Below are 115,343 nucleotides of genomic sequence, written 5' to 3'. Positions count from 1 at the left end.
CGACAAATCGCCAGCTAGACTTAGCAATCGACATCACGATTCTGTGGTTCTTCTTCGAACGACGAAGTAAGTTAGTTAATCGAATCAGAGCAGAAAGACCACCAACCATTGGCTTAACTAGGCGCTGAGCATTATCAATTGCAATGAGGTAAGTCGTTTCGCTCTTGCGAAGATGTGCCAAGATTTGAATCTCAGTTGCGTCTTCTTCTAAGCCGATGCTTACTGCTAGGTGACACAGTAATTCTTGGTAACCCGCGTAAGGGCAACTAACGTAAATTGGTTCTGCATTCGATACCTTGTGCAGTAGGGTATACAGAAGCGTTGTTGCACCCACGCCACGTTCACCCGACACGATACAAATTGCTGGGCTGTCAGACATAAGATAACGAGACAGTTGTTTTACTTCGTCGCCTGCATAGTCAATCAGCTCGCTGTCGATGGATCCAGGTAGAATGTACTCGTATGTTTGATCGCCTTTAATACGCACTAAGTTTTTCTGATTCTTATCGAGGTCAGACTGCTTAGCCACTTCAATCCTAAACAGGTAAGCCAGTGCTTGACTGAATACTGTGTAGTTCGAAAGCAGCGACATGATGCGATGCTGGAAGTGATAAACACTCAACCAAGCAATACCAAGCGCAGTCGCGATGATATTAAGTAAAAAGGTATCTTGGCGATTCACGGCCCAGTTAACCCACACTGGGCGATCAGAGATATGTTCTAAGCTATTGAATACCTTCGCTCTCCATAATCGAAGTACCGAGATGGTCACCAACACAAACCAAAAGAATAGAACGCTATAAATCCAACTGTAGATGGTGCCTTTACCCAGCGTGATGCTTGAGATTTGCAGAATCACACCAGCAACAATGAAACTCCATACGTAACGGCGAATCGTTGAAAGGCGTAGCGCAATGACTTCTTTGTTTGAGGTACGTCCCATGCGGTATGCAAACTCAAGAATGAAGCTGATTGCGATCGAGCCACCTAAAATCCACCACGTGAAGATCTCGAGGAATATAAGATGTTGCAGGCTAGGGATACTTGAAAGCACACGCAGCGAAAGCGTGATCGCAATTAACCAAGCAATGGCTCTATCCGCACGGCTCACATACCAAATTAAACGAATCAGGAATGGAGGGTTTGGTTTCGCTTCAAGCAGGTTAACGCGAAACAGTTCGATCAACCTTTTACTGTTCGCTAACCACCACACCAGCGCAAAATAGATGAACAGCACTTTTAACGCTGCACCAATCACAGGAACCGGGGAAATAAAAATGTCTTTAATAAGCGCTTTGAAGCTGCGTATTTGGAAATACACCAAGTATTCGACGTTTAGCTTTGTCAGTTCCCACTCTTGTTTGAACTGGGTAACACCGTAAGGACCAAAACCGGTCAAGCGTTCTCTGTTACTTGTGGTGCTTTGCTCCAATAAGTGCTGCTTGCTCACATTCAAACTGTTCAACGTGACGTAGCTAGACTCTACATCGAACCACTGTTTTGGCTCGCTGTTTTCTCGATAAGCCTTGAGTCGTTTATCGAACGTTGCGATTTGCTGATTCTGAACACGCAGCACTTCAGCGAGCAACAGATTTACCTTGCGCTTATCTGACGCCTCCATAAAAAGAGGGTCGGGAAGCTCATCGATACGATTACTCAGATCTTGGGCAATGTCAGAGACCTGAGGTTGTGATTGTAAGTCATATTCCAAGTTGGCATGACTCGGCCATGAGAGCATGGCTAATATGAGGAATAAGAAGCGCGGTAATGAACGCATAAAAGTCTCTTAGAATTATGAGGTTAGGATTACTATAGTTAGATAATCGAGCTTTGTGAAATCTCATGCATTAATGAGGGCGAGTACTTTATCCCCGAATCTTGGTGTTTTGTCATGAAACTGTCAGGCGTTAGACTAGTCTTTGTGCATTAGAGGGTGCTGTGAATAGCTATGTATAAAGAAGCTTTGGTTGTAACGGGTTGTTATGCGATATATTAAATTATTTATAAGAGATATGTCTTTATATAACGCGAATTTTACTCAGTGGCTCAATACTTTATATGTTGCACAGTTTGGCTATTTATCGCTCTATAAATAGAAATCAAAAATGTGAGTTATCTCAAACTATGATTTAGCTAGGTTATCGCTCACTTATTAGCGGGTAATTGCAATCAATACTTGCAGTTAAAGCCCTGAACAAGTAACGTTGCGGCGTTTTTCACATTAAAAAGGTAAAGGCATTGATCTCCACAGCAAATATCACCCAACAATTCGGCGCTAAGCCACTTTTCGAAAATATTTCAGTTAAGTTCGGCGAAGGTAACCGTTACGGTTTAATCGGCGCGAATGGCTGTGGTAAATCGACGTTCATGAAGATCCTATCTGGTGAACTTGAGCCGAGTGCTGGTAACGTAAGCTACGATCCAAACGAGCGCGTTGCAAAACTGAACCAAGACCAATTCGCTTACGAAGAATTCTCGGTAATCGACACAGTTATCATGGGTCACAAAGAGCTTTGGACTATTAAACAAGAGCGTGACCGCATCTATTCTTTGCCAGAAATGAGCGAAGAAGACGGCATGAAGGTAGCTGATCTTGAAGTTCAATTCGCTGAAATGGACGGTTACATGGCAGAAGCGAAAGCGGGTGAGCTTCTTCTTGCTGTAGGTATCGAAGAAGCATTGCACTTCGGCCTAATGAGCGAAGTAGCACCTGGTTGGAAACTTCGTGTGCTTCTAGCACAAGTTCTGTTCGCAGACCCGCACATCATGCTTCTTGACGAACCAACGAACAACCTGGACATGGATACCATCAAGTGGTTGGAAGATACGCTAAACCAACGTAACTGCACAATGATCATCATTTCGCACGACCGTCACTTCCTAAACTCTGTTTGTACGCACATGGCTGACCTTGATTACGGTGAACTTCGCCTATTCCCAGGTAACTACGATGAGTACATGACGGCTGCGACTCAAGCGCGTGAACGTCTACTGTCTGATAATGCTAAGAAGAAAGCACAAATTGCTGAACTTCAAACGTTCGTTTCTCGTTTCTCTGCAAATGCATCTAAAGCGAAGCAAGCAACGTCTCGTGCTAAGCAAATCGATAAGATTCAGCTTGAAGAAGTGAAAGCTTCTAGCCGTCAGAACCCATTCATTCGTTTTGAACAGTCTAAAGAGCTATTCCGTAACGCACTTGTGGTTGAAAACCTATCTCAAGGTTTTGAAGAAGACCTATTCAACAAGTTCGATGCGATCTTCGAAGTAGGTGAGCGTGTTGCGATCATCGGTGAGAATGGTGTGGGTAAAACAACACTACTGAACACACTAGCTGGCGAACTTGAAGCTCGCACTGGTGAGTACAAGTGGTCTGAAAACTCAAACATCGGTTACTACGCTCAAGACCACGCACATGACTTCGAACAAGACATGAACCTGTTCGATTGGATGAGCCAATGGCGTCAAGAAGGTGAAGACGAGCAGGTAGTTCGTGGCTTCCTAGGTCGTATGCTATTTGGTCAAGACGACATTAAGAAATCAGTTAAGGTAATTTCTGGTGGTGAGCAAGGTCGTATGCTTCTTGGTAAGATCATGATGCACAAGCCAAACATCCTACTTATGGATGAACCAACTAACCACATGGATATGGAATCTATCGAAGCGCTTAACTTGGCTCTTGAGAACTACAAAGGCACATTGTTCTTCGTATCTCACGACCGTGTATTCGTAGACTCTCTAGCAACGCGTATCCTTGAAATCAAAGATGGCAAGATCAACGATTTCCGTGGTACTTACGCTGAATTCCTAAAAGCACGTGGCTAATCTAGACTAGTGCTTCGGACAACCGCTGTTTGTAGACATATGTAGTCTACAGATAACAGAAAGTGTCCTTATAGAATTAAAACGCCCTTATCAGCATAAAGCGATAAGGGCGTTTTTATTACCTACAGTTTATTTAGAGGTGGTGACAGCCCATAACGAAGTAGGCTACACATCAGTATTTAAACTGAGCCACAATCTTCTCTAATTTCACACTCACGCTCGATACCTGTTCACTACAACGCACTGACCCTGATACTACGGTATGTGTATTACTGGCTAGATGAGCGATGTCGCTGATGTTTCGGTCGATCTCCGCAGATACCATGGATTGTTCTTCAGATGCTGTCGCTATCTGACTGTTAAGGTCGAACATCTCTCCGACTTGAAAGTGGATACCTTCAATCGCATTGACCACATCTTTAGTCTGGTGCTTAACTTGTTCGGTTTGCTCCAAGCTTGCCGACATCTTAGCGACTGTCTTTGCAATGCCGGACGTTAAACCATGGATAGTCGATTCAATTTGATGGGTTGAGTCGTTAGTCATTAAAGAAAGCTCTCTCACTTCAGAGGCGACCACCGCAAAGCCTCGTCCATGATCGCCTGCACGTGCAGCTTCAATCGCTGCGTTAAGCGCAAGTAGGTTAGTTTGTTCGGCAATTCCCTGAATCGTCGTTACCACTTGATTGATTTCACGGCTCTGTTCTTCAAGCTGCACGATTAGGTCTTGCGACTCTGCAATGTTTTCAACCAACACATTGATACTCGCATCTGTTAAGTGTGTTTCTTGTAATGCTTGATGGGCGTTATCTTTAATTTTCTCTGCATTAGTTGCGGCATTTTCTATATTGGCTGTGACCTCGTTACTGGTCATCACCAATTCGTTCACTGCCGTCGCGACGGACTCCGATTGTTGTTTCTGTTTATCAGCATTACTCATGCTTTTGATCGCGGCTTCTTCAGAGCTACATGAACTCTCTGTCAACACTGTCATAACTCCCGACAACTCTTTAATGTTGCCGTGCAGCTTGTTGATGAAGGTATCAAACGAGTGAGCAAGGTGAGCGAGCTCGTCGTTACCTTTAGCGTTCATTCGCACCGTTAAATCACCATCGCCATTGGCAATCGACTCCATCATCACGTTTATCGCTTTAATACGACCCAAGATGTTGCGACCGATGAAAACCAATAATAGAGAAAGCAGAGCAACAATAGCGGCGCCAAACAGATGCAACATATTTTGTGTGTGCCTAACTGCCACTGTAATCGCATGGCTTATCTCATTCTGCACTTCTTCAATGGCTTGTTCCGTTTTATGGACATTACTACGTAAGGCGCCTCTAAGCCCCAACTCTGCAGACAAGCCTAGATTGCTGTTAGCAACCAACAGAGTTTCAACTGCAGCCTTATATTCGGAATAGGCTTGTTCAGTCGCAATCGAGGTTTGGGAGTAGGGTTCAAACTCAACAAGAGCATTGGTTAACGCCGCATTCGTTTGGCTATTAATATGTGCGAGGTAATGGAAGTCTTTTTCGATCAGCTCTAACAACGCAAGTTCCAGTGCCAAGCTTGATTCTGATTCGATTGCTGATTTCAGCGCTGTTCTTTTTCCATCGAGAGCGGCGACAAAGCCCAAAGGTGGGGTTGTACGTTCAATGTCGTTCACTTGATTAACGATCTGGTGGAACTGTTTCTGGTACTGATGAAGGGTATCGGAGATCTTGGTCATTTGCTCGGTCAGGTGAAGTTCGTGCGAGGTGAGAGTTTGGTTCAACGTCACCAATCTTTGATTCAATATGTCGGCGGTTTTATCGAAACGCTCTGCGTATTTTTGATCGTGGCGAGACAAGAAGTCTTTCTCATGTCGCCTAAGCGTTAATAAATCTACTGAGCTTCTGAGGTTTTCGGTCGCAGCGATCTCCAATGATTCCAATTTGTCTAAGCTGAGTTGCTCGTAGACGGCATAGATAAAAACAGAAATAAACAAGGTGAGGTTGATTAAAATAAACTTACTGCGAATAGAAAGAGACAGCAGAGGATGCTGAGGTTCCGATGGATTACTCATGGTTAATTCCCTTTAAGCCGGTGACGTTGATATTCATCTTTAATTTGTATTAATAGATTCATTAAATTGATGAATATGTAACTAATAGCTTATTGGGGTGTTAAATCAAGATTTGTTTTAGGAAAAGCTAATTTAAGACATGATACGTGTAGGTTTAGATGGTCTGAAGCGTGAAACCTGTATCGGGAACGAATTGGGATAAAAACTGAAGAATATAAAAAAGGTGCAGCTGATACTGCACCCATAACAAATTAACTAAGCACGAGTTAACTTTACGTTTACTGCTCGCCTTTGACGTCAAAATCTATCTTGTCTGCACCTGTAAACACTTGGAAGCGCAAGCCTTTAGCACGAGCAATCGTTGTTATGCCGAACTTCTGCGCTAAATCTAAGCCCATTTGCGTAACGCCAGAGCGTGATAGCAGAACAGGGATTCCCATCTGCGCTACCTTAATCACCATTTCAGAGGTTAGGCGGCCAGTGGTGTAGAAGATCTTATCTTCGCCATCTTCTTTGTTAAGCCACATCTCACCCGCTAGGGTATCAACCGCATTGTGACGGCCTACATCTTCCACAAACGACAACACTTGATCGTCTTTGCAAACAGCACAGCCATGAACCGCACCCGCTTTCTTGTAGGTGTCGTTATAATGAGTCAGCGCTTCTAGAGCCGTATAGATTTCAGATTGCTTAATCTTGGTTTGAGGCACTTGGTAATCTTCCAATTGCTTCATCACGTTGCCATACATGGTACCTTGACCACAGCCAGACGTTACGGTCTTCTTCTTCAGTGCTTGTTCAAGTTGGCTCGTATCTTCTTTGGTGATAACCGCTGCTGAGCTGGTTTCCCAGTCGATGATGATTGATTCAACGGCTTCTGGATCAGAAAGGAAGCTTTGGTTTTTCAAATAACCCAAGACTAATGCTTCCGGGCGTGAACCCAATGTCATTAGAGTTACGATCTCTTTCCAGTTCAACATAACGGTAAGAGGGCGCTCGCACGCAATTTGTTTGGTTAGCTTTTCGCCATATTCATCAAACACTTCAACTTCGATGGTCTGAAGTGGGTTTTCACTGGTTTTTATTATGTTTGGTTTTACCACAGTCACGTCCTACTTAAAGAGATAGCGATTATAAGGGATAAGAAGTTAGGCAAGAGTCATCATACGACTCTTTAGAATACATGCGTTCTCTGTCACTTAGTCATTCTTAGCTTTAACTCAAGCATTTAGCAATTCTCATTCCAAAATAGCGGCTATTCGAGAAAACATGAAGCATTCGATTAAAATAGCGCAAAATATGAGAGTTCACCGAGACTAACTGTCTCAAACCAGCGCAATCGACTAACGTTATAGGGGTAACTTTACGACAACCGCACTAAAGACGGAGCAGGACTTAAAATGTATTGGCGTGTTTATTGCTTTGTAGAGGGTATATGATTATGCGAAGTACAAAATGTCCTACGTACGATCAGAATAAAGAAAATCAATTGGGTGCAGTATGTCTGAGATAAAAGAATTCCAAGAACACTACGAAAAAACAGAATCAGCTTGGCCAATAGGTGTCCAAAGAATAGAGAAAGAGATCAAAACTGGTATATGGGTAACAACTCAATGGGAACTCATCGGTTTTGAATTATCACCTGAACATGAAACCCCAGACGTATGTTTGCTCCAGTTACACAAAGACGAACGTACTGATTACCGCTTCAATCTAAGCTCTCAGCAACCTAAGCTATTCTTAGTTATGGATAATGTTGACTCCGGTAAACCTATTATTCAATTACTGACAGCATCACAAACCGTCGCAGGCCAATACATGGACGGAGATAACCAAGTATTGTCATACGACATGCCTTTACCTGTACAAGCGTGGATGGAAGCCTTTATCGGTCGTCATGGTGAATTATTAGAAGCAAGACGCAAGAAGCGCAAAGGGGCAGGTCGTTCTAATGGCAACTAACTTTTTTAGCCGTTGGTCTCAACGAAAGCTCGATGAATCGACTGATAAAGCGCGTGAAGCTGAACAGCCTCTTGAGGAAACCTCGGTTACCTCTCCTGAGTCTGCTTCTCAAACACCCACCTCTGCTGAAGAACTCGCACCAAATGACCCGGCTTCTATCGAGCCAACTAACGCTTTAGAAGAGTCTGCTGACACTAAAGAGTCGGCATCAGAGGCTACTGAAGAGCTGTCTATGGCTCAATTATTGGTATCAGAAGCATCAGAAAGCGTAAAAAAAGCCGCATTACGTAAGTTATTTCTCTCAGAAGAGTTTAACGTACGTGATGGCTTAGACGATTACGATGACGATTATAGTAATCTTAAGTCACTTTCTGAAGGTGTCGCTGAAAGCTTACGTGATTGGGTAAAAGAGAAGGCAGAAGAAGAAGAAACGTCAAGCGAACAAGAGCAAGCCACTGAAAATAAAGAAGAAGTTTCAGTTAACAACGCTGAAGAAGCGGAATCAGATCTTGTTGAAAGTGACGAAATTACGGGACAACAAAAAGAACTGTATAAAAACACAGTACCGGATAATTTCGACACCGATGTTATCGAAAATGACCCCAAAGAGGTGGGACAAAATATACCACACAAAGAATAGGTACATTTTGACTAAACACTCAATGAACCGCTTGCGACAAAATGTCCCAAGCGGTTTTTTTATTATCAAAATCGATTTAAATTTAATCTAATCCATTGAAAATATTGAATTATTAAATTGGCACGGCATTTGCTAAAACTAGTCCATTATCGACTTTTTTGTAGATAACTCGCGTAAACTTGACGAGTGAATGAATAGTTAACGAGACCATACGTTGTTAACTGAATACTCAGCAAGTTCTCCAACGCTAACTACAATGAAGATTGAACAGATTATCCATATCCAAAAATGGAACTGAGCAATGCTTAAACAATTATTAGAACAAGCAACTTCAAATAACGCAAAGGCGAGGCTGTATGCGTTTGAGAATACCGTTGAGTTAACAAACCTAATTCCACCGACAGTAAGTTATGAAAGTGGTGGTAATACGCTAATTATTGGTCCAACTGCGATCATCGAAAGTGCTGCGGCGCAATTGCCTCAGTTAACAAGCCTGACACTACTTTCAACAGACGGTGCGAAAGCGACCAACACTGAGTCAGAGCTTTACTACGCAAATGCTGTTCAGGTTTCAGGGTTCCTTGGTACGTTCGAAGTTCTTATCGAAAGCAAAGGCCTAACCAATAACCTAGCGAAAGTGGCGATTAACCATGACTGTTTTGATGTGGTTTTGGACTTATGTCTGAATAGCTGCATGACTGAAGAAGTGCCTGTTCCTGGTTATTACCCTGTAGGTCGTGGTTATCCAAAACTGGCTGAAGCGTTAGAAGAAATTCCTACGTTAATGGGCACGTTTGATAAGCCTAAGTTCTTCCGTTTGGACACAGACCTATGTGCACACAGTTCTCGTGGTGTTAAAGGTTGTGAGCGTTGTGTTGATGCTTGTCCTGCTGGCGCACTTTCAAGTGAAGGCTCAGATAAGACGGGTCACAAGATCGAGATTAACCCTTACCTATGTCAAGGCGTGGGTACTTGTGCAACGAGCTGTCCGACAGAAGCTATCTCTTACGCATTACCTAACCCTGACGATACTCAAAAATTCATTGAACGTACGCTAGCTAACTATGAGCAAGCGGGTGGTCTGGATCCAATCGTACTTATCTGTAGCTCACGTCATGAAACTTACAACGTGATGGCTCTTAAAGCGCTACCAGATAACGTGATTCCAATTGTCGTAGAAGAACTGCCATCTATTGGTATCGATACTTGGTTTGCAGCATTAGTTAATGGCGCGACTCAGGTACTGTTTGCAGCATCTCGCTTTATGCCAGAAACGATCATTCGTGTTCTGAATAACGAAGTAGGGATTGCACAAGAACTGCTAGACCAAATCGGAATTCCAAAAGAAACCATCGATATCCTGTATTTAGAATCGTTACGTGAAGGTCCTCCAACACTGTGTGTGGATTCGTTCGACCTGGCACTTGGCGATCTTCACGGTAATAAGCGTCAACGTCTATTCACTGCACTTGATGCTATGTCTTCGGCTCGTATTCCAGTTGAGAACATTGTTGAACTTCCATCTAATGCGCCATATGGCACGGTTTCGTGTGAAAGCAAAGATTGTACTTTGTGTATGAGTTGTGTGGCTGTGTGTCCGACACGTGCACTTCATACCGACGGCGCGTCTCCATCGCTTAAATTTGTAGAGCAAGACTGTATTCAATGTGGTCTGTGTGAAAAAGCATGTCCTGAGAATGTTCTGACTCTTACGCCTCGTATGAACTGGGTAAAAGAAGAACGTCAGAAAGCGGTTGTAATTCATGAAGAGAAAGCAGCGGAATGTGTACGTTGTCATAAACCATTCGCTCCTCAGTCTATGATTGACATGTTACAGAACAAGTTACGCGGTCACTCTCACTTTTCAGATGAAGCAGCGATTAATCGTATTGCAATGTGTGAAGACTGTCGTGTGGTAGATATGTTCGATTCAATGGCTCAAGACCCATTGAAACAATTGAAATACTAGGAGTTAGCCTTGGAAACGAATTTGGATCAGGCACAAGAACAGACACTAAGAACTGAGATCTATTTGGTTCTATCCGCACTGTTTCGCAGCGCACCTTCTGAAGAGGTGATCGACTTTCTAAAAACGCTAGACATTGAAACGTCTGAAAGCGCTATGCAAAAGGCTTGGATTGCCATTCAACAAGCGGCAACAGAATCAAACCGTGAAGCGCTTGAAGACGAATATCAAGATTTGTTCATCGGCATTGGTCGTGGCGAGGTCGTTCCATTTGGTTCTTGGCATCGCACGGGCGCCATGATGGAAAAACCATTGGCAGAGATTCGTCATGACTTAGAGCTGTTAGGCATTGAGCGTGACGATCAAGTGAAAGAGCCAGAAGATCATATCGCCGCACTGTGTGAAGTGATGGCTATGCTAACGGCTGAAGAAGAAGCACTACAACAGGCGGTATTCAATAAGCACCTTGGCCCTTGGTTTAACTCTTTCACGCGTCAGCTTGAAGGGGCAGAAAGCGCGAACTTCTACAAATCGGCCGCTCAACTGTGTGAAGCATTCTTAACGTTAGAACAAGTGCGTTTTAGCGTGAATACAAAAAGCAGTAAGCACAAATTAAAGATTGATGTGAAAAACGTCACTGATTACGAGTAATCGAGCAGTACGCGATTATATCGATAGAGGGGCATTAAGCCTCCAAAAAAAGATCTACCGTAAGGTAAGGAAGCAATGATGAAAGATAATAAAGATATAAATACAAGCCGTAGGGATCTACTCAAAGGCTTGACGACTGCAGCCGTTGCTGGTGCCGTTGTCGCTGGTACAACTAAAGTGGCAACCGCTTCAGAAACTGTTGAAATTTCGAAAGAAGACGTGAAGAAGACAGGGTATCGTGAGACGCAACACATTCGCGATTACTACGACACACTTTAGGAGATAACGGATGAAACTTGTCAAACGCTCCGATAGTGTGAGCAAAGAAACCAATCAGCTAGGTGTGTCTCGACGTGCCTTCATGAAAAATACCTCATTAGCTGCTGGTGGCGCAGTGGTAGGCGCAAGTCTATTTGCACCAGGCATGATGAAGAAAGCACAGGCTAAATCAGTCGATCCAGAAGCAAAAACAGAAGTGAAACGTACTATCTGTTCTCACTGTTCTGTGGGATGTGGTATTTACGCTGAAGTTCAAAACGGTGTTTGGTCAGGTCAAGAGCCTGCATTCGATCACCCATTTAACGCTGGTGGACACTGTGCAAAAGGTGCAGCACTTCGTGAGCACGGCCACGGTGAACGTCGTCTTAAGTACCCAATGAAATTGGAAGGCGGTAAGTGGAAGAAGCTTTCTTGGGAACAAGCGATTGAAGAGATCGGTAACAAAGCGCTAGAACTTCGTAAAGAGTCTGGCCCTGATTCAGTTTACTTCCTAGGTAGTGCGAAACACAGTAACGAGCAAGCTTATGCATTCCGTAAGATGGCTTCGCTTTGGGGCACGAACAACGTTGACCACCAAGCGCGTATTTGTCACTCAACCACAGTAGCCGGTGTTGCGAACACTTGGGGTTACGGTGCAATGACAAACTCGTTCAATGACATGCACAACTGTAAATCGATGCTGTTCATTGGTTCAAACCCAGCAGAAGCTCACCCAGTAGCGATGCAACACATCTTGATCGCGAAAGAGAAGAACAACTGTAAGATCGTTGTTGCGGATCCTCGTCGTACGCGTACTGCTGCGAAATCAGATCACTACGTTTCTCTTCGTCCAGGTTCTGACGTTGCGTTTATCTGGGGTGTGTTATGGCACGTCTTTGCAAACCAATGGGAAGACAAAGAATTCATTAAACAACGTGTATTCGGCATGGACGAGATCCGTGAAGAAGTCGCGAAGTGGAACCCAGCAGAAGTTGAACGCGTAACTGGTGTTAGTGAAAAAGACGTATACCACACAGCGAAACTACTTTCTGAAAACCGTCCGGGTTGTATCGTTTGGTGTATGGGTGGTACTCAACACACGACTGGTAACAACAATACACGTGCTTACTGTGTACTTGAGCTTGCGCTAGGTAACATCGGTAAATCAGGTGGCGGTGCAAACATCTTCCGTGGTCACGATAACGTACAAGGCGCAACTGACCTTGGCGTACTGTCAGACACACTTCCTGGCTACTACGGCTTGTCTGAAGGTTCTTGGCGTCACTGGTCGAAAGTTTGGGATATCGACTTTGATTGGATCAAAGGCCGTTTCGACGACAACGCATACGGTGGTCAAAAACCAATGAACAGTGCAGGTATTCCTGTATCTCGTTGGGTTGATGGCGTACTTGAAGACAAAGACAAGATTCGTCAGCGCGAAAACATCCGTGCCATGTTCTACTGGGGTCACGCGGTGAACTCTCAGACTCGTGGTCCAGAGATGAAGAAGGCGATGCAGAAGCTGGATATGATGGTTATTGTTGACCCATACCCAACGGTTGCAGCGGTAATGAACGATCGTACCGACGGCGTTTACCTGCTACCAGCAACGACTCAGTTTGAAACCTACGGCAGTGTAACGGCGTCAAACCGTTCTCTACAGTGGCGTGACAAGGTTGTTGATCCTCTATTCGAATCTAAACCTGACCACGAAATCATGTACCTGCTTTCTAAGAAGCTTGGTTTCTCTGATCAGCTGTTCAAAAACATCCGTGTTGAGAACAACCAACCACTGATTGAAGATATTACACGTGAATTCAACAAAGGTATGTGGACGATCGGCTACACAGGTCAAAGCCCTGAGCGTTTGAAAGAACACCAACAGAATTGGCACACATTCCACAAAACGTCTCTAGAAGCAGAAGGCGGTCCAGCAAATGGCGAGACTTACGGTCTACCTTGGCCATGTTGGGGCACACCAGAGATGAAACATCCGGGTACACACATCCTTTACGATACGTCTAAGACGGTTGCTGAAGGTGGTGGTAACTTCCGTACTCGTTTTGGTGTTGAGTTTGAAGGTCAAAGCCTACTGGCAGAAGACAGCTACTCGAAAGGCTGTGAGATCAAAGACGGCTACCCAGAGTTCAGTGACAAACTACTGAAACAACTGGGTTGGTGGGATGATCTAACTGCAGAAGAGAAAGCATCTGCTGAAGGCAAAAATTGGAAGACTGACGTTTCAGGTGGTATCCAACGTGTGGCAATTAAACACGGCTGTATCCCATTTGGTAATGCGAAAGCACGTGCGATTGTTTGGACATTCCCAGATCGTGTACCACTGCATCGTGAGCCGCTTTACACGCCACGTCGCGACCTAGTTGCTGATTACCCGACGTGGGACGACAAAGAAGCTATCTTCCGTGTTCCTACGCTTTACAAGTCGATTCAAGAGCAAGACAAATCTGGCGAATACCCGATTATCCTGACCTCTGGTCGTTTGGTTGAGTACGAAGGTGGTGGTGAAGAAACCCGTTCTAACCCTTGGCTAGCAGAACTACAGCAAGAGATGTTTGTTGAAGTGAACCCGAAAGATGCAAACGACATCGGCTTTAAAGACGGTGACGATGTTTGGGTTGAGGGTGCAGAGAAGGGCCGTATTAAAGTGAAAGCGATGGTTACACGTCGTGTGAAACCGGGTCTGGCATTCATCCCATTCCACTTCGGTGGTAAGTTCCAAGGCGAAGATTTGCGTTCTAAATACCCAGAAGGCACTGATCCTTACGTTATTGGTGAAGCTGCTAACACAGCAACCACATACGGTTACGACCCTGTCACGTTGATGCAGGAAACGAAAGTAACCCTTTGTAATATTCGTAAAGCGTAAGGAGTCTTAAAATGGCTAGAATGAAATTTCTTTGTGACACCAAGCGTTGTATCGAATGTAACGGTTGTGTCACTGCATGTAAGAATGAAAATGATGATGCTCTGGAATGGGGTATTCAACGTCGTCGCGTTGTAACACTGAACGATGGCGAACCGGGTGAGAACTCAATCTCAGTAGCGTGTATGCACTGTACTGATGCGCCATGTATGGCAGTTTGTCCTGCAGACTGTTTTGAACATACAGAAGACGGCATCGTACTTCACAATAAAGATCTGTGTATCGGTTGTGGTTACTGCTTGTTTGCTTGTCCGTTTGGCGCACCTCAATTCCCTAAACAGGAAGCGTTTGGTGAGCGCGGTAAGATGGACAAGTGTACCTTCTGTGCTGGCGGCCCAGAAACAGAGCCAGGTTCTGTTGAAGAGCGTCAAAAGTACGGTGCGAACCGTATTGCTGAAGGTAAACTGCCAATGTGTGCTTCGCTTTGTTCAACTAAGGCATTGCTAGCGGGTGACGCAGAGAAAGTTTCTGATGTTTTCCGTCAGCGTGTTGTTGAGCGTGGTGCGAAAGGTGCAGGTTGGACAGACGGCAACGACCTTTCTTACGATGCGACTAAGAGCTAAGTAGGAGAGACATATGCTTACAATGTTTAAGCGTCTCTTCCTTGTAGTGCTGCCGATGTTGGCAGCACTAACAATGCTTTCTCCTATGAGTCATGCATCTGAGACGAACTCATCACAAACTCAAACAAGCTCTGCTCAAAGAGAGATCACACAACTTGCGGGTGCCGATTTCTGGCGACAAGTAAGAAATGGTGAAGAAGGTTACACCACATCTCAATCGGCTGAGCACGGTGTGTTAATCAGTACACCAGGTCAAACGTGGTACATATTGAAAGAGAAGTGGATGTCACCAGCCGGTGCCGTCGCTATCTTTGGCAGTATTGCTTTCGTAACCCTTATGTATGTTGTGATTGGCCCATTGATGTTAAGTGCACCAAGAACAGGCCGTAAGATCAAACGTTGGTCTCGACTTGATCGTGCATTGCACTGGAGCATGGCGTTTACCTTCTTAACACTGGCGTTCAGTGGTTTGATGTTGGTTTACGGTAAACACTTCTTGAAACCTTATATCCCGACTGATCTATGGGGCTTCATCGTTCTACTGGCTAAGCAGTATCACAACTACATCGGCCCGATTTTCTATATACTGTTGATGGCGGTTCTTATCAAATGGTGGCGTAAGTCGATCTTTAAGAAAGTCGATATTCAGTGGTTCTTGAAATTAGGCGGTATGGTAGGGAAACATAAAGGTTCTCACCCGTCTGCAGAGTTCTCAAATGCCGGTGAAAAAGCGCTGTTCTGGCTACTTATCGTAATGGGTAGTGTCGCTGCGATCAGTGGTTTGGTATTGGACTTCCCAATCTTCGGTCAAACTCGTCGTGATATGGAGCTTTCAAACTTAGTTCATATGCTGGCAGCTTTGATTCTTATCTGTGGCTTTGTGTTCCACATCTACATCGGCTTGTTCGGTATGGAAGGTGCACTAGAAGGCATGGTAACCGGTGAAGTTGATGAGACTTGGGCGAAAGAACACCATGACCTTTGGTACAACGAAGTAATGGAACAAGAGAAAAACGGCGTTGAACAAAGCGCAAACGCAACAACAGAGAAAACGGAAGGGGTGAATAAGAATGAACAAACCTCATAAAGGTATTTGGGTTGCTTACATCCTAAGCTGCTTTACACCATTTACTTGTCTTATCTCTGGTGTGATTGCGATTATCTACGCTGGCTACCGTTTAGACAAAGGAGAAGATGGCGAAGTAGTGGATACCCATTACTACGGCTTGATCCGCTCGTTCTTCTTGAACCTGACGTTCTTCGTGGTGCTTATCGTAACGGTAGCAACCTCAAACGGCGTGTTAATTGGTGTGAACGATTACTGGTATCAAAACCATATTATCGATGACATCGCTTACTACATTCCATATGTAGGCATGTTGTTCGGTGGTGTTGCGATTGTGGTTTGGTTTATCCGCATGTATCAAGGTATGCAGCGTTTAAGTCAAAACCTACCGCAAAACCCGTCTACAGGACCAAACCTGTAGCGCTAACGCGTTAACGACATACCTAAAGAAAGCCCAGTGTTTTATTTCACTGGGCTTTTTGTTTTTGAGCCTTTAGAACAGTAAATAGTCGTCAGTCACTCTCTGTATCAGAACTAACTCATTCGCCGCTTCAATATGGTGCAACTCCCTTTTTTGGTGCAATTGTCGGTGTGATTTTTCCTATTTTCAAGAACCATAAAAGTGCACCTAAATATTTAGACTCAAAAAATCAATAAGTTAAAAAGAAAATCTGTTGCACGAAAATTACCCTTCGCACTTGGAACGCATCTTGCCTTTACTGTTGAGTCTTTAATTAATTACAACATTGAATCGCACGATAGCAGTGCAAATCAGATAAAGCGAAGGAGAATGCTTTAATGAGTGAAACGGTGACTCAAGTTCATAGTGCAGTACAAACCCTTACCCAAAGTTCAGACACTTTATTCCTATTACTCGGCGCAATCATGGTCTTCCTGATGCACGCTGGCTTTGCGTTTCTCGAAGTCGGTACCGTGCGAAAGAAGAACCAAGTCAACGCTCTGGTTAAGATCCTTTCCGATTTTGGTGTCTCCGCCATCGCTTATTTCTTTATCGGTTACTGGGTTGCTTACGGCGCTCACTTTTTTGCCGACGCTGAAACGCTCTCACAAGGTAATGGATACGAACTGGTTAAGTTCTTCTTCCTAATGACCTTCGCAGCCGCAATTCCAGCCATCGTTTCAGGCGGTATCGCGGAGCGCGCGCGTTTCTATCCAATCCTAATTGCAACGTTATTTACCGTTGGTTTCGTATATCCATTTTTCGAAGGCATCATTTGGAACGGTAATTTTGGATTCCAAGATTGGTTAGAAGGTAAGTTTGGTTACGGATTCCATGACTTTGCGGGTTCTGTCGTGGTTCACGGCGTTGGCGGCTGGATCGCTTTGGTTGCCGTTTACTTCTTAGGTATGCGTAAAGGTCGCATCCGCGCGGGTAAACACACTAACTTCGCACCATCGAACATTCCTTTCCTGGCATTAGGCGCGTGGATCTTATGTGTGGGTTGGTTTGGCTTTAACGTGATGTCTGCACAAGCAATCAACGGCATCAGCGGCCTAGTGGCGATGAACTCACTGATGGCAATGGTTGGTGGTATTCTGGCGGCGCTTGTTGCAGGTAAAAATGACCCAGGCTTTATTCATAATGGTCCTTTGGCTGGCTTAGTAGCAATTTGTGCAGGGTCAGACTTAATGCACCCATTAGGCGCTCTGATTACTGGCGGCGTGGCGGGCGCTTTGTTTGTTTACCTATTTACTTACATGCAAAACAAAACACAGATTGATGATGTATTGGGTGTATGGCCTCTACACGGCGTATGTGGTGCCTGGGGTGGCATTGCAGCTGGTATCTTCGGCCAACAAGCTTTCTGGGGTCTAGGCGGCGTGAGCTTAGCTTCTCAGTTGATTGGTACAGTCGCAGGTGTTGCAGTTGCTGTCGTCGGCGCGTTAATCGTATACGGTGTGTTGAGCAAACTAACAGGCCTACGCTTAAGTGAAGAAGATGAATTCAACGGTGCGGATCTTTCTATCCATAAGATCTCTTCTATCAACGAAGACTAACGTTATTCACTTGGTGGGTTAAAGCACATCAAGTAGACAACTGTTGAACAGAACTAAGCGGCTTCGGTCGCTTTTTTGTTTCTATGGATAGCAAAACAGAGAATTTGAGTAACAACCACCACAACTATCAAGCGAGTTATGTCACAAATAGCCAATGAATTCAGTTGCCTAAGACTATGGTCTAATCCCCAAAACTATTGTTGGAATTTGAACAGTGCTAAGCTGTTACAAAGTGACATATCTAAAAGGACGTTATATGCATTTCCCATATCGAAATATCGTAATTCTTACTGGCGCTGGCATCTCTGCAGAGTCGGGGATACAAACATTCCGAGCACAAGACGGGCTATGGGAAAACCACAAAATCGAAGATGTCGCGACGCCTGAAGGGTTCGTAAAAGATCCTGACTTGGTACAAGCTTTCTACAACAAACGTCGTCACGGCCTGCAAAGTGAGAGCATTCAGCCAAATTCAGCCCACAAGGCGCTAGGAGAGCTCGAAGACAAGCTTGATGGCAAAGTTACCATCATTACTCAAAACATCGACAATTTGCACGAGAGAGGCGGTAGCAACAACATTATTCACATGCATGGTGAGCTTTTAAAAGCGCGTTGCAGTGAATCCAATCAAGTTGTAGAGCACAAAGACGATATTGAAACGGGTGAACTTTGTCATTGCTGCCAAATCCCTGCACAAATGCGTCCACATATTGTTTGGTTTGGCGAAATGCCACTAAGAATGGGCGACATTTATTCCGCACTAGAAGAAGCCGATCTATTTATCTCAATTGGTACATCAGGCGTGGTATATCCAGCTGCTGGGTTTGTACATGATGCGAAAATGCATGGCGCACACACGATAGAAATCAACCTTGAGCCAAGTGCAGTAGAGAGCGAGTTTGAAGAGAAGCGCTACGGCAAAGCCAGTATCGAAGTGCCCAAGCTAGTGAGTGAACTATTGTCGGTTGAGAGAGGCTCATTAACCGCTTAATCAATACTGCCACACTGTCGAATGAACATAAAAAGGAAGCAAACGCATGTCTGACTACAAAAGAGAGCCCAGAGACGTGTTTGCTTTTTTTGATCTGATCGTTTGAAATCTTGTCTTGGGCCGATCAAACGTCAGAGACAACGGAGCGTCGTGCTTGTTTCATAGCATACATAGCTTTATCCGATTCTTCCAACGCTTGTTGAAAGTTATCTTGGTTCGTCACTTCGATGCCGTAAGAAAAAGAGATGTTTTCACCGTGAAGCAGGTTACTGACTTGGCTTACGAACTCACCACCACGTCCCAGTTGTGCTGTCGCAACAAACTCATCACCACCGACACGAAACACCATTTCATCTTCCAATACCGACTGACTTAATGCTTGAGAAAAGCGTACGATCATCAGGTCACCAACTTTGTGGCCCTTGCGGTCGTTGACCTTTTTTAATCCATCTAAATCGAAATAAATGAGCTCGAACTCCTTCAGCTTGATCGCATCAAACTTTTTGCGATTGTATAAGCCCGTTAGCTCATCTTGCTTACTTTGATCTTTCAATTGAGTGGTAAGTTCAGTAATGCCATAGGCAAGAAGTAGGAAAGCTATCTGCAACAAACCATCTTCGAGAAAGGTATCGAGCAATTCATTTCTATCTGCCCACTCATCGAGGTATTTGAGCTCAGTGGTCACATCATAAAATAGGTTGAAAATAAGCAGCAGTGCGCCGTAGCGGAGGATCTTATGGGGACGAATAGCGTGACGAGCGACGTAATAGATGTACATGGTAATCACGAGCGTATTCGTTTCGAAGAACAGGTCGTAATTTGAATCTATGTGAATGAATGAACTCAGTCCAAGCATCAAGAATGACGCCACGAGCATCAGAGTCACAATCAATAAAATAGGGTTTGTAGGCATATTAAATCGAACTTTATACGGTTTAAATCAATCCTATATAAAGTGTAGATAAAAATAAAGCGGCTTACGCCGCTTTAGTAACCAATCAGTAACAAACTTAGTTGTTTACTTTTAGTTTTTGGAAGTACTCGTCATAAATAACGCTCGCTTCACCAACTTCATCTTGCCATACGCCGTTATCCATCACTGATTGTGGTGGGAAAACGTTCTTGTCTTCAGCAAACTCTTTTGGAAGAAGAGGGTAAGCAGTCTTCACTGGAGTCGGGTAACCGATCTCTAAAGCAATCTTAGCTGCGTTCTCTGGGCGAAGAAGGAAGTCGATCATTTTATGAGCCGCTTCGATGTTCTTTGCACCTGAAGGAATCGCTAGGCTGTCCATCCAGAAGATAGCGCCTTTCTCTGGCCAAATAATGTCAATGGTTGCACCTTCTTGACGTGCCATGTAAGCAGAGCCATTCCAAAGCATACCAAGAGACACTTCACCCGCTAGGTAAGGGTTAGCTGGGAAATCTGAGTTAAATACCAATACGTTTGGCATTAGCTTACGAAGTTCTTCGTAGGCTTCTTTGATCTCTTCAGGGTTAGTTGTGTTTGGAGAGTAACCCAGTTTAGATAGTGCAATATGGAAAACCTCACGAGAGTCGTCCATCATCATCAGCTGACCTTCCCACTGTGTATCCCACAGGTCGCCCCAGTTTTTCACTGAAGATTTGTCTAGCATGTCTGAGTTGATACCAATGCCCGTTGCACCCCAAATGTATGGGATAGAGTAGTTATTGCTTGGGTCAAATGGCTTATCTAAGTAGTTTGGATCCAAATCAGCAAAGTGGCTTAGCTTGGTTTTATCAAGCTCTTGAAGCATACCTTCTTTACGCATCTTAGAAACGAAGTAAGTAGAAGGAACCACTAAGTCATAACCCGTACCTTGAGTTTTTAACTTAGCGTACATGCTTTCGTTCGACTCGTAAGTAGAGTAATAAACCTTAATGCCCGTCTCTTTTGTGAAGTCTTCTAATACTTCATTTGGAATATATTCAGACCAGTTGTAAAAATACAGTTCTTGGTCAGCTGCGAAAGAGGGTGTAGAAAGTAAAGTAGCAGCACACAATGCGCCGGTATACAGTGTTTTTTTCATTACTGTTCCGTTCATTTTTTTGATTTGAAGTTGGGTAGTGAGCCCAAAGTAAAAGGATTCCTAAAAATCGCGATATATTATAGCAGCGATATAATAAAATAGGCAGCCTAAGCTGCCTATTCATTGATATTGTTGTTTTTAACCAATTAACTGTCGAGTAAGACTCGTCAAATAAGCCAGTTATTGACCCGCTTTAAGCTTCATGAAGTAATCTTCGTACTTCACGGTCTTATCGCCAACTGCAGCTTGCCATTCAACACGATCAAGGTCTTCTTGAGACGGGAACAGAGCAGGGCTGTCTTTGAACTTCTCGTTAGACGCTTTCACTGCGGTTAGGTAACCAGTATCACGAGAGATTTGCTCAGCGATTTCAGGGCGAAGTAGGAAGTCTATCATCTTGTGAGCCGCTTCTACGTTTGTTGCACCAGAGCTGATTGCGAAGTTATCAACCCAACCGATACCGCCTTCTTTAGGGAATACCAGTTTAATTGGTAGACCTTCGTTTTGAGCCGCGGCTGCAGAACCGTTCCAAAGCATACCAAGGCCAACTTCACCAGACATGTATGGTGCGCCAGGGTTGTCTGAGTTAAATACTAAAACATTTGGCATTAGCTTTTGTAGTTCAGCGTACGCTTCGTCGATCTCTTTCTCGTTAGTTGTGTTGCCAGAGTAACCTAACTTGCGTAGAGCAATGTGGAACACTTCACGAGTGTCATCCATCATCATTAGTTGACCTTCAAGCTCAGGCTTCCATAAGTCAGCCCAGCTTTGAAAATCTTCTGGATTGTACATGTCTGTGTTAACAGCCAAACCAGTAATAGCAACTACGTGTGGAATAGAGTAGTCGTTATTTGGATCGTAAGGCTTATCCAAGTAGTTTGTATCCAGATTTTTGAAGTTGCTCAGCTTGGTTTTGTCGATCTTTTGTAGCATACCTTCGTCGCGCATCTTAGATACGAAGTAAGTCGACGGCACAACCAAGTCATAGCCTTTGTTGTGTGTTTTTAGCTTTGCATACAAGGTTTCGTTCGACTCGTAAGTCGAGTAAATCACCTTGATGCCAGTTTCATCGGTGAACTTTTCTAGGATCTCACTGTTGATGTAAGGTCCCCAGTTCATGAATACCAATTCTTTGTTATCTTTCGCAAAAGACGGTGCAGATAACATTGAAAGCGCACATGCACTACCAGCTAATAGAGTAGCCCATTTTTTCATTGACGTTAGCTCCAAACTAAACGTTGCCCGAAGGCAGTAGATAGAAAAACAGAATGGCAATTTACCATTCTGTTTATGATTAACACTTTGTAGAACATGAAGTTTGTTAACTTCTTATCAAGTAAGTCTCTGTATAGAGTAGGAGACTTACTTAATTTTCTCTCTCGCTAATAACTGAGAAATAATCACCAGTACTAGCGACACCACTAACATCACTGTTGCTAGGGCGTTGACCTCTGGAGAGATACCCACTTTAACCATAGAGTAAATCTTCAGTGGCAAGATTTCATACGTTGGACCGGTTACGAAAGAACTGATAATCACATCGTCCAGAGACAGTGTGAAGCTCAATAACCAACCCGCAGCAACCGCAGGCTTAGCAAGAGGCAGGATGATCTGTTTTAGAATCGTCCATTCACTTGCACCTAAGTCTTTTGCTGCTTCGAGCATTTTCACATCGAAGCCATTCAAGCGGCTGTAAACCGTTACAACAACAAACGGCAAACAGAACGTAATGTGCGCAGCAAGTAGGGTAAAGAAGCCTAGTTGCACACCCATTACCAAGAACAAAGCCAGTAACGAGATTGCCATTACGATATCTGGTGACATCATTACGATGAACAACATGCCATTGACTACGCCTTTACCTTTGAATTGGTAACGGAATAGGGCTACGGCTGTCAGGCTGCCGACAATCGTTGCGGCTGTCGCTGAGAACACCGCTACGTTAATCGAGTGCCACGCAGCCTGCATTAGGCTGTCGTTGTTAATAAGTGCGTCATACCACTTGGTGGTGAAGCCCCCCCATTTCATACCAAACTTGTTGGCGTTAAATGAGTTCGCAATCAACACGATAATAGGTAGGTATAGAAAAGCGTATACCAACGCCATAAAGCTGAACTTAACTGTGCGACCCATTAGTCTAGCTCCACCTTCTTGTTCAATAGCTTGCCTGCTCGGTAGTAGGCATAAAGCATAATTGCCATCGCAACCGTCAGCGCAATACTCGTAGCCGCGCCAAACGGCCAATCTCGGGCGTTGAGTACTTGGCTCTTAATCACGTTACCAATCAGCAAGTTCTTAGCGCCGCCTAGCAAGTCAGAGATGTAGAACATGCCTAACGCAGGAAGAAGTACTAATAAACAACCACCGATAATGCCAGGCATTGTTAGCGGTAGTACAACTTTCAACAAGGTTTGAAGCTTGTTTGCGCCTAAGTCTTTTGCTGCTTCTAGGTACGTGTCATCCAGTTTTTCAATCGCTGAATACAACGGCAGAATCATGAATGGCAGTAGGATATACACCAAACCGATCATCACCGCCGTTTCTGTGTACATAATACGCAGTGGCTTATCGATGATATCTAGCGCTAGTAAGCTTTTGTTTAAGACACCTTGAGTACCCAGTACAATCTTCAAGCCGTAGGTACGAATCAAAGAGTTCGTCCAGAATGGCACAATCACCAAGAACAGCATGAAAGGGCGCCATTTCACCGGCATTTTTGCCACGATGTAGGCAAACGGGTAGCCAATAATTAAACACAATAGCGTCGCGATAATCGCCATATAGAAAGAGTGCATCAGCACTTTAAAATACAGCGGGTCGGCCAAACGGATGTAGTTATCGAGAGTGAAGGTCATCTCGATCAAGTTTGCTTCGTCACGAGTTAAGAAGCTGGTGCCGATGATCATGATGTTTGGAATCATCACGAACAGCACCAACCAACCTGTGATTAAAGCAACAATCGCGTTTTGTAAATTAAACTTCTTGCTCATCTTCTAATACCACTTCCCAGCTCTCAACCCAAGTTACTGCAACTTTTTGGCCCAGTGAGTGATCAACATCAGGGTCATCTTCGTTGAAAAATTCGCTTACCATTACGCGCATGCCAGATTCTAGTTCTACAACTGAATCTAAAGTCATGCCTTTGTAGGTACGCTCGACAATGTGACCAACAATACCGCGTTGCTCAGACTCTTTAATCTCTTCAATACGAAGATCTTCAGGGCGAAGCAATACCTGCAGTTTTTGACCTGGGGTGATGTCTTTATCGTGGTAGATAACCGACTCTTCACCTTCAATTGTCGCAACAATGCGTTTTTCATCTAAACGAGATGTCGCTGTCGCATCGAATACGTTAATTTCACCAATGAAGCGAGCGACAAAAAGGTTTTTAGGCTCTTCGTAAATCTCTCTTGGTGTTCCGTCTTGCTCAATCACGCCATCACGCATCACAATAATACGATCAGACATAGACAGTGCTTCTTCTTGGTCGTGCGTTACAAAAATGAACGTGATACCAAGTTGGCGCTGAAGTTGTTTCAGCTCGATTTGCATCTGTTTACGAAGTTTGTAATCCAGAGCAGACAGAGATTCATCCAACAAAAGAACTTTAGGCTTATTAACTACAGCACGAGCGATTGCGATACGTTGCTGTTGACCACCAGAAAGCTGGTGTGGTTTTCTTTGTGCCATCTGTTCTAGGCGCACCATTTTTAAAGCTTCCATTACACGAGGTTCAATCTCGCTATTTGGAACTTTCTGCATGCGTAAGCCAAATGCCACATTTTCGAAAACGGTCATATGTGGGAATAGGGCATAGCTTTGGAATACAGTGTTAACATGCCTTTGTTCAGCAGGGACGTGGGTTACGTTCTGTTCAGCTAGTAGTATTTGACCACTATCTGCCGTTTCAAAACCCGCAATCATTCTTAGTACCGTTGTTTTACCACAACCTGATGGGCCTAAGATCGTGAGAAACTCACCATGATTTACGTTTAGATCAAGATTGCCGATGACTTCCTTACCATCGAAGCTTTTACTAATGCCAGTTAACTGTACTACTGGCTTTCCTACTGATTTTTTAGCGTTCAACGTCTGTTTTTCTCCACCTTGGTTCTATTTGAAAACCTGTTGCTATACACCTTTGAGGCGCGCATCATAATCACCAAAAACGTGAAATCAAAGCATTTTTTACCATTCGAAGATAAAAAATTTCGCAGGTAAAAGTAAACATCCTTTACCATACTGTTATTTACTGGGTTTACGCCCCAACAAGTGTCTAATTATTAACCATTAAGACGCAAAAGCAAGCCTTGTTACAGATTCATATTTTAGTTTGTATCCGACATATGAGTATAATGAAGGTAATTTTTTATCAATAAGTTAGGTGGCTCAGTTTAATTGGCGCACCTAGGTATCACTATGAACAACGACATCGAAAAAGATTTTAATTTGGGCGGTAGTATCGACCGTGCACTTTCTGGCGATTATGAGCTCAAAGCAACGGCTGTATTCCAAGAGGCATGGAAACATACGGTAAGTCACTTTCTTTCGTTTTCCCCTGCGATTGTTGCTCTGATGTTCGTGCAACTGGCTATCTTTTATATCGCATTAAAACTGCAACTGGGTGACCCTGCGGTTATCTTAGACGCGGTTATCGATCCTGAGGCGTTTACTCCACAAATTGTTGAGTCCATTTTTATTGCCAACTTCAGCTATGAAGTTATCAGCGCGCCTATCTATGCAGGTATCTGTTTGATGGCGATGAGCCACGCAGCTGGGCTACAGACCAAAGTACGCCACATTGGCAAAGGCTTACAGTTTACGATTCCAGTAATTCTTGTGACTCTGTTCAGCCTGATGCTTCAAGGTATTGCAGGTATGATTCTGCCGTTTCTGTCGATTTACTTCTCGCTTGCGTTCAGCCACTCAATCCTGTTGATTTGCGATAAGAAAGTACCACCAATGCAATCGCTGCTACTTTCTCTGCGTGCTGTAAACAAGAAAATCTTCACCGTTGCTTCTATCTACCTATTAGTAATGCTGATGTTCATCGTCGCGGCAATGATGTACGGCATTGGCCTTATCTTCGTTTTACCTTTCTTCTTCCACGTGAAAGGCATTCTTTACCGTGAGATGTTTGGTATTAAACTCAAACTGATCGCGTCAGACAGACCAAAGAGCGACGACGACCACAACGATAGCAATAACAAAGACCCACAGGTATTCGATGCATAACAACTCTAAATCAAGCGCAAGTAAATCACTTGCGCTAAAAGTGACAGCATTAGCCCTAGTTGGCTCGATCTCGTTAGTTGGCCCAATGCTTTACCAACAAGAGGAAGAGCGCAGGCAAGCGGGTCAAAAGGCTCCAGACTTAGAGCAAAACTTTGGTGACTTGACCGTCTCTTCTAATAAACCAGATTTCGCAGCGATTGAAGATGTAAATGAAAAGAAAAACACCTTCTTTTCTTATCTTCGCCCAAGTATCAACATCGAAAACAAGCGAATCACGAAAGAACGTGCGTTTCTAACCAAGCTTTCAGAAGCGGGGCTGAACAATGTTGACTCTGAAGATGCGTCATACGCAAAGAGACTAGGGAAACTGTATAGCCTACCAGTGCCTTCATCGGGCTTAGGTGATGCTTGGCTGACAGAAATGTTGAATCGTGTAAACGTGTTACCTGAAGCGCTTGTATTAACTCAAGCGGCAAATGAATCAGCTTGGGGCACATCGCGTTTCGCCACTAAAGCGAATAACTATTTTGGTCATTGGTGTTACACCAAAGGGTGTGGCCTAGTTCCGCTACAACGTAACGAAGGTAGCTCTCACGAGGTTGCGACTTTCTCTTCTAGCCAAGAATCTGTACATCGTTACTTCATGAACCTGAACCGAAACCGTGCTTACGCAGACCTAAGAGCGATTCGTGCAAAACTGGCGGCACAGGGCGACGATCTGTTAACAACCGAAACCGCGACAGAGCTCACCAACGGCTTGCTAAAATATTCTGAGCGAGGTTCAGACTATGTGACTGATTTACAAGCTATGATCCGTCACAACGAGGTATACTGGAAAAAGTAACTCGATTTGATAGTCATTTGGCGAGCTTAAACGGTAAGTTTGACCAAATAACATCACATAAAGAGCAGCTCATTGGCTGCTCTTTCTATTTATAAACGCTCAACTTCGACAAGACTATAACAATGAAAAAGACAGCACTCGCTTTATTAGCTTCTCTAAGCCTAGGGATCTCTTTACCTGCTGCAGCGCAAGAATACATGTTTACCTATTCTAAGCTTTACACACAGCTTAAAAACAACACCAAAGAAGGGCATGAGGACGTTAAAGTTGCGGTCTTCTTTGTCGATCAGCAAGCCCAAACAACCTGTCATATCAGCAAAGCTTGGATGGAAAAAGAAGAACACTATGAAGAGCTAAAAGTATCTCCAGCCAATGAACTGCTTCTACCGGTAGATCAAAACCTACGCTCAGCAAACCCTCTTATTTTTGTGCAAACAAAAGAACAAGAGTGCGCATACTCTTTGGTTGTTATGACTAAAGCACCTTTAGCTGGAACGGTTGAGGTGGCACAGCTGGAAAACCTGTTACCACAGATGCAAGCAATGTTAGAAGACGTAAGCGGCATGTTCTCAAGCTGGTTCACACCGGAAATCCAAGGGTTAACACTTGAGTTCGCAAACAAACTTGAAGGTAACATCACGCTTTCTAACGGCAAGCAGCTCCCAATTACCCAAGGGCGCGCTAAGTTCAAACTAGAAGAACTCAATGGAAGTGACAGCATCACGTTACCAGAAGCGACAACTCGTGTGTTACCTTACATTCCGGCTCAATAACCTTGGGTTAGGCTACTGACCACACGGCGTTAATCTAAGCAAAACATCGTAAAGCAGCCAACTCAAACCAAATAAGGCTGCTTTTCTTTTCCTACAACCAGTATGGTTTGCGCTTTTGAAGCTCACGTTTTATGAAAGATGAGCGGTTATCACTAGATAAAGTGGCATCTTTCAACCAGTCACCTTGTTTATCCTGCCGTTACTATTTCAACATGAAATAAAAATCCGTATAATCCACGCCCTAAAACAGTCCCACTAGCAATCTACAGTCGGTAATACGACGGTGTGAGAGTCGCAATGAACCAAAACGATAATAGAAAAGAAGTACTAGAATTCAACAAACTTCAGAAACGTCTGAGAAGAAATGTTGGAAATGCCATCATCGACTACAACATGATCGAAGAGAATGATGTGGTAATGGCATGTATCAGTGGCGGTAAAGATTCATTTGCGATGCTAGATATTTTGCTACGTTTACGTGAAGCAGCACCAATCAAATTTGATGTTGTTGCGGTAAACCTAGATCAAAAACAACCTGGGTTCCCTGAACACATTCTTCCTGAATACTTTGAAACGCTGAACATTCCTTACTACATCGTAGATAAAGATACGTACTCAGTAGTTAAAGAGAAGATTCCAGAAGGTAAGACAACATGTGGTCTATGTTCTCGTCTGCGTCGCGGTACTTTGTACTCGTTCGCTGAGAAGATTGGCGCGACTAAGATCGCTCTTGGTCACCACATGGATGACATCGTGGAAACTATGTTCCTTAACATGTTCCACGGCGCTCGTCTAAAGGCTATGCCACCTAAGCTACGTTCTGATGATGGTCGTAACGTTGTTATTCGTCCACTGACTTACTGTCGTGAAACAGACCTAATCAAATACGCTGAACACAAAGAGTTCCCAATCATTCCTTGTAACCTATGTGGTTCGCAAGAAAACCTACAACGTCAGAGCATTAAAGCAATGCTGATTGATTGGGACAAGAAAACACCAGGCCGTGTTGAAAAGATCTTTAAATCAATTCAAAACGTTAGCCCAAGCCAACTGGCTGACCGCGAACTGTTTGACTTCGTAAACCTTCCACTAGACCGTAGTGGCGAGCGTGAAGAGTACGAATTCCAAGAAGCTGAAATTTCATCTTCTAACATCGATGAGTCAATGTTCATCGACGTAACGAACGTATAATAAGAATAATCGTTGTAGAGCAATAGATGCGCCTACAACAGACAAACAAAAACGCCTCAAGCAATGCTTGAGGCGTTTTTTTATAAGTTGAACTCACCGTTAAGTTCGTCTGCTTAAACGCATTAACCTTTCGAAAGGTTAGGGTCGAGTGGGCTAACGTAACCAGATGGCTTAAGCGCCAAAACATCACAGTTAATCTTATCGATAACATGCTCCGCAGTATTACCGATGAACACCGCAGATAAGCCGGTACGACCGGTTGTACCCAAGATTACCATTGCAGCGTTGTTTTCAGACGCGACACGTGGAATGACATCTTCAGGCAAGCCTTGTTCAACAACGGTCTGCTCTTCACACATACCGTGCTTCTGACGCAGTGCCTTCATCGCCGTTAAGTGATGACCGCGAACCGCATCAGTGTAAGAGGTTGGGTCAAACTCAGGCAGCTCAATCGTGATATTTGCCGGAGTGACTGGATAAGCGTTAACTAAGAAAGGTTCCGCATCCAGACGACCCGTTATCTCGAGGAGTCGATCAACCATAGTATCGTTGAGCTCTAGGTGCGCTTCCGTTTCTGAGCCAACATGAACGGACGCATAAATTTTCGCGTGCTCTGGCCAGAAATCGTTTTTAACGAGCAGTACAGGGCTAGGGCATTTTCTCAATAGGTGCCAATCAGTCGGCGTGAAGATAACTGACTCCAAGGTGTCGTGCTTGCGCGTGCCCTTAATCAAGATATCGTGACCACCACTGTATACCTCTGCAATGATGGCTTCGTAAGGGCGGTTATGCCAAACCACCTGCACATTAAATTCGATAGAATCATCTAGATAAGGCTGTGCTACTTTGTTCATCCAGATTTCACGCTGATGAATCACACCCTTGCGCATTGCGTCTCGTTCATCGACAGAGAGCATAGATGTCATTTCATACGAGAAGTCGTAGATAGACAAAAAGAAAGTGATATGGCTTGTTGAGGTGCTTTTCTTAGCAAGTTGGATAGCACGAACTAGAGCAGGTTGCTCATCGTGATTAATGTCTGCGACAACTAAAATTTTGTTATAGATACTCATAACTAAGCCTACTTTTCAGACCGAACATATAAATAATGTAGCGTAGTTATGGGGAGATTAAGAGAAATAAAAGAGGTTTTAAGAGAGAAACATGATGTAGCTCATTATTGAACTACATCATTGATATCTAGACTATTCTTTTGAAACGCCAGCAAGTTCCATCAGCGCATCGTGATCTTCGATAGTGATATATTTGCCTTTAACGCTTAGGATGTCTGCTTTCTGGAAACGACCTAAAAGACGGCTAATAGTTTCAACTGTTAAACCTAGGTAGTTACCAATATCGCCACGAGTCATCGTTAAGCGGAACTCACGTGGGCTGAAACCACGTTGAGAGAAGCGAGTTGAAAGATTGTAAAGGAATGCAGCAAGACGCTCTTCCGCGTTCTTTTTAGAAAGAAGCAGAATCATTTCTTGGTCGCCTTTAATCTCGTTACTCATCAGGCGCATAATTTGCTGACGCAACTTCGGCATTTTTCCTGATAGGTCATCAAGAATCTCGTATGGGATTTCACATACCATAGAAGTTTCTAGTGCTTGTGCGAAACTAGGGTGTAGGTCACCAGTAATCGCATCAAAGCCAACAAGATCGCCCGCTAGGTGGAATGCAGTAATCTGCTCGTCACCTTGCTCGGTAATCGTGTAGCTCTTGATCGTTCCAGAGCGAATAGCGTAGAGAGATTTAAGCTCGTCACCGGCTTTAAATAACTCTTGGCCTTTTTGAATAGGCTTTTTTCTCTCAATGATCTGATCAAGTTGATCAAGTTCAGATTCATTCAAAGTGAACGGAATACAAAGTTGGCTAATACTACAATCCTGGCAATGGATCGCACAGCCACCAGATTGGACACGTTTCGTTACAGGCTTTTCAGAAATCATAACAATCTTTCACTATTTGATATACGTCAATATTTTAGCATTCCTTTATCCAGTTGGGTAGTAAAAAAACCGGATTTAAAGAATGGCTATACGGTATAAATAATGAGCTGCAGTGCCATATATCCGGTGTAGAAACCGTAAATCAGGATTAAAATCGCACCGAGTTGACGAAATAAGTCAGCTTGTTGCAATTTCTTGAGGAAGCTAGCGCCCATACCAACCGTCAGCATCGCAGGAAGCGTGCCTAGACCGAATGCGAGCATGATTCCAGCTCCGTTGTACCAACTTCCTGAAACCGCAGCCCACGTCAACATAGAGTAAACCAGACCACACGGTAACCAGCCCCATATGAAGCCAAATGGCAGAGCATGGCTTGGATGCTTGAGTGGAAGGAAGGATTTACCAATTGGAGAAATATAACGCCATAGCCTCTGACCTACTTTTTCAAAGAATAATAAGCCGAACCACCACTTACCGATATATAGACCCAGAATGATCATAAAGATGGCAGCGAACAAACGCAGCCAATTAAGTAGCGCGTTGAAATCGCTAAGCTGGCCAATTGAAGAGATAGCACCGCCAATCACGCCACCAATCACAGCATAGCTGAGGAGGCGACCAAGGTTGTAAAGTAGGGGAATAAGCGGGGAAGGTTTGGTATTGCCTATTGAAAGGAGCGACGCAATGCCACCACACATTCCCATGCAGTGACCCGCGCCGATCAGTCCGACAACAAAGGCTCCGATCCAATCAGGCGTCATCGGTCTTTTTATCTAAGTTAGTTTGGCTTTCTGTATTGGCTTTATCATTCTTAACAGGCTTGCTGTCAGAGTGATTGTGGGCCTTTTCGTCTTCATCAAACAAAATATTGTGACCTTGACGCTCCAGGTCTTCAAACTGTTCGCTCTTAACGGCCCATAGAAAAATACCAACAGCGATACACACCAGTACAATCGCAATGGGAATCAGGATGTATAAACTTTCCATTATTTACCTTGCTCTTTTAAAAGCCTTAACGAATTAGACACAACAATAATAGAGCTTGCAGACATGCCTACAACGGCAATGTATGGAGCAACCAAACCCGCTACGGCCAATGGAAGGATGAGTAGATTGTACCCCAATGACCATGCTAGGTTTTCGCGGATTATCTTACGCGTTTTTAGTGCCAATGTACGGGACTTAAGTAATCTATCAAGCTTGTCGCCCAATAAAACCATGTCTGCAGAGGCTTTTGCTACATCTGTTCCACCACCCATAGCGACAGAAAGGTGAGCACCCGCTAGAATAGGCGCATCGTTAATACCGTCGCCGACCATCATGGTGATGTCTTTCTCATCACGAGAGTTAAGGTAAGCAAGCTTATCCTCAGGCTTAGCATTCGCAACGATGTCGGTAATACCGATTTCTTCAGCAACAGGCTTCGCGTTAATCAAGGAGTCGCCAGTCAACAGGGTAGTTTTAATACCCGCTTCTTTGAATTTTTGGATGAACTCGATGCTTTCTTTACGAATCGGGTCTTCATAAGTGAAGGTAGCGATATGACGTCCAGCCATCGACAAGTAGATACCGTTGCTTTGTGTTGGCTGAGCTTCACCAAGAATAAACTCGCTACTACCGATCGCAACTTCTTGACCGTTCCACTGACCAGTAATACCTGAACCAATAACGTTGTTTACCGAATCGACTTCAACATCATCTGACACGTGAGTCTTGAATGCTTTCGCAATAGGGTGGTTAGCATGCTGTTCTAGGCTCGCAGCCACTTTTAAACACGTCTCTTTATCAAGCTCAGAGAAAGTTACCACACGGCTGATACGAATATCACCCTCAGTCAATGTACCCGTCTTATCGATGATCAAGTGATTCACTTTACACAAGGTTTCGAATACATGGCCTTTACGCAGCAAAATACCAAAGTTGCCCATGCGGGATGTTGAACAAGTAATTGCAGTCGGTGTCGCCAATGAAAGAGCACAAGGACAAGTCGCTACCAATACCGACAACATAATCCAGAATGCATCTTCTGGACGAGTTTGGTGCCAGTAGAACCAAGTACCGAAAGAGATAATCAAAATAACCGCTACAAAGTAACGCGCCACAATATCTGCAATCTCCGCGATACGAGGCTTAGACAGCTGTGCTTCATCTTGAAGACGAACGATATTAGAGATGACCGAATCCGCTTTTGATGTCATCACTTCCAGTTCAAACGACTCGTCACCATTCAACGTGCCAGCGAAGACAGTATCGCCTTCGTTTTTCACGACATGGATAGATTCGCCAGTCAACATGGATTCATCAATGTGAACTCGACCAGAAAGTACTTTACCGTCCGCAGGAATATGCTCACCCGGTAGTACGCGAATCTGATCGCCTACCTTTAAGGTTTTTACTGGAACTTGGTCGCCATCTAACGTTGTCGCCATTGCAGGAACGAGCTTAAGCAGATTACCACTCGCTGCCGCCGCTTTACGACGCGCTCTCATCTCTAAGAAACGACCAAGCAGAAGGAAGAAGGTAAACATCGAAATAGATTCGAAGAAAACTTCTCCTTTCTCTGTCACGGTTGCCACCAAGCTCGCAACGTAAGCAAACAGCAGAGCAATCGACACAGGCACATCCATACCCAGCGTTCGCCCCTTAATACTGCGCCATGCATTAATGTAGAACGGCAGAGCAGAATAAAGCAATACCGGCGTTGCAAAGATCAAGCTTACCCAGCGGAAGTAGTTTTTAAACTCAGGCTCAAGATTGCCAAATACTTCAAGGTATAGTGCGACCGCCAGCATCATCACCTGCATGGTTGCTAAACCAGCAACGCCAAGACGATAGAGGTAGTTCTTCATTGAGCGGTGATAGGCTGCTTCTTGTTGGTCAGCCTCGAAAGGCGCAGCTTTGTAACCTAAGGTATGGATCGCCGATAACAACTCACTCAATTTAACTTGCGTGTTGTCCCAGCTGAGTAGGGCGCGGTTGGTGGTGGTGTTCACCCGGATGCTACCAACACCTTGTTTTGAAGAGACTTGTTTCTCGATTAGCCATGCACATGCTGCACATGAAACACCCTCTAGTGACAATGTCACTTCAGAAACATTCTCAGAGTTCCTTACAAACTCCAATTGAACGTCTTCATTATCATAATGACTGAGTGCCAGAAGTTGTTCTGGCACTAGATCCGCTTTCTCAGCGGGAGCGGTACGGTATTGGTAGTAAGAAACCAAACCGCTATCAACGATTGTCTGAGCTACAGTCTCGCAGCCCGGACAACACATCTTACGAGGCGATCCTAAGATCTCGACTTCAAAATCCGTTTCCGCTGGTACATCTTCACCGCAGTGATAACAGGATTCACACATAAGCTTTAGTTCGTTAGTTGAGTAGGAGTTTCAATCGGGAAGTTCATGCGACCTTGAACTAACCATTCTTCGTCATGCGGCGTCAACTCAATGAACCACGGACCTTCTAAGTGATGATCCAGAGTCATTGTGTAGTTGCCTCTCGCATCAGCGGTTAGTAGCTGAGTGAAATCGCGATCTGGTAGTGTTCTGTGAACAAACATTGCGCTGATAGCAGGGAAGTGATCAAGTTTGCCTTTATCTAACGTGATGATAACTGAGTTACCTTTCTCATTAAGCGAAGCTGATAAACCCAGCTCTTTGGCGATATTTACTTTTGAAATGTCGACATTAATGCCTTTTCCTTTTTTATAGTAATCCTCAGTCACTAGGTCTACAGAGTTCTGTGTAAACACAATAACCGTCATAATGGTCCAAATAACTACTGTCGCTGGCAACGCGATTAAGAACCACGGCCAAAACTGTTTATACCAAGGCTTTACCATAAAAAAGATCTCAAAAAAGAATAAAAAGAAGAGGTTATAAAATAAAGGAAAGACAGCCTCTTAGAAAGAGGCTGTTATTGAAATGTTACTTATTATCTGAGTTGCTTAAGCTCCACACGTAAGATGAAACCAGTTGTACTTTGTCTTCGCCTAGAATGTCTTTCCAAGCAGGCATTACGCCAGAACGTCCGTACATAACTGTTTCAGTTACGTCTGCACGAGAATCGCCAAACAACCAATCGCGGTCAGTTAAGTCAGGTGCGCCAACAGCAGGGTTACCCTTACCATCAGTACCGTGACACGCTGCACACACAACAAAGCGAGCTTTACCAGCTTCTGCTTCACGTGCGTTTACGCTACGACCTGAAAGGCTAAGAGTGTAGCTAACTACTTCTTTTACGCCTTCTTCGCCAAGCGCGTCTTTCCAACCTGGCATTTGGCCAACACGACCGTGCATGATTGTTGTAACGATAGCCTCAGGTTCACCGCCATATAGCCATGCGTCATCAGTTAGGTTAGGGAAACCTTTCTGACCACGTGCATCAGAGCCGTGACACTGAGAACAGTTTTGCAAGAATAAACGTTGACCCACTTTGATTGCGTCAGCATCTGATGCAATGTCAGGGATTGAACGTAAACCGTTTTCGTCGTGAGCTAGCTTTCTGAATGCTTCACCGAAGTAGGTGTCTGCATCATCAAGCTCTTTCGCGTACGCATCTAACTGTTTGTTTGCTTGCGCAGCAGCAATTGCAGAGCGAGACTCTTCAACGCTACGTACCGTTTGGTCTGAACTTGTCCAACCTAAAAGGCCTTTAAAGTTACCTAGGCCAGGGTATAGAGCAAGGTAAACCGCTGCAAAAACAATCGTACTGATGAAAAGGTATGTCCACCATTTTGGTAGTGGGTTGTTAAGCTCACGAATACCATCGTATTCATGGCCCATATCTTGACCTTCTTCTACGCCTGTTTTGTCTTTAAAACACCAACGAAGTAAGACAGCACAACCAATTAGGGTACCAATCGTAATCGCACTAACCCAGATACTCCAGAATGTACTCATTACTTTGTCACTCCTTCATTTTTAGAACTTGTTGCTGGCTCGTCGTCAGCAAACACTAGGTTCGCATCTTCGTCGAAACGTGATTTACGGTTCTTGCCATATGCCCACCAAACGATGCCGATGAAGCAAGCAAAAACAGTCACAGTCCAAACACTTTGAAATGTAATAATGTCCATAATTATTCCTTATTTCATTGCGTGGCCAAGCGATTGAAGGTAAGCGATGATTGCATCCATCTCTGTTTTTCCTTCAACATCTTGTTTAGCGTTAGCAATTTGTTCGTCTGTGTAAGGAACACCAAATTGATTACGGAAGAGTTCAAGCTTCTGTTGAGTCAATTTGCCATCAAGTACATTCTCAGCAAGCCATGGGAAACCAGGCATGTTTGATTCAGGAACAAGTTCACGAGGGTCGATAAGGTGAACACGGTGCCACTCATCAGAGTAACGATCACCAACACGCGCTAGATCAGGACCAGTACGCTTAGAGCCCCATAGGAAAGGGTGTTCCCAAACGCTTTCGCCAGCTACAGAGTAGTGGCCGTAACGTTCAGTCTCAGAGCGGAAAGGACGAATCATTTGGCTGTGACATACGTTACAACCTTCACGAATGTAGATATCACGACCTTCCATTTCCAGAGCAGAGTAAACACGTAGGTTTTCTACAGGTTCAGTTGTCTGCTTTTGGAAGATAAGAGGGGTAATCTCTACTAAAGCACCAAAACTGATAGCAATAACGATCAAGATCGCCAGTAAGCCAACGTTCTTCTCTACCAACTCATGGCGATTATTTGAATTTGAGCTCATTCTAAATCTCCTTAAGCCGGTTGAGGGATAGCTTTAAGGCTATCTTTAGGTGCAGAAACAGTTTTGTACGTGTTGTATGCCATTAAGAACATACCAGATAGGAAGATGAAACCACCTAGGAAACGTACAAAGTAGAACGGGTAAGACGCTTCTACAGATTCAACGAAGCTGTAAGTTAATGTACCGTCAGAGTTAACTGCACGCCACATCAGACCTTGCATCACACCAGAGATCCACATTGCAACAATGTAGAAAACCGTACCAATCGTTGCTAACCAGAAGTGAACATTGATTAGAGATACAGAGTACATACGCTCTTGACCAAATAGCTTAGGAACTAAGTGGTAAACCGAACCGATAGAAACCATTGCAACCCAACCTAACGCACCGGAGTGAACGTGACCGATAGTCCAGTCCGTGTAGTGAGATAGTGCGTTAACCGTTTTGATTGCCATCATTGGGCCTTCGAAAGTCGACATACCGTAGAATGATAAAGAAACGATTAGGAAACGTAGGATAGGGTCGTAGCGAAGCTTATGCCACGCACCAGACAGAGTCATGATACCGTTGATCATGCCACCCCAAGAAGGAGCAAACAGAACCAAAGACATAACCATACCTAGAGACTGAGTCCAGTCTGGAAGTGCAGTGTAGTGTAGGTGGTGAGGACCAGCCCAGATATACAGAGACACAAGTGCCCAGAAGTGAACGATCGACAAACGGTAAGAATAAACAGGGCGACCAGCTTGTTTAGGAACGAAGTAGTACATCATACCTAGGAAACCAGCTGTCAATAGGAAGCCTACCGCATTGTGTCCGTACCACCATTGCACCATTGCATCAATTGCACCTGAGTAAATCGAGTACGACTTAAACGCAGATACAGGAACAGCTAGGCTGTTAACGATGTGCAACACGGCAACCGTGATGATGAAGGCTCCGAAGAACCAGTTTGCTACGTAAATGTGTGATGTCTTACGTTTAATCATGGTTCCGAAGAACACGACCGCATAAGCTACCCACACAAGAGTAATAGCAATATCGATTGGCCATTCTAGTTCTGCGTACTCTTTACCAGAGGTCAAACCTAACGGTAAAGTAATTGCAGCGGACAGGATAATCGCTTGCCAACCCCAAAAGGTAAAGGCTACGAGAGGGCCACCAAAGAGACGCGTCTGACAGGTACGTTGCACAACATAATATGATGTTGCAAACAGCGCACTTGTACCGAACGCAAAAATAACCGCATTAGTATGCAGGGGACGTAAACGACTGTACGTCAACCACGGCGTATCAAAGTTTAGCTGTGGCCAAACTAATTGAGCGGCAATCAAAACACCAACGCCCATACCGACAATACCCCACAAAATTGTAACTAGGGTAAATTGACGGACGACCGTATAGTTGTAGTTTTGTTCAAGCTGCTTTTCTTGGCTCATTTGCATGCTTCCAATTTCTTATTTACTACACTTTACTTCCAACACGACTCACGTCGTAATGCCACCCAAATTAGAAAAGGAAATTCAGCCTATTCAGGACCTTATTTCCACTTGCTGATTTTAAAAAAAAGTGGCATTTTCAACGCGACACTATACTTGAATTAACAAATCAATGACAGAGTAGTAACCTTACGCTTGGTCTGGAATTGGATTTTTATTTAAAAACTTTGAACTTTGTAACAAGGAGTAAAGATTATAATGGCGGCACAAAAGCTAACAAAAGGCAGGCTTGTTCAAATTATCGTCATGTTGGTTATTTTAATAGCTGCATTTACTTGGAGAACAGTGACATACGATAATAACGAGACAATAACCTGTATCGTTTCAAAACCTTGTGAATTTGGTATTGATAATAATAATGTTTTAATTTCGGACGATAGCCAGGGGTATTCGATCGAAACATCTAAAACTGGCAAATTTATCATTAGCTATGAAGGAAGCGGAGTTTTAGAACCGAAAGGGGCTTCATCTTGGCTTTTACAAACCGATGATAAGAGCGCCTCAATAACGGTTACATTTCCACAACAGGTCATGACGTATACAGTAAACCTATCCAAAGAATAAAATGGAAAACTGAGCAACACCTCGCTCTTTGATAGAAATGTTGACTAAACCAGTGAAACCTTGTGCATTAAAGTGTTATAAAGAAGACATTAATAAAGTTTCCAGAAATCTATGAAATTTCTATCAAAAGTCTCTTATTCCCTCGACGATAAAATCGCAGTAGATGAACTGCTTCAAGGGGTAGAAAACCCTGAGAATATCGCTTGCCTCATTTGTTACTGCACAGAAGAGTACTCCACGCTCGCTGTGCAGAGATATTTCGTAGATGCGCTTCCCAACACTCCCATACACGGCTGTACCACCTGCCATGGAATAATGACGGAAACGGGCTTTCATTCAGGTCCAGTCATCGGTGTACTCATCATCTATGATTCAGGTATTAATGCCTACGGAACGGGTATTAAACACTTCAGCCAATCCATCGAGCAAAGCACCTTCGACGCGATAGATACAGCGCTTAGAAACGCAAATAGAGAAGGTGAGATCCCAGATTTAATCTTGCTTCATTCTACTCCTGGTAACGAGGAGAAAGTAATGGCAGCGATCGATACTAAGTTCGGGACTGAAGTTCCTATCATTGGTGGCAGTGCTGCCGATAATCAGGTATCTGGTAACTGGAGTATCTTTACCGAAGAGTCGCTTTCTATTAACGGGATCTCTTTAACGGTCTTTTTCGCCTCTCAATCCATCTATTCATCATTCAGTGCAGGTCACACGCCCACGCGTTACTCAGGTACCGTGACTAAAGTACGAAACAGAATCTTACTGGAGATAGACCATAGGCCAGCTGCTACGGTTTACAACGAATGGACCAATTTCCACTTAGGGGGCAGCGACGACGGCTATATTTTTGAAAAATCGTCTGTTTATCCTTTGGGAAGAAAAGTCGGTTCGTCTTACAACTATCCGTATTTCAAGCTTTCACACTCTATCCGAGAAACAGAGTGCGACGGAATCGAGTTATTTACCGACATCAACGAAGGCGACACCATATACTTAATGCAAGGTTCCAAGCAGCAGTTAATTAGCCGCGCCGCCAACATCATTCATTCGTCTTACTACAATGACATGGATCTGGAAGAGAAATTAGGTGCTATCAACATCTTTTGTGCCGGTCCAATGTTAAACCTTAAACAAGACATGGATGAGGTTTGTGAACAAATAAATCAAGCACTTAATGGGCTTCCTTACATATGCCCATTCACTTTTGGTGAGCAAGGGAGACTTTCTGGTGGAGAGAACGCACACGGTAACTTAATGGTGTCATCAGCAACGTTTTATAGGTTAAAAAAATAATGGGTTCTGAAGGTCAAGAAGCGCTGCAAGAAGCACGTATTGAACTACAAAAACTAAAAGCCCGTGAGAGAAAACTGGCTGAAGAGAATAGGGTGATCCTATCGACTATCTCTGCGATCAGTAAAGCAAGTAATATATCTGAGATATTTTCTAGCCTTGAGCTTGTGTTAAAAAAGTACATCAAATTTGACGACTTTATCGTAGTCTCAAGAGTAGGGAACGAAGGTGATTTCAAGACTCTACTGACAAATAATAAAGTCTTTGAACAGATGCACTGGACAGATTGTGGCAAGCTGTCTCGAGTCATTAATGGGGAATGCGCTATCCTTTTTGAACCCAAGTCTCTGGGTGAATTCAACTCTTTGCATCCCATTATTCTTGACCAAATAAACTCGGTGTTGATTACTGGTATCGATAGCGGACTAACGCAATCGGTCATTATTTTCATTCACTCCAATACCAAACATTTTAGTATCGAAACCAAAGCAACTCTAAACCGTTTTCGCCCGCTTATTGAGCGCGCTGTTTTCGACATAGAGAACAAAGAGAAACTCGAAGCCACAGTGAGAGAGCGAACCGCGGAGCTTGTCACAGCAAGGAAAGACGCTGAAAGAGCCAACAAAGCCAAGTCAGAATTCCTGGCCATGATGAGCCACGAGTTAAGAACGCCCCTGAACGCAATCATTGGGCTAATCGACACGTTAAAATCGACTCAACTAACGCCAGAACAACAGTCTATACTGCTAAATATGAGTACATCGTCTGAGCTTTTGCTAGCGATCATCAGTGATGTATTGGACTTTTCCAAAATAGAATCCGGGTGCTTCTCATTAGCGCCACAATGGAGCAATGTAAGAGACACTGTAACTTTTGTTTTGTCTGAACAAAAGAAAGCGGCAGACGATAAAGGTCTAACGCTCACGATTTCTAGTGATATCCCTGAGGGTGAACTTCACTATATAGACCCGAGCCGTTTAGCACAGATCTTGTTTAACCTAATAGGCAATGCCATCAAATTTACGGAACATGGGCACGTTCATGTATCCATAAAATACCAACAGAGCTCATTCTACATAGCAGTCGAAGACACCGGTATTGGAATTAGTTCGCAACAGCTATCGTCATTGTTCAGCCCGTTTGTGCAAGCAGATAGTACAATCACACGAAGGTTTGGTGGCACAGGCTTAGGTTTGGCAATCACCAAGAGATTGGTCGAATTGATGCGTGGACGTATATCAGTGGAAAGTGAGCCTGGGAAAGGTTCCAAGTTCGAAGTCCAATTGCCAGTGCTCACCAGAGTGACTAACAATTGCAATCAACTGGAAGATGATGTCTGCTCAAGAGAACTAAGAAGCCGATATTCAGTGTTGGTTGTTGAAGACAACCCAACAAACCAAATGGTGATTAAACTCATTCTAACAAGACAGGGTCATGAAGTTTTTATCGCAAGTAATGGCGAAGAAGCGATAGGATTTGTCGAAGACAACAACGACTCGATAGACATTATCCTAATGGATGTATCGATGCCGGTAATGGACGGTTTAACCACAACCAAATACATGAGAGAAGCAAACATACAAACACCAATCGTCGCGCTAACGGCACACACATCGGTTGAAGATAAATGCTCATGTTTAGATGTCGGTATGAATGATTTCGTGACCAAACCGGTAAGAACAAAAGAAATAACAGAAGCTATAGATAGACTCATGCTTGAGATCTAATAAACGTATTCTTAATCGAAGATTAGGAAATATGTTTATTAGGTATTTTATGGTAAATAGCCATTATGGTTAAATACACAGTATCAGTTGGATAGAAACGGAGGCAGGGCATCGTATACCGAACTCTGCCTTATGATTACCAAACCATATTTAACATAATATACATAATACGCACTCAACGAGAATGACGAACATCAGCACCAAGCCATGAAAAGAACATCCACCACAAGCCATATGCAGCCACCCACAACGGCAAATGCCACCAAACAAAATCATATGCTTCAATCACGATTTAAGACCTCCAGTAAAACTATAACCACCAATTAACACTCAACAAAGCCTGCCCAAAATTAAAGAGCGCCTAGCAAGATGAAGGGTTTTCGTTTGTCTCCCTAACACTGCTACGCTTCGCTGCTTATCGCTCAACAGGCGAAACCGACCCCTTAACATGATCATGTTCGCTTATCCCTGCGGGGCTAGTTTGTGCTTGTTGCTGGTCATTCGAACGAAACAACCAACGAAAAGCCAAATGAAGACCCTCGTAAATAAGCAAGCCAGTTATAACCGCTAAAACTTCACCAACAATCAAAGCGTTCAGTAAAAAGTCAAAATCTTCAACTGTAATTTGAATAATGTTTTCCATGTAATACCTCTAATCTAAAATAATTTAACATCAGCACGAGCCACTTCTGGAGAAGCTGTCGCAGCTGCGTAAGGTTTGCACGTTATCAATTTCGAGAGTTGGCCCCTGTTCAATTTCAACAAGCAATCATCAATCCGGTCAAAAGTAATGTCATAAGCCTTGAGAAAGTTTTCATTCACAGAATAAAAACCATCTAAAGCTTGAACCTCAATACTAACTTGTCGTTCGATAGAGCCGTTTTTAATAGCGAAATTCACACCCGTTACAAACGCTTTCTTAATTCCTTCAAACGGAAGAACCTCAGCTATAGGAACATGAGAAAGACCAGTTTTGTCATCAGCTTTACTGCTATCCCCACTAGAAGATACATCCCCAGAATTTTCAGCACTTTTATTAGATAGTGTTTTATCTTGCTCAGGAACGGCAGTTGAAGACGTTGTTTGTCCCTCTTCCTCCACCGTCTCAGCAGTTTCAAAATAACGATTGGATAAGTCATAGATTATGTACCCGAAACAAAATATAGATAATAGAAAAATCAAAATAGCTTTAGGGCTACGGAAAAGCGTATTCATAGCTAATTGTTTTTTAGCACTCCCCGTCCCCGTAGATTTGTAAAGCATGAAAGCATCTAGCGGTATTTTTTGACTAGTTAAGTTAATGTCCTTTTTTTTTGGAATAACTGGCGTCGTTACTGCTTTGTCATGTTTTAAAATATAGGGTTTTCTTCTTGTCCAGAAAAACTGGTCGCGTCCCTTGTGAAAGAAGTTCTGATTAGCACAAGCTTTAATACCCGAATCAATTTGCTTCCAATCTGGTGAAAGCAACTCGATATCCCAATCATATTTTCGATGTCTCATAAATCCCTCATTGAAAGTATGAGGATATATTATTCGACCATCACTATCATATTCAGCGACACCCCTATCATCAGTTTCAGACTCTTTCAAATCATCCATATCAACAGGGTTATGACGAGAATTAAAAAAATGTACGTAATCTTTAGGTAATAAACCATCATGAGGTGATTGAGTAATGAAGTCAGACAAAGGTTTATATTTAACCTTTCTCATATCAAAGCCGACATTTTTAGAGAATATATCCTGACACTCATCAATAACAATAAGTGCACCAATAGGACACCAACAGAAAAAATGAGTCCAAAGATTAACCCCTGATTCATCCCTAGAGGTAATACGAAAGAGTTTTGATGTACTAGGAAACTTAATGTTAAATCGCTCCTCAATCGAAGATAGAGGCTCCATACCCTCGATGTTAGTCACGACAGTCCTACCCGCCTTTAAAGCCAGATAGATAGAGAAGTAAGCCGTATATGCAGACTTGTAAGAGCCATTAGCTCCCGTTCTTATGGTAATAGCCATTATCTAGAGAGCCTCATCACTAAAGCAGTCGTGAAGAAGTTAGCCCAAACCGCTAGACCTTGAGGGACACCAAACTTGAACGCATAAAATCTCAACTCATCAGGTAAAGCATTAAAAGCTTGAGACAAAATGTCATTGAAACCAATCTCCTTTAACAAGATTTGAGCCGAGTTATAAGAGAGCTTAATAAATTCCAATTCAGCTTTTAATTTCATCTTAATCATGAAAATTTGAATGTATGAAAATAAGTCTAACGTCATTTGGGGAATGGCTTTGAAGAAGTCAGTAATAAATGACATTTGCAAAGTAATCCAATCAATAAAAGAATAGATGTAATCCATAATTAATCCTTACCTAACATTCTGATTCCAGACAAGACAAAAAGAAACATAATAACAGCCGAAATAATAGCCGCGTTATCCAACAAAGCAGAAAGCACACCTGATTTAAAAGAACGTTCAGAACCATTAATATTCAAGTTCAAAGTGTGTTCCTTGAATGTACCGTTATTAAAAGAACTAGTATCAATAGAAAACAATGCTTTAAACTTTTCAAATTCATCAGTCATTTCTTGTTTTATTTCTATGACTTCATTTTGAACTTCAGCGATATCAGTTGGAGTGACAATAAACCCTTCACCAGTAAAGCTAGAACTAGGTTCAACGAAATTATTATTGTTAGTAATACCCTTGATTAAATCGTCAATCTTACCTTCAACCCCAGACATATCACCAACTTCAAGGCCGTCGATTTTTGCTGATAGGTCAGAAAGACTAGATTCAACGCCAGATAAATCAGGAGAACCCAAAGAGTCTATTTTTGAATTAATATCCTCAAATTCATAATAAAGACCATCAATCATAGCGTTATTGCTTGAAACCTTTTCTTCTACATTTGAAATGTCAGAAGACATGGTTTTTAAAAGTTTATTGTTGAGGTTTGCCTTAGCTGCATTTCTTAGTTGAGTTTTTTGTTGGTCTGTAAGGCCACCGCCAGAAACCTCCAAAGCTTGAATCTTACTAACTAAATCACGATTCAAAGTAACCATCAAATCACGCTCAGTTTCTTGTCCTGCAATGAGCTGGTCATTTTTAGTCATATTGCTAACACTGTTTCGAACAGAGTCTAAGAGCCAATTACTTTGAGCATCAGTGAGAGCACCGCCACCGCCAGCAGGAAAATCAGAAATAGAGTGGATTATGGATTGAGTGTTGTGTTTAACAATCGCGACTTCCTCATCTAAATCATCGAATCTATGAAAAGTCTGCTTGTAACGATCGTCCAAGCGATTTTTTATATCTTGCCTTGCTGCCCAAACACTGTCTCTAACGGTGTTTTCCAAACCACCTTGAGCAGCCGTCAACGAGTCTATCTTGTGAGCAAAAGATGAATCATTGGTCTTTTGAGTATTGATTAACTGAGAAATAGCCCGATTAAAATCATCACGAGTAAGATTTCGCTGACTTAAATTCGAAATAATCCGAGCTAAATCTGAATTATTACGATTAAGCTTGTTCATAACAGAATGATAACTGCCGCAAGAATCATCATTAACATTACAGTTAAGAATGTCTTTTGCTTCTTCTAAAGAATCATAATAAGTGTCGAGATTGTCAGGCACATTATTACCATCAGCATCTGTAACTTGATTGTCATTGCTGTATGGGTCAGGGTCTTCACCGTTTTTAATGCCGTCACCGTCCCAATCTTCTAAATCATCTTGAACGCCATTTTGGTTAACATCCCCCTCAAACGGAAAGAGCTCAGGAACGTCACCTGAATAGCGGTTGATTTGGTCAAAGCCACAAGTAGACCCCGTATAATAAAACTTGTTAGTCCAGCGTCCCGCCTCAACAGAAATCGAAACAGAACTAGGCTCCATATTACAAGCAGCACCAGAAGAACGATCACCGATACAATAAGAACGAGGATTATCACCCCACACGTAAGAATCCCAAGTCAAATTTCTACCCGTTCCCTTTAGTATCTTACAAGAACTAACACAGACACCCTCAACCTCAACTTCACCCGCACCACACTGCAAAGCATTGGAATTGAAAGCAACAAGAACTAAAAGAAGAGAAAAGTATTTTTGATATCGTTCCACTGTAAACCCCAGATAAAAAAACGCCCCCAAACTAGGAGGCATTAATACCCGTATATGCGCCATATACGAATGACATAGCCATAACCACCCCAAACAGGACGGTTACGACCTCAGAGACAATGTCTCCCATTAGCTCCCCATAGAATTGACAATGGCGCGAAGACCAAAGCCAAGTGCAGCAAGACCGATAAGACCAACCACAACTAGACCGTAGTTAGATTGACCAGCCGTTACAGCTTCGTTGATAGCCGTTGTGATTCCACTGGTATCAGCAAATGAAGAAGCAGATACAAGCGCAGTAGAACCTAGAACCAATAGACGTTTTTTCATGGTATTTCCTTTTTAAGAGTGTGTTACTAAAAGTAGACCCCTAGCCTTTGCCAAGAGTTTTCAAGATTCGCCCTAGCACATGGCCAGAAACGAAAGATAATAAAATCCAACCTGAAACGGTTGTGTATAGCTCTGAATCAATGGTCAAAGACTGTGAAGCAGAGACTAAATTGTTGTATTCGGTGTCGCTAAGCATCACGAGCTGACAATCAAAGTCAGTTGACGTTCTTAAATAACCCTGTTGAGTAGTCGTAATGCAGTTCATAAATAAAACCTACTTCTTATGAAGATCATCAAAAAGTGATTTGATAACGGTATAACCAGTAATAAAGTTTTGTTCTGGATTTTCTGGATTAGGCTCAGTTTGAACCTCAGCAAGAACAGGAAAAGCGGTAGACTCAAATTGATTCAGAATCTCATCAGAAACAACGAAAGTCATAGAGCCACCATCTTCACCAACATCAAAACCAAAGGTCGAACAGCTACCCTTATCATTTGACCAAGCGCGTGGTTTTTTACCGTAGAAAATATCTGCAATCTCGTAAGGCTTGCCAGTTTTTCCCGAGATACCTTTAGAGTGCGAAGCACCAAGTAGAACTAATTTCATTTTTAACCGCCCGTTATTTCTTTGATTATTTTTTGATGAATATCAGGAAGACTAAACTCTGAATCCTGATGCTCACTAGATACGAGGAGACCGAAAACCTTTTCGATATCCCCATCAAAATATTTAGCTAAATCGGCAAGAGTTCGACCAACTTGACGACGCGCCCACTTCGCTCTTCCATGGATATCGAGAGCGATTGAAGACTTTTTTGTGATCACCTTTACAGGGCAAGAAGCCACTATCGAAGCCGAGAAATCACACAATCCTGCATAATGGCCGCTAATATCGAGCAGCACATCAATAGGGAAATCCTTAAGTTCGACCTCATTTCGGAACCAGTACATATCAAGGTCTAATTGAGCAGCCTTGTTATAAATACGCCAGTAAACCCTAGATTGACGACTACCGACTTCGAAAGATTCGTTAAGAACTCGACCATTGGCCTCTTTGAAAACACGTTCGCCAGCAGCAGGAGTTCTACCTCTAGAGCTAGTTCTAAACGCATCATCTGAATAGGCTTTCTTTGCATAATCACGACCAAAAAGACCATGAAAATCATCAACGGCTAAATCAACACGCGAGAGCTTCGAGCAATCAAGAAGCTGTAACCACCAATGCAAGCGAAACAAAGATGTATGCTCAACAAGAGAGCGACACCCTACTCCTTCAAGCTGTATGTAACAGGTGTCACGGTTACCACCGAGAGCGACAAAACCAACGTGTTGACGAGAATGTTTAGGCGTTAAATGACAAGAATTTTCATAACCATTAAGACCTTTATCGCGCCAAGGTGACATTTTCAAACCAAGAACGTGAAGACAAAAAACCTCCAAACGGTCAAGCATGGCAACACGCCATTTAGATCGATAAAGATCCTCTAATTTTGCTTTGCGATTAGGACAACGAACGCGCTGATATGTTGGTTTTGGTAGCGGTGCCCAGCAAGGATTAGACAAATCTGACTTGTGAGCATGACGAAGTGATGAGTACGGGAACGAAAAAGCAAGGTAATCAACAAAAACAAAAGGCGAAGCCTCAGTGTCGATTTGCAATTCTTCTGCTGTGAAAATCTTCTTTTTCATGGCGTACTAAAAACCTGTCAAGTAGTAATTTTCAGTCATAGTAAGGATGAATTTTTACAATTGCAAGATACTGGACAAAAAAACATAGCTTACAATAGTAAAAAATGAGACCTAAATAGGGGTTTAAATGCTTTGTGAACAAATAAAGAGACTCAGAGAGAGCAGAAATTTGAATCAGGAAGATGTAGCAAAATCGATAAGTATTGCTAAATCGACATACATCAAATATGAAAAAGGAACACAATCACCACAACTGGAAATTGTGGAAAAACTGTCAAATTTATACGGTGTGACGCTCTCAGAGATAATAGGAAATGAAAAACCAGAACTGGATGATCAACTTACATCTAGAATGGCTCTGATAAAGGAATTGAGTGAAGAAGAAAAGAAGTCAATCATGTTAGTCATTGATGGCTTGATATACAGACACCAAAACATCGAGTTAATGAGGAAGTTATAAAACTCGCTACGCTCAAACACTGGCGCGTTACACTTGCGAATACACGGTGAAGGCTGACAGTTCCGTGGAATTTACCCCCGTAATACTAGACGGGGGTTTTCCTACCCTCCGCCTCATTCGGCCTCCTCAGTCTTCGTCGTTCTCACTCGTTGTCAGTCCGGGTATGTCATTTTTTAACAAACCAGGTATGTCATGTAATAACAAACTGGAAATGCTAGTGCAGGTATTATGCGTAGTTATGTTACGGGCTATCACTAGCAAGCGATTCTCGTTCCTAACATGTACGGCAAGCCGACAATGAGTAAGTCTCTCGCCCACCCTTGCCGCGTTCTAGGCCAAAGGCAAACCCTCAACATAACTCTGCTAATAATACGCAGTTGGCTAGTGCTTTATTTGGGGTGGCTGCCATCAACGCTAATCCTGCGCAAGTCATTGAAATGCTAGTTAAACCAAGCCCGTTATACTTTTTTGCAATGCTGTTCCAAAGCGTTTGCGCTTCGTACGTTTTCGCTTTATCTAGCGCCAAACCAACTAATGCCTTTTCTTTATCTTCACCGACAACATCAGCAAGCATAAGCACTTGATTCTCTTTAAGAAAAGCTCTGTCTTTTCGAATATCCGTTAGCATTTGAGTGCTAATACCTAAATCAGATGCGACTTGCTTATATTGGACATAATTCATGTGCTCTTTATAAGCGTCTATGAGTTTCTTTGTGTACATTTTGAAAACCTCGTTTGTTTCCTCTAGCTCGATTCTAGCTCATAAACACGAAAATTATCGTATTGCCACTACGAGATTTATCGTATTTACTGTACGGAAATTATCGTACTTACTTCTTCTGGTGGCTTCTATGTTTACAATTGAACCTATCGAATACGGCTCTGTTTTAAAATCTGAACACGTTAGCTTCTCAAGCTATCCAGATTTCACACACGCGTCCGTGTCTCTTCATAACTCACCATTAGAAATCTGCTTTGAGTTCCTTGTTAGTGAACTTGAGTTCGGTCAACGCACAATTGGTGAAGAACTGTTTCACACTGTCAGCTACAAGAATCCACTTTATAACTCTAGTGACTCTTTCACTTTTACGTTTGATAACGACCAAGAGCTTGAGCAGTTTTGTTCGTTCTACGGTGTGGAACGTTAATCATGGATTCAATCTACTTCGACAATGAACCCAATCATGGCATCAACGCTTACTTTCCTTGGGGTCACAACTTCTTTAAGACTCCACGCGATTTCTTCCAGTTCATGGAAGCTCACTATGGAATGGTGTCTTTTCAAATTGTTGAAATTACTGATGAAAACTACCAAGAGCTTTTGGTTAAGGGCGTGTTCAGTGCCATCTAAAAAACCACATAAGTTCCATGATGAGATTCGTCCGGTTCAAGTGGATCACCTAGCCTTTTCATTTTCGTATGGCTCGCTGAGACATTTGGATAGCTCTAACGAACAAGACTTTATCAACTTGCAGTTTCCTGAGTTTAAGAAACAAACCGTTAAAGGCCGCCTTAACTCACCAGAAGCTATAGAAAAATCAATTGAGTTACACCGTAACAAATGTCGTAAGGTTTTGGCTGATAGGTTTGATGAGTTCATGGCGAAAGTCTTTAACTTCCGTCTGTCGCCTATGCGTGGTCGTGGCTTGCATGGCTATGAAGATTCGATGGTGATTTATGACTCTACCGGAACAGTTGAATGTGGCTTGGTCGGTGTCGGCGGTAACAATGACACGGTCTACGTGCAAATCAATGGTACTGGTTGCGCCAAGTTGTTCGACTTCACTACTCACAAAAAGGTGCACTGGTGGTTATCGCTTTTGGGTATCACTCGCCTAGCCCGTTTGGATCTCTGCGTGGATGACTACACCGGAATCTTTGACTGTAAGTACGCTGAGAAATGTTTTTATGAGGGAGCATTTCGCACTGCTTCTCGTGGTCGTGGCCCGACAATGGTTCCTCATAAGCGCGTTTCACAATCTGGTGAATTATCAGAAGAAGCTGTTTTGGTTGGCTCTCGTACGTCTTCAGTTTACTGGCGTATCTATAACAAGAAGTTTGAACAAAACATCGCTGACCCTGAAGTGATTTGGTATCGCAACGAAGTGGAATTGAAGAAGTGCGATTTGGCACTACTCGCCTCGCCTGCTTCGGCCTTTGCTGGTCTGTGTGACTTCTCGGCCAGTATCGACCCTGCTGAACCAATGAAGCTTGAACTAAACAAGAAGAAAGCCGGACTGGAGTTTATGGCTCGTATCGCTTGGGTTCGTCGTCAATGTGGTAAGGCTTTATCTGAGGTTGTTGCTATGACTGAGGGAGACTTGGGGGAAGCGTTTGGAATGCTCATTCCTACGCACCATCGCCGCGCTAATTTCAATACATCGTTGGGCATTCCTGACGAATACACTAAACAGAAAATCGAAATTTTGGAGTCAAGAATATGCCTACAATAACTGGTATCTCTATCAAGCGTTTCCCTAAATCTAATATGGAATTCGCAGAGCTGTCTGTCCTACGTGCTGTGGAAGAAGTCGATAACGAGAAATTTCAACAAACGGGCATCGGCTTTTCAACTGACATCCCATACAACAAGCAAGCTCTGAAAATTGATGTGGAATACGCACGTCAACTTATCCAAACGCGCGCGTTCGTAGCTAATCGCGAATACGAATTGAATTTTGGCGCGAACCCAGATGATCCACTCGATATCTTGGTGAACAAGCTTGTTCCTACTGATGCCGAAATCCAAAAACATTTTGAAGCATCGTTTAAGAAGTAATTTGAATTCGGAATTGTTATGCCTAAGTGTGCTCTAGCAAATGAAAATGGTTTTCTAGCTCTTGTTGATACGTCAGTTGAATCCTGCACTGGAGTCATAGTTATTACTGCTAGCGATTATGAGTATTTGATGGGGTTCACTGAGGTTTCTGCAATCGAAGCTACTGCGGCTTTTAGTGGGGCTTTCTCACTAGTTTTCGTTAGCGGTTTCGCCATGTCATACGCCATTAAGATGGTGATTAAGTTAGTTAAAATTTTATAAGGAAACAAAATTATGGAAGCTATTTGGGCTGCTGTGGATTTCGCTGATGTTGCAACTAAAGTAGGTGCTGCGGGTGTTGCTATTGTCGGAATCACTATGGCTTACAAGGCGATTGGCCTTGCTAAACGTGCTGTAAAGTCTGCGTAACTAATGGGACTTTTTGAGTGTGCTGATTGCCATACATGACCTGATACTCATGGTATTTGCTCTTTTGGGTGGCTTGTCTGGTTTTCTAGCCGCTCTGAATTTTCAAAGTTAATAATAAAGGGGCTTCGGCCTCTTTTTTTATAGGTTTGTTTATGAAAAGAATGATTCTAGCATCGTTGGTTGGCCTGTTATCTTCCGGTGCATTGGCTTCTGATTTGACTTATGGCGGGCCATATTCGCAAATGAAAGTTAAGTTATGTTCAGACACCCCTCCGTCACGCTCCATTTTGCCCGACGGCAGTCTGATTTGTGATGATAATCCGCCAACGAGTGACTCGTATTGCACTGGTGGTTTTAACTACGCGGATTCAGACATTTTTAATTGCGGCTCTCAGGTAGAACAAGACGGCGACCTAAACAATAACGGCATACCTGACAACGATGAGGATTGGGATGGTGATGGGCTTGCGAACGGTGTTGATCCCAACCCCACTCTAAATGATAACGCTGACATTGATGAGAATGACAACGGGATACCTGACAAACTAGAGCCTTTCTTTGACCTGTATAAGGCCGGCCGCCCTGAGTTTATTAGTTGCGATGGTCAGGACAGACGTTGCTCTAGTTATGATGCCATGGTTCATAGTTTATCGATTAACAATCGTGAATTACAACGCATTATTAATCATATGGTATCTACCGATATCGATAAGAAATTTGAAACAACGCTTGAGAACCTACGTCAAACAATGACCTTTCAAGAAATTCAGACTCGAAAAGAGTTCAACGACTTAGAACGCGCTGTTAATAACATTGATGGTGGTGTAGACAACTCGGGGATCATTAATAGTGGTTTCTCTAACATGGTCTCCGAGTTCGAAGATGTTGATAGCTTATTTAGTCAGACTTTGAAGAGGTTCGATGATGTTGATTATGACCTTAATTCAGTAGACCGAAGCCTCACGAGCTTGAACGGTCAAATTAACGGTGTTCATGGTCACTTAGATGCAACTCAATCCCAGATTATCGATGCCATTAATAATGGTGGCGGTGGTGATGGCGGCCTTACATCAGAGCAACAAACTCAACTTTATGACGCTTCCAAAGCTAAGAGTAACCAAAAACGAATTAAAAACGTTCAAAACTCTTTAAACGACTTAGCCAATAAGAATACTCGTTTGGAGGGAGCTCTCATGCAAACTCAAATGATGGTCTCCTCTATCGCTGATGATGTGAATGAAAACACCAATCAAAAATTCAACCAATTAAGCGATCAAATTGCTGCTATTTCTGGCGGCCAATCGACCGTTGACTTGTCCGGTGTTGAATCAAGCATAGACGCCCTATCAGATAAAATTGACGGAATTGATGGCGGTAGTGATGGTGAAGGCCTTGCTGAAATTTCTGGTAAGTTAGATGGCTTAACTAATGGTGTAAATGATATTGCTGACTTATTGAAAGGTGTAGACGCATCCAAAGCAGGTATCGACGGCACTTGTATTCAAGGTGATACATGTCAGGGGTTCTATATGTCTGCATACGATGGTGATTTGAGTGATGTCGTCAGTGCTGAATTGAACGACATGCGTACAAGCATTGTCGACCCTTTTGTATCCAGTTTCGGCAACATTAATCTAAGTGGGGCTCAGCGTCCTAAGTTTGGGCTACCTGTCCCATTCTATGGATACATGTCATTTGATGATTACATCGACATGGATTGGATATTCGGCTTTTTACGTTTCATTTTTCTTGCATCTACGGCTTTCTATTGTCGTCAAATTATCTTCGGGGGTTAAGGTATGGATTGGATTGTAACGTTATTCAATAAGTTAATTGAGTTCATGTATCAGTTGCTCTTGAGCCTTATTACCATGCTCAAAGATATGGTCTATTGGGTTGTTGAGCAATTTATGGAAGTCGTCAATTCAGCTCTATCCGCTGCTGTTGCTTTATTCCAACCTGTCGATGTCGGTCAATATTTGCAGTCAATCCCGCCTAATGTTGCTTGGGTTATGGGTGCTGTTGGCTTGCCTCAGTGTTTGAGTATGATTCTATCGGCCATTGCTTTACGCATGGTCTTACAACTGATTCCATTTACAAGGTTGGGCTCTTAATGATCTATTGCATCGCGGGCCGACCACGCAGTGGCAAGAGCTATGAGAGTGTGGCTTTCCATATCATTCCTGCTATCAAGGCTGGTCGGAAAGTCGTAACCAATGTGACGTTAAATGTGCCCTATTTTCAGAAAGTCTTTGGCAATGATGTCTTGGACTTGATTGAAGTTGTGGACGGTAAGTTAAACCAATATGGCTCGATGGATAGACCGTTTTCAAAGCTTGAGGACTACGTCAACGACTGGAGGGATGCTGATAACAAAGGTCCCTTATTTGTTATCGATGAAGCTCATATGGTCCTGCCAAACAAGCAACTCGATAGCAAAATCCTTGAGTTCTATTCTCTTCACGGCCACTACGGCATAGACATCATCTTACTGACTCAGAATCTTAGAAAGATTCATAAAGACGTTAGAGATATGGTTGAGATGACTTACTACTGCGCCAAGAATACTGCGTTTGGTAGTAAGAACACTTACACGAAAAAAGTGAGAATTGGTGCAACGACCGAAGTCGTTAATGAGGAGCAACGGAAATACAAGAAAGCATTTTTTCCCTTTTATCAGTCTCATACGCAAAGTAGTGGCAGCGTAGCTGAAGCGATGAGTAACGACATTAAACCTATTTGGCATCGTTGGCCGTTTTGGATGGGTGGAACGTTGCTTGTCTGCGGAATCATTTTCAATATCTACGCTTGGTCCGGTAGTGATAAAGAACCTGAGCCTGTTCTTAAACCTGAACAAAACAATGTTACGGCCCATACCCATGCTTCAGTTCCTGACGGTGTTCCAGGTCAAACCGTTAAGCCTGTTAAAAAATCTTCAGGGTTCGGTCCACTTGATGACTTTGATTTATCCGTTACGGGATATTCACGTCAGACAGCTTGGACAGACGTTTCACAAAATCTTGTCGATTTCCAAAATTCGTTCATGCGTATCTATATCGAGGTTCGTCAGAACGATAGTAAGCTTTTTACTTTTGACCATTCAGAGCTGATTGAGATGGGTTATGGCTTTAAGGTTTTGGCTGATTGTGTGTATCGCGTTACTTGGGGAGAGTCTGTTAGGATTTTAACTTGTGTTGAGTCCAAGAATGACAATCCTATAAATGATCCTTTTGATTTCAGTAAGGCCGTCAAAATCTAATGACTTACAGTCATGTTATTGATATTTCTCACACAATGTACGGACTGATAAGATATTTTAATTAATCGATCTTATGAGTCCTACGTCATGGAGCATTTGTTTAACTTAATTTTTCCTACCCTAGCACTGATTTTTGCATTTGTGCTCTTATGGAGATTGGTAGGATTACTTGCACGCAACATATACTCTCCTAAAACAAATAATGACAACCCTACCTCACATTATGAATATCAGCCTATCAGGAAGCTTGCCACATCGAATGAGCTAACCTTTTATCAAGCATTAATCGTCGTAACAAAGGGCAAGCATACCGTTTTTACTAAGGTACGAATTGCCGATTTGATGACTCCAAGGAAAGGAGCTCATGACAAAAAAACATGGTGGCGAGCATTCAACGCTATTGCAAAAAAGCATGTGGACTTTGTACTTTGCGACCCACTAACGCTTGAAGTTAAGTGTTTGATTGAGTTAGATGATTCAACTCATAATCGACCAGATAGAGTAGCAAGAGACAAGTTAGTTGATATGGCCGCCGCTTCCGCAGGGGTTGAACTAAAGCACTTCAAAGTGAAAAACAAATATGACTATTTTGAGCTAGAGAAAGAGCTATATGGAATCAGCGACGCGCCACAGCCTGAGAGCATTTATACTCAATAGATATCGATGAACAAGCCCCGCAGGGATAAGGGCACGCGACATGGTTCTGGGGTGTACAGTCCCAAATGCCCGATAAGCAGCGAAGCGTAGCTGTCTTATTGAAACCACATCACCGCCCTTCCTCATTGCCAAGATCACCCTAGCAGAGCCTCACAATACCAGTGGGGCTTTTTGCTACTGCAACCCATAGAACTTTCAACGTTGATGATGTCGGTATGTTTGGTTCGCAGCTCGTTGGGAGGGACCCGTTTCGTCGGGAGGGTCCCAACGAGCTGCGGGCCAACAACCCCCGTGTTGTATCACGGGGGTAAATTCGACCAACCTATAGGCACACGCAATTCAATATTACTTTTTAGAGCATTACAAATTCACTGTGATGTATGTTCTGATTGCGTTAAACTGTAAGTAGTTCAATATTTAGGAAAAACATCATGATAATAAAAGAACTGCACTTAAACGGAACTAGTCTCGGCTCCAAGGTCAAAATTAACAATGTATCTTTTGACCGTCTTAATGTTCTTGTTGGTGTTTCGGGTGCGGGTAAGACAACTATCATTTCAGGTTTAAGTAGCTTGATAAGTTTAGCTGAAGGTGGAAAGTCTAGAACTATAGAGTGGACTTTGCATTTTGAAGATGACCTAAAAAGAAATGTTTTTTGGAAAGGGCAACTTTCTCAAGCTATTGAGTATGATGCAGAAGGGAAAGCATTCAGTAAATTTGTCAATGAAAGTCTGACAATAGACGGCACCCCCATTTTTTCTAGAGACGAAAAATCTGTTATTTTTTCTGAGAAAGAGCTTCCACGTTTAGATGATGATAAAAGCTTACTATTTCTTTTAAGACAAAGTACTGAACTAAAAGACGTTTTCAAATCGTTAACATCAGCTGTACTAATATCCGTAGACTCTGAACTGTTTTCAAACAACATGACTGTGCCTTTAATTGACGGAAAAATTCATAAGGAAGTACTAGCTCGAAACGGAAACCTTAGTATTAAGAAGCTATCAGCTCAATTTAAAGAACTAACATGTAGAGAGAAGATCTATTACGCATTTAAGTATGATAAAGATGCTTTTGATGAACTAGAATTCATATATACAAACATATTTCCAGAAGTAAAAAAAATAACTCCACGTTTAATAAAGACTCATACTGAAAGTTCAGATGGAAGACGTGTCATATTCATTGAACTAGACTTAAAAAATGGCCAAAAAATAAATCAATCCCAGATATCTTCAGGGATGTTTAAAGCTATGATGCTCCTTTCTGAATTACAGTTCGGAAACAATAATTCACCAATAATCATCGATGAAATTGAAAATAGTTTAGGTGTTAACTGTTTGCCCGATATATTGTCAGAATTACAACAAACGTCAAATCAAGTAATCATTACATCCCATCACCCAAGGGTGATCAATGATATACCAAAGAGCTTTTGGAAAGTTGTATCGAGAGGAAAAAACGGCGACATAACTACATACCCAGCAAGCGAAGTTCTTGATTTTGATAGTAATCATGACAATTTCCTTTTACTTATGAATAGCAATATCTATCGAGGGTATGAATGAAGCTATATTTCTTAGTAGAAGGACTTTCGTCAGAGATGCAAGTCTACCCTGAATGGGTTAAGCACATAATACCTGATTTAGAGACATTCACTAAGTTTAGTGATTTTAAAGCATCTAGTTCAGGGTGCTTCTTTTTTTCAGGTGAAGGTTACCCTTCTATATTAGGCCATATTGGGAATGCTATAACTGATATCACTGATGACGGCAGTGTCGATTACTTCTTTGTAATTTTAGATGCTGATGAAGATAGTGTTGATGTTAGAAAGCAATTCATATTGGATGAAGTAAATAAAGTTGAATTGCCTGAGCGATTACATGTTGTTCCTGTAGTTCAAAGTCGTTGCTTCGAAACTGTTCTGTTGGGTAATTCTAGTGCAATACCTCGGTTTGCAAAGGCAGAGCCTTTGATCAGCTACTTTCAATATTATAATGTCATCAAAGATGACCCTGAACTGATGGGCCATTATAATGTTGATTTTACTCATTCACAATTTCATGCCGCATATGCTATGAAAGCCTTGAGAGAGAGAAGGATTAACTATTCTAAATCTAACTGTAGCGCTGTTGCTAACCCTGATTATTTTTCGAAAATATGCTTACGTGTAAAAGAATCAAAACACCTATTGTCTTTAATACCATTAATTGAGGCACTTGAAGAAGTAGCTAATAAGATGAAATAGGCATGCTTTAGGGTTAGTGATTATTTAATAGAGGGCAAATGCCCTCTTTTTATTTTAACCTCGATATTGACCTAGCAATTTTTAGAAGTTGTGTAGAGGTCTTGATTTCCAATTCAGATTGAATCCCCAATAAAGCAATTCCTGCTAGTATTTGCTGTGGCCTGACAACTTGTCCAGTTGGCAATTCCATTCTGTCATACAACATTTTGAATTGCTCCCAATCCTCACAGACGCTGAGCTCCCGACCTTTGGCCATTCTCATAAGCCTTCTACACTCTGGAGGGATTGGGTTACCTTCATCCCAACCCGTGACAGTCCTCACAGATTTAAAACACAGTTCAGCGACCTCTTCCTTGGTCATTTGGCATTCTAATTCTCGAAAAATGTAATTCTTACTCATTTCGCGACACTTCAATGATAAAACCCCTAAATACAAGAGGTTGCACTACATTTATAAGATATGCACTATTAAACATAATCAGACATAATACGCAGTTATGGAGATTGAAATCTGAGGGGTTTCAGCACCTTAGTCCTTGCAGATTTTACGTACAGAGCCATTTAAATTAACTCTTTTAAGCATTTTATGGATTGGCTACATGTTTAATCGAGATAATTCCCGCCACCTTGATTGCATCAGATAAACACTCTTACAGACTCCAATCAAAGCGTCTGTCAGAATAAACTTTTACCTCATTAGATTACAGCGCCTGCTGGAAAAATTTTACGTCTACTTCTCGCAAAAACTAACTCTATTTTGATGTTATCCACTCGCTGTTGAAAACAGTTTATCTCTGAGACCTGAACAAACTGAAAAGCTTGAATAATCTGGCCAACTCATACTGCTCGTGCATTCCAAGATCTCCCACACATGACTAATGTCTAATCTGAATTGCTAATTACTTAGTTGGGCTCTTTCAATTTGAGCTTGCTTTAAGCTCTATCAATTTACATCGTTCTCATTACTCAGGCTTAATTAGCTTGTTTCTGATACTCAAAGGAGATTCTTAGTAAGCTGCATAGCATTAAAAATGTGTCCGTAGTTAATTGCACTGCTGTAAATTGTGGATAAATGACAACGCAACGTATTTACTGTTCATATTCATCACTTTGTTGGGGCTCTTCATACCTTGTCTTACATGTGAGATGTTGATACTTCTATTACCTACAAGCTTTTAAAATCAGATATTTAGACAGGTTTCGTATTAACTAATACGTCTTTTATTTGATAGCATGTCCGGGAAATCAATAACTTACTAAATAAAGGTTTTACATGAAAAGCAGTATGGTCGCCCTATCGCTATTATCTATCTTCGCAATGAGCTCCCAAGCGGTTGCTAGTGATAAAGAAGCTTCATCTAAGGAGCTTGGTCAGTTTTATGTTGGTGCTGATATCGGCTTTTACAATGAAACCGAATTTGAATTCCCTAACGACGCCATTGAAGATTCATCAGACCTTTCTGACCTCAGTTATAACCTAGTTGGAGGCTACGAATTCAATACTCATGATGTTGTTAAGTTAGGACTAGAAGCCGAATACCGAAAAATTGGTAAGGTAAGCTATAGCGATTCGATGGATATCGAAGGTCAGGCTTTCTTCGTCAACGTTAAGCCAAAATTCATTGTTAAAGGAGATGCGTTAGACTTATACGTATCACTATTAGCTGGTGTTGGCTCGATGGATATGGACGTAAAAATGTCCGGAACCTCGGAATCTAAATCAGAAGCAGCTTACCAAGTTGGTGCAGAGCTTGGTGCGATAGTCTCAGACAATATCGACATCCACCTTGGCTACCGAAATGCACGTGTTGAAATCTACGATGTCGATGTTTCTTCACAAACCGCTTATATTGGTGCGCGATACAAGTTTTAACCCCTTCGAATAACCGTTAGCCCACTCTAGCAAAGCCTTCCTCTCTAAAGTGGGCGTTACTCGGTCCTTTATCTTGATTGAATCGGCCTATAAAAGTTACGTTGTATCTTATTTTGTGTAGGTATAGGAAGTTTAAGGGACTACGTTTTGCAAAATAAACCACCTAAACGTACCACTATTTCGTGTTTAAATTTTGATCTATCAAACAGTTATAATTGAAAATAAGGTGATTAAGCAATCAAATGCTGTGCATTCGGAGTTGCATTACCAATTAAAGTGTTAACATCAGGAAATGTTGTAAACTAGGTGTTTGATATGTTGCCTAAACTTTATAAGTTCAGATCGCTCCACGATAGAAACATACAATCTATATCCGAGTGTTCGTTGTGGTTTGATTACGCTAAATCTTTTAACAACCCTTTTGATTCTAACCACATCTTCAACCAGTGCCTTCAAAATGATTTTATGGTGATGTGTTTCTCGCAGTCCAGCGACCACCCTATACTGTGGTCTCAGTATGGTGACAACTTCAAAGGTATGTGTATTGAGTATGACCTTAACTATTATGAGGGGGACGCGAACCTAAATTGCTTTGAGGTTCAATATGAAGACCATCCAAACAATATCAGTTTGCCTTTGTTAGAGAAGTTACCGCCATTAAGCTTAGGTACCGAGCTCTTTAAGGTAAAGCACTCTAATTGGCGCTATGAGCGAGAATATCGCTGGGTACTTCCTAAGGAAGAGCTCGAAGGCAATAAACTGTTTCTTAACAAACAATGCCTTACTTCAGTCATTCTCTCAGAGCATGCTCCAGCGGATAGAAAGCTTAAACTGTTAATGACATGCCAACGCCTAGGTATTCCAGTCAAACAAGCAATGGCCAAACAGGACTCATTCACGTTTGAAGTAGTTTGCTAAACAGCCACTGTTGGTAAGTCCGGCTTTGTCAGCAACCTAAATAAAGTGACAGTGCAACTTAAAAGAAAGAGCCACACAAGTGTGGCTCTCTTCTCTTCATTACATCTTATCGGTTATTTTACCTGGTACCCTATTCTGCATTTGCTCAATCGTCGTCGCTGACATTTGAACATTGGAAAACCAATAGGGTCTGTGCTTAACATTGAACAAATCACTATTATCCAGCGCTTCAAAAATAGAGAACTTTCTCCCTTGGGCTAACGCAGCTCCGTAAAGGGTTCTTTCTAGCGCTGGTATGTCATTTACTTCCTCTAACAACGCTCGCTTTATAAACTGGTTGGTTGGGCTCCAGTCAATAAATTCGACAAGCTTCTTAAGTAGCTTGAGTTCGAGTTGCTCTATCATCGACTCTAGAAATTGCGTATTTGGGATGACTTCAGCGCAAGCATAATACTCTTCATGCTTATCACTCGCATCACGATAGCCGATCATGGTTTTAACCAAAGCATCTTCGAATGTCGAAGAGAAATGATTACAAATCAGGAATAAAGGTAAGACTCTCAGTACACCTAAAAGAATTCCAACATTTGGATCTTTAACGGACGTTTCTTGTAACCTCATGCGCGTAGTATTCGAGGTCACCACCAAATGTTGCCAAACCTTCGGTACGATATGTTTAATGTTGTTGTCATTCCACTTAATCAGTTGCTGACTCATTAGTAATGGAAACAACAAACGGCAGTTCTCGATACCGATTTGCCTTGCCGCAACTTTGGGGTCGAGAATGATTTTAGATTTCTTACCGTACTTTTCTGTGAACTCTCGGTTAGACACAAACTCAACAAGGCTAGAGCTAAGCGCCCTGCTTTCTGATGATATTTTGTGCAACTTTGAAAAGTTTAAAGATGGAGAATACCCAACACTCGCGAACTGATTGTAATCGGGTAATTGGGTAAATAAGGAGCTTATGAGTGTGCCTTGAAGCTTCTCTAACATGAGTGCAGAGGCGGCGTCACTCACATCATCAATGACGTAACGCAGTGTCTGTTGTTTGGCCGCTACCTTCTCGCGTTTGGCATTTACTCTATCTTGTTCACAGCGCAACAGAATGCGTTGATTATGTGAAATTCGATCCGCTTCATCAAAGATTACGCTCTCGCAATATCTATTCTCTAAGCTAAGTAGCGTGTCGACCTTTGATTGGTCGAGTTTATATTTTGTGGATATCAACCATTTAGTAAAACGAGCCTCAACGTTAATTGAAACTTTTCTAGAGATCTCTATGACTTCTGGGGTGTAATTTTTATTTGCTAACAACAACCGAGACTTTCCTTTGCCCTAATCTTCTTTTGGCAGCATATGCTGACTTTATAAGTGAGCTAAATATTAATAGAAATTAGAGATTGGTTCACGAAATTGTTTCATTAAAATTATAGATATTTAGTTATAGTGCATTAGAGCGGTTATTCTGATATGTGAAGACGAATGTATTTCTCAGGAAAGCTGTACTTGAACTTTTTACGTTTAGGCAGATACTTTTTAGCTTCTTTACAGATTTTGCTATCCCCAGAGGTTCTGACCTTTTTGATTCTTGCATAGCCTTTGGCGTGCTTCATCTCAATCATAAGATCACAATATCCTTCTAGCTCAATATGACTCTTACTGAGCCCTTTAAGGACAGAGCGCTTAATCTTCTTTGCTACTGGGTTAATCAAGGCATCGTCGGAAAGTGTTAGTGGTGACAAAAAGCACAATAAAATTACAAGATATCTCATACTGTTCTCTTTTAGTTAAAATTGAAAACAGTATGCAGATAATGGAGAGATGTTTAGGATTAACTTAGTATGATGTTGTATTGGATAACACGTAATTATCGAAAATTAAGCTTTCTTTGAGCCTTTTGACTTGAATCCGTTATGCGGGAACACATTGCGAATGCGTTGCTGTACGCTTTTAGGTACGTCCTTAGTGAACTTCAAGCTATAGCCAGAACGTTTCGCATACACTTTTAATTCGCCCTTAAACGCATTGTTGTGGCCGATCTCTTGAAGGTTGTGCTTAAAACTCGGCGGAAGATGACCTTTAACCTGCTCAATAGCGCCATCACTGAATTTAATTTTCAGGACGGGTCTATCTACAGCGACCAACCAAAATACCAACACTGCACCGATTAAGATTACATACATCATAACGTCACCACTAATATTGATGGTTACTTATCGTCAGAAAGAAGCTTGCTTAAATCTTCTTTAAGGCTCGTTACCGTTTTACTCGCCTGTTCGCTGCGTGATGCTTCACTAACCAAATATTCGATGGCGTCAGACAAGGTACAACCTAGCTCATTCGCTCTTTGGGATAGCTTTTCCCAGACGCGATAATCGAGGTCGATTGATTTCTTTTTGGTATGAACTTGTTCAGCGTTAAAGTGGCGTTTGCGCTTCGCCCTAATCGCTTGTTTGAGCTTATTGTCGAGCTCTGGAGACATGTTGTCTGATATCCACTCAAGCACACCTGTAGGTTGGTGTTCGAGCTTTAATAACGCCTGAATAGCGACGTCAGCTTCACTTGAATCAATGTGGCAGGTGATCGATTCGCCTTCTTTCCATTTTTTGACCAGATAGTTCCATTTCCAACCACATTCTAAGTTTTCAAGTTGCTGATATTTCATGTCTAATCTCGAGTGTTAATCCTAGTGACAGCGTAACCCAAAATGGGCGATTTAACAATTATTGTCTTGAAAGAATAGACCAAGATCATACTTATATTCGTCCAGTGATCAGTAACGTCCATATAGAGCTACAAGCGAGATCGGTTTTTCTATATACTCCCTACCTCATTATCATAATCAGAAACTTAAATGACTCAAGTAGATTGGCGACATGTTACGCCTCAATACGACGAATATAGCGCTCAATTAGAGCAATTCCATGACATCTCGCCTCTCCCATTTTCAGATATTCAACACAGATTCAGAGACGCGTTGACTCGCTTTGTCCGCTTATCAAACCTTTCACGTGTTTTGTTGGTCAACTCTCCGGACAACTCGATCTATCGCCAAATGATCGTTGAGTCTTTAGTCGCTGAGCTGAATGACGATGCACAGCCCGTTATCAAAACCGAATCGTTGAATGCAATTTCTCTGTTTGACCAAGTTCAGTCTAAAGATGGAAAAGTCATCGCGACGAAACCTGGTCTACTCACCAGAGCAAACAACGGCTACTTGATCGTATCTGCAAATTTGATTCTTGCTAATCCGGGTAGCTGGTTATTATTAAAATCTGCGCTTCTTGGCGAAGCTGTGGAGCCAATCAGCAGTAACCCTGAGCACTTGAATCAATCACCAACGCTTCCTCTTACATACAACATCAAATTGATTGTCGTTGGAGACAGAGCGCAACTCGGTGACCTTGATTACTTGGATAGCGATATTCAAACCGGTTTTTGTCTTTTTAGTGAAATTGAACAAGACATTAAACTTTCTGAAGAGACTTTGACTCAATATCTAGGGTATCTGAAGTGGCTTCAGCAGCGTTACGAACTGCCGAATATTACTCAACAAGCGTTGACGGCGATTTTGACCGCAGGCGCCCGAGAAACAGAAGATCAAAGTTACATTCCATTGTGTCCGATTTGGCACAACGCGTTACTGAATGAAGCGCTGATTGAAGCCAATAACGGCGAGATTGATATTCAGCATATCCAACAAGCTCAACAGCATAAATACAATCGAGAATCATACCTACCAGAGCGCGCACTTGATGATATTCGAGATGGCCAAGTCATCATCGAAACTGAAGGTGAACAAGTGGGCCAAGTGAACGGCCTAACCGTTATCGATGTTCCAGGTCACCCAATCTCTTATGGTGAGCCTGCACGTATTTCGTGTGTCATTCACTTTGGCGATGGTGATATTGCCGATGTTGAACGTAAAGCTGAGCTTGGTGGTAACCTGCATGCGAAAGGCATGATGATCATGCAAGCATTCGTTAGCAGTGCGCTAAACCTTGAAGATCCATTGCCATACGCTGCGTCTGTCGTGTTTGAACAATCGTATTGCGAAGTTGATGGCGACAGTGCTTCGCTTGCTGAGCTGTGTTCTCTAGTGAGCGCACTATCTGAATACCCTATCGACCAACAAATCGCTGTAACGGGTGCTGTCGACCAATTTGGTCGTGTGCAAGCGGTTGGTGGCCTCAATGAGAAGATCGAAGGTTTCTACCATGTTTGTAAGCATCAAGGCCTAACAGGCAAACAAGGCGTGATACTTCCAAGGTCTAATCTGAGACATCTTGCACTGAAACCGGACCTTATCGAAAGCATCAAAAACGAAGAATTTCACATCTGGTCTGTGTCAAATGTAGACGAAGCTATTCCTCTCATTATGAGCAAACCATTTAGAGACGATGAAGAAGAAAGCGTTCTTAGTAAAATCGCGGAACGTATTGAAAACTTTGAAAGACATGAGCACCCAATTGGAATTGTTGGACGCATCAAAAACTGGTTTGTCTAGTACTGATCGGACTTGTTTAGCGTACACCTGTTCACTAATATGCACCTATCAAAAATCGGAGTAATTGATAATGCAAAACAAACGTGATTCTTACACTCGCGAAGAGCTTCTAGCTTCAAGCCAAGGCGAACTATGGCCACAAGGTCCTCAACTACCAGCACCAAACATGTTGATGATGGACCGCATCACCAAAATGTCTGAGACTGAAGGTGATTTCGGTAAAGGTTTAGTGCTTGCTGAGCTCGATATTACTCCTGACCTATGGTTCTTCGATTGTCACTTCCCTGGTGACCCAGTAATGCCTGGTTGTCTAGGCCTTGATGCAATGTGGCAACTGGTTGGTTTCTACCTTGGTTGGGTTGGCGGCGAAGGTAAAGGCCGTGCTCTAGGTGTTGGTGAAGTTAAATTCACAGGTCAAATCCTACCTACAGCGAAAAAAGTAACGTACGAGATCCACATGAAGCGTGTTGTTAACCGTCGCCTAGTTATGGGCCTTGCTGATGGTCGCGTACTTGTTGATGGCAAAGAGATCTATGTTGCTAAAGATTTGAAAGTTGGCCTTTTCCAAGACACGTCAGCATTCTAATTAGATAGTTAAATTTAAATAAAGCAGCCAATGGCTGCTTTATTTTTGCCTCCAAAACATTTAGTTATAGTGCATTAAAGATTACTTTAAGATAAGAAATGCCAAATCCACCAGCAATGGATGGAGCGTGAATATCATAGAAACATTGCTCTTTGCCGTTTGTAAGCTTTACCTCCACCTAAAAACTAACAAGGCTCCATTGTATTTAAAACAATGGAGCCCTGACCTTGAATTCGTTGCGCTCTATCTACTTGTAGAGACCTGCTTGTTTATCATCTCTGGCATCTCGCCAACCACCTAACCAATAAGACCGAGAATCCATTTGGCTATATGGGCAAGCTTCTTGTGACCTACCGTTTAAACCAGCTTTATAGCCTTGAGATTGTGCTCGTTCTAGTCGATCACGCTTTTGTCTCTTCATAGTGCAGTCCTCATACGGGTATTTCGATTTACTAACATACAATGATTACAACTTTGCGGAGTTTTTGTGACTCCAAGTTTAAGAATTGACCAATTTCTCAATTTTCTCAAGGCGAAAAAAAGCCCGAGTTCAGAATTGTGAACTCGGGCTCAAGAGAAAAAATTATTTAAATTTTCTACGGAACCCTAACAAGCCAAGTACAGTCAAAGTTAACCAACCTAGGCTACCACCTTGACGATCGACTTTCTCTGAGTCGGCACTACGAGTTTGAATATCAGCTTGAGTTTTACCAGCAATAGGAACAAGTTTAACCGCTACAACTTCTTCTACCGCATTAGATGACGCACCCCCACAGTATGAATTATGAGACGTTGTATCATACGGCTGGGCTGTACCACCAACAGTACACTTAATCGCAGTCGCCGAGATTACACCAGCATCGTTAATGTCAGTTGCATCGATGATTCTAAACTTGTTGTTTTCACCAGAAGCGTCACCATCATTGGTTAGATCGTCTAGCCACCAAGCTTTGCTCTCAAACAGCGCAATTCTTGATGCATCAGTGCCATTTGCTTGATACGGGTAAATAAAACCACGATGTCTACGTTCACTACCGTCAACTTCACGAGTCGTTTCCGCATCAATTTGGCCTACAAATTCATTGTAGTTATTTACTGCTTTAGCTTCGCCACTTGAGCCACTAAAGAAAATCCCGCCAGACAAGAAAGTTGCTGTTGGGTTTGTCGCATCCGTTACAACAAAGATCTTATTACCTGCACTACCATTCTCTGGCACATAACCATTACGCTTGGCATAACCAACAGCGAACAAGTTGTTGTTAATATCAGTCGCGACAGAGTTACTGTATCTCGCATCATCGTTAGACGAGCCTGACTTAACCTCTGCACCACTTACCTGCTTAGTCGTCCATGTCGCACTCGTTAGATCTAACGAATCACTCACAAAGACACTGGCATTCATGTCTTGTAGGTCGCCGTTACCATTTTCAGTATTATAGCCAACACCATAGAAAACAGAGTTTGATTCAACGATTGAGCGCATGCTGCCTTGAGCAAAATAATCACCTTCTTGAGCATTACCGCTGCGAATCCAATCGATTTCTTTGGTCGTAGTGTCATCCCAGATAGCCGCTTTAGAAGCAAAGGCCTTGTCTGGCTCAGATGTATCAGTCGGGTCAAACTCCTCAGATACACTACCTACATTGTAAACAGTGCCGTTACTTGCTGTAATCGCTTTCCATGCACGAGTTTCAGACGTACCAGTAGGTCCACTTGTCGTCGTATACAATGCATTGTTACGGATGTCGCCTTCAGACTTAACACCTAATGGTTTAGCATCATTATCTAAAGAGTTAATAACCGTGTTACGGCTTTCATATGTAGCACCACCTTCGATAAAGGCTTTAGCATTTACATGAGTAAGATCATTTCTTTCCTTGCTCCAAGTGTCGTTCCAACGATTTTGAGCCCAGCTTTCACATGTAGAGTATCTTAGCTCTCGATAACAATAGTTTTCGAAATCATCAAACTCTTGAATGTATTGAAATGGAGCATCCATTGCGAAAGGCACTTCTTCGCGATAGCTTACCGCTTCAACCGTATTGCGAGTTTCACCAGCCAATTTAAAGTCGTCACATGCAATCCCACCGACAGTATCGGTAGTAAAACAACTCTCTGTTCCAGAAACCGTCGCTGGCTGGATCGCTACACCAAAAATCTCAGATGCACCGGTAATCGAAGGCGTTACTTCAACGACCTTATACAGCGCAGCGTTGGCATTAGTTGCAGCCAAAACTAGAGCTGCAACTGTTGTTAATTTAAATTTAGTACAAGTCATTATTACTTCTTAACTTTCCTGTTGTAGTGCCTCGAGCTCTTCCCAGCGCTCAAATGCAACTTCAAGCTCCTGCTCTGTCGCAGTTAGCTTATCTAAAACTGGCTGTGTCTGCTCTACAGATTTCGAAAAGAAGCTTGGATCATTAACTTCTTCCTGAAGAGCTTCAATTTGTGTTTCCAATTCTTCTAAACGTTGTGGTAACGCTTCTAGCTCTCGCTGTAGCTTATACGATAACTTCTTAGGTTTAGCTTTAACTGGTGCAGTTTTGGGAGTTTCCTCAACTACTTTCGCTGGCTTTGATGGCTTTTCAACCTGTCGGTATTCAAGTGCCTGCTTTCTTTGCTGTTGCGCATCGTGATAGCCACCAACAAATTCTTCAATCACGCCGTTACCTTCGAAGATCCAACTTGTCATCACAGTATTATCTACAAACTGACGATCGTGGCTTACCAAAAGAAGCGTACCCTGATAGTTGGCAAGCAAATCTTCTAAAAGTTCCAAAGTTTCGATATCTAGATCGTTGGTTGGCTCATCGAGAATCAGCAAGTTGTTCGATTTAAGGAAAATACGAGCTAATAACAGACGGTTTTTCTCACCACCAGACAGCGCTTTAACAGGAGTACGAGCACGTTTAGGCGAGAATAAGAAATCTTGTAAGTAGCTAAGCGCATGACGCTCTCGTCCACCTACTGTGACTTCTTGCTTACCGTCAGCTAGGTTATCGATAACTGACTTCTCTGGGTCAAGGATCTCGCGGTATTGGTCAAAATAAGCCACTTCAAGCTTAGTACCGCAATGTAGACGACCTGAATCAGGTTTTAGCTGGTCAAGAAGCAACTTAAGAACGGTACTCTTACCACAACCATTCGGACCGATAAGAGCGATACGATCACCACGCATGATATTGAAGCTGAAGTCTTTAACAATCTCTTTGCCTTCGAAACCAAAGTTAATGTTCTCAGCTTCAAATACAATCTTACCTGAACGCTGAGCATCATCGATTTGGATAACCGCTTTGCCCTGCACTTCACGACGATTCAAACGCTCTTCACGTAGCTTCTTAAGCGCACGTACACGACCTTCGTTACGAGTACGACGAGCTTTGATACCCTGTCGAATCCATACTTCTTCCTGAGCGAGTTTTTTATCGAATTCAGCGTTCTGCATTTCTTCAACGCGAAGCGCTTCTTCTTTCTCAACTAGGTAATTTTCGTAATCACCAGGGAAAGAACTCAATTTACCGCGATCAAGGTCGACGATACGCGTAGCCATCGACTTAATGAACGCACGGTCGTGCGAGATAAAGATGATTGAACCACGGAAGTCTTTCAGGAAGCCTTCTAACCATTCAATAGTAGCAACATCCAAGTGGTTCGTCGGTTCGTCGAGTAGAAGCACGTCAGGGTCACACACAAGCGCACGAGCAAGAGCCGCTTTACGTTGCCAACCACCAGATAAGTCCGTCAGCTTAGTTTCGGCTGTCAGCTTTAAAGCACCTAGAACATTCGTTACACGGTCTTCAAAGCGCCATGCATTAGCGTGATCCAATTGTTCTTGTACACGAGTAAGACGGTTTAGGTTCTTTTCACTTGGGTCAGTCGCGATCAGATCCAGAAGATCATGATAGATCTTTAGCTGCTCGCCGATTTCAGCAAGACCACCAGCTACATAATCATAAACTGTGCCTTCTTCGTTACGCGGCGGATCTTGTTCCAAGCGAGACACAACCACATCTTGTGTAATTTGCATCTTGCCGTCATCCATGATGATGTTGCCAGAGAGGACTTTCATCAACGTAGACTTACCAGCACCGTTGCGCCCCACTAAACAAACACGCTCGTTTTCTTGCAGCGCGAAGTCTGCACGGTCTAATAGTGGGTGGTCGCCAAATGCTAACTGCCCATTATGAATTGTAAGTAATGCCATTCTTCTTTAACCAATCATTAAGTTCTAACAAGCCAAATGGCCAGTTAAGCTCTGAGTGTTGAGAACCGTCAGAGCTTTCAAATTTGAGCACCGGAATAGTGACCCCGTAACGGGAAAAGAGCTCATCATCGAATGCGATGTCGACAACATTGATATGATGGCTAATGTTTAACTGTTCCGTGAGTTGGAATGCCATCTCACATAGATGGCACCCTTCTGTACTGTAGAGAGTCAGCACTATATATCCTTATACAATCTCTTAACTACTTATGAGTAATCAACCAGCAGTTATGAATATGCTTATTGCGAGAGAAATCTAGTGGAAGTGTCTTCGCTGAGATGTTCTGAGCCTTAAGACCTAGTTCGTCTAGAGCTTCCAAGTCCATTTTGAAGTGACGCTTGTTGTTAGAGAACACAATCGTACCTTCCTCACGAAGCAGGCGTTTTAGGTTCTCCATCAATTGGATATGATCACGTTGAACATCGAAAGATTGATCCATACGCTTCGAGTTAGAGAACGTTGGTGGATCAATAAAGATCAGATCATAAGAACCCTGCTCTTTAGCCAGCCATTGTAGACAGTCAGCTTGAACAAATTGATGTTGACGACCGACACGTCCGTTAAGCTCCATGTTCTCTTTCGCCCACTCTAGGTAGGTATTCGACATGTCAACGGTGGTTGTAGAGCGTGCACCGCCCACAGCAGCGTGTACAGATGCACTACCTGTATACGCAAACAGGTTAAGGAAATCTTTGCCTGCTGCCATTTCACCGATACGACGACGAGTAATCTTATGATCAAGGAATAAACCTGTATCTAGGTAGTCGTGAAGGTTAACAATCAGCTTAACGCCATACTCATTTACTTCTAGGTTCGATGAATCTTGAGAAAGCTTCTGGTATTGAGAGCGCCCTTTTTGCTTCTGACGAACTTTCAGCACAACGTTATTGGCTTCAACGCGGGTCACTTGAATAGAAGCACGGATGATATCGGTTAGACGACGTTTTGCTTTCTCTTCCGGTACATCTTTAGGTGCAGCGTATTCTTGAATCACAAGGTGACCTGGGTATACGTCAATCGCTACATTGTACTCTGGTAAATCTGCATCATAGATACGGTAACAATCTAGTTGCTCTTTCTTAGCCCACTTGCCAATTTTGCCGATGTTCTTCTTGAGACGGTTCGCGAAATCAGGCGCAATCTGCTGTTCTTGTTGCTCTGCAGGACGCTCTGACATCGGACGATCTGAAATTGAGTAGTTCTTTTGGTGACACGGTAACGCACCATTGTTCAGTTTGAACTGTTTATCAGCACGCATACGTAAGCAGCTTAGTAACTCGTCTGAGCTAGAGAAGATAGATGCGTGACAACCACCAAACTCAGCTTTAAGCTGTGCGCCAAATGCCGTGTATAGTGCAATCAAGCCAGGCTCTGTGCCTAGACGCTCACCATAAGGTGGGTTTGATACAACCACGCCATTGTCGAATTCCGCAGGACGCTTAACAAGTGCAGCATCGCCTACTTCAAATTGAATTAAATCTTCAACACCGGCACGACGCGCATTGTCACGTGCAGTCTTGATCATTCGCTCATCGTTATCGTAACCGTAGAACTTACACTCGACTTTCTTAACACCACGGCGACCTTGAACATTCGCTTCTGATTTAACTTCAGCCCATAGCTCTGGTTCAAAATCTTCTAGAGCTTCGAAACACCATTTCTGACGCTTAACACCCGGAGCCATGTTCGCAGCCATCATTGCCGCTTCAATAACAAGCGTACCTGAACCACACATAGGATCTAAGAAAGGTTTTGTTGCATCCCAACCACTACGAAGAAGAATCGCTGCAGCCAGTGTTTCACGTAATGGTGCACGACCTGATTCAGGACGGTAGCCGCGTTGGTGAAGGCCGCTGCCGACCATATCCAAACCAAGAATCGCTTTGTCACGGTGTAGACGAACGTGAATACGAACATCTGGGTTTTCTTTACTAATAGAAGGACGAGGCAATGACTTCTTCTCGAAGCAATCAACGATAGCGTCTTTCACTTTCATCGCGCCGTATTGGCTGTTGCGGATTTCACGGTTAGTACCGTTGAAGTCAACCACAAAACGCTTAGAGCTATGGAATTGATTCACCCAGTTAACCGCAGTGGTCGATAGGTACAAATCCATGTCGTCCTGACAAGTGAATTCAGAAAGGACACGTACAAATCGAGAAGCCAAACGACTCCACAAACAACAACGATAAATTTGCTCATTGGTCGCTTTGAATTTAACACCTGCTTGAACAGGTTTTGCGTTTGTAATCCCTAGTTGGGTTAGTTCTTCAACTAATAAATTCTCAAGGCCGTTTGAGGTAACCGCTAGATATTGATTCATAGTGTTCTTTTATTGATAAAAATGAGCTCGATTATACCTGATTTTGTTACCAGAGCATCACTCTAAACTCGTCTTTTCATTGAATCTTTCGACTAACTGGCTAGCAAACACACAGTACTGAAGCGATCGCTTACCCAGTCCCCCTTACAGCATAAGACCTAACAAACCCAATGTTTTTACATCCAATTCTCGACCGAATCAACATTGTGAATTAATATTCACCTTAAAACTGGTATATACCAATGGGAAATGATGGGTGAAATTTAGCTACAAAAGAGCGAAAACAGGGAATAAAGAAGACTAAATTACACTTTTGAGGAATTAAATGAGGTGAAATTAACGTAAAAAAAATTGTCTTAACTTCACTATTTTGATGGTTAGCGAGTGATGCATTTATCAGGATGAGGGTTTTTAGGCACAAAAAAATCGGCTATTAAGCCGATTATTTGGAAGGTTTGGTGAGGTTGTTCTGTGCGACGTATGGCGAAATGATGTATTAAACTTGGGTTAGCCTACCATCGCAATATGATGAGATTGATGCAGAATTGCGTTAGCATCAAGCATTCTATCGTGCATCACCTTGATTGAGTCGCCAAAGCGTAATCCTTTTGAAGGAGTCAGTAGGAACTCTTCTAGATCTACAAATGCGCATAAGCTCGCACACTCGCCCACCTCTAACACGATGAAGTAACCAAGGCTATGCTCGTTATTCATTTGTACAATATCCCCTTCCTGAGGATACTCATGGCCTGCACCTTGAGGTGCAAAGAACCAACTCTTTGGTTGTACAGGCTTGTGGAAACGCTTCGCAGCCACGCAGTAAAGCGCTAGTTCTGCTTGGCGAGGCTCAGATAGCTCTAAGCCAGAAATTTGTTCTTTGAAGGTTTGGTATGAGGATGCGTCATCAACGGTGAATTCATTATCTCGAAACGCGCAGTCCACCAGCTTATTGCGGACCAGATTCGTTTTGAAAATCATATCCTCTCCGAGGTTTAGCATTAATGAACATTGCTGCTCATCGTAATACCAACTCCATGTATCGCTAGGTTTAAGCATCATTTCGTCTCACACTGTTGAACCATTCCATTAGGTAAAACGCAAAATTACCTTCAATTGCAGTAATTTTACTGAGCAATAGGCAAAAAAAAAGAGGAAATGAATTCCTCTTTCTTATCGCTTTTCTCTACAACTCAGGGAGTTACAGTGTCTCTTTTAGTAAGACGATGTCAGTTTATAGATACTTCTATAATATCGATGCTCTATAACGACCATAGTTTACAAACTACAGGTTTTTGACAATGTCAGCTACAAGGCGTGGACCTTTGTAGATAAAGCCAGAGTAAACCTGAACAAGCTTAGCGCCTGCCATCATTTTCTCTTTTGCAGCAACATAAGAGTCAACGCCACCTACCCCGATGATCGGCAGTTGGTCACCTAGCTCTTGGTGAAGTTTACGAACTACTTCAGTACTACGAGATTGAACTGGACGTCCACTTAGGCCACCGGCTTCGTCACAGTGTTTCATGCCTTCGACAATTGAACGATCCAATGTCGTGTTTGTTGCGATCACCCCATCGATCTTATTTTTGATCAATGATTCGCAAATTTGGCTGATTTCGTCGTCACTTAGATCCGGCGCAATCTTAAGAGCTAGAGGAACATACTTACCATGCTTCTCTTCTAGTTCAGCTTGTTTTGCTTTCAGCTCAGACAGCAAATCATCAAGTGCTTCGCCGTATTGTAGAGAACGTAGCCCTGGTGTGTTTGGTGAAGAGATATTTACCGCAATGTAACCCGCGTATTGGTATACCTTCTCCATACAGATCAAGTAATCTTCTGCGCCCTTTTCAATTGGCGTGTCTTTATTTTTACCAATGTTGATGCCCAAGATGCCGTCGTAGTTTGACTTCTTAACATTCTCAACCAGGTTATCTACGCCTAGGTTGTTGAAACCCATGCGGTTAATGATACCTTCAGCTTCAACAAGACGAAATAAACGAGGTTTATCGTTACCCGCTTGTGGACGTGGAGTCACAGTCCCTACTTCTACAAAGCCAAAACCCATCGCGCCAAATGCATCAATACATTCGCCGTTTTTATCTAGGCCAGCCGCAAGGCCAACTGGGTTTTTAAAAGTAAGACCCATGCATTCTACAGGTCGATGAGGTAATTGTTGGCGATACAAAAGATCAATGGGAGTGCCGGTAAAGCGTTTGAAATTTTGAATTGCAAGATCATGTGCCTTTTCGGCATCAAGTTGGAAAAAGCCAGTTCTGGCTAGACGGTAAAGCATTGTGCCTCCGATAGAAAAAAGCCCCGTGTAAACGGGGCGATATTATTTACTTATTTACCCAACTATTCAATCTATTACTGTCTGTAAGGGTAAGATAATCGAGTTTGCTAACGAATGAGCTTCTTTATTAAGCAAACGTTACCGTTATCTAGGCAGTCAGCACTCTTTAATTCACCGTCCAGTGAATCGGTTTGAGACATTGTGAATTTACGGCTACTCACTTTCCAGGGTAAGCAATCATAATCCGAAACGAAAAAGGCAGACCAAATGGCCTGCCCTTAAATCGTTTTACTTGAGTCTAGTCGTTAGTCTTTCGACATGCAGTTTAGATTCAGTAGCATCAATTCGCGCAACGCAACTGAGAACTTAGCAAACTCGTGAACAGAACCCACTTTGAATTCGTTCAGGATACTTTCCCAACGATGTAGAGAAACAGAATTGCTTTCCATCCAATCGTCGAGCGCTTTGATCACATCAAGATCCGAACCACAACCGCAGTTAAGTACTTGACCTGTTAATTGACGTTGCTGCCAATCCAGATCTTCTCTGAATGCAGCGCGTGCCAATGCTTGCCAATTGTTGTCGACGGCTTGGCCATTGATCTGCTTCAAGAACCAGTGCAGAGACAGACGGTCGCCAAGGTTGAAGTAAAGCTTAGATGCTTGCTGTACTGTTTTACCCGTTTCACGGGCCACTGTGGATATATCCAGTGCTGAATACAAGCTAGACAGACGAGCTACTGAATTCGCCAATTCTGCTGTAACGCCTTGGTCAATCCATACTTGCGCCATTGCTTGATGCTCTTCTACTTCTGAAGCAACCAGATTTTCATCCAGTTTCTCAGTAATAGCTACTACATCGCCTTGGTAAAGTTCAACCAGTGCTTTCACAGATTGTTTGCCAGTACGGTTTCTTAGTAACCAGCGTGTTAAACGGCGTAGTGTACGACGTACATGGTACAGCAACTCATATTGAGCTTCTGAGCTAGAGATATTGTCCAGTTCACGGATGCTCTTAAGCACTTGACCCAAACCATAGATTTCACGTGATGCCGCGTAAGCATTCGCAATATCGACAATGTTTGCGCCCGTCTCTTCTTGTAGACGAGTGATGAAGTTACAGCCCATTTCGTTAACCATTTGGTTAGCAAGAGCCGTCGCAATGATCTCTGCACGCAGTGGATGGTTATCCATGTGTTGAGAATAGTTACGGCGTAACTCTGTTGGGAAGTATTGCATCAATTGTTGCGCATGGAACTCATCATTCGCAATATCGTCACTCACAAGATCTTCTTTTAGAACCATCTTACCGTAAGCAATCAATACTGATAGCTCTGGTCGCGTCAGGCCTTGACCTTGTTTCTCACGCTCTAGCAGAGTTTCATCATCTGGGATGTATTCCAAACCACGATCCAGATACCCTGCTTTCTCCATAGTATGAATGAAGCGGATTTGCTCTTTAACTAAACTCACGCCTTGGTGTTCAGTTACCGAAATAGATTCAGCTTGGCAGTACGCGTCATCAAGAACGATTTCACCAACTTCATCTTCCATTGACTCAAGCACTTGGTTACGTTGCTTAACAGTGAGATCACCATTAGACACCAAGCCGTTCAAGAAGATCTTAATGTTCACTTCGTTATCTGAACAGTCAACACCACCCACGTTATCAACGAAGTCTGTGTTCACTCGGCCGCCAGTAAGCGCGTATTCAATACGACCCAATTGAGTCATACCCAAGTTACCGCCTTCACCAACAACTTTTGCTTTCAAATCGCCGCCATTGATACGCAACACGTCATTAGCACGGTCGCCAACATCAGTGTGAGTTTCACTAGAAGACTTAACGTAAGTACCGATGCCACCATTCCAAAGTAGATCAACTTCCATAGACAAGATCGCTTTGATCAGATCATTTGGCGCCATTGATGCTTTCTTGGTACCCAGCATTTTCTGAATTTCAGGTGTTAGAGAGATAGACTTCGCTCGACGAGAGAAGATGCCACCACCCTGAGAAATCAGTTCTTTGTTATAATCTTCCCAGCTTGAGCGAGGTAGATTGAACAAACGATCACGCTCTACCCAGCTTGATGCTGAATCTGGATTCGGATCAATGAAGATGTGCATGTGGTTAAATGCCGCTTGTAGACGGATGTGCTTAGATAGCAGCATACCGTTACCAAATACGTCACCCGCCATATCACCAACACCGATAGCAGTGAAGTCTGTTGTCTGACAGTTAATGCCCATTTCACGGAAGTGACGCTTAACCGATTCCCAACCACCTTTTGCTGTGATACCCATCGCTTTGTGGTCGTAACCGTTAGAGCCACCCGAAGCGAACGCATCACCTAACCAGAAGTTGTACTCTTCAGATACTGAGTTCGCTAAGTCAGAGAACGTTGCTGTACCTTTATCAGCTGCAACAACCAAGTACGGGTCATCTTCATCATGACGAACCACGCTCTTAGGTGGGATAACCTCACCTTCAATAATGTTGTCTGAAACGTCTAGTAGTGCACGGATGAAGCGCTTGTAACAGCGTTGACCTTCAGCAAAGATTTCATCACGGCCAGACATAGTGTGCTGACGTTTACAAACGAAACCACCTTTTGCACCAACAGGTACAATTACCGTGTTCTTAACTTGTTGTGCTTTAACTAGGCCCAGAATCTCAGTACGGAAATCTTCTTGACGATCTGACCAACGAAGACCACCACGAGCCACTTTACCGCCACGTAGGTGAACACCTTCAATGTCCGGTGCGTAGACGAAGATCTCAAACGCAGGGACTGGTGCCGGAATATCTGGAATCTCGCTTGGTCTCATTTTCAGAGCCAACCAAGGCTTAGCTTGCTTGTTCTCATCCACTTGGTAGTAGTTAGTACGAAGCGTTGCTGTGATCATCTCCATGTAGCGACGAATAATACGATCATCATCCAAGCTTTCTACATGATCGAGCTGTTCAGTGATCTTCTTGATAAGATCTTGTTGACCTTTTGCGCTGCCCTTCAATTTAGGGTCAAAACGCTTGCCGAATAGGCTCACTAACCCTTTCGCTAACTCTGGGTAATGAGACAATGTGTCTTCAATGTATTGTTGACTGAATGGGAAGCCCACTTGACGCATGTAACGAGCATAAGCACGCAAAATAGAAATTTCACGACCAGAAAGACCCGCGCCCAATACCAAACGGTTGAAACCATCGCTGTCTAGCTCACCCGCCCAAATTGCTGCGAATGCTTGTTGGAAAAGATCGCGAGCTTCACGAAGATCAATTGTTTGGTCGCTCTTATGAAGCATTGAGAAATCTAAGATCCAATAGGTTGTCCCGTTGGTCTTACGCACTTCGTATGGCGACTCACCGATTACGCGTAGGCCAAAGTTTTCAAGCATTGGCATCACATCAGAAAGGTGAATTGGCTCTGCACTGTGGTAGAACAGTTTTAAGCGAACCGCTTTTGAGTCTGCAGCTTCTTCTTGTGGACGGTAGAAAAGCATACCAAGTTTGTTGTCTTCACTCAGTGCTTCTAAACGTTCGATGTCTGCTACGGCAGAACCTGGCATCATGTCTTCTTTGTACGAACGTGGGAATGCACGCATGTACTCTTTCGACAATGGAAGCCCTTTACTCTCACCAAAGTTTGCAATGATTGATTCAGATAGACGGTCATCCCACGTAGACGATACTTCCATTAAATTTTGCTCAATTGTTTTCACGTCCACATCCATGTTGTTGTTATCAACACGAACAATATAGTGCGTTCTTGCCAGAGGACTCTCAGAGAAGTACGTTGTAAATTCTACTTCTTCTTCACACCCAAAGTACTGCTTCAAAATGCGCTGTGTTTGGCGACGAAGTTCAGTGTTGTAACGATCTTTTGTTACGTAAACCATACAGCTAAAGAAACGGCCAAACGGGTCTTTGCGAACGAACAGACGCAGAAGATCACGATCTTGCATCTGTACGACACCCGTACCCACTTCAAGCAGCTCTTCTTCTCGAGCTTGAAGCAGTTCATCACGTGGGTAGTTTTCAAGAATGTTGTGCAGAGCTTTGTAAGAGTATGAACCCTCACGATAACCACTCGCGTTTAAGATACGCTCTACTTTCTCACGAACTAGAGGAATCGTTTCAACGGTTTGGTTATAAACAGCAGAAGTGTAAAGACCAGTGAAACGGTGCTCACCAATTACCTTGCCGTTCTTATCGAATTTCTTAATACCGATGTAGTCATTGTAAGCTGGGCGGTGAATGCGTGAAGCCGTGTTGCCCTTTGTTACGATAAGTACATACGGTTTTTTTGCTTCTAAACGCGCCGAGTCAGAAAACTCAGATAACTTAACGTTACGTACACGATCTGAATTCGCAAACAAACCAAGACCTTGCTCCTTGGTCGGTTGCAGCTCAGTATCGCCGTTAACTGAAACTAGGTCATATTCCTTATAACCCATAAAGGTAAAGTTGTGTTCACCTAACCAACGAAGAAACGCCAACGTCTCATCAAAACGTTGACCATCTACTGGAATGCTTTCTTTTTGCTGTTCAACTTGGTCAGTGACTTCTTTCAGCTTTTCAACCATCGTTAACCAGTCGTTAACCACTAGGCTAGTGTCAGTGAAAATGTCTAGAAGCTCTGTCTTAAGCGCCGTCATTTCTGCTTTGCTACTTAGACGGTCAACCTCGATGTGGAACAAAGATTGGAAAACACCTTCACCACTGCTCACACCCACTACACTTCCCGAATCAGAGCGAGAGATTTGCGTTGGGTTATGCAGCATAAGGTGAGAAGAAAGGTCTAGGCGAGTCAGTGCCATTTTTACAGAATCAACAAGGAAAGGACTATCCGGTACCACTATCTCAACGATAGTGTGAGTGGACTGCCAACCTTGACGACTTACCGTCGGGTTGAAAACGCGTACTGAGATTTCGTCAGCTTTCTTTTCGTTGATGTGGTGCCATAAACTAACTACAGCACCATATAAATCGGATTCATTTCTCTGAGTCAGGTCGTCATGAGAAACGTTACTAAACAAGTGTTGAGCAAGTTGAGTTACGAGAGGTCGATGAGCAAGGTCAAGTTTGTCTTGAATCAGCTTGTAAACTTTTTCAAGTAAAACTGGAACCACAGTTTCACGTGCGGTCATAGTCACACTCCACAATTAGAATTATATTTTATTATTAGGGGTATCACTTAATCTGGCGTTTGAATCGCGCTTTTGAACACTTTTCTACTAACGAGTTAAGCAAAGGTAATGCATTCATTTATTGTAAAAGCATTATTGAAAAATGGTTAATTGTTTTGGAGGTGGTAAGAGGTGAAATGTTTGATTATGTGATTAAGATTCCTTTTAACTCACTAGGCATGCCAAGCTTTACAGAGCTTCTAACTTAATAAACTTATTTTTTTGGTCAGTTGTCAGCCTAAATTGCCCTCTAACCCCTATTTGTGTAAGAAAAGGTCTGAATCGAGTTGCAGGTAACTGAATGCGCAATCCTGTTGTTGTCATTACTTGTACTTTACTTGCCGCACCAGAATAACTGGCCAAAAACTGCTGATATGAGATGTTAAGTTGGAAAATATAGTGATTCATGCGATGCCTGTATAAATATACAGTGCCAGTGTTTTTTGGCACTTAACGATGTCTGACAGTGAGACTGAGCTTGAAACTGTTCTAGCTTATCGAAAATTCGATGAGCCAGAAACAAAAAATCAGTGGCAGATATTCTCTACCACTGATGACTTTTCTTTGTAAGTAAACAGTTTGTAAGTAAACCGTTAGCCTTGAGAACGCTTAACTTAAACTTCTAGTGCTTTCGTTACTTTCTCAAATAAGTCTTTTGCTAAGTTATCCATGTTCTTCAATGTCTCAAGTTCCTGCTTGATAAGAACTTGGCGATCATCATCATACTTGCGGAATTTAAGCAGTGGATCAATCAGACGTGAAGCCACTTGCGGGTTACTGCTGTTTAGCTCACGTAAGATCTCGCCAGCAAATGCGTAGCCCTGACCAGACTTGTCGTGAAATTGAACCGGGTTCATGTTTAAGAACGAACCGACCAAGTTACGAGTACGGTTTGGGTTCTTTAAGCTGAACGCCTGGTGCGACATCGATGCTTTGATCACTTCAAGGGCATTTGAACTTGGATTTGTACCTTGCAATGCAAACCACTTATCCATAACAAGACCATCGTGTTTCCACTTGTCACTGTAATCCGCCATCAAGGTTTCACGACATGCTAGTTGGGCACTGTTTGCCGCACCCATTGCTGCCATCGTATCTGTCATGTTATTCGCTTGTTGGTACATCGCAACAACCAAGTCATTACCCTGCTCAGTGTGAGCTAAGTAACTTAGGCAAACTTTACGTAGAGTACGCTTACCAATCGAATCGTGATCGATCGTGTATTCTGTTAGAGCGTGGCTGTGATAAACAGCCGCTAACTCGTCTTCAAGTTCTGCAGCTAGTGTTACTTTCATCGAGTTAAGGACCGATGCGATCGCATCAATATCAACACGCTCGTACCAACCCGATACTTCATTGTGGCTTGGCAGTGAAAGCATTTCTGCAATAAACGCAGGCTCTAGTGAATCGCTCAGCAGTACGCCACGGAATGCGTCAACAACAGAATCAGAAAGCTCAAACGCTTGACCCTGTTTAACCTTCTCCACGTTACTGCGGATGTACTTCGCTAATAGCATTTGACCCGCATCCCAACGAGAGAACTCATTGCGAGCATTCACCATCAAGAAGATCAGCTCTTCATCTGAATAGTCGTATTCCAATTTCACTGGCGCAGAAAATTCACGAAGTAATGATGGGATCGGTTGTTCCGCAACGTTTTCAAACACGAAAGTTTGTTCCGCTTCTTTCACGTCTAACACGTTATGAACTGGCTCACCGTTACATTGTAACTCAACAACATCACCCGACGCAGTGTACAACTCGATATCTAGAGGGATATGCAAAGCCTGCTTTTCAGCTTGTTCGTGAGTTGGCGCCGTTACTTGACGAGTTGTTAATGTGTACTGTTTCTTCTCTGCGTCGTAATGGCTTTCAACAGATAGCGTCGGCGTACCAGACTGGCTGTACCATAAACGGAACTGAGACAGATCAACACCCGATGCATCTTCCATTGCGGCAACAAAATCTTCACACGTTGCTGCCGTGCCATCGTGACGTTCGAAGTACAGTTTCATGCCTTTTTGGAAACCGTCTTCACCCAACAATGTGTGGATCATACGGATCACTTCACTGCCCTTTTCGTACACGGTCAATGTATAGAAGTTATTCATTTCTATCACTTTTTCAGGACGAATTGGGTGAGACATTGGGCTTGCATCTTCGGCAAATTGTGGACCGCGAATGATACGCACATTGTTGATACGGTTTACTGCGCGAGAGCCAAGATCCGATGAGAACTCTTGGTCACGGAATACCGTTAGACCTTCTTTCAAACTTAACTGGAACCAATCACGACAAGTCACTCGGTTACCTGTCCAGTTATGGAAGTATTCATGGCCAATTACCGCTTCAATACCTAAGTAATCGGTATCCGTTGCGGTTTGGTCGTTCGCCAAAACAAACTTAGAGTTAAATACGTTCAAGCCTTTGTTTTCCATCGCACCCATGTTGAAGAAATCTACCGCGACGATCATGTAGATATCTAGGTCGTACTCTAAGTTGAAACGCTCTTCATCCCACTTCATTGAATTAATCAAGGACACCATTGCATGGTTTGCACGATCTAGGTTGCCTTTATCAACAAAGATTTCTAGGTCAACTTTGCGACCCGATTTCGTGGTGTATGCGTCACGAAGTACATCGAAGTCACCGGCTACGAGTGCAAACAAGTACGCTGGTTTTGGATGCGGGTCTTGCCATTTCACCCAATGACGACCATTTTCTGCCTCGCCTTCATCAACACGGTTACCGTTACTTAATAAGAACGGGTTCTCTGCTTTGTCGGCGATAACTGTTGTTGTGAATTTCGCCAACACATCTGGACGGTCCATGTAGTAAGTAATACGACGGAAACCTTCGGCTTCACACTGAGTACAGAAAGCGCCGCCTGACTTGTATAAACCTTCTAGTGCACTGTTACCTTCTGGGTTCACTTCAGTAACGATGGTTAACGTAAACTCCTTCGGAAGATCAGTTAACGTTAGTTGAGTTTCAGACTGCTCGTATTGCGTCCACTCATTGCCTTCAACCAACACAGAAACCAACTTCAAGCCTTCACCATCCAGTACTAATGTTGAGCTGTCTTTTTCTTGCTTAACACTAGACACCGCCGTAACGATGGATGCTGAATCGTACAAATCGAAAGTAAGATCGATTTCAGAAATAGTGTGAGATGGTGATTGATAATCTTTACGATACTTGGCTTGAGGTGTATGTGCCATGACGAGTTCCTTTTGATCGTTATACGTAATAATTTTTTAACTGTATATATCTAAAGGTTGATCGCCAATAAAACAAGGGGAATATTAAAAAAAGGAGGCATTGTAGGAAAATGCCTCCATGTTTTGCTATTTTATCAATCAAATCAGACAGGAACGACTAATAAATGAACTGTGCACAATATTATCAACGAGTACCACTTTACGTCTAAAACTCACGATTATCGGATGCGATTCAGCACCGCAAACATATCTCCCTCTTCACCTTGTAGCGTTAACACATCGCTGTTCAGTGTATATCGAGTGCCGTGTTCACCGTTTTCATAAAGTAACACTAGTTGGTCGCCTTCGGTGTAATACACCCCGCGACGAATAACTTCGCCACCTTCTTCATCAGACACGCGGAACATGAAGATAAAGTCAGGCTGCAAAACCAAATCCATTTTTTGGATGTTACTCGCTCTTAAATCGCTACCCGATAGCTCAGCGCTAGACCAAATACCCGCCAGTGCATTGGGTAATGCTTTAGTAAACATCACACCATTAAGATTCAGCATATTATGGTTACTGCTGTACGCGTAAACCTGAGGCTCAGAAGTATTCAAACCTAAAATAATGGTGTCTTCATTGGCGTTATACAAACCTTCCCAATGATCCACACTGTAGTCTTTCTTTTGAATATCGATAGTGAATGAGTAATTTGAATCGAGAGTGAGTTTGATTGCTCTAAAGTTTTCAGTGCCTTGCTCAGGATCTGGATTCATCAAATACCAATCGCCAAGCAACAGAGGAAGGTCAAAATGAGATAGATTACTATCACTTTTTGATTGTTGGCTGCTCGAAGCGACCTCGCTCCCAAAAGCAACAAAACTTAAACAAGATAAAATTAGTAGAATCCATTTCATACGCGCCCCCTCGTTTTCTTTAAGCTTAGGCACGTAATGATTAGAAAGCGAAAAAATATGATCCAAGTCACTAAATTTTAAATGCGAAGTAACTTAAATGTCATTATTTACCAAACAGAAATCTAGAAAACTCACAGGGCATTCCCTTACTAACTAGCAATAAAAACCAAAAGAAACATATAGATAAAGATACATCAGACCGAACAGATACAAAAAAAGCGAGCCAAAGCTCGCTTTTTAATTTCAACAGGCGGTAAGCCTATTTCTTTATCATATCTAGCATGATTGCAACCGACTCATCAAGATAAGCGTCAGGGGCTTCATAGTCGTTCGGAACATCGTCCAACGTTTTGAAAGGCTCTAACTTAGCGACTTTTTGACGTTGATTAATACGTTCTAAACGAAGTGCTTCCGCATCATCACTCTCTTGCTGGCGAACCTTTTCATTCAGAGAAAGTTCGTTGTCGTCTTTATCCGCCTTATACTTTTCAATATCTTGCGCAATAAAGCCGAATTCCATGTCTGTCGCGATACGAGCTTGGTGTTTAGCCGTTAACGCCGCGATTTCCTCATCGTTACGCTGTAACACAGAGTACTTCGCTTTGTCGATGCTATCCCAAGGTAGTGCATTATCTTCAACACTTTCACCTGTATCTGCTGGATCAATCGGCGTTGGGTATGCAATATCAGGAACTACCCCTTTGTTTTGCGTACTACCACCATTGATACGGTAGAATTTTTGGATTGTGTATTGAACATAGCCTAACTCTTTATCGAACAAGTCATAGATATGATTCAAAGAACGATGCTGTTGTACCGTTCCTTTACCGAAAGAGTTCTCACCCAGGATTATCGCACGACCATAGTCTTGCATTGCAGCGGCAAAGATCTCAGATGCTGATGCACTGTAACGATTCACCAATACCGTTAACGGACCTTGGTAGCTGATCTTACCATCGGTGTCACTGTTCACTTTGACACGACCATAGCTATCACGAACTTGGACAACAGGTCCCTCTTTGATAAATAGACCAGAGAGTTCCGTTGCTTCGGTAAGTGCACCACCACCGTTATTACGAAGATCGACAATGATACCCTCGACACCTTGCTCTTTGAGCTCAGTGATCAGTTTGTCGGTATCTTTAGAAAGGCCAACGTAGAAACTTGGCACTTCTAGTACACCAATCTTCTTGCCATCTTTCTCGATAACTTCTGATTTAACAGCACGGTCTTCTAGACGAATCTTATCACGAACAATTGTGACAACGTGACTTTTTGCATCTTTACCATCAGGTAAGATCTGCAGCTTCACTTTAGTCCCTTTCGGGCCTTTAATAAGTTGTACTACATCGTCTAAGCGCCAGCCGATAACATCAACAATCTCTTCTCCATCTTGACCAACGCCAACAATACGATCGCCATCGCTCAATTGTTTACTGTTTGACGCAGGGCCACCAGCAACTAAAGAACGGATAACGGTGTAGTCGTCTGTCATTTGAAGCACAGCACCAATCCCTTCTAGAGAAAGATTCATCTCAGATTGGAATTGCTCTGCATTTCTTGGAGAAAGGTAGCTAGTGTGAGGATCGACCTCTCGTGCAAATGCGTTCATGTAGATCTGGAAAGCATCTTCATTATGCGATTGCGTAATACGCTTCATCGCATTGTTGTAACGCTTTTCCAAAACTTCTTGAATCTCTGGCCACTCTTTACCAGTTAGTTTTAGATTCAACGCATCGTATTTAACGCGTTTTCTCCAAAGCTCATTCACTTCAGCGATATCTTTCGGCCACGCTGCTTCACTACGATTAAGTTCGATAGTTTCATCGGTATCAAACTTGATTTCAGTATCGAGCAACGACAATGCATACTGGAAACGTTCAAAACGCTTCTGCATAGACAAATTGTAAACATCGAAAGCAATCTGGTTATTGCCTGCTTTTAACTGGTCATCTATTTGCTTCGATGCCGCAGAGAAAGAGTCAATATCAGCTTGGGTGAAGATATTACGATTGTAATCCAGCATCTCTAAATAACGATTAAAGATAGCTTGAGAGAAATCGTCGTTGAGATTGAAGTGTTTATAATGGGAACGAGTAAATCGAGAAGTAACACGTTTACTAGCAGTTTCGTGTTGGACCTCAGGAGCGAGTAGAGGTAAATCGTCCTGATCTAATTTGGCTTCAAGAGCCTGAGCTGAAGCTGCTAGCAAAAAGCTAGCAGCAATCAGTGTCAATTTTGAACGGCATTTCATGCGTAGGAGTATCTCCTTTAAGCGCGCAAGTGCTCCGCTTTAACAACCATTTGTAGGCCGTTTGCTAACTGAACACGTACATCTTCCTTATTGATTTCAACAATGGTCGCAGCCATGTTTCCTTTACCCATGTTCACATTTACTTCTTTGCCAGCGATGAATTCGTCAGCGTTCAAAGCGCGTGTTTCTACAGGCTTTTCTACTTTTGGTGCTTTAGGCGCTTGGCGACGAGGCTGTGGAGCTTTCTTCGCCTTAGGTTTCGCTTTGCCTTCTTCGCGAGCTTTTTGTGCTTGCTCTTTACGACGAGCCTGAACTTTAGCTTTGCTTTCTGCAAGTGTAGCTTTAGCGTGCTCAACGTGCTCTTCTTCTAGTGTGCCACACGCGTTGCCGTCTAGGTCAACACGCTCTGCACCAGCTTTTACGCCGTGCAGGTAACGCCATGATGATGTGTACTGTCTTAACGCTGCACGAAGCTGAGTCTTACTTACTTTTTCGTCTTCATTTAGACGTTCAGCAAGATCTTGAAAAATACCAATTTTAAGTGGCTTCGCTTCACCTTCTAAAGTAAAGCATTTAGGGAAACATTCAGCAATATATGCGATAACTTCTTTGCTGTTTTTTAACTTTTCAGTGTTTTCCATGTGGGTTCCTGGTTTTTGCGGTTTTCCGCGAGCATTAAGAAAATATTTTTACGTATTATAGAGAGATGCTTGGGAAAAACCACAGTAAGAGAATAATTTATGCCTTGTTCGCGTGCGAATTAAGCAGCTTTTCCACTTCAGCCATGAAAAACGTCAGTCCTTCCTCGTCAATTTCGCTAAATCGACCAACATTTGGGCTATCGATATCCAGTACGCCTGCTATTTTTCCATCAATCGTAAACGGAATCACAATTTCTGAGTTACTTGCCGCGTCACAAGCAATGTGACCTTCGAACTCATGCACGTCGTATATACGTTGAACGGTGTTTGTCGAAACCGCAGTTCCGCATACACCACGACCGACAGGAATACGTACACATGCAGGCTTACCCTGAAATGGACCAAGAACCAATTCATCGCCTTTCATTAAGTAAAAGCCTGCCCAGTTCAGATCGTCAAGTTCCATCGACAGTAATGCACTGATATTTGACAAATTTGCGATCATATCGGTTTCTGATTCGATTAATGCAACAGCTTGTTTGGTTAAGCGATGGTAATGTTCTATTTTCATATTAACTTCCAATTAAATTGAGACTTCCATTATTAAGAGAACACAGTAGAATGCGACCACCCACCTAAATAGGACTTATTCTCATTAAAATGACCAATTCAGATGACACTATTAGCCGTTCTTGGTTGATAACTCAAGTAAAAAAACACAAGTCCAAACTGGTGTTTGCCAACATCATCGCCGTACTCGCGACATTAATTAGCGTCCCTATCCCACTACTTATGCCACTGATGGTAGATGAGGTACTTCTCGACAAGCCAGCATCTGGGCTTGAGATGATGAACCATCTATTGCCAACCTCAATGCAAACCCCTACCGGCTATATTGCATTAACCCTATTACTTGTCATTTTGATGCGTACCGTCAGCCAAGGGCTTAACATCCTTCAAGGGCGTCAGTTCACTCTAGTCTCTAAAACCATCACTTATAAAATGCGCAGCAAAATGATCGACAAACTCGGTCGCATCAGCATCAGACAATACGAGACAAAAGGCAGTGGCGGCATTAATGCTCACTTAATCACAGACATAGAGACCATCGATAAGTTTATTGGTTCAACACTGTCTAAATTCATTATCAGCTTTTTAACTGTGTTCGGCACCGCTATCGTTTTGTTGTGGCTTGAGTGGCGCTTAGGGCTGTTCATTTTACTGGTCAATCCTGTTGTCATTTACTTCTCACGTAAACTAGGCAGTAAAGTTAAGTACCTAAAGAAACACGAGAACCAATCGTTTGAACGTTTTCAGAACCGATTAGTTGAAACACTAGATGGCATCTATCAACTGCGTGCAGCTAACAAAGAACGTATTTTCCTTGATGAACTCAAAGTTCAAGCAAACCAAGTAAGAATCGATGCTGACAAATATGCATGGCAATCAGAAGCCGCTGGTCGAGTTTCTTTTCTACTCTTCTTATTAGGTTTTGAACTGTTTCGCGCGGTAGCGATGCTAATGGTGTTGTTCAGTGACTTAACCATTGGTCAAATCTTTGCTGTATTCGGCTACTTGTGGTTTATGTTAGGCCCAGTACAAGAACTGCTCGGTATTCAATTCTCTTGGTATAGCGCTAAAGCAGCGCTACAACGTATAAACGATCTTCTACAACTAGAAGAAGAGAAACGCCCAGTCAGCAAGGTGAACCCATTCAATGACGAAGAAGAAGTGACGGTCGATATTGATAACGTTACATTCTCTTACACATTAGAAAACACTGTTTTAAATAACCTCTCGCTGCACATACCTGCTGGTAAAAAAGTGGCATTGGTTGGGGCGAGTGGTGGCGGTAAATCCACGCTAATCCAATTGCTGATTGGGGTTTATCAAGCTGACTCGGGATGTATTCGCTACAACGGTGAAACCACCGATGACATCAGTTTTGATATTATACGCAATCAAATTGCTGTTGTTTTACAACAACCTATACTCTTCAACGATACATTAAGGCATAATCTGACCCTTGGCGCTGACTACGACGAAATGTCGTTGTGGCGTGCGCTTGAAGTCTCTCAAATGCAAGACGTGATCAAGCAGTTAAGTAACGGCTTAGATACACAAATTGGTAGGAACGGGGTTCGCCTCTCAGGTGGCCAGCGACAACGTCTAGCCATTGCTCGTATGGTGCTGAGCAACCCTAAGTTTGTTATTCTTGATGAAGCAACATCAGCATTAGATACGGCAACAGAGTCTGCACTGCATAAAGCGTTGAGTGAGTTTTTGAAAGACCGCACAACTTTAATCGTGGCTCATCGCTTATCAGCGGTGAAACAAGCCGATCTAATCTATGTTTTAGAAGATGGACAAGTCACACAGACGGGAACACATGGTGAACTGGTTGAACAACAAGGACTTTATCAAACACTCTATGGCAGTGTGCAATCGCACGCCTGATAGCTATTGTCCTAACCATAAACACCACACTTCTAAACTGACACACAAATCAATATGGGAGGTCGCGTGACCTCCCCATCTGTAACCCAAGGTTTATCTACGACCAAGCATCAAAGCGACAGCAGCTCTGTTCGTTTGTGTCAGGGCTGTGAGCTTCCTATCGACAAGGTGGACATCCCACTAGGAAAATCCGCCTACTGCCCAAGGTGCGGTACCCAACTTTACCGAGGTGGCACCCCTAGCCTTTCTGGAAACCTAGCAATCGCGATAACCTGCTTGTTGCTGTTTATCCCATCTCACTTTTTCGATTTCATTAGCATTCGTCTTATTGGGGTGATGATTCCCGCTACGCTGCCATCCGGCGTATTTACCTTGATGAATGAAGGTTTCCCACTGCTCGGCTTACTTATCCTATTCTGTAGTTCAATTGCGCCGTTGCTCGTTTGTAGTTCTGTATTAATCAGCCACTTCTCGCTTCGTTTTGGCTTCTTTACACCATTTCGCTACTCGTTGGTTATCATTCAAACCTTAAAGCATTGGATGATGTTGGATGTGTTCTTAGTCAGCGTGGCAATCTCCTGTTTTAAGCTGCAAGACTACTCTGACATTTTTGTTGGTCCCGGTTTGATTGGCCTGATCTTACTCCAGCTATTTAGCGTGCTACTGGTGAGCCGAATTAGTGTTCGCCGCTATTGGGAAGCGTGGGCAAAAGAGTCGGAATATAGTTTTACCAAAAACAAGAACGTGCACTGCCACAACTGCCACCTTTCTCAGCCTGACGGTCACGCTTGTGTTCGTTGTCATCATGCTTTGTATCACCGCAAGCCTTACTCAATACAAAAGACATGGGCACTGCTTTTTGCTGCCGCCGTTGCGATTGTGCCAGCGAACGTGATTCCTATATCTATTCTTATTACAAACGGCCAACGACTCGAAGATACGATCATTTCCGGTGTCGCCTCTTTGATTAATAGCGACATGTACGGCATCGCTGCCATCATTTTTATTGCGAGTATTGTCGTTCCCGTGGCTAAAATTCTTGGGCTTGCTTACATACTGATTTGTATTCAAATGAAACGAGCGCTTTACCACAGACAACGCATGACCATCTATTTTATTGTGAAATGGGTGGGAAAATGGTCCGTTATGGATCTGTTCGTTATTTCGATCATGATGACATTGGTCGACCGTGGACAAATTTTAAACTTCACACCAGGTTATGGTGCAGTCGCTTTCGGCGTTGTTGTAGTTCTCACAATGCTGGCAGCGGAAAGCTTAGATCCTAGGCTAATTTGGGATAACTATACCTCTAAAGATGAGTCAGTGAATGAACGACAATAACCAATCACAAACATCATATTCACCGGAAGTCAGAAAAAACAAAGGCATTTCCCCTTTGTGGATTCTCCCGATCCTCACCGTCGCGCTTGCAGGCTGGCTCGTAATGAAGTCAGTCCATGATGCAGGCCAACGTGTGCAGATCTACTTCTCAGATGCGGCAGGCTTAGTCGCAGGACGCACCACAATTCGCTACCAAGGCTTAGAAGTGGGTATGGTTCGCGATATTACCCTCTCGAAAGACTTATCTAATATCTATGTTGATGCTGATATTTATCCGGAAGCGAAAAAGCTGCTGTCTAAAGGCACTCGATTTTGGTTAGTGAAGCCGACCGCAAGCTTGTCTGGTATTTCTGGGCTAGATGCACTTGTATCTGGTAACTACATTGCGATTCACCCAAGTGAGACCAAACAAGATCCAGAAACTGTTTTCCAAGCTTTAGAGTCTGCACCTTCTGACTTGTTAGCTGCCGATGGCTTGAACATATCACTGACAACAAAAGATTTGGGTGGCGTCTCTGTTGGCTCTCAGATTGTTTATCGTAAGATCCCAATCGGTGAGGTATACAACTACCAGCTTAACGAAAGCGGCAAGTCAGTCACGATTCAAGCGGCTATTAAAGATGAATACAGCCATATCATTACCGACCAAAGCCGTTTCTGGAATGTCAGTGGCTTGGGGGCAAGCATTGGGTTTTCGGGCGTTGATGTTCGTTTAGAGAGCTTAAGCGCTCTATTAGGTGGTTCTATCGCCGTAGACTCACCTGGAGATGGTCAGCCGGTAGAGATGAACACCAAATTCAAACTCTACCCAGATCTAAAAACTGCTGGTCGTGGTATTTCTATTAAGATTGCTGTTCCTGATGACAATAAGATCAGTGCAACTGGCGCTCCAATCATGTACCGCGGCATCGAAATCGGTCAAATTACCGACTTATCACTCAGCGAAGGCCGAGAAAACGTTGTTGCTTCAGCAGCTATCCAGCCTGCTTTCAGCGACTTCCTAAACAGTGGTAGTAAGTTCATTCTTGAGGAAGCCGAACTATCACTGACGGGTATGAAGAATATCGCGAACTTAGTAACAGGCAACTTCTTAACTCTAGTCCCTGGTGAGGGTGAAAAAGCGCGCCGCTTTACCGCGATTCGCAAAACGGAATACAGCCAAGAACAGGAAAAATCAGTAGCGATTCGCTTAACCTCCAATAACTCTTTCGGTTTAGATGTTGGTACGCAGCTACTTTATAAAGGCATTGCAGTCGGCTCTATCATCAAAGTCGGTTTAGTTGATGGCGTTGGCACAGGAAGCGATAAGCATGAAGTGTTCATGGATGCGTTGATCGATAATGAATACGCGCATCTCATAAAAAGCAACAACCGCTTCTTCGTAACAGGTAGCGCGAGTGCAGAATTAACTGAGTCTGGTTTGAGCGTTACCGTTCCACCTGCAAAACAACTACTGACTGGCTCAATTAGCTTTGTAAGTGAAGGTAAGGCTCAAGCAAGACCAAGTTACCAACTGTTCCAAAGCAAATCACTGGCAGAAATCGCCAAGTTCAACCAATCGGGTTCGAAGACACTGTCATTGTTTGCCAGCGAATTACCGTCAATTTCAAAAGGCAGCCCACTACTCTACCGCAATCTTCAGGTCGGTAGCATCAGTGACTTCCAGCTTGCCGACGGTGGTGTGAGAATCCAGGTCACCATCGAAAACCGTTACACACACCTAATCAACAAACACACGGTTTTCTGGAACCGTTCAGGTGTTGAAGTTGACGCGTCTTTGTCTGGTATCAGCATCAAAGCGGCTCCGGTTAAAACTCTGATTCAAGGCGGTATCGCGTTTGATTCACTGCCAGGTATCGACAACAAACTGGGTGATGTTTGGAAACTCTATACTGATTCTAAATCTGCTCGTAAATTTGGTCGTGCCATCACGATTACTTCTTCGGGCGATCAAGAGATTAGCAAAGGTACACCAATTAAATATCAAGGCGTCAATGTCGGTGAGGTGACTTTAGTCGTTCCGAATTTCACTAAAGGTGGCATTGAGATTACGGCTCGTATCCTGCCTGAGTATGTCGATAAGATAGCTGTTGCTGGTAGCCATTTTTGGCTAGCTGAGCCGGAGATTGGTTTGAATGGGATTAAGAATGTCTCTTCTCTGATTTCTAAGCACATTAAAGTTGAACCGGGTAAAGGAAGCAAAACCACAGCATTCAAGCTAAGTAATGGTCCAGTTCAACCTGAAGGCAAGATTTTCACGCTGCAAAGTGAGAGTCGCGGTTCAGTATCAGAAGGTACGCCGATTCTATTCCGCGAACTAGAAATCGGCACAGTCATTGACGTTCAACTTGGTGAGTTTGCAGATCGTATTATCTCTACCATTCAAATCAAACCAGAGTTCGCTTACTTAATTCGTGCCAACAGTGTGTTCTGGAATGTATCGGGTGTGGATGTGTCTATCGGCTTGTCCGGCGCAAACATCAAAGCAGGTACTGTCGATAGCTTAATCAGAGGAGGCATAACCTTCTCAACACCACCGACTAATGAACTGCAGCCTTTGGCACAAGAAGACCAGTCTTTCTACTTGTACCCTAAAGCGGAAGACGAATGGAAATCGTGGAGAACGGCTATCCCTCGCCCATAAACGCGCGTTATAGCATCGGTTCTCCGAGCGAATAGCCGACAATTAACATCCAAATGCAGCCTTTGAGCTGCATTTTTATTGTTTAAAGCAAATTTGGTTTAGGACAATCTCATTTTGCTTTAAACTGCCCGCATTAACGCTATAAATCGAGATACCCTTTTGCACGCTAACGTATATATCCCAGAAGAATTCCTTACTCATATTGAAAGCATCATGCCTAGCCATTTAGATATGGCTTCGTTTGTCGCTTCTTGTCAAAAGCCACTTCGTAAAAGTATTCGCGTAAACACACTCAAGATCAGTGTTGAAGACTTTCTAGTGCGCGCGAAAGATAAAGGTTGGGAACTGGAACCAGTACCTTGGTGTGAAACGGGTTTTTGGATCACGGCCGATGAAACTGAAGCTCCACTAGGTAATACTGCCGAGCACATGTCCGGTTTGTTCTACATCCAAGAAGCCAGCTCTATGATGCCACCGTCAGCTCTTTTCCAAGACGAAGAGAACTATCAAGCAGTTCTCGACACCGCTGCGGCTCCAGGTTCTAAAACCACTCAAATCGCAGCGTTGATGGACAACCGTGGTGTGTTGGTTGCCAATGAATATGCAGCAAGCCGAGTTAAAGTGCTTCACGCTAACATTGAACGCTGCGGCGTAAGAAATGCAGCGCTAAGTAATTTTGATGGTCGTGTGTTTGGTGGTTGGTTACCTGAACAATTCGACGCTGTATTACTAGATGCACCCTGCTCTGGTGAAGGCACAATTCGTAAAGATGCCGACGCAATGAAGAACTGGACGTATCAATCGGTTGTTGAAATTGCTGACACGCAAAAAGACCTCATTGAAAGTGCATTCCACGCTCTTAAACCTAATGGTGTATTGGTCTACTCGACATGTACGTTAAGCACAGAAGAAAACCAACAAGTGTGTCATCACTTAAAAGAGACCTTTGGTGATGCGGTTGAGTTTGAATCTCTAGAATCTCTATTCGATAACGCGAAAGCGACCACAACAGAAGAAGGCTTCCTACACATATTCCCTCAGGTTTATGACTCTGAAGGCTTCTTCGTTGCTCGCATCCGAAAATTAGCATCTGTGGCACCACCAGAAGTGAAGAAGCGTTTAGGCAAGTTTCCATTTGAGAAGGCTTCGAAGAAAGCACAACAAGAAGTTGCAGAACAGCTTTCAAGTGCGTTAGATATTGAGTTACCAAGCGATACTCAAGTATGGACACGTGACAAAGATGTATGGCTATTCCCTGAAGCGTTAGAGCCGATGATTGGTGAGTTTCGTTTCTCTCGCATGGGCATCAAGATCGCAGAAACCCATAAAAAGGGCTACCGCTGGCAACACCAAGTGGCGACAACCCTCGCGACAGGCAACGAAGCTAACATTGTTGAGCTGACTATCGACGATGCTCGCGAATGGTTCATGGGTAGAGATGTTCGCCCAGAAGGCTTATCCGGCAAAGGTGAAGTGCTGGTCAAATACAATGGCGCAATCATTGGTCTTGGTAAGTGGGTTGGCAATCGAGTCAAAAACGGTCTACCACGAGAATTAGTGCGTGATAAGAACCTGTTCTAACCAACATTCCGGTTCTATCGCAAATTAGACAAACGAATAAACAAAAAGCCCAAACAACGCACGTTACTTGGGCTTTTTCTATTGAACTTGAGTCATGCTATCTATATAGAAAGGTCTTTCGAACCAACGCTTAATAACAAAACAATCAATTCAAGTCGCTATTTTAACGGTCAAAAATCGCATATTAGGAAAATTAAACTAAACTTCATCTAGTAAACAAAGAATTGAAACGATTAGCGTAGGCTCTTCGGAGCCCTTTCCCCTAAGCCCAAACAGGAAAGTTTGGGCTTTTTTTTAACCGAGAGCTTGGCTTATTTAGCTAAGCTAATGCCTTCTTTATCGATAGCGATCTTGCCAGCTTTGTACAAACCACCGATGGTCTTTTTAAATGTACCTTTACTGGTTCTGAAAGCAGAGAAAATAGCTTCAGGTGAAGACTTATCATTCAAAGGCAAAAAGCCGCCTTTCTTCTCAAGCAAGTCTAAGATCTTAATGCTTAGGTCATCCATCTTAGCTACGCCTACTTTCTGAAGAGAAAGGTCAATCTTACCGTCTTCTTCGCGAATGTTTTTAATGTAGCCTTTCAGCGTCTTACCAATAAATAACTTACCGATAATGTCTGACGGGAAAATCATGCCCCAGTGTTCGCCATTAACGATCGCTTTGTAGCCTAGCTGGCTGCGTTCAGCGATGATTAAGTCAACTTGCTGGTTACGTTTGTAATTCGCCGGAGTGTTGTCTAACCATTTGTTAAACTTAGTTGTACCTACAATGCGGCTAGATGCTTTATCAATGTACACATATACTAAGATTGACTGGCCTTCGTTTAATCGACCACGTTGTTCGCTGAAAGGAACCAATAGGTCTTTGCCTTTCACGCCCCAGTTCATGAATGCACCGGTGCTGTTTACACCTTCAACAGTCATCAAGCCAAACTGGCCAACTTGTGCGATAGGTTTTTCAGTCGTTGCAGCGATCTGGTTGTCAGAATCAATGTATAAGAACACATCTAACTTTTGACCAATTTCAACACCTTCAGGAGTAAATCGTTTCGGCAGCAACACCGTTCCATAGTCGCTAGCGTCAAGGAATACACCGAAATCTGCTTGTTTTACTACTTCTAAGTTGTTTATTTGACCAATATTAATCATCAAGATTGTCTCTACTTTAAATTTGGCGGAGATTATACGTGATCTCTGATATGCTTTCGCTAGTTTCATTCATATTTTTACATTCTAGGAGCCATCGTTGATCACCGTTGATAAACAAGATGCGATAACACTCAAAATTAACCATGCAATGGCTAAAACCAAAAAGCTCGACATGGATGTTTATCTATTCATTCCCGGTGAACTTGGACTCACTCCAGAAGTACTTTCTGAGAGCGCATTTTTCTATAGCTCAATCACCCAAAAACGCGCGTACTACAGTGATAAAACACTACTCCCCCTAGTACACAGTCGTTTGGCAAAACGTGGACGACTGTCTACCACTCAATACCGCGTAAGCTTGAGCTTGTTCGCCTACCAATATGTTATCGCTTTAGATAAAGCGGTCAGCAGCTTAAATAAAAATGATAGTGACGACGTAACGGCTGACGAAGTGGATGAGGTTATTGAACTTGCTTTAGACATATTAAAGAAGCTGCGTCGAAGTATCCCTTATGAAGAAAACCTGAAACGCTACTATGCCAATATAGACAACTACCTATCTTGGTATACCGAGCAAAAATTCCTATCGCTAGTGTCACACATGCCTCGTGGTAGCGAGTATTCAACCATCAAAGAGCGTCTTTTAACCCTTTGCGATAAAGAGACCGCTCACCGCAAACTGAACCGCTACAACTCAGCCAAAGTTCGAGAAGACGTAACCCGCTTGAGTAACAAGATGCGTTTGCTGCGTCGTTTGATTGAGCACCCTATCGTACTCAAAGAGAAAACCACCTCAATGGGTAAAAACGTTAAACGAGCAGTGAAAGGTGTCGCGACTGGTTTAGTGATGGTGGTTGTGACCACAACGGTTATCTTAGCCCGAGATTTCCTAGGAGAGATTACCGCTTCTTTCATCGTCGCAATGTCTTTCATCTATGCACTACGTGAGATATTCAAAGACGATTTAAGAGACATTCTTTGGCGCTGGCTTCGTAAAGGCAAGCCAAAGTGGAAACGCCGTTATTACGATCCAACAACCAATAAGTCAGTTGGTCATAAACTTGAGTGGTTGGACTACGCAAACTTTTCTAAGCTCGCTGACCGCATTCAGTCGATACGTAAGAAACGTGTGGTGCAGCGTGAAGAGCAAATCTTGCATTACCGGTCGCACACAGAGATGTCGACATCAACCTTTATGAGTGGCTACGAGGAAACGCGTGAAACCTTGTCGATCAGTCTAAGAGCGCTGACACGCTTAATGGATAAGGGCTCGAACAAGATTTATCGATTGAATGAAGGTCAAGTGAGTCGAGAGTCCGTTGAGAAGCGTCACCTGCTCAATCTGATCATTAAAGAGAACAACCACGATAATGAACCAACTTACTATCGTTGGAAAATAGTCATGAACCGTTCAAAGATTGTCGATATCGAGCAAATCACACAAGAGTCATAGAACTACTGCGATTCGTGCTATTACGGTATGTGGATATACATTCACATACCGTTTTTGTTAGTTCGAGCCCCACCAAATACCATTCTAAGCAGATACTTTTGGTTACTTTCTAGATGGGATTTTTTTGATAGAGAGCGTGAGTGTAAATTCTGCCATGGGCTCTTCGCCATGCAGTGATGGGCAGGTTGCGATAATGGTTACTGGCTGATTTACTCGCTCTCCGGTCGACATGGTTTCTGCCAGCATAGTGTTGATCAGCTCACCGTCAGCACAAGTGAAATGCACATCGCCTTCAGGTCGCTTCAGAAAGTTACCTGTCACCTCTTTAAACGCCAAAGAGATCTTCTCACCTTGCTGTTGAGATTTACTCATAGCAAGAAAGCCACCTGCTACATCCGCACCTACAGCTAAAACTCCGAAATACATGCTATTAAGATGGTTTTTGGTGCGCCTTCTAAGCGGAATTTTCACCTCTACACGCTCGTTATCGAGTACCAGAAGCTTTGGTCGACACAGCCAGATGAGTGGGACTTTGAAAAAACCAAACATGCTTAAATAGAAATTTGCTTTTTGTAGAGAGGTTAACATTGGAATTACCTAGCCTAATCAGTCATCAGACCAGTTAATCGACTAACGATTAAGATGTCAAAAAAATGTTACAAAAAAGAGATATCATCACACAATGATATCTCTTTATTCTCAAAGCATTAGCGCTTCGAACCAACTCATACGCCAAGTTGATAAATTACAGCAACAGACTGATTTATGCCGTCACGACTGTTTCAACACCTTCAAGGTCAGCGATGTAACCTTGTAAACGGGGATAGTCAACCAAACCTTGAGTCACAAGCAAAACGGGTTTCTTAGCGTTCTGTGTCGCTTTCACAATCATGTCTAGCAGCGTAATTACCGCTTCATTCTGTGGGTCAAAAGCATGTTGCTGCGCTTCATTCTGCTTATCAACACCAAGTGTGAAAGACGCTAGGCTGTCGACATTCACTACCACACCATCAAAGTAATGCAGCAGACGTTCACTCAGTAGAACGGCAGATGGCACATCACATGAGAACAACACCTTCAAGCCATTCAAACCACGAGGCAAACCTTGTTCTGCAAGTAAATCGATGATCTTAGCCGCGTCGCTTAATGCGCGTACATAAGGAACCACGACTTCGACATTGATGCCTTGTTCGCGCAGTGTTTTAACTACCTGACACTCCAAAGCAAACGCTTTGCTGTATTCTTGTGTCGCATAACGCGCAACACCACGAACACCCAGTGCTGGGTTTACTTCTTCCACTTCACAAGTGCCACCTAGCAGCGAACGAAAGCTGTAGCTGTCAGCGTTGCTTAAAGCGATACGCACAGAACTATGGTTTGGTTGAACAGCCGCTTGAATCGCCGTTACCAAGGTCGAAACGAAATGTTCATCAACGCTTTTGCCACCAAGAATCGCGTCTAGAGAGGTTTTCTCTATATCAGAAAGTGTGTCTAAATGGCTTTCAATACTTGGGTGATAGAAGACACGATCCATGACCAATTCAGAGATAGATACGTATAAGTGGTTGGAATTATTATTATCGTTATGAGAAGGCAGCACATCGCCTAAGACCAGTTCTGGGTGCAAAGTGCTTTGATTTTCTTGAGTCATTGCTGCTCCAGCATTTTTATGTTGTGTTCAAACGAAAATACCGATAGCTGCCTGTTAATACAAGTGAAAATCCCGTATTTAGCGTCGGGCTGCTGATAAAAATAAGAATATTAGTAATAACAGAGATAACTTTGACTTAAGAGAGTTTATTCCTCGGTTCAATTCCGTTATCTTAACCACTTCGCAATAGAATAAAAAAGCTATCACATGCCATTAAAAACTGATGAGTTGAGAACCCAAGCTCTGGGTCCTATGCCAACTCCTGCCGAATTAGGCAACGCACACCCTATTACTGACGACGTTGCTGAGCGTATTGCAAATTCTCGCCGCCAAATCGAAGATATCCTAACTGGTCGTGATAACCGCCTATTAGTTATCGTAGGCCCTTGCTCTGTTCACGATACAGAAGCGGCACTTGATTACGCTGAGCGTCTAAGCCAGATTCAAGAACAATACAAAGACGAATTGTTTGTTGTCATGAGAACCTACTTCGAGAAACCTCGTACTGTTGTAGGTTGGAAAGGCTTAATTACCGATCCAAACCTTGATGGTTCTTACGCACTTGAAACAGGCTTAAACAAAGCACGTCAGCTTCTGCTTGATATCAACAAGCTTGGTCTAGCAACCGCAACTGAATTCCTTGATATGATCACAGGTCAATACATTGCAGACCTCATCACTTGGGGCGCAATCGGTGCACGTACTACCGAATCTCAGATTCACCGTGAAATGGCTTCTGCATTGTCTTGCCCAGTTGGCTTCAAAAACGCGACAAACGGCAACATCAAGATCGCTATTGATGCAATTCGCGCGTCACAAGCTTCTCACTACTTCTACTCACCAGATAAAAATGGTCGTATGACAGTTTACCGCACTTCGGGCAACCCATACGGTCACGTAATTCTGCGTGGTGGTGATAAAGGTCCAAACTTTGATGCACAATCTGTGGATAGCGCATGTAAGCAACTAGCTGAGTTCGACCTACCTCAACGCTTGGTTGTAGACTTCAGCCACGCTAACTGTGAAAAGCAACACCGCAAACAGTTGGACGTTGCAAAAGACATCTGTGAACAGATCAAATCGAACAAAAATCAAATTGCAGGCATCATGGCAGAAAGCTTCATTAAAGAAGGTAACCAGCCAATGACGGATATCAACAACCTAGAATACGGCAAGTCGATTACTGACCCGTGTCTAAGCTGGGAAGATACCGCGACAATGTTAGACATGCTTGCAACAGCAATCAAAGATAGAAACTTAGCTTAAGGAAATAAAACAATGCCATCATTTGACATTATCTCTGAAGTAGAAGCAGTAGAACTACGTAACGCTGTAGACAATGCTAACCGTGAACTATCGACTCGTTTCGATTTCCGCGGTGTTGACGCTAGCTTTGACTACAAAGATGAGTCGGTAAAACTGACTGCTCAAGACGATTTCCAGCTCAAGCAAATGCGCGATATTCTTCGTAGTAACCTAACGAAGCGCAATGTTGATCCTAACGCAATGGAAGCGAAAGCAGCAGATCAAACAGGTCGCACTTGGCACCAAACGGTTATCTTTAAGCAAGGTATCGAAACTGATGTTGCAAAGAAAATCGTTAAGCTAATTAAAGACAACAAGATTAAGGTTCAAGCGTCTATTCAAGGTGAAAAAGTACGTGTAACAGGTAAGAAGCGTGATGATCTACAAGCTGTAATGGCACTAGTTCGTAACGGTGAGCTTGGTCAACCTTTCCAATTCGATAACTTCCGCGACTAATTTTGAGTTAAGCGACTACGTTTATTTGTTGCTCATTGGTCGTCACGATATTGTGTTCGAAATAACAAAAAGCCACTTCCTGCGAAGTGGCTTTTTATTTATCTAGTGATATTAGCGAATTAGACACCAGTTTTACGACAGCTAGCTGGTCTTCTTCTTAGCTCAAAACCTTGGCAGAAGACAGCTTGAGGTCTTTCCCTACCAACAAATTGAATTCAACGCTCGCTGGTGGGATGAACACACACACTCTTAAGTTTTCAGCTTTTGCTTGCTCAAGCTTCGTTGAGAGCTCTCCACTGTTTGCGTAACTTTCTCTTTCCGCATCACGACGACATAGATCTACGTATTCGAATGGGCACTCTTTCGGAGACAATACCAGCTCAGCTTCCTGCATCAAGCGTAACGCCTTCATAGACAACAACTCGACATCTTGTTCAAATTCGATCCAGGTTACCTGCCCTTCACTATCAACGCCTTCTGTCAGCGCTTGCTGATAATACGTTTCTAATTGCTCTCTGTCCGTTACCTGCTCGATAAAACTGGACGATAAAAAGCGTTCCCAAAACTTGCGACGTTCATCGACGGTAGGATACGACTCTTTGATCGAGTTGCGTTTTGATGCACCAAAGTCTGCGAGAAGACCGATATTCTGTGGCAATACTGTTTCGAGTTTTTCTCTAATATTTCTAACTAAAACAGGTGATGCACCACCACTAGATATGGCAATTTGGATTCTTCCACGATTTATCATTGAAGGTGTAATGAAGTCACAGTATGGCAAATCATCAACCACATTGACTAAAATACCTAGTTTCTTTGCATCATTATACACCTGATGATTCAAGCTAGGGTTGTCTGTGGTCGCCCATACTTGAAGGTATTCTTTCGAGATAATTTGTGACGAGTAAAAGTTTTGAACCCAGTGAAGTTTGTTCTCATCAACAAGCTGCTGTAAGTACGGCGCAACCTTAGGAGAAACTAACGTAACGTTAGCGCCTGCTCTTAACAAGCTATCCACTTTACGGCAAGCAACCTCACCCCCACCGACCACGAGAATCGGCTTATTCTCTACATCCAAAAACATTGGGAAATAACGCATGTTCTTCCTTGAGACGACTTCAATAACTATTCAGCCATGCTACCAAATTTGGAGCATATTAATAACTATCGAAGTGTAATAAAAATATTTATTGACCAAATTTCAATCTTTTTTAAGTTTAATGTTTCACTAACGTGAGATTCATTCAGGATTTTTATCTAGTCGATTATCAATATAAAAATCTAAATCTTGTTGCACCAACAGTGTGAACCCTTGCACTATTTACATTCAGTTAACATTTGGTCATTCTAAATGTGTTCGGATTTGTGATTTCATTCAAAATTCTTTTTAAATTATACATTTGTGAAACTACGGATCCTTTCCTAACCTTATAAACAGTTGATTAAATCGCACACAGTTTCATTTGCAAAATGCAACTCGTTTGATTTAGACAACAAGGTCATAGAAAACGCAACACATATAGAAAACTCAAATGAGCACGAGTATCAGGTGTCACCTGGTTAACAAGGAAGGATACAAATGACAAATAAACTAACACTTCTTGCTTCAGTAGTAGCTGCATCAACTGCGATGATGGCAACATCAGCATCAGCGGCAGAAAGCACTCTGGACAAAGTCACATCTCAAGGCTTCTTAACTTGTGGTGTAAGTACAGGTCTTCCAGGGTTCTCTAACCCAAACTCAAAAGGTGAATGGGAAGGAATCGATGTTGAGTATTGTCAAGCTCTTGCAGCGGCTGTACTCGGTGACAAGACTAAAGTTAAGTATGTACCTCTAACAGCAAAAGAGCGTTTTACTGCGCTTCAATCTGGCGAAATCGACGTACTGTCTCGCAACACAACATGGACACTGCATCGTGATACCGCTCTAGGTCTTAACTTCGTAGGCGTTAACTACTACGATGGTCAAGGCTTCATGGTTAAGAAAGATCTTGGCCTAACCAGCGCTCTAGAACTTGATGGCGCGTCTGTATGTGTTCAATCAGGCACAACGACTGAGCTTAACCTAGCCGATTACTTCCGTAACAACGGCATGTCTTATAAGCCAGTGGTATTTGATACAGCAGCACAAACATCTAAAGGTTTCGACGCAGGTCGTTGTGATGTGCTAACCACTGACCAATCTGGTCTATACGCGCTTCGCCTTAACCTAGCTGATCCTAAATCTGCACAAGTACTTCCTGAAATTATCTCTAAAGAGCCTCTAGGCCCGGTTGTTCGTCAAGATGATGACAAATGGTTCAACGTAGCTAAGTGGACACTTTCAGCAATGGTCAATGCGGAAGAATACGGCATCACTTCTAAAAATGCTGATGAAATGCTCAAGTCAAAAGATCCAAACATCAAACGTATTCTTGGTGTAGACGGTCCTAAAGGTAAAGGCCTTGGCATTCGTGACGACTGGGGTTACCAAGTAATCAAACAAGTTGGTAACTACGGTGAAAGTTTTGAGCGTACTGTCGGTACAGGTTCTCCACTTCAAATCGATCGTGGTGTAAATGCGTTATGGAATGCGGGCGGCTTTATGTACGCTCCACCAATCCGTTAATAGCACAGGACGTGATTACTTGTTCGTAATCGTTGCTATCGCTCTTGTTGAGGGTGATAGCAACAACCCAAAAATGAATGTTTGAGTAACACGATTTAGGGCGGTTTTTCCGCCCTAAATGTTAAATGGATTTGAGGTTATTGCAGTATGAAACCTAACAACACTCTTACTCCTTCCCAGGAAAAGCCCGAAGCTAAAAGTGCTAACCTGTTATACAACCCGACTTTTCGATCTGTCGTTTTCCAGATCATCGCCATCGGAGCACTTGGCGCTTTCTTCTATACCATCGTAAACAACGCCCTTACCAACCTTGAAGCCCGAGGCATTGCCACTGGTTTTGACTTTTTAAGTCAAGAGGCGGGTTTTGGTATCGGCCTTACCCTCGTCGAATATGACGAAACCTTCTCATATGGTCGAACATTCGTTGTCGGCTTATTAAACACCGCTTTAGTATCTGTATTAGGTATTATCTTAGCAACGGTTCTTGGCTTCTCTATGGGTGTCGCTCGTCTGTCATCTAACTGGCTAGTGAGCCGATTTGCCGCGGTATACATTGAAATCTTCCGAAATATCCCACTACTACTTCAAATCTTCTTTTGGTATTTCGCGGTTCTTCAAGCTCTCCCATCTGCAAGACAAAGTCTCAGTTTGGGCGAAGCGATTTTCCTAAACGTGCGTGGTCTTTATTTCCCAGCCCCTGTTCTTGAACAAGGAAGCAGTATCGTTATCGCGTCAATGATTGCTGGTATCGTAGCTACCATCATCATCAATATTTGGGCTAACAACAAACAGAAACTGACTGGGCAACAAACCCCTATGTTTCGAATTGCTCTTAGCTTGATCGTGGGTTTGCCTCTGGTTGTCTATTTTGTGCTTGGTATGCCGGTTTCAGCTGAATACCCGGAACTGAAAGGCTTTAACTTCAGAGGTGGTATCAGCATTATTCCTGAATTAGCCGCTCTTGTATTAGCACTAAGTATCTATACGGCGTCTTTCATCGCAGAGATCGTTCGTTCTGGTATTAATGCAGTTAGCCACGGGCAAACAGAAGCTGCGATGTCTCTAGGTCTTCCTCGAGCTCGCACATTAAAGCTGGTTATTATTCCTCAAGCGTTGCGAATCATTATTCCACCGCTAACTAGCCAATACTTAAACCTCACTAAGAACTCTTCGTTAGCAATGGCTATTGGCTACCCTGACTTAGTTTCTGTGTTCGCAGGTACAACTCTCAACCAAACAGGTCAAGCTATCGAAATCATTGCCATGACCATGGGTGTATACCTAACGCTAAGCTTATTGACCTCTGCGTTAATGAATATCTATAACCGTAAAGTCGCATTGGTGGAGAGATAATATGAGCACACATCAATTTCAACCGGATCTTCCACCTCCCGCTAATACCGTTGGCGTAGTCGGCTGGTTAAGAAAGAATCTCTTTAATGGGCCGATAAACAGCATCGTCACCGTTATTTTGGGTTACATCGCCTTTTCACTGCTCTGGACAACCTTCGATTGGGCTTTCCTAAATGCAGACTGGGTTGGCACAACACGTGATGCTTGTACTAGTGACGGTGCTTGCTGGGTATTCATCAGCGTTCGCTGGGATCAGTTCATGTACGGGTTCTACCCTGAGGCAGAACTGTGGCGCCCTCGCCTTTTCTACGCAACGTTGGCTATCTTTGTAGCACTATTGGCTTACGAGAAAACACCTAAACGCACGTGGATTTGGTTATTTTTCGTAAACATCTACCCATTCATCATTGCTGGTTTGCTATACGGCGGTGTGTTTGGATTGGAAGTTGTTGATACGCACAAATGGGGTGGCCTACTCGTTACGCTTATCATTGCATTGGTGGGTATCGTTGTATCGCTGCCGATTGGTGTCGCACTGGCGCTTGGCCGTCGCTCTGAAATGCCAATCATCCGTAGTATTTGTACTGTGTACATCGAAATTTGGCGTGGTGTTCCGCTGATTACTGTGCTGTTCATGGCGTCTGTAATGCTGCCACTATTCCTTACTGCAGGTTCTGAGACCGATAAGTTGTTCCGTGCGCTAGTAGGTGTGGTTCTATTTAGTGCCGCTTATATGGCCGAGGTAATTCGTGGTGGCCTGCAAGCTATTCCCAAAGGACAATATGAAGCCGCTGACGCACTGGGCTTAACCTATTGGAAAAAGATGGGGCTGATTATTCTTCCTCAAGCGCTGAAAATCACAATCCCATCAATCGTAAACACATTCATTGGCTTGTTTAAAGATACCAGTCTGGTACTTATCATTGGTATGTTCGATGTACTGGGTATTGGTCAAGCAGCGAACACCGACCCTGAGTGGTTAGGTTTCGCTACAGAAAGTTATGTATTTGTCGCGTTAGTGTTCTGGGTGTTCTGTTTTGGCATGTCGAGATACTCGATATGGCTAGAAAACAGACTTCACACCGGTCACAAACGATAGTTAATAAGATCAAGGACGTATTATGACGCAACAACTAAATCCAGAATCGCAAGAGTTGATGATTGAACTGAAAGACATGAACAAGTGGTACGGTGAGTTCCACGTTCTTAAGAACATCAACTTAGAAGTAAAAAAAGGCGAGAAAATCGTTATCTGTGGGCCTTCTGGCTCAGGCAAATCGACTATGATTCGCTGTATCAATAGACTGGAAGAGCATCAAAAGGGACACATCTTTGTGTCTGGCAATGAGCTTACTGAAGATCTAAAAAACATCGAAGCCGTTCGTCGTGACGTTGGCATGTGTTTCCAGCACTTCAATCTATTTCCGCATCTTACGGTACTAGAAAACTGTACCTTAGCCCCTATCTGGGTGAAAAAGATGCCGAAAGAAGAAGCTGAAGCGATTGCGATGAAATATCTAGAGCGTGTAAAGATCCCTGAGCAAGCAGACAAGTTCCCAGGTCAGCTTTCTGGTGGTCAGCAACAGCGTGTAGCGATTGCTCGTTCTCTGTGTATGAACCCACAAGTCATGCTGTTTGATGAACCAACATCAGCGCTCGACCCAGAAATGGTTCGTGAAGTTCTAGACGTTATGGTTGAACTAGCAGAAGAAGGCATGACCATGCTTTGTGTAACGCACGAGATGGGCTTTGCTAAGGAGGTAGCCGATAGGGTTATCTTCATGGATGCCGGGGAAATCATTGAAGAGAACAACCCTGTCGACTTCTTTGAAAATCCGCAGTCAGACAGAACGCAAAACTTCTTGAGTCAAATCTTACACCATTAATGTGTTATGATGCATAATTAAGGGAGGCGGCTTAGGTCGCCTTTTTAATTTTTCAAATTGATAGTTGGTTGATAGAAGGATATAAATAGGTAACGCAAGTATAAAGGTTAAACATCGGGTGTTAGTGGCACTTTGACATCAGCATAATACATACTTTGTTACACCTTCAGAAATACTTAACCAGCTATTTTGATTATTATTTTAAGTATACAAGTGGACTGTAAGACTTGATTTTTCGAACTTTCAGCCCCATAAATGTACTAATAACTATTGAAGTCACCTTACGAGGAAGATTATGAACAGCCCTATGTTTTCACGCACAGCATCTCAAGAAAGTGCTCTGCAAACCAATAAAGTGTTGCGTAATACCTACGCACTACTGTCTATGACACTACTTTGGTCTGCTGTTGTAGCAGGCGTATCTATGGCGATGAACCTTCCTCGTCCTGGTCTTATCATGATGCTAGTTGGTTTCTACGGCCTACTTTTCCTAACAGAGAAGAACCGTGACAACAGCATGGGTCTAGTCTTTACGTTCCTGTTCACAGGTTTCCTAGGCTACACCATCGGTCCAATCTTAAACATGTACGTTGGCGCAGGCATGGGTGATGTTATCCTAACTGCTCTAGGCGGCACCGCATTAGCATTCATGGGTGCATCGGCTTACGCTCTTACTACCAAGCGTGACCTGTCTTTCCTTAACGGTATGCTACTAGCAGGTTTCGTCGTGCTACTTGTAGGTATGGTTGCAAATATCTTCCTACAAATGCCGATTCTGTCATTAGCAATGAGTGGTATGTTCATCCTGTTCTCGACTGGTGTTATTTTGCTGACAACGCAAAACATCATCCGTGGCGGTGAAACTAACTACATCTCAGCGACAGTTAGCCTATACGTATCAATCTACAACATCTTCATCAGCCTACTAAGCATCCTAGGCATCATGGGCAGCGACGACTAATCACTCGCCAAATTGAAGAATATCTAGCCCAAGAGCCTATCTCTTGGGCTTTTTTGTATCTATAGGATCAATATTTTTCAAGATCGCAACGATATCTATTGAGAAAGGTAAACTTGGTCATGTACCCTACCTAAATAGTTAATTGGATTCTGGACTAAACATGTTTGAATATAACGGCAAGCAAATCGAAACCGACGCTCAAGGCTACCTGTTGGATTACACACAATGGGAAGAAGGTATGATTGAAATTCTTGCACAAGATGAAGCCATTGAGCTTACCGAAGCGCACTTAGAAGTGGTGCATTTTGTAAGGAGCTTTTACGAAGAGTTCAACACTTCCCCTGCGGTTCGCATGCTGGTTAAAGCGATGGAAAAAGCCCATGGCCCAGAAAAAGGTAACAGTAAATACTTGTTCAAATTATTCAAAAAAGGCCCAGCGAAACAAGCGACCAAACTCGCAGGCTTACCTAAACCAGCAAAGTGTCTGTAACAACAGGTTACTAATTATCTCAATCAAATACTGTGGCCTGTTAGCTACAGTATTTGGAACTCCCCAACACGCACATTGCGCTTTTCACCTTCTCCCAACCTTTGCTTAACCACATTGTCTACCGTTGCGCTCGCAGGACCTACTTGCAACCATTGGTATAGCTTATCTACCTGGCCACTTTCGCCAACCGCCAACACTTCAACTCGACCATCATTTAAGTTCTTGGCATACCCTGAAATGGCAAGCTTCTGCGCTTCTCTGCTGGTGTGATAACGGAATCCAACACACTGAACTACGCCTGATACGACAAATATAGATTGTGATTTTTTCATAACGTTGCCTCATAAATTGTATGAATGATATAGTTGAGACTCTATTCATTCACCGCTTATTGGTGGACTTACTTCGAGTATAACGATTATGAAAGAAATCCCATTTCGTTGGATTGATAAATATCTCATTCACCTAAAAATCCAAGAAAAGTTTTATCTCCTCTTTTTATTACCTCTTCTCGCTCTTGTTATATTAACTCTCGTTTTAGATAGTGCAGCAGATTCACTACTGGCCCACCTCTATCAAGAAGAATTGCTCTTAATGAAGGGGCTTATCGAAGCTGGTCAACTCACCAAAGAACAAGTTGCTCAACTGGTTAATAGCTCCGAAACTATCTCCCTTGGTTATGGCGCAGGCTCTGTTTCAGTTATGAATGGTGCATTTAGTTTGGTTGCTAACCACGACCAAAACCTGTGGTCTGCGCTTTCAGCAACACAGGTATCGATCGTTGCGGTCACCCTAACTTTGATTGCACTCGGTGTTTACTACATCATGACTTTCATTGGCGGAGCAATGTTCTCAATGAACAAAGCACTGAGCACACTCGCGAATGGTGACCTAACTTGTCGTATGAACTACTTCCCTGTTCGTGATGAGTTTAGTGAAATCGCAATTACTATAGACAAGGTAGCAGAACGCGAGCAAAACATGGTGCTTTCGATTCAAGAGTCTGTTGCGCTCATGCAGCAAATTAGCTCTGACTTGAATCAGTCAACGCAGCAAAGCTCTGATATCTCAGGAAACCAACAAGAGCATCTGAACAGTCTAGCAAGTGCGACTGAACAAATGGCCGCAACCATTCGTGAGGTAGCAACCCTTGCTCATGCATCAAGCTCTCAAACGATGGACGCTCGCGGTGTAGCTCAGAGTGGGCAAGTCAAAGTGTCAAATACGTTGGCGTCTATCTCTAGCTTATCTCAAGAGATCCAATCCGCATCTCAAGCCGTTGAAGAGCTGGATGCAAACGCAGCGCAAATTGATGAAGTCGTGACAACCATCAATGGTATTTCAGAGCAGACCAATCTACTTGCATTGAACGCCGCCATCGAGGCCGCTCGTGCGGGTGAACAAGGTCGAGGTTTTGCGGTTGTTGCTGATGAAGTTCGTGCACTTGCCGGTCGAACTCAACAAGCAACGGTTGAGATCCAAAGTATGATCGAATCGTTACAGCGTAACAGCCAATCACTAACAAAGCTGATGGAAGTGACGGTGAACAACGCCAATGAAGGACAAACATTGATGTCTGAAGTGAATGTTGAGATCGGCTCGCTAGCTGAAAAGAATCAATCCATTTCTGATAGCAGTACCCAAATCGCGACCGCAGCCGAAGAGCAAGGTGTCGTTGCTGATAACATTGCACAAAGCGTTGAAGAGATTCGTCATCAATCAGATAGCATCTGTGAAATGATCAGTAAGAGTAATTCTAATGTTGACCAGCTTCGTAAGCAAAGTGACACCATGGAAGGCTTATTGACAGGTCTTAAAGCATAATCTCAGTCTTTCAAAGGCAGTATTTAGAATATTGCTATCTAACTGATTAAAATCATGACAAGGGCTGCTCACGTGGCCCTTTCTTATTTGCTTTTCACCTGCACTTCCCCGACAATACCCCTCCTTCAAATTCAACAAACAGAGTAAATTATGACTCCTTCTATTCATCTAGCGAAAGGCCGTGACAAATCATTACGCCGCAAACACCCATGGGTATTTTCACGCGGTATCGATAAAGTCGAGGGTGAGCCAAAACAGGGTGAAACGGTAGACGTATATGCTCAAAATGGTCAGTGGTTAGCGAAGGCTGCTTACTCACCATCTTCTCAAATTCGAGCACGTGTTTGGACATTTGAAAAAGAAGACATCAACAAAGCGTTCTTCGTAAAACGAATTCAAGACGCACAGTCATTACGCGAAGACATCATCGAACGTGATGGCCTAACAGGTTACCGCCTGACCGCAGCAGAATCAGACGGCTTACCAGGTATCACCATCGATAAGTATCAAGACTACTTAGTTTGCCAACTCCTTAGTGCTGGTGCTGAATTTAACAAAAGCGTATTGGTTGAAGCGCTAATTGAATGCTTCCCAGACTGCAATATTTACGAGCGCTCTGACGTAGCGGTTCGTAAGAAAGAAGGCTTAGAACAAGTTGTTGGCGTTCTTCACGGTGAAGAGCCACCAAAGTCTATCGTAATTGAAGAAAACGGCGTTAAGATAAGCGTAAACATCATGGAAGGTCACAAAACAGGCTTCTACATGGACCAACGTGATAGCCGTAAAGAGTCAATGAAATACGTAAAAGGCAAAGATGTCCTTAACTGTTTCTCGTACACTGGTGGTTTTGGCCTGTACGCGCTTAAAGGTGATGCAAAACGAGTCATCAACGCAGACGTATCTCAACTTGCTCTTGATACAGCCAAATTCAACGCTGAGCTTAACGAGTTTGATATCTCGAAAAAGCGCGCTGTATTCCTAAATGCTGACGTCTTCAAGCTGCTTCGCGAATACCGTGACCAAGGCACTAAGTTTGACGTGGTGATCATGGACCCACCGAAGTTTGTTTCAAGTAAGAACAACCTGACGTCGGGTGCAAACGGCTATAAAGATGTAAACATGCTTGCAATGCAAATCCTAAAGCCAGGCGGTACGCTACTTACCTACTCTTGCTCTGGCTTAATGGGTACAGACCTATTCCAAAAGATCATCGCTGATGCGGCCATTGACGCTGGCAGAACCGTTAAGTTCGTCGAGCGCTTCGAGCAAGCCGCTGACCATTTAACAGACACTGCTTACCCGGAAGGTTTCTACCTGAAAGGCTTTGCTTGTAAAGTTCTGTAGACAGTTAAGCTTTCAATAACGAGTTAATAAAAAAGGGCCTTTCGGCCCTTTTTTAATATTGGTCAGGTAAGTTCACAAACAACTGACTCACCAAGTTGGTCAAATCACCATTAACAACAGAGCCATCACCTTGTGAATTCACCGAGTCGAATTGGTCACCGACATTATCTAGGACAATCGTTTGGGTCTGTCCTGTATTATCTGTGTTTTCAGAGATGGTAATGACAAGGTCTTTGTCACCGCTACCATTATCGACTTTTTCAATAGTGATGTGATCAAGAAGATCAAACATTGAACTTTCATTTGGTAACAACTCTGAGATATCGAGGTGGTCTTCACCCAAAGCAAAATCGGTTATCGTATCGACGTCATCTTGGAACGGTTCATCAACCCATTTGAATAAGTCGTCGCCTTCTCCCCCGGTCAATATATCGTCGCCAAGTCCACCTATCAGCGTATCGTCACCACCTTGACCAAATAAAAGGTCGTCACCGTCACCACCTGATAAAACGTCATCCTTATCATTAGCATTAGATTGATTGAACTCGTCGACGTTATCCGTTATGTAAGTGTGAATATCACGAGCAGACACAAGTGATAACTCTTCACCTGTTTGCTGAGCCACATATTTCTGAATCGCTGGTACACCTTGACCGGCAATATTGTCAAACTGCATAAGGTCACCAAATATGATGTCATTACCCGCTAGGCCATCAATTCCGTCAGAACCTTGTAACAGGTCAATTTCTTTTCCTAAAATAACCTCAGCAAGTTTAGTTACATCAATAGATGTCGCAACAACTCCGTCAGAGTCATAATCGTCAAGAACATCTTGATCTAATGAACTACCTAACCCGATAGCTTCAACAGCAGACATTAAAGCTAACAATTGAAACATATGTTGACCTTGTCTGTTGACTCCACCTCTGTCGTAGTAGTCAAAAGAAATTCCGTTTATGCTCAATTCTCCGATTTGTTCACCGGTCAACGGAGAATAAAGCTTAGAATCACCATCAACCAAAACTTTACCCTGATAATTGATAACTCCATTTGTATACCCATCTGGGACTAAATCATCTAGGGTAATAACAGTATTAGTAGCTTCATCGTAATCTAGCAATATGTCGTCAAAATCACTTCTCATCAACTTACTTTCGGTGTAAGAAGTTGGCTCTCCATCTGAAATAAAGTAAGAAATATTGTTCCCACTACTTTGCGTAGCAAACCAATCAACAGCAGACTCAAAACCTGCCTCATAGTTAGTACCGCCACTTCCATTGTCTACAATACTATCGAGAGCAGAAACAAACTGAGCTCTAGGGTTTTCACTACTTAAGTCCACAGAAATCGACGTATTAGTTCCATTTGAAAAATCGGTAATTAGGATATTAACATCACCTGAGTGTTGCCCTTGAGAACTTGCTAAAATAGCATCAAAAACAACTAACAACTCATCCTTCGCAGTATCGACGTCGCTGCCCATGCTGCCTGAAGTATCCAGTATAAAGGCGATGTTGTAATCCTCACCTGCTACGATCTGTAGCCCCTGTACGTCACCAACAATTAAGTCATTGTCTAAAGAGCCGACTATGTTGTCATCACCATGGGAGCCAGTGTTAAGAACATAGCTTCTAAAGCTAACATCAGCCGTTTCTACGGTAGCAGCTTGATCTAAGTTCCCTGACTCAGTTGAACTTGTCGTTACGGAAAGCTCAAAGTCAACGTCGCCTTCGTGAGAATATGGAATACGTAATTCAGCGTTAATCTCACCGGATGCAGGGATAGTAACAGAGTAACTACCGTCGTTATTTGGGGAAATCAATTGCCCCTCCACGTACAACCCAACTCCCTGAGGAATGCCTTGTATTGTTACGTCACTACTTAACGTCTCACTGCCATCTACATCGACCAGTTCGGTTGTAATATCTAATGGTATGGCTCGATCTTGAAGAACCGTATATTCACCAGTTTCATTATCGATTTGAACAATAGCATCTGAGAATATAAGTCGTTCGATACCGTATAAGTGGTCCCCGTCTTCTGTCGTTGGTGAATTATCACTAGACGTATCCCTTTCTAGTGAGTCTTTCACTAGCCAATACGGTACTTGGCTGTGCTCTAAACCACGAAAATCGAGAGCGTACTCGGACAACTTACCTTGGTAGATAACTGTGTCGGTTTCCGCTTCGCTATCCTGCGAGCCATTACCACCATAAAAGGAATCATTACCACTGGTACCAACAAACGTGTCACTACCGTGTTGACCTAAGTTAACGGCTTGCTGATCGCCCACAAACTGCTGTGCCGCTGCATTATCTGGCGCAATCATCAAGTCATCACCTTGATTACCATTATTGAACGCTGGAGACTGTTCAACGTGGTCGAAATTGATATCTCCGATAGAGGTTTCACCATTACTCACGAGGTTACGAATATCGCTAGGTGACGTTCCGAAATCAGGTACCGCTTGCGTTTGTTGTAACTCTCCAACCGCAATAGTTATACGAGGAGCGTCTGCAACTGCTGTTACTGTAATATCAAGCGTATCGCTTACGCCTGTGTTTGTCGTATAAGTTACAGTTGGGACATCACCTGACCAATTGTCAGAGGGAACAAACAAATAACTACCATCTTGGTCAACCGTTAACTCACCACTGGTCAACGTGATAGTTTGACCAAGGTCATAGAACGCCCCCCCTATTTCAACTGACTGCAATGATAAAATATTATCTGCGTCAGTATCATTAGACAAAACGTTGCCGGAAACATTGTTATCTTCGTCTACAGTTCTAGTGTCAGGTTGAGTATGAGTAGCATTGTATTCGTAAACAACCACATCGATACTAGTCGAAGTTGTTACTGTACTAGTTGAATCCTTCTCGCTAGCAACTGCTTCCACATCGATAGTGAAATCGTCGTTACTTCCTGCAGGAGGTAATACAGTCAAATTTGTCATATCCCAATTGCTGATATCAAACTCTTCGCTCGTGTTAGTAAATGTATGAGAGTTGACTCCATCGCTTAACTCAGCCCCTGTCGGGAAACCGCTAACATTAACAGCTAAAGTCTCTGAACCATCGTTATCATTTAACGATGCTTGTAGCTCCGTCAATGGAATCCACGTATCCTGCGGGCCTTCATTCGTTGTATAAACCTGATAAAACTCAACGCCATTTTCATTTATTAGTTCTGATGTACGTATATCAATACTATCTAATTGAGATACGTCACTAACAATACCAAAGTTGGTGTTATTTAAATTAACAGGACTTCCACCATCAACTGAAACGTTAACGTCAAAGTTACCAGGACCACTCTGATTATGATGATAAACTTCTATCGGATAAAAGCCTGAAACTGTTGGTATGAATGCTCCGCCTTGAATGGTCCCGCGACCATCGCCCCAACGAGCGTCGTCTGTAAGCTCGCCACCAATTTTTATAGCTAAACTGTCATCAGCTCTGCCAACGAAATCGTAAGACGTACCAGCTTCAAGATAAATCAGACCCGTTATAAGTGTAGCTTGACCTGCTCCTTGGTTAGGGTCTCTAACATCATTGGTATTACTTGAGGAACTAATATCACTATCCAAATCATCGATCACATTAATCAAGGTATCAGGGTCAACACCATTACCAACCCCATATTGGAAACCAACAGAGACGCCATTCCACATATTCACGTTGAATTGTTGGTCCGGCAATTCAATTCCATCTATGGTAGTAATCAAATTAGGCGCATCAGCAATTGGCGTAACATTTATTGAAATAGTCGATTCAAGACCTGTATTAATACCATCCGTTGGTTTAAAGCTTATTTGAGCATAATCTTGCTGTTGATCGCCTATCCCTGGAGTCGAGTGACTATCGTACCCTGACTCATCTTCATCAGGAGTAAAACGAACTCTATCTGCATCAAACGCACCTTTGTTAATGACTTGACCAACTGAAACATCATGCCACTGACCATCGTCACCAAAGTACTCAAACTGACCGTTATCTGGTAAATCAGTAATCTCAATACCTAAAGATGAGTCCAGTGAATCAACATCAGTAATTCCAAACGAATCCCACTCAATGAGGGTTGGAGTGTCTTCGTTGGTATTGATAATGCCACCTGAGGAAATG

Annotated in this window: 104 protein-coding genes (1 of these 104 running past the window's edge); 51 read left to right on the top strand and 53 right to left on the bottom strand. The window is 43.0% G+C overall.

From position 1 onward, the window contains the following. A protein-coding gene (locus OH460_RS16035; protein WP_269998569.1) for an ATP-binding protein crosses the window boundary here: on the bottom strand, positions 1-1,777 show its 5' portion. The gene continues 569 nt to the left of window position 1, outside the view; the window shows 1,777 of its 2,346 coding nt (coding positions 1-1,777); the start codon lies at positions 1,775-1,777; its stop codon lies beyond the left edge, outside the window. Positions 1,778-2,238: 461 nt separating this feature from the next. Here OH460_RS16035 and OH460_RS16030 point away from each other — a divergent pair, with 461 nt between their 5' ends. Next, entirely contained in the window at positions 2,239-3,822 is a 1,584-nt protein-coding gene (locus tag OH460_RS16030) for an ABC-F family ATPase (RefSeq protein ID WP_008217915.1), read from the top strand. 172 nt (positions 3,823-3,994) lie between these two features. Here the strand turns inward: OH460_RS16030 and OH460_RS16025 are convergent, their stop codons facing one another. Further along, positions 3,995-5,884, bottom strand: a complete 1,890-nt coding sequence (locus OH460_RS16025; RefSeq protein WP_269998566.1) for a methyl-accepting chemotaxis protein — start codon at positions 5,882-5,884, stop codon at positions 3,995-3,997. Positions 5,885-6,162: 278 nt separating this feature from the next. Beyond that, positions 6,163-6,987 carry a formate dehydrogenase accessory sulfurtransferase FdhD gene (gene fdhD, locus OH460_RS16020; RefSeq protein ID WP_061034051.1) on the bottom strand — a complete coding sequence of 275 codons (825 nt, stop codon included), beginning with the start codon at positions 6,985-6,987 and terminating at the stop codon, positions 6,163-6,165. 397 nt (positions 6,988-7,384) lie between these two features. Here fdhD and OH460_RS16015 point away from each other — a divergent pair, with 397 nt between their 5' ends. From OH460_RS16015 to cobB, 11 genes are all read left to right on the top strand, one after another. Further along, positions 7,385-7,846 carry a DUF3305 domain-containing protein gene (locus tag OH460_RS16015; protein WP_061034050.1) on the top strand — a complete coding sequence of 154 codons (462 nt, stop codon included), beginning with the start codon at positions 7,385-7,387 and terminating at the stop codon, positions 7,844-7,846. Further along, positions 7,836-8,486 carry a DUF3306 domain-containing protein gene (locus OH460_RS16010; RefSeq protein WP_269998562.1) on the top strand — a complete coding sequence of 217 codons (651 nt, stop codon included), beginning with the start codon at positions 7,836-7,838 and terminating at the stop codon, positions 8,484-8,486. The genes OH460_RS16015 and OH460_RS16010 overlap by 11 nt, the downstream gene beginning before the upstream one ends. A 301-nt stretch (positions 8,487-8,787) precedes the next feature. Then, positions 8,788-10,455, top strand: a complete 1,668-nt coding sequence (locus tag OH460_RS16005; protein ID WP_269998560.1) for a 4Fe-4S dicluster domain-containing protein — start codon at positions 8,788-8,790, stop codon at positions 10,453-10,455. 9 nt (positions 10,456-10,464) lie between these two features. Next, positions 10,465-11,103 (top strand): TorD/DmsD family molecular chaperone, encoded by a 639-nt coding sequence (locus OH460_RS16000; RefSeq protein WP_269998557.1) that lies wholly within the window; start codon positions 10,465-10,467, stop codon positions 11,101-11,103. A gap of 78 nt (positions 11,104-11,181) precedes the next feature. Beyond that, positions 11,182-11,382, top strand: a complete 201-nt coding sequence (locus OH460_RS15995) for a twin-arginine translocation signal domain-containing protein (protein ID WP_008217926.1) — start codon at positions 11,182-11,184, stop codon at positions 11,380-11,382. Positions 11,383-11,392: 10 nt separating this feature from the next. Beyond that, positions 11,393-14,248, top strand: a complete 2,856-nt coding sequence (locus OH460_RS15990) for a formate dehydrogenase subunit alpha (protein WP_269998554.1) — start codon at positions 11,393-11,395, stop codon at positions 14,246-14,248. 11 nt (positions 14,249-14,259) lie between these two features. Continuing rightward, positions 14,260-14,868, top strand: coding sequence for a formate dehydrogenase FDH3 subunit beta (gene fdh3B, locus OH460_RS15985; protein WP_004742271.1), 609 nt, complete (start codon positions 14,260-14,262; stop codon positions 14,866-14,868). A 13-nt stretch (positions 14,869-14,881) separates the two neighbouring features. Beyond that, positions 14,882-15,955, top strand: a complete 1,074-nt coding sequence (locus OH460_RS15980) for a formate dehydrogenase subunit gamma (RefSeq protein ID WP_269998552.1) — start codon at positions 14,882-14,884, stop codon at positions 15,953-15,955. Then, entirely contained in the window at positions 15,939-16,355 is a 417-nt protein-coding gene (locus OH460_RS15975; protein ID WP_004742273.1) for a hypothetical protein, read from the top strand. Before OH460_RS15980 ends, OH460_RS15975 begins: the two co-directional genes overlap by 17 nt. Positions 16,356-16,732: 377 nt before the next feature. Next, positions 16,733-17,953 carry an ammonium transporter gene (locus OH460_RS15970; RefSeq protein WP_105057162.1) on the top strand — a complete coding sequence of 407 codons (1,221 nt, stop codon included), beginning with the start codon at positions 16,733-16,735 and terminating at the stop codon, positions 17,951-17,953. A gap of 256 nt (positions 17,954-18,209) precedes the next feature. After that, positions 18,210-18,944 carry a Sir2 family NAD+-dependent deacetylase gene (gene cobB, locus OH460_RS15965; protein ID WP_061033408.1) on the top strand — a complete coding sequence of 245 codons (735 nt, stop codon included), beginning with the start codon at positions 18,210-18,212 and terminating at the stop codon, positions 18,942-18,944. Between the two features lie 124 nt (positions 18,945-19,068). On the opposite strand, the gene OH460_RS15960 is transcribed toward cobB, so the two are convergent. From OH460_RS15960 to potA, 6 genes are all read right to left on the bottom strand, one after another. Further along, positions 19,069-19,857, bottom strand: a complete 789-nt coding sequence (locus OH460_RS15960; RefSeq protein WP_269998546.1) for a GGDEF domain-containing protein — start codon at positions 19,855-19,857, stop codon at positions 19,069-19,071. A gap of 97 nt (positions 19,858-19,954) precedes the next feature. Beyond that, positions 19,955-20,992: an extracellular solute-binding protein gene (locus OH460_RS15955; RefSeq protein WP_008217941.1), complete on the bottom strand. Its 1,038-nt coding sequence runs from the start codon at positions 20,990-20,992 to the stop codon at positions 19,955-19,957. Between the two features lie 180 nt (positions 20,993-21,172). Continuing rightward, a complete protein-coding gene (locus tag OH460_RS15950) occupies positions 21,173-22,207 on the bottom strand; it encodes an extracellular solute-binding protein (RefSeq protein ID WP_269998544.1) in 1,035 nt (344 codons plus the stop codon). 147 nt (positions 22,208-22,354) lie between these two features. Next, positions 22,355-23,125 (bottom strand): spermidine/putrescine ABC transporter permease PotC, encoded by a 771-nt coding sequence (gene potC / locus OH460_RS15945; RefSeq protein WP_008217945.1) that lies wholly within the window; start codon positions 23,123-23,125, stop codon positions 22,355-22,357. Continuing rightward, on the bottom strand, positions 23,125-23,982 hold the full coding sequence (gene potB, locus OH460_RS15940) for a spermidine/putrescine ABC transporter permease PotB (protein WP_061033411.1): 858 nt from the start codon (positions 23,980-23,982) through the stop codon (positions 23,125-23,127). Before potB ends, potC begins: the two co-directional genes overlap by 1 nt. Continuing rightward, positions 23,966-25,081, bottom strand: a complete 1,116-nt coding sequence (potA, locus tag OH460_RS15935; RefSeq protein WP_269998542.1) for a spermidine/putrescine ABC transporter ATP-binding protein PotA — start codon at positions 25,079-25,081, stop codon at positions 23,966-23,968. Before potA ends, potB begins: the two co-directional genes overlap by 17 nt. 330 nt (positions 25,082-25,411) lie before the next feature. Here potA and OH460_RS15930 point away from each other — a divergent pair, with 330 nt between their 5' ends. The 4 genes from OH460_RS15930 (at position 25,412) to ttcA (ending at position 29,035) form a co-directional block, all read left to right on the top strand. Then, positions 25,412-26,227 (top strand): hypothetical protein, encoded by an 816-nt coding sequence (locus OH460_RS15930; RefSeq protein WP_269998540.1) that lies wholly within the window; start codon positions 25,412-25,414, stop codon positions 26,225-26,227. Beyond that, the gene (locus tag OH460_RS15925; RefSeq protein WP_269998538.1) at positions 26,220-27,071 is read left to right on the top strand and encodes a glucosaminidase domain-containing protein; all 852 of its coding nucleotides are present in this window, start codon (positions 26,220-26,222) and stop codon (positions 27,069-27,071) included. The genes OH460_RS15930 and OH460_RS15925 overlap by 8 nt, the downstream gene beginning before the upstream one ends. Before the next feature lie 122 nt (positions 27,072-27,193). Then, positions 27,194-27,844 (top strand): DUF2987 domain-containing protein, encoded by a 651-nt coding sequence (locus OH460_RS15920; protein WP_269998536.1) that lies wholly within the window; start codon positions 27,194-27,196, stop codon positions 27,842-27,844. 297 nt (positions 27,845-28,141) lie between these two features. Further along, positions 28,142-29,035 (top strand): tRNA 2-thiocytidine(32) synthetase TtcA, encoded by an 894-nt coding sequence (gene ttcA, locus OH460_RS15915; RefSeq protein WP_008221945.1) that lies wholly within the window; start codon positions 28,142-28,144, stop codon positions 29,033-29,035. A 122-nt stretch (positions 29,036-29,157) separates the two neighbouring features. Here the strand turns inward: ttcA and uspE are convergent, their stop codons facing one another. The 10 genes from uspE to ccoN form a co-directional block, all read right to left on the bottom strand. Continuing rightward, positions 29,158-30,108, bottom strand: coding sequence for a universal stress protein UspE (gene uspE / locus OH460_RS15910; protein WP_008221946.1), 951 nt, complete (start codon positions 30,106-30,108; stop codon positions 29,158-29,160). Between the two features lie 132 nt (positions 30,109-30,240). Then, positions 30,241-30,987, bottom strand: coding sequence for an FNR family transcription factor (locus tag OH460_RS15905; protein WP_017632474.1), 747 nt, complete (start codon positions 30,985-30,987; stop codon positions 30,241-30,243). A gap of 86 nt (positions 30,988-31,073) precedes the next feature. Next, positions 31,074-31,748 carry a sulfite exporter TauE/SafE family protein gene (locus tag OH460_RS15900; RefSeq protein WP_171761989.1) on the bottom strand — a complete coding sequence of 225 codons (675 nt, stop codon included), beginning with the start codon at positions 31,746-31,748 and terminating at the stop codon, positions 31,074-31,076. After that, positions 31,738-31,974, bottom strand: a complete 237-nt coding sequence (gene ccoS / locus OH460_RS15895; protein WP_116870580.1) for a cbb3-type cytochrome oxidase assembly protein CcoS — start codon at positions 31,972-31,974, stop codon at positions 31,738-31,740. Before ccoS ends, OH460_RS15900 begins: the two co-directional genes overlap by 11 nt. Next, positions 31,974-34,346 (bottom strand): heavy metal translocating P-type ATPase, encoded by a 2,373-nt coding sequence (locus OH460_RS15890; RefSeq protein WP_269998530.1) that lies wholly within the window; start codon positions 34,344-34,346, stop codon positions 31,974-31,976. The genes ccoS and OH460_RS15890 overlap by 1 nt, the downstream gene beginning before the upstream one ends. A 5-nt stretch (positions 34,347-34,351) precedes the next feature. Continuing rightward, entirely contained in the window at positions 34,352-34,831 is a 480-nt protein-coding gene (locus tag OH460_RS15885) for a FixH family protein (RefSeq protein ID WP_268663499.1), read from the bottom strand. Positions 34,832-34,916: 85 nt separating this feature from the next. After that, positions 34,917-35,891 carry a cytochrome-c oxidase, cbb3-type subunit III gene (gene ccoP, locus OH460_RS15880; RefSeq protein WP_061033419.1) on the bottom strand — a complete coding sequence of 325 codons (975 nt, stop codon included), beginning with the start codon at positions 35,889-35,891 and terminating at the stop codon, positions 34,917-34,919. Beyond that, positions 35,891-36,067 carry a CcoQ/FixQ family Cbb3-type cytochrome c oxidase assembly chaperone gene (locus OH460_RS15875; protein ID WP_004742291.1) on the bottom strand — a complete coding sequence of 59 codons (177 nt, stop codon included), beginning with the start codon at positions 36,065-36,067 and terminating at the stop codon, positions 35,891-35,893. The genes ccoP and OH460_RS15875 overlap by 1 nt, the downstream gene beginning before the upstream one ends. Positions 36,068-36,076: 9 nt before the next feature. After that, a complete protein-coding gene (gene ccoO / locus OH460_RS15870) occupies positions 36,077-36,697 on the bottom strand; it encodes a cytochrome-c oxidase, cbb3-type subunit II (RefSeq protein WP_004742292.1) in 621 nt (206 codons plus the stop codon). 11 nt (positions 36,698-36,708) lie between these two features. Beyond that, positions 36,709-38,142, bottom strand: coding sequence for a cytochrome-c oxidase, cbb3-type subunit I (ccoN, locus tag OH460_RS15865; RefSeq protein ID WP_009846707.1), 1,434 nt, complete (start codon positions 38,140-38,142; stop codon positions 36,709-36,711). Between the two features lie 252 nt (positions 38,143-38,394). Here ccoN and OH460_RS15860 point away from each other — a divergent pair, with 252 nt between their 5' ends. From OH460_RS15860 to OH460_RS15850, 3 genes are all read left to right on the top strand, one after another. Further along, on the top strand, positions 38,395-38,760 hold the full coding sequence (locus OH460_RS15860) for a hypothetical protein (protein WP_239936235.1): 366 nt from the start codon (positions 38,395-38,397) through the stop codon (positions 38,758-38,760). 111 nt (positions 38,761-38,871) lie between these two features. Further along, on the top strand, positions 38,872-40,056 hold the full coding sequence (locus tag OH460_RS15855; RefSeq protein ID WP_061033420.1) for an FIST signal transduction protein: 1,185 nt from the start codon (positions 38,872-38,874) through the stop codon (positions 40,054-40,056). Then, positions 40,056-41,780, top strand: a complete 1,725-nt coding sequence (locus OH460_RS15850) for an ATP-binding protein (RefSeq protein ID WP_269998518.1) — start codon at positions 40,056-40,058, stop codon at positions 41,778-41,780. Before OH460_RS15855 ends, OH460_RS15850 begins: the two co-directional genes overlap by 1 nt. 415 nt (positions 41,781-42,195) lie before the next feature. Here the strand turns inward: OH460_RS15850 and OH460_RS15845 are convergent, their stop codons facing one another. The 8 genes from OH460_RS15845 to OH460_RS15810 all read right to left on the bottom strand — a co-directional run bounded on the left by OH460_RS15845 (position 42,196) and on the right by OH460_RS15810 (position 47,928). Beyond that, the gene (locus OH460_RS15845; protein WP_269998516.1) at positions 42,196-42,423 is read right to left on the bottom strand and encodes a hypothetical protein; all 228 of its coding nucleotides are present in this window, start codon (positions 42,421-42,423) and stop codon (positions 42,196-42,198) included. 14 nt (positions 42,424-42,437) lie between these two features. Next, positions 42,438-43,802, bottom strand: a complete 1,365-nt coding sequence (locus OH460_RS15840) for a zonular occludens toxin domain-containing protein (protein ID WP_145568439.1) — start codon at positions 43,800-43,802, stop codon at positions 42,438-42,440. Continuing rightward, on the bottom strand, positions 43,802-44,143 hold the full coding sequence (locus OH460_RS15835; RefSeq protein ID WP_269998513.1) for a DUF2523 domain-containing protein: 342 nt from the start codon (positions 44,141-44,143) through the stop codon (positions 43,802-43,804). Before OH460_RS15835 ends, OH460_RS15840 begins: the two co-directional genes overlap by 1 nt. A 2-nt stretch (positions 44,144-44,145) precedes the next feature. Further along, positions 44,146-45,909 (bottom strand): hypothetical protein, encoded by a 1,764-nt coding sequence (locus OH460_RS15830; RefSeq protein ID WP_269998511.1) that lies wholly within the window; start codon positions 45,907-45,909, stop codon positions 44,146-44,148. Positions 45,910-46,038: 129 nt separating this feature from the next. Continuing rightward, positions 46,039-46,239, bottom strand: coding sequence for a hypothetical protein (locus OH460_RS15825; RefSeq protein WP_116872047.1), 201 nt, complete (start codon positions 46,237-46,239; stop codon positions 46,039-46,041). A gap of 40 nt (positions 46,240-46,279) precedes the next feature. Continuing rightward, on the bottom strand, positions 46,280-46,504 hold the full coding sequence (locus tag OH460_RS15820) for a hypothetical protein (RefSeq protein WP_019822880.1): 225 nt from the start codon (positions 46,502-46,504) through the stop codon (positions 46,280-46,282). Between the two features lie 9 nt (positions 46,505-46,513). Then, a complete protein-coding gene (locus OH460_RS15815; RefSeq protein WP_145568444.1) occupies positions 46,514-46,846 on the bottom strand; it encodes a hypothetical protein in 333 nt (110 codons plus the stop codon). Positions 46,847-46,848: 2 nt separating this feature from the next. Further along, positions 46,849-47,928, bottom strand: coding sequence for a replication initiation factor domain-containing protein (locus tag OH460_RS15810; protein WP_269998503.1), 1,080 nt, complete (start codon positions 47,926-47,928; stop codon positions 46,849-46,851). Positions 47,929-48,055: 127 nt separating this feature from the next. Here OH460_RS15810 and OH460_RS15805 point away from each other — a divergent pair, with 127 nt between their 5' ends. Further along, complete coding sequence (locus tag OH460_RS15805; protein WP_145568447.1) at positions 48,056-48,388, top strand: helix-turn-helix domain-containing protein; 333 nt, start codon at positions 48,056-48,058, stop codon at positions 48,386-48,388. 349 nt (positions 48,389-48,737) lie between these two features. Here OH460_RS15805 and OH460_RS15800 read toward each other — a convergent pair whose 3' ends face one another. Beyond that, complete coding sequence (locus tag OH460_RS15800; protein ID WP_269998499.1) at positions 48,738-49,109, bottom strand: DUF3693 domain-containing protein; 372 nt, start codon at positions 49,107-49,109, stop codon at positions 48,738-48,740. 130 nt (positions 49,110-49,239) lie between these two features. On the opposite strand from OH460_RS15800, the gene OH460_RS15795 reads away from it, so the two are divergent. The 12 genes from OH460_RS15795 to OH460_RS15740 all read left to right on the top strand — a co-directional run bounded on the left by OH460_RS15795 (position 49,240) and on the right by OH460_RS15740 (position 57,739). Further along, positions 49,240-49,536: a hypothetical protein gene (locus OH460_RS15795; protein ID WP_108167715.1), complete on the top strand. Its 297-nt coding sequence runs from the start codon at positions 49,240-49,242 to the stop codon at positions 49,534-49,536. 2 nt (positions 49,537-49,538) lie between these two features. Next, entirely contained in the window at positions 49,539-49,739 is a 201-nt protein-coding gene (locus OH460_RS15790; RefSeq protein ID WP_108167716.1) for a hypothetical protein, read from the top strand. After that, the gene (locus OH460_RS15785; protein ID WP_269998495.1) at positions 49,729-50,841 is read left to right on the top strand and encodes a replication initiation factor domain-containing protein; all 1,113 of its coding nucleotides are present in this window, start codon (positions 49,729-49,731) and stop codon (positions 50,839-50,841) included. Before OH460_RS15790 ends, OH460_RS15785 begins: the two co-directional genes overlap by 11 nt. Further along, on the top strand, positions 50,829-51,167 hold the full coding sequence (locus OH460_RS15780; protein WP_269998493.1) for a DUF1293 family protein: 339 nt from the start codon (positions 50,829-50,831) through the stop codon (positions 51,165-51,167). The genes OH460_RS15785 and OH460_RS15780 overlap by 13 nt, the downstream gene beginning before the upstream one ends. Positions 51,168-51,185: 18 nt before the next feature. Continuing rightward, complete coding sequence (locus OH460_RS15775) at positions 51,186-51,428, top strand: single-stranded DNA-binding protein (RefSeq protein WP_269998491.1); 243 nt, start codon at positions 51,186-51,188, stop codon at positions 51,426-51,428. Between the two features lie 12 nt (positions 51,429-51,440). Further along, complete coding sequence (locus OH460_RS15770) at positions 51,441-51,575, top strand: membrane protein (protein ID WP_048612093.1); 135 nt, start codon at positions 51,441-51,443, stop codon at positions 51,573-51,575. 152 nt (positions 51,576-51,727) lie between these two features. Continuing rightward, positions 51,728-53,371, top strand: a complete 1,644-nt coding sequence (locus OH460_RS15765; protein WP_269998486.1) for a hypothetical protein — start codon at positions 51,728-51,730, stop codon at positions 53,369-53,371. Positions 53,372-53,374: 3 nt separating this feature from the next. After that, positions 53,375-53,689, top strand: coding sequence for a DUF2523 family protein (locus tag OH460_RS15760; protein WP_269998484.1), 315 nt, complete (start codon positions 53,375-53,377; stop codon positions 53,687-53,689). Continuing rightward, positions 53,689-54,834, top strand: coding sequence for a zonular occludens toxin domain-containing protein (locus OH460_RS15755; protein ID WP_269998483.1), 1,146 nt, complete (start codon positions 53,689-53,691; stop codon positions 54,832-54,834). The genes OH460_RS15760 and OH460_RS15755 overlap by 1 nt, the downstream gene beginning before the upstream one ends. An 87-nt stretch (positions 54,835-54,921) precedes the next feature. Continuing rightward, positions 54,922-55,491 (top strand): DUF2726 domain-containing protein, encoded by a 570-nt coding sequence (locus OH460_RS15750; RefSeq protein ID WP_269998481.1) that lies wholly within the window; start codon positions 54,922-54,924, stop codon positions 55,489-55,491. Between the two features lie 431 nt (positions 55,492-55,922). Then, positions 55,923-57,059, top strand: a complete 1,137-nt coding sequence (locus OH460_RS15745) for an AAA family ATPase (protein WP_269998478.1) — start codon at positions 55,923-55,925, stop codon at positions 57,057-57,059. Then, positions 57,056-57,739, top strand: coding sequence for a hypothetical protein (locus tag OH460_RS15740; protein ID WP_269998476.1), 684 nt, complete (start codon positions 57,056-57,058; stop codon positions 57,737-57,739). The genes OH460_RS15745 and OH460_RS15740 overlap by 4 nt, the downstream gene beginning before the upstream one ends. Before the next feature lie 49 nt (positions 57,740-57,788). On the opposite strand, the gene OH460_RS15735 is transcribed toward OH460_RS15740, so the two are convergent. After that, a complete protein-coding gene (locus OH460_RS15735) occupies positions 57,789-58,154 on the bottom strand; it encodes a regulator (RefSeq protein ID WP_269998474.1) in 366 nt (121 codons plus the stop codon). Positions 58,155-59,012: 858 nt separating this feature from the next. Here OH460_RS15735 and OH460_RS15730 point away from each other — a divergent pair. Together OH460_RS15730 and OH460_RS15725 are read left to right on the top strand one after the other, a co-directional pair. Continuing rightward, positions 59,013-59,612: a porin family protein gene (locus tag OH460_RS15730; protein ID WP_268663504.1), complete on the top strand. Its 600-nt coding sequence runs from the start codon at positions 59,013-59,015 to the stop codon at positions 59,610-59,612. 315 nt (positions 59,613-59,927) lie between these two features. Then, on the top strand, positions 59,928-60,530 hold the full coding sequence (locus OH460_RS15725; protein WP_269998471.1) for a DUF2971 domain-containing protein: 603 nt from the start codon (positions 59,928-59,930) through the stop codon (positions 60,528-60,530). A 99-nt stretch (positions 60,531-60,629) separates the two neighbouring features. Here the strand turns inward: OH460_RS15725 and OH460_RS15720 are convergent, their stop codons facing one another. The 4 genes from OH460_RS15720 to matP form a co-directional block, all read right to left on the bottom strand. Continuing rightward, on the bottom strand, positions 60,630-61,850 hold the full coding sequence (locus OH460_RS15720) for a hypothetical protein (protein WP_269998469.1): 1,221 nt from the start codon (positions 61,848-61,850) through the stop codon (positions 60,630-60,632). 143 nt (positions 61,851-61,993) lie between these two features. Next, complete coding sequence (locus OH460_RS15715; protein WP_269998468.1) at positions 61,994-62,305, bottom strand: hypothetical protein; 312 nt, start codon at positions 62,303-62,305, stop codon at positions 61,994-61,996. 105 nt (positions 62,306-62,410) lie between these two features. Then, positions 62,411-62,719 (bottom strand): DUF3634 family protein, encoded by a 309-nt coding sequence (locus tag OH460_RS15710; protein ID WP_269998467.1) that lies wholly within the window; start codon positions 62,717-62,719, stop codon positions 62,411-62,413. A gap of 23 nt (positions 62,720-62,742) precedes the next feature. Beyond that, the gene (gene matP / locus OH460_RS15705) at positions 62,743-63,198 is read right to left on the bottom strand and encodes a macrodomain Ter protein MatP (protein WP_008221970.1); all 456 of its coding nucleotides are present in this window, start codon (positions 63,196-63,198) and stop codon (positions 62,743-62,745) included. A 189-nt stretch (positions 63,199-63,387) separates the two neighbouring features. Here matP and OH460_RS15700 point away from each other — a divergent pair, with 189 nt between their 5' ends. Both OH460_RS15700 and fabA read left to right on the top strand, forming a co-directional pair. Continuing rightward, entirely contained in the window at positions 63,388-65,040 is a 1,653-nt protein-coding gene (locus tag OH460_RS15700) for a Lon protease family protein (RefSeq protein ID WP_269998465.1), read from the top strand. Between the two features lie 70 nt (positions 65,041-65,110). Further along, the gene (fabA, locus tag OH460_RS15695) at positions 65,111-65,626 is read left to right on the top strand and encodes a bifunctional 3-hydroxydecanoyl-ACP dehydratase/trans-2-decenoyl-ACP isomerase (protein ID WP_004742305.1); all 516 of its coding nucleotides are present in this window, start codon (positions 65,111-65,113) and stop codon (positions 65,624-65,626) included. A gap of 247 nt (positions 65,627-65,873) precedes the next feature. On the opposite strand, the gene rmf is transcribed toward fabA, so the two are convergent. The 14 genes from rmf to OH460_RS15625 all read right to left on the bottom strand — a co-directional run bounded on the left by rmf (position 65,874) and on the right by OH460_RS15625 (position 87,282). Continuing rightward, positions 65,874-66,047: a ribosome modulation factor gene (gene rmf, locus OH460_RS15690; protein ID WP_004742306.1), complete on the bottom strand. Its 174-nt coding sequence runs from the start codon at positions 66,045-66,047 to the stop codon at positions 65,874-65,876. Between the two features lie 162 nt (positions 66,048-66,209). Continuing rightward, on the bottom strand, positions 66,210-67,904 hold the full coding sequence (locus OH460_RS15685; protein ID WP_269998460.1) for a DUF3466 family protein: 1,695 nt from the start codon (positions 67,902-67,904) through the stop codon (positions 66,210-66,212). 9 nt (positions 67,905-67,913) lie between these two features. Further along, positions 67,914-69,830: an ABC transporter ATP-binding protein gene (locus OH460_RS15680; protein ID WP_171762009.1), complete on the bottom strand. Its 1,917-nt coding sequence runs from the start codon at positions 69,828-69,830 to the stop codon at positions 67,914-67,916. Beyond that, positions 69,808-70,068, bottom strand: coding sequence for a glutaredoxin family protein (locus OH460_RS15675; protein ID WP_081090360.1), 261 nt, complete (start codon positions 70,066-70,068; stop codon positions 69,808-69,810). Before OH460_RS15675 ends, OH460_RS15680 begins: the two co-directional genes overlap by 23 nt. Positions 70,069-70,093: 25 nt before the next feature. Beyond that, positions 70,094-72,214, bottom strand: coding sequence for a bifunctional 23S rRNA (guanine(2069)-N(7))-methyltransferase RlmK/23S rRNA (guanine(2445)-N(2))-methyltransferase RlmL (gene rlmKL / locus OH460_RS15670; RefSeq protein WP_269998458.1), 2,121 nt, complete (start codon positions 72,212-72,214; stop codon positions 70,094-70,096). Between the two features lie 507 nt (positions 72,215-72,721). Then, a complete protein-coding gene (locus OH460_RS15665; protein WP_008221983.1) occupies positions 72,722-73,273 on the bottom strand; it encodes a cell division protein ZapC in 552 nt (183 codons plus the stop codon). 223 nt (positions 73,274-73,496) lie between these two features. Further along, on the bottom strand, positions 73,497-74,507 hold the full coding sequence (pyrD, locus tag OH460_RS15660) for a quinone-dependent dihydroorotate dehydrogenase (protein ID WP_061033444.1): 1,011 nt from the start codon (positions 74,505-74,507) through the stop codon (positions 73,497-73,499). A 305-nt stretch (positions 74,508-74,812) separates the two neighbouring features. Further along, positions 74,813-79,654: an NAD-glutamate dehydrogenase gene (locus OH460_RS15655; protein ID WP_269998457.1), complete on the bottom strand. Its 4,842-nt coding sequence runs from the start codon at positions 79,652-79,654 to the stop codon at positions 74,813-74,815. Positions 79,655-79,882: 228 nt separating this feature from the next. Then, on the bottom strand, positions 79,883-80,101 hold the full coding sequence (locus OH460_RS15650) for a DUF2835 domain-containing protein (protein ID WP_081090361.1): 219 nt from the start codon (positions 80,099-80,101) through the stop codon (positions 79,883-79,885). A 206-nt stretch (positions 80,102-80,307) separates the two neighbouring features. Continuing rightward, on the bottom strand, positions 80,308-82,914 hold the full coding sequence (gene pepN / locus OH460_RS15645; protein WP_269998454.1) for an aminopeptidase N: 2,607 nt from the start codon (positions 82,912-82,914) through the stop codon (positions 80,308-80,310). A gap of 218 nt (positions 82,915-83,132) precedes the next feature. Further along, positions 83,133-83,816, bottom strand: a complete 684-nt coding sequence (locus tag OH460_RS15640; protein WP_019823244.1) for a hypothetical protein — start codon at positions 83,814-83,816, stop codon at positions 83,133-83,135. A gap of 259 nt (positions 83,817-84,075) precedes the next feature. Beyond that, positions 84,076-86,070, bottom strand: a complete 1,995-nt coding sequence (prc, locus tag OH460_RS15635) for a carboxy terminal-processing peptidase (protein WP_269998450.1) — start codon at positions 86,068-86,070, stop codon at positions 84,076-84,078. Between the two features lie 17 nt (positions 86,071-86,087). Next, positions 86,088-86,711 (bottom strand): RNA chaperone ProQ, encoded by a 624-nt coding sequence (gene proQ, locus OH460_RS15630; RefSeq protein WP_004742319.1) that lies wholly within the window; start codon positions 86,709-86,711, stop codon positions 86,088-86,090. Between the two features lie 97 nt (positions 86,712-86,808). Continuing rightward, entirely contained in the window at positions 86,809-87,282 is a 474-nt protein-coding gene (locus tag OH460_RS15625) for a GAF domain-containing protein (RefSeq protein WP_008224656.1), read from the bottom strand. An 89-nt stretch (positions 87,283-87,371) separates the two neighbouring features. On the opposite strand from OH460_RS15625, the gene OH460_RS15620 reads away from it, so the two are divergent. The 4 genes from OH460_RS15620 (at position 87,372) to rsmF (ending at position 94,734) form a co-directional block, all read left to right on the top strand. Continuing rightward, positions 87,372-89,168, top strand: coding sequence for an ABC transporter ATP-binding protein (locus OH460_RS15620; RefSeq protein ID WP_269998447.1), 1,797 nt, complete (start codon positions 87,372-87,374; stop codon positions 89,166-89,168). A gap of 54 nt (positions 89,169-89,222) precedes the next feature. Then, positions 89,223-90,509: a paraquat-inducible protein A gene (locus OH460_RS15615; RefSeq protein WP_269998446.1), complete on the top strand. Its 1,287-nt coding sequence runs from the start codon at positions 89,223-89,225 to the stop codon at positions 90,507-90,509. Beyond that, positions 90,496-93,153 (top strand): MlaD family protein, encoded by a 2,658-nt coding sequence (locus OH460_RS15610; RefSeq protein ID WP_269998444.1) that lies wholly within the window; start codon positions 90,496-90,498, stop codon positions 93,151-93,153. The genes OH460_RS15615 and OH460_RS15610 overlap by 14 nt, the downstream gene beginning before the upstream one ends. 159 nt (positions 93,154-93,312) lie before the next feature. Beyond that, positions 93,313-94,734 carry a 16S rRNA (cytosine(1407)-C(5))-methyltransferase RsmF gene (gene rsmF / locus OH460_RS15605; protein WP_269998442.1) on the top strand — a complete coding sequence of 474 codons (1,422 nt, stop codon included), beginning with the start codon at positions 93,313-93,315 and terminating at the stop codon, positions 94,732-94,734. 311 nt (positions 94,735-95,045) lie between these two features. Here rsmF and OH460_RS15600 read toward each other — a convergent pair whose 3' ends face one another. Further along, entirely contained in the window at positions 95,046-95,954 is a 909-nt protein-coding gene (locus tag OH460_RS15600) for a CvfB family protein (protein WP_269998441.1), read from the bottom strand. A gap of 28 nt (positions 95,955-95,982) precedes the next feature. On the opposite strand from OH460_RS15600, the gene OH460_RS15595 reads away from it, so the two are divergent. Then, on the top strand, positions 95,983-97,338 hold the full coding sequence (locus OH460_RS15595; RefSeq protein WP_061033454.1) for a hypothetical protein: 1,356 nt from the start codon (positions 95,983-95,985) through the stop codon (positions 97,336-97,338). A 102-nt stretch (positions 97,339-97,440) separates the two neighbouring features. On the opposite strand, the gene OH460_RS15590 is transcribed toward OH460_RS15595, so the two are convergent. Then, a complete protein-coding gene (locus tag OH460_RS15590; RefSeq protein WP_269998440.1) occupies positions 97,441-97,926 on the bottom strand; it encodes a PaaI family thioesterase in 486 nt (161 codons plus the stop codon). 175 nt (positions 97,927-98,101) lie between these two features. Then, positions 98,102-98,989: a putative PEP-binding protein gene (locus tag OH460_RS15585; RefSeq protein WP_269998439.1), complete on the bottom strand. Its 888-nt coding sequence runs from the start codon at positions 98,987-98,989 to the stop codon at positions 98,102-98,104. Positions 98,990-99,196: 207 nt separating this feature from the next. Between OH460_RS15585 and OH460_RS15580 the strand changes: the two genes are divergently transcribed. Continuing rightward, on the top strand, positions 99,197-100,255 hold the full coding sequence (locus OH460_RS15580) for a 3-deoxy-7-phosphoheptulonate synthase (protein WP_061033457.1): 1,059 nt from the start codon (positions 99,197-99,199) through the stop codon (positions 100,253-100,255). A 12-nt stretch (positions 100,256-100,267) separates the two neighbouring features. Continuing rightward, entirely contained in the window at positions 100,268-100,750 is a 483-nt protein-coding gene (locus tag OH460_RS15575) for a YajQ family cyclic di-GMP-binding protein (protein WP_004742331.1), read from the top strand. A 157-nt stretch (positions 100,751-100,907) separates the two neighbouring features. Here the strand turns inward: OH460_RS15575 and OH460_RS15570 are convergent, their stop codons facing one another. After that, on the bottom strand, positions 100,908-101,849 hold the full coding sequence (locus OH460_RS15570; RefSeq protein ID WP_061033458.1) for a precorrin-2 dehydrogenase/sirohydrochlorin ferrochelatase family protein: 942 nt from the start codon (positions 101,847-101,849) through the stop codon (positions 100,908-100,910). Positions 101,850-102,329: 480 nt separating this feature from the next. On the opposite strand from OH460_RS15570, the gene OH460_RS15565 reads away from it, so the two are divergent. The 6 genes from OH460_RS15565 (at position 102,330) to OH460_RS15540 (ending at position 108,048) form a co-directional block, all read left to right on the top strand. Then, positions 102,330-103,358, top strand: coding sequence for an amino acid ABC transporter substrate-binding protein (locus OH460_RS15565; protein WP_061033459.1), 1,029 nt, complete (start codon positions 102,330-102,332; stop codon positions 103,356-103,358). A 147-nt stretch (positions 103,359-103,505) separates the two neighbouring features. Further along, positions 103,506-104,711, top strand: a complete 1,206-nt coding sequence (locus OH460_RS15560) for an amino acid ABC transporter permease (RefSeq protein ID WP_269998438.1) — start codon at positions 103,506-103,508, stop codon at positions 104,709-104,711. 1 nt (position 104,712) lies between these two features. Then, positions 104,713-105,810 carry an amino acid ABC transporter permease gene (locus OH460_RS15555; protein ID WP_116872017.1) on the top strand — a complete coding sequence of 366 codons (1,098 nt, stop codon included), beginning with the start codon at positions 104,713-104,715 and terminating at the stop codon, positions 105,808-105,810. 22 nt (positions 105,811-105,832) lie between these two features. Continuing rightward, positions 105,833-106,597, top strand: coding sequence for an amino acid ABC transporter ATP-binding protein (locus tag OH460_RS15550; protein WP_004742336.1), 765 nt, complete (start codon positions 105,833-105,835; stop codon positions 106,595-106,597). 295 nt (positions 106,598-106,892) lie between these two features. Next, on the top strand, positions 106,893-107,558 hold the full coding sequence (locus OH460_RS15545; RefSeq protein WP_008223498.1) for a Bax inhibitor-1/YccA family protein: 666 nt from the start codon (positions 106,893-106,895) through the stop codon (positions 107,556-107,558). Positions 107,559-107,718: 160 nt separating this feature from the next. After that, a complete protein-coding gene (locus OH460_RS15540) occupies positions 107,719-108,048 on the top strand; it encodes a TusE/DsrC/DsvC family sulfur relay protein (RefSeq protein WP_008223499.1) in 330 nt (109 codons plus the stop codon). Between the two features lie 44 nt (positions 108,049-108,092). On the opposite strand, the gene yccX is transcribed toward OH460_RS15540, so the two are convergent. After that, entirely contained in the window at positions 108,093-108,380 is a 288-nt protein-coding gene (gene yccX, locus OH460_RS15535) for an acylphosphatase (RefSeq protein ID WP_269998435.1), read from the bottom strand. 88 nt (positions 108,381-108,468) lie between these two features. On the opposite strand from yccX, the gene OH460_RS15530 reads away from it, so the two are divergent. Beyond that, on the top strand, positions 108,469-109,872 hold the full coding sequence (locus tag OH460_RS15530) for a methyl-accepting chemotaxis protein (RefSeq protein WP_239931256.1): 1,404 nt from the start codon (positions 108,469-108,471) through the stop codon (positions 109,870-109,872). Positions 109,873-110,022: 150 nt separating this feature from the next. Next, positions 110,023-111,216 carry a class I SAM-dependent methyltransferase gene (locus OH460_RS15525; protein WP_008223506.1) on the top strand — a complete coding sequence of 398 codons (1,194 nt, stop codon included), beginning with the start codon at positions 110,023-110,025 and terminating at the stop codon, positions 111,214-111,216. Positions 111,217-111,268: 52 nt separating this feature from the next. Here OH460_RS15525 and OH460_RS15520 read toward each other — a convergent pair. After that, on the bottom strand, positions 111,269-115,343 hold a 4,075-nt coding region (locus OH460_RS15520), incomplete at its 5' end, for a VWA domain-containing protein (RefSeq protein WP_269998430.1).

Origin of the sequence: Vibrio sp. Makdt, assembly GCF_027587015.1 — a bacterium.
In the GTDB taxonomy this organism is placed as follows: Bacteria; Pseudomonadota; Gammaproteobacteria; order Enterobacterales; family Vibrionaceae; genus Vibrio; species Vibrio chagasii_B.
This window is presented reverse-complemented; position numbering and strand designations above follow the sequence as displayed.

Coding starts and splice junctions, on each gene's coding strand:
- OH460_RS16025 (WP_269998566.1), bottom strand. CDS start 5,884: ATGAGTAATCCATCGGAACCTCAGCATCCTCTGCTGTCTCTTTCTATT.
- OH460_RS16015 (WP_061034050.1), top strand. CDS start 7,385: ATGTCTGAGATAAAAGAATTCCAAGAACACTACGAAAAAACAGAATCA.
- OH460_RS16010 (WP_269998562.1), top strand. CDS start 7,836: ATGGCAACTAACTTTTTTAGCCGTTGGTCTCAACGAAAGCTCGATGAA.
- OH460_RS16005 (WP_269998560.1), top strand. CDS start 8,788: ATGCTTAAACAATTATTAGAACAAGCAACTTCAAATAACGCAAAGGCG.
- OH460_RS15995 (WP_008217926.1), top strand. CDS start 11,182: ATGAAAGATAATAAAGATATAAATACAAGCCGTAGGGATCTACTCAAA.
- OH460_RS15990 (WP_269998554.1), top strand. CDS start 11,393: ATGAAACTTGTCAAACGCTCCGATAGTGTGAGCAAAGAAACCAATCAG.
- fdh3B (WP_004742271.1), top strand. CDS start 14,260: ATGGCTAGAATGAAATTTCTTTGTGACACCAAGCGTTGTATCGAATGT.
- OH460_RS15980 (WP_269998552.1), top strand. CDS start 14,882: ATGCTTACAATGTTTAAGCGTCTCTTCCTTGTAGTGCTGCCGATGTTG.
- OH460_RS15975 (WP_004742273.1), top strand. CDS start 15,939: ATGAACAAACCTCATAAAGGTATTTGGGTTGCTTACATCCTAAGCTGC.
- OH460_RS15970 (WP_105057162.1), top strand. CDS start 16,733: ATGAGTGAAACGGTGACTCAAGTTCATAGTGCAGTACAAACCCTTACC.
- cobB (WP_061033408.1), top strand. CDS start 18,210: ATGCATTTCCCATATCGAAATATCGTAATTCTTACTGGCGCTGGCATC.
- OH460_RS15960 (WP_269998546.1), bottom strand. CDS start 19,857: ATGCCTACAAACCCTATTTTATTGATTGTGACTCTGATGCTCGTGGCG.
- OH460_RS15955 (WP_008217941.1), bottom strand. CDS start 20,992: ATGAAAAAAACACTGTATACCGGCGCATTGTGTGCTGCTACTTTACTT.
- OH460_RS15950 (WP_269998544.1), bottom strand. CDS start 22,207: ATGAAAAAATGGGCTACTCTATTAGCTGGTAGTGCATGTGCGCTTTCA.
- potC (WP_008217945.1), bottom strand. CDS start 23,125: ATGGGTCGCACAGTTAAGTTCAGCTTTATGGCGTTGGTATACGCTTTT.
- potB (WP_061033411.1), bottom strand. CDS start 23,982: ATGAGCAAGAAGTTTAATTTACAAAACGCGATTGTTGCTTTAATCACA.
- OH460_RS15930 (WP_269998540.1), top strand. CDS start 25,412: ATGAACAACGACATCGAAAAAGATTTTAATTTGGGCGGTAGTATCGAC.
- OH460_RS15925 (WP_269998538.1), top strand. CDS start 26,220: ATGCATAACAACTCTAAATCAAGCGCAAGTAAATCACTTGCGCTAAAA.
- OH460_RS15920 (WP_269998536.1), top strand. CDS start 27,194: ATGAAAAAGACAGCACTCGCTTTATTAGCTTCTCTAAGCCTAGGGATC.
- ttcA (WP_008221945.1), top strand. CDS start 28,142: ATGAACCAAAACGATAATAGAAAAGAAGTACTAGAATTCAACAAACTT.
- uspE (WP_008221946.1), bottom strand. CDS start 30,108: ATGAGTATCTATAACAAAATTTTAGTTGTCGCAGACATTAATCACGAT.
- OH460_RS15905 (WP_017632474.1), bottom strand. CDS start 30,987: ATGATTTCTGAAAAGCCTGTAACGAAACGTGTCCAATCTGGTGGCTGT.
- OH460_RS15900 (WP_171761989.1), bottom strand. CDS start 31,748: ATGACGCCTGATTGGATCGGAGCCTTTGTTGTCGGACTGATCGGCGCG.
- ccoS (WP_116870580.1), bottom strand. CDS start 31,974: ATGGAAAGTTTATACATCCTGATTCCCATTGCGATTGTACTGGTGTGT.
- OH460_RS15890 (WP_269998530.1), bottom strand. CDS start 34,346: ATGTGTGAATCCTGTTATCACTGCGGTGAAGATGTACCAGCGGAAACG.
- OH460_RS15885 (WP_268663499.1), bottom strand. CDS start 34,831: ATGGTAAAGCCTTGGTATAAACAGTTTTGGCCGTGGTTCTTAATCGCG.
- ccoP (WP_061033419.1), bottom strand. CDS start 35,891: ATGAGTACATTCTGGAGTATCTGGGTTAGTGCGATTACGATTGGTACC.
- OH460_RS15875 (WP_004742291.1), bottom strand. CDS start 36,067: ATGGACATTATTACATTTCAAAGTGTTTGGACTGTGACTGTTTTTGCT.
- ccoO (WP_004742292.1), bottom strand. CDS start 36,697: ATGAGCTCAAATTCAAATAATCGCCATGAGTTGGTAGAGAAGAACGTT.
- ccoN (WP_009846707.1), bottom strand. CDS start 38,142: ATGCAAATGAGCCAAGAAAAGCAGCTTGAACAAAACTACAACTATACG.
- OH460_RS15860 (WP_239936235.1), top strand. CDS start 38,395: ATGGCGGCACAAAAGCTAACAAAAGGCAGGCTTGTTCAAATTATCGTC.
- OH460_RS15855 (WP_061033420.1), top strand. CDS start 38,872: ATGAAATTTCTATCAAAAGTCTCTTATTCCCTCGACGATAAAATCGCA.
- OH460_RS15850 (WP_269998518.1), top strand. CDS start 40,056: ATGGGTTCTGAAGGTCAAGAAGCGCTGCAAGAAGCACGTATTGAACTA.
- OH460_RS15845 (WP_269998516.1), bottom strand. CDS start 42,423: ATGGAAAACATTATTCAAATTACAGTTGAAGATTTTGACTTTTTACTG.
- OH460_RS15840 (WP_145568439.1), bottom strand. CDS start 43,802: ATGGCTATTACCATAAGAACGGGAGCTAATGGCTCTTACAAGTCTGCA.
- OH460_RS15835 (WP_269998513.1), bottom strand. CDS start 44,143: ATGGATTACATCTATTCTTTTATTGATTGGATTACTTTGCAAATGTCA.
- OH460_RS15825 (WP_116872047.1), bottom strand. CDS start 46,239: ATGAAAAAACGTCTATTGGTTCTAGGTTCTACTGCGCTTGTATCTGCT.
- OH460_RS15820 (WP_019822880.1), bottom strand. CDS start 46,504: ATGAACTGCATTACGACTACTCAACAGGGTTATTTAAGAACGTCAACT.
- OH460_RS15815 (WP_145568444.1), bottom strand. CDS start 46,846: ATGAAATTAGTTCTACTTGGTGCTTCGCACTCTAAAGGTATCTCGGGA.
- OH460_RS15810 (WP_269998503.1), bottom strand. CDS start 47,928: ATGAAAAAGAAGATTTTCACAGCAGAAGAATTGCAAATCGACACTGAG.
- OH460_RS15805 (WP_145568447.1), top strand. CDS start 48,056: ATGCTTTGTGAACAAATAAAGAGACTCAGAGAGAGCAGAAATTTGAAT.
- OH460_RS15800 (WP_269998499.1), bottom strand. CDS start 49,109: ATGTACACAAAGAAACTCATAGACGCTTATAAAGAGCACATGAATTAT.
- OH460_RS15795 (WP_108167715.1), top strand. CDS start 49,240: ATGTTTACAATTGAACCTATCGAATACGGCTCTGTTTTAAAATCTGAA.
- OH460_RS15790 (WP_108167716.1), top strand. CDS start 49,539: ATGGATTCAATCTACTTCGACAATGAACCCAATCATGGCATCAACGCT.
- OH460_RS15780 (WP_269998493.1), top strand. CDS start 50,829: ATGCCTACAATAACTGGTATCTCTATCAAGCGTTTCCCTAAATCTAAT.
- OH460_RS15775 (WP_269998491.1), top strand. CDS start 51,186: ATGCCTAAGTGTGCTCTAGCAAATGAAAATGGTTTTCTAGCTCTTGTT.
- OH460_RS15770 (WP_048612093.1), top strand. CDS start 51,441: ATGGAAGCTATTTGGGCTGCTGTGGATTTCGCTGATGTTGCAACTAAA.
- OH460_RS15765 (WP_269998486.1), top strand. CDS start 51,728: ATGAAAAGAATGATTCTAGCATCGTTGGTTGGCCTGTTATCTTCCGGT.
- OH460_RS15760 (WP_269998484.1), top strand. CDS start 53,375: ATGGATTGGATTGTAACGTTATTCAATAAGTTAATTGAGTTCATGTAT.
- OH460_RS15755 (WP_269998483.1), top strand. CDS start 53,689: ATGATCTATTGCATCGCGGGCCGACCACGCAGTGGCAAGAGCTATGAG.
- OH460_RS15750 (WP_269998481.1), top strand. CDS start 54,922: ATGGAGCATTTGTTTAACTTAATTTTTCCTACCCTAGCACTGATTTTT.
- OH460_RS15745 (WP_269998478.1), top strand. CDS start 55,923: ATGATAATAAAAGAACTGCACTTAAACGGAACTAGTCTCGGCTCCAAG.
- OH460_RS15740 (WP_269998476.1), top strand. CDS start 57,056: ATGAAGCTATATTTCTTAGTAGAAGGACTTTCGTCAGAGATGCAAGTC.
- OH460_RS15730 (WP_268663504.1), top strand. CDS start 59,013: ATGAAAAGCAGTATGGTCGCCCTATCGCTATTATCTATCTTCGCAATG.
- OH460_RS15725 (WP_269998471.1), top strand. CDS start 59,928: ATGTTGCCTAAACTTTATAAGTTCAGATCGCTCCACGATAGAAACATA.
- OH460_RS15715 (WP_269998468.1), bottom strand. CDS start 62,305: ATGAGATATCTTGTAATTTTATTGTGCTTTTTGTCACCACTAACACTT.
- OH460_RS15710 (WP_269998467.1), bottom strand. CDS start 62,719: ATGATGTATGTAATCTTAATCGGTGCAGTGTTGGTATTTTGGTTGGTC.
- matP (WP_008221970.1), bottom strand. CDS start 63,198: ATGAAATATCAGCAACTTGAAAACTTAGAATGTGGTTGGAAATGGAAC.
- OH460_RS15700 (WP_269998465.1), top strand. CDS start 63,388: ATGACTCAAGTAGATTGGCGACATGTTACGCCTCAATACGACGAATAT.
- fabA (WP_004742305.1), top strand. CDS start 65,111: ATGCAAAACAAACGTGATTCTTACACTCGCGAAGAGCTTCTAGCTTCA.
- rmf (WP_004742306.1), bottom strand. CDS start 66,047: ATGAAGAGACAAAAGCGTGATCGACTAGAACGAGCACAATCTCAAGGC.
- OH460_RS15685 (WP_269998460.1), bottom strand. CDS start 67,904: ATGACTTGTACTAAATTTAAATTAACAACAGTTGCAGCTCTAGTTTTG.
- OH460_RS15680 (WP_171762009.1), bottom strand. CDS start 69,830: ATGGCATTACTTACAATTCATAATGGGCAGTTAGCATTTGGCGACCAC.
- rlmKL (WP_269998458.1), bottom strand. CDS start 72,214: ATGAATCAATATCTAGCGGTTACCTCAAACGGCCTTGAGAATTTATTA.
- OH460_RS15665 (WP_008221983.1), bottom strand. CDS start 73,273: ATGATGCTTAAACCTAGCGATACATGGAGTTGGTATTACGATGAGCAG.
- pyrD (WP_061033444.1), bottom strand. CDS start 74,507: ATGCTTTACCGTCTAGCCAGAACTGGCTTTTTCCAACTTGATGCCGAA.
- OH460_RS15655 (WP_269998457.1), bottom strand. CDS start 79,654: ATGACCGCACGTGAAACTGTGGTTCCAGTTTTACTTGAAAAAGTTTAC.
- OH460_RS15650 (WP_081090361.1), bottom strand. CDS start 80,101: ATGAATCACTATATTTTCCAACTTAACATCTCATATCAGCAGTTTTTG.
- pepN (WP_269998454.1), bottom strand. CDS start 82,914: ATGGCACATACACCTCAAGCCAAGTATCGTAAAGATTATCAATCACCA.
- OH460_RS15640 (WP_019823244.1), bottom strand. CDS start 83,816: ATGAAATGGATTCTACTAATTTTATCTTGTTTAAGTTTTGTTGCTTTT.
- prc (WP_269998450.1), bottom strand. CDS start 86,070: ATGAAATGCCGTTCAAAATTGACACTGATTGCTGCTAGCTTTTTGCTA.
- proQ (WP_004742319.1), bottom strand. CDS start 86,711: ATGGAAAACACTGAAAAGTTAAAAAACAGCAAAGAAGTTATCGCATAT.
- OH460_RS15625 (WP_008224656.1), bottom strand. CDS start 87,282: ATGAAAATAGAACATTACCATCGCTTAACCAAACAAGCTGTTGCATTA.
- OH460_RS15620 (WP_269998447.1), top strand. CDS start 87,372: ATGACCAATTCAGATGACACTATTAGCCGTTCTTGGTTGATAACTCAA.
- OH460_RS15615 (WP_269998446.1), top strand. CDS start 89,223: ATGGGAGGTCGCGTGACCTCCCCATCTGTAACCCAAGGTTTATCTACG.
- OH460_RS15610 (WP_269998444.1), top strand. CDS start 90,496: ATGAACGACAATAACCAATCACAAACATCATATTCACCGGAAGTCAGA.
- OH460_RS15600 (WP_269998441.1), bottom strand. CDS start 95,954: ATGAAACTAGCGAAAGCATATCAGAGATCACGTATAATCTCCGCCAAA.
- OH460_RS15590 (WP_269998440.1), bottom strand. CDS start 97,926: ATGTTAACCTCTCTACAAAAAGCAAATTTCTATTTAAGCATGTTTGGT.
- OH460_RS15585 (WP_269998439.1), bottom strand. CDS start 98,989: ATGACTCAAGAAAATCAAAGCACTTTGCACCCAGAACTGGTCTTAGGC.
- OH460_RS15580 (WP_061033457.1), top strand. CDS start 99,197: ATGCCATTAAAAACTGATGAGTTGAGAACCCAAGCTCTGGGTCCTATG.
- OH460_RS15575 (WP_004742331.1), top strand. CDS start 100,268: ATGCCATCATTTGACATTATCTCTGAAGTAGAAGCAGTAGAACTACGT.
- OH460_RS15570 (WP_061033458.1), bottom strand. CDS start 101,849: ATGCGTTATTTCCCAATGTTTTTGGATGTAGAGAATAAGCCGATTCTC.
- OH460_RS15565 (WP_061033459.1), top strand. CDS start 102,330: ATGACAAATAAACTAACACTTCTTGCTTCAGTAGTAGCTGCATCAACT.
- OH460_RS15560 (WP_269998438.1), top strand. CDS start 103,506: ATGAAACCTAACAACACTCTTACTCCTTCCCAGGAAAAGCCCGAAGCT.
- OH460_RS15555 (WP_116872017.1), top strand. CDS start 104,713: ATGAGCACACATCAATTTCAACCGGATCTTCCACCTCCCGCTAATACC.
- OH460_RS15550 (WP_004742336.1), top strand. CDS start 105,833: ATGACGCAACAACTAAATCCAGAATCGCAAGAGTTGATGATTGAACTG.
- OH460_RS15545 (WP_008223498.1), top strand. CDS start 106,893: ATGAACAGCCCTATGTTTTCACGCACAGCATCTCAAGAAAGTGCTCTG.
- OH460_RS15540 (WP_008223499.1), top strand. CDS start 107,719: ATGTTTGAATATAACGGCAAGCAAATCGAAACCGACGCTCAAGGCTAC.
- yccX (WP_269998435.1), bottom strand. CDS start 108,380: ATGAAAAAATCACAATCTATATTTGTCGTATCAGGCGTAGTTCAGTGT.
- OH460_RS15530 (WP_239931256.1), top strand. CDS start 108,469: ATGAAAGAAATCCCATTTCGTTGGATTGATAAATATCTCATTCACCTA.
- OH460_RS15525 (WP_008223506.1), top strand. CDS start 110,023: ATGACTCCTTCTATTCATCTAGCGAAAGGCCGTGACAAATCATTACGC.